Annotated in this window: 105 protein-coding genes and 1 tRNA gene (1 of these 106 running past the window's edge); 60 read left to right on the top strand and 46 right to left on the bottom strand. The window is 35.4% G+C overall.

Annotation, left to right across the window (positions count from 1 at the left end; translation table 11 throughout):
* From ACEN2N_RS11560 to ACEN2N_RS11500, 13 genes are all read left to right on the top strand, one after another.
* A protein-coding gene (locus ACEN2N_RS11560; RefSeq protein ID WP_441824466.1) for a serine hydrolase crosses the window boundary here: on the top strand, window positions 1-1,243 show its 3' portion. It extends 518 nt beyond the left edge of the window; 1,243 of the gene's 1,761 nt are visible here — the last part of the coding sequence; its start codon lies off the left edge, out of view; it ends in the stop codon at window positions 1,241-1,243.
* A 306-nt stretch (window positions 1,244-1,549) separates the two neighbouring features.
* Window positions 1,550-1,942, top strand: a complete 393-nt coding sequence (locus ACEN2N_RS11555) for an endonuclease domain-containing protein (RefSeq protein WP_282178438.1) — start codon at window positions 1,550-1,552, stop codon at window positions 1,940-1,942.
* A 263-nt stretch (window positions 1,943-2,205) separates the two neighbouring features.
* The gene (locus ACEN2N_RS11550) at window positions 2,206-2,430 is read left to right on the top strand and encodes a hypothetical protein (protein WP_441824465.1); all 225 of its coding nucleotides are present in this window, start codon (window positions 2,206-2,208) and stop codon (window positions 2,428-2,430) included.
* A gap of 711 nt (window positions 2,431-3,141) precedes the next feature.
* Entirely contained in the window at window positions 3,142-3,285 is a 144-nt protein-coding gene (locus tag ACEN2N_RS11545; protein ID WP_441824464.1) for a hypothetical protein, read from the top strand.
* Window positions 3,286-3,347: 62 nt separating this feature from the next.
* Window positions 3,348-3,548 (top strand): hypothetical protein, encoded by a 201-nt coding sequence (locus ACEN2N_RS11540; protein WP_441824463.1) that lies wholly within the window; start codon window positions 3,348-3,350, stop codon window positions 3,546-3,548.
* 11 nt (window positions 3,549-3,559) lie between these two features.
* Entirely contained in the window at window positions 3,560-3,880 is a 321-nt protein-coding gene (locus tag ACEN2N_RS11535) for an HPF/RaiA family ribosome-associated protein (RefSeq protein WP_441824462.1), read from the top strand.
* Window positions 3,881-3,882: 2 nt separating this feature from the next.
* Window positions 3,883-4,263: a hypothetical protein gene (locus ACEN2N_RS11530; RefSeq protein WP_441824461.1), complete on the top strand. Its 381-nt coding sequence runs from the start codon at window positions 3,883-3,885 to the stop codon at window positions 4,261-4,263.
* 460 nt (window positions 4,264-4,723) lie between these two features.
* A complete protein-coding gene (locus ACEN2N_RS11525; RefSeq protein WP_276493699.1) occupies window positions 4,724-4,954 on the top strand; it encodes a hypothetical protein in 231 nt (76 codons plus the stop codon).
* Window positions 4,955-5,233: a membrane protein insertion efficiency factor YidD gene (yidD, locus tag ACEN2N_RS11520; protein ID WP_441824460.1), complete on the top strand. Its 279-nt coding sequence runs from the start codon at window positions 4,955-4,957 to the stop codon at window positions 5,231-5,233.
* 110 nt (window positions 5,234-5,343) lie between these two features.
* Window positions 5,344-5,487 (top strand): hypothetical protein, encoded by a 144-nt coding sequence (locus ACEN2N_RS11515; protein ID WP_441824459.1) that lies wholly within the window; start codon window positions 5,344-5,346, stop codon window positions 5,485-5,487.
* A 264-nt stretch (window positions 5,488-5,751) separates the two neighbouring features.
* Window positions 5,752-8,856, top strand: a complete 3,105-nt coding sequence (locus tag ACEN2N_RS11510; protein ID WP_441824458.1) for an SIR2 family protein — start codon at window positions 5,752-5,754, stop codon at window positions 8,854-8,856.
* 217 nt (window positions 8,857-9,073) lie between these two features.
* Window positions 9,074-9,463: a hypothetical protein gene (locus ACEN2N_RS11505; protein WP_441824457.1), complete on the top strand. Its 390-nt coding sequence runs from the start codon at window positions 9,074-9,076 to the stop codon at window positions 9,461-9,463.
* Between the two features lie 45 nt (window positions 9,464-9,508).
* Complete coding sequence (locus ACEN2N_RS11500) at window positions 9,509-10,045, top strand: DinB family protein (RefSeq protein ID WP_441824456.1); 537 nt, start codon at window positions 9,509-9,511, stop codon at window positions 10,043-10,045.
* A gap of 5 nt (window positions 10,046-10,050) precedes the next feature.
* Here the strand turns inward: ACEN2N_RS11500 and ACEN2N_RS11495 are convergent, their stop codons facing one another.
* Window positions 10,051-10,185 (bottom strand): hypothetical protein, encoded by a 135-nt coding sequence (locus ACEN2N_RS11495; RefSeq protein WP_299800670.1) that lies wholly within the window; start codon window positions 10,183-10,185, stop codon window positions 10,051-10,053.
* A gap of 176 nt (window positions 10,186-10,361) precedes the next feature.
* On the opposite strand from ACEN2N_RS11495, the gene ACEN2N_RS11490 reads away from it, so the two are divergent.
* The 3 genes from ACEN2N_RS11490 to ACEN2N_RS11480 all read left to right on the top strand — a co-directional run bounded on the left by ACEN2N_RS11490 (window position 10,362) and on the right by ACEN2N_RS11480 (window position 14,496).
* Window positions 10,362-11,600, top strand: a complete 1,239-nt coding sequence (locus ACEN2N_RS11490) for a DUF2130 domain-containing protein (RefSeq protein WP_441824455.1) — start codon at window positions 10,362-10,364, stop codon at window positions 11,598-11,600.
* A gap of 150 nt (window positions 11,601-11,750) precedes the next feature.
* Window positions 11,751-12,056: an immunity 53 family protein gene (locus ACEN2N_RS11485; protein WP_441824454.1), complete on the top strand. Its 306-nt coding sequence runs from the start codon at window positions 11,751-11,753 to the stop codon at window positions 12,054-12,056.
* Window positions 12,057-12,336: 280 nt separating this feature from the next.
* Entirely contained in the window at window positions 12,337-14,496 is a 2,160-nt protein-coding gene (locus tag ACEN2N_RS11480) for a cation:proton antiporter domain-containing protein (RefSeq protein ID WP_441824453.1), read from the top strand.
* Between the two features lie 7 nt (window positions 14,497-14,503).
* On the opposite strand, the gene ACEN2N_RS11475 is transcribed toward ACEN2N_RS11480, so the two are convergent.
* From ACEN2N_RS11475 to ACEN2N_RS11465, 3 genes are all read right to left on the bottom strand, one after another.
* Entirely contained in the window at window positions 14,504-15,265 is a 762-nt protein-coding gene (locus ACEN2N_RS11475) for a LytR/AlgR family response regulator transcription factor (RefSeq protein WP_441824452.1), read from the bottom strand.
* Window positions 15,262-16,296, bottom strand: a complete 1,035-nt coding sequence (locus tag ACEN2N_RS11470; RefSeq protein WP_441824451.1) for a sensor histidine kinase — start codon at window positions 16,294-16,296, stop codon at window positions 15,262-15,264. Before ACEN2N_RS11470 ends, ACEN2N_RS11475 begins: the two co-directional genes overlap by 4 nt.
* Window positions 16,297-16,415: 119 nt before the next feature.
* A complete protein-coding gene (locus ACEN2N_RS11465; RefSeq protein WP_441824450.1) occupies window positions 16,416-16,799 on the bottom strand; it encodes a hypothetical protein in 384 nt (127 codons plus the stop codon).
* Window positions 16,800-17,014: 215 nt separating this feature from the next.
* Between ACEN2N_RS11465 and ACEN2N_RS11460 the strand changes: the two genes are divergently transcribed.
* On the top strand, window positions 17,015-17,509 hold the full coding sequence (locus ACEN2N_RS11460) for a heme-binding domain-containing protein (protein ID WP_441824449.1): 495 nt from the start codon (window positions 17,015-17,017) through the stop codon (window positions 17,507-17,509).
* A 43-nt stretch (window positions 17,510-17,552) separates the two neighbouring features.
* On the opposite strand, the gene ACEN2N_RS11455 is transcribed toward ACEN2N_RS11460, so the two are convergent.
* The gene (locus ACEN2N_RS11455) at window positions 17,553-19,868 is read right to left on the bottom strand and encodes a glycoside hydrolase family 113 (protein WP_441824448.1); all 2,316 of its coding nucleotides are present in this window, start codon (window positions 19,866-19,868) and stop codon (window positions 17,553-17,555) included.
* Between the two features lie 299 nt (window positions 19,869-20,167).
* Here ACEN2N_RS11455 and ACEN2N_RS11450 point away from each other — a divergent pair, with 299 nt between their 5' ends.
* Entirely contained in the window at window positions 20,168-20,848 is a 681-nt protein-coding gene (locus ACEN2N_RS11450) for a head GIN domain-containing protein (RefSeq protein WP_441824447.1), read from the top strand.
* Here the strand turns inward: ACEN2N_RS11450 and ACEN2N_RS11445 are convergent, their stop codons facing one another.
* From ACEN2N_RS11445 to ACEN2N_RS11410, 8 genes are all read right to left on the bottom strand, one after another.
* Complete coding sequence (locus ACEN2N_RS11445; RefSeq protein ID WP_036156737.1) at window positions 20,849-21,031, bottom strand: CPXCG motif-containing cysteine-rich protein; 183 nt, start codon at window positions 21,029-21,031, stop codon at window positions 20,849-20,851.
* 6 nt (window positions 21,032-21,037) lie between these two features.
* Window positions 21,038-21,706 (bottom strand): hypothetical protein, encoded by a 669-nt coding sequence (locus tag ACEN2N_RS11440; RefSeq protein WP_441824446.1) that lies wholly within the window; start codon window positions 21,704-21,706, stop codon window positions 21,038-21,040.
* Between the two features lie 57 nt (window positions 21,707-21,763).
* The gene (locus ACEN2N_RS11435; RefSeq protein WP_441824445.1) at window positions 21,764-23,128 is read right to left on the bottom strand and encodes a TolC family protein; all 1,365 of its coding nucleotides are present in this window, start codon (window positions 23,126-23,128) and stop codon (window positions 21,764-21,766) included.
* Complete coding sequence (locus ACEN2N_RS11430; protein ID WP_441824444.1) at window positions 23,128-26,415, bottom strand: efflux RND transporter permease subunit; 3,288 nt, start codon at window positions 26,413-26,415, stop codon at window positions 23,128-23,130. Before ACEN2N_RS11430 ends, ACEN2N_RS11435 begins: the two co-directional genes overlap by 1 nt.
* On the bottom strand, window positions 26,415-27,545 hold the full coding sequence (locus ACEN2N_RS11425) for an efflux RND transporter periplasmic adaptor subunit (protein ID WP_441824443.1): 1,131 nt from the start codon (window positions 27,543-27,545) through the stop codon (window positions 26,415-26,417). Before ACEN2N_RS11425 ends, ACEN2N_RS11430 begins: the two co-directional genes overlap by 1 nt.
* Before the next feature lie 430 nt (window positions 27,546-27,975).
* Complete coding sequence (locus tag ACEN2N_RS11420; protein ID WP_441824442.1) at window positions 27,976-28,860, bottom strand: leucine-rich repeat domain-containing protein; 885 nt, start codon at window positions 28,858-28,860, stop codon at window positions 27,976-27,978.
* 212 nt (window positions 28,861-29,072) lie between these two features.
* The gene (locus ACEN2N_RS11415; protein ID WP_441824441.1) at window positions 29,073-29,948 is read right to left on the bottom strand and encodes a leucine-rich repeat domain-containing protein; all 876 of its coding nucleotides are present in this window, start codon (window positions 29,946-29,948) and stop codon (window positions 29,073-29,075) included.
* 162 nt (window positions 29,949-30,110) lie between these two features.
* Entirely contained in the window at window positions 30,111-32,021 is a 1,911-nt protein-coding gene (locus tag ACEN2N_RS11410; RefSeq protein ID WP_441824440.1) for an ABC-F family ATP-binding cassette domain-containing protein, read from the bottom strand.
* A gap of 140 nt (window positions 32,022-32,161) precedes the next feature.
* Between ACEN2N_RS11410 and ACEN2N_RS11405 the strand changes: the two genes are divergently transcribed.
* Window positions 32,162-32,557: a DUF983 domain-containing protein gene (locus ACEN2N_RS11405; RefSeq protein ID WP_441824439.1), complete on the top strand. Its 396-nt coding sequence runs from the start codon at window positions 32,162-32,164 to the stop codon at window positions 32,555-32,557.
* Here the strand turns inward: ACEN2N_RS11405 and ACEN2N_RS11400 are convergent.
* The 9 genes from ACEN2N_RS11400 to ACEN2N_RS11360 all read right to left on the bottom strand — a co-directional run bounded on the left by ACEN2N_RS11400 (window position 32,547) and on the right by ACEN2N_RS11360 (window position 44,493).
* Window positions 32,547-33,590 carry an NAD(P)/FAD-dependent oxidoreductase gene (locus ACEN2N_RS11400; protein WP_441824438.1) on the bottom strand — a complete coding sequence of 348 codons (1,044 nt, stop codon included), beginning with the start codon at window positions 33,588-33,590 and terminating at the stop codon, window positions 32,547-32,549. The two genes, ACEN2N_RS11405 and ACEN2N_RS11400, sit on opposite strands and share 11 nt — an antisense overlap.
* A 99-nt stretch (window positions 33,591-33,689) precedes the next feature.
* A complete protein-coding gene (gldN, locus tag ACEN2N_RS11395; RefSeq protein WP_441824437.1) occupies window positions 33,690-34,577 on the bottom strand; it encodes a gliding motility protein GldN in 888 nt (295 codons plus the stop codon).
* 64 nt (window positions 34,578-34,641) lie between these two features.
* Window positions 34,642-36,201, bottom strand: coding sequence for a gliding motility protein GldM (gene gldM / locus ACEN2N_RS11390; RefSeq protein WP_441824436.1), 1,560 nt, complete (start codon window positions 36,199-36,201; stop codon window positions 34,642-34,644).
* Window positions 36,202-36,258: 57 nt separating this feature from the next.
* The gene (gldL, locus tag ACEN2N_RS11385; RefSeq protein ID WP_424002717.1) at window positions 36,259-36,918 is read right to left on the bottom strand and encodes a T9SS inner membrane protein PorL/GldL; all 660 of its coding nucleotides are present in this window, start codon (window positions 36,916-36,918) and stop codon (window positions 36,259-36,261) included.
* Between the two features lie 84 nt (window positions 36,919-37,002).
* The gene (gene gldK, locus ACEN2N_RS11380; protein ID WP_441824435.1) at window positions 37,003-38,367 is read right to left on the bottom strand and encodes a gliding motility lipoprotein GldK; all 1,365 of its coding nucleotides are present in this window, start codon (window positions 38,365-38,367) and stop codon (window positions 37,003-37,005) included.
* Between the two features lie 121 nt (window positions 38,368-38,488).
* The gene (locus ACEN2N_RS11375) at window positions 38,489-39,646 is read right to left on the bottom strand and encodes a formimidoylglutamase (RefSeq protein WP_441824434.1); all 1,158 of its coding nucleotides are present in this window, start codon (window positions 39,644-39,646) and stop codon (window positions 38,489-38,491) included.
* A 59-nt stretch (window positions 39,647-39,705) separates the two neighbouring features.
* Window positions 39,706-42,210 carry a type I DNA topoisomerase gene (topA, locus tag ACEN2N_RS11370; RefSeq protein ID WP_441824433.1) on the bottom strand — a complete coding sequence of 835 codons (2,505 nt, stop codon included), beginning with the start codon at window positions 42,208-42,210 and terminating at the stop codon, window positions 39,706-39,708.
* Window positions 42,211-42,423: 213 nt separating this feature from the next.
* Window positions 42,424-43,689 (bottom strand): LVIVD repeat-containing protein, encoded by a 1,266-nt coding sequence (locus ACEN2N_RS11365; RefSeq protein WP_441824432.1) that lies wholly within the window; start codon window positions 43,687-43,689, stop codon window positions 42,424-42,426.
* A 60-nt stretch (window positions 43,690-43,749) separates the two neighbouring features.
* On the bottom strand, window positions 43,750-44,493 hold the full coding sequence (locus ACEN2N_RS11360; RefSeq protein WP_441824431.1) for a hypothetical protein: 744 nt from the start codon (window positions 44,491-44,493) through the stop codon (window positions 43,750-43,752).
* Window positions 44,494-44,643: 150 nt separating this feature from the next.
* Between ACEN2N_RS11360 and miaB the strand changes: the two genes are divergently transcribed.
* The 7 genes from miaB (at window position 44,644) to groL (ending at window position 51,616) form a co-directional block, all read left to right on the top strand.
* A complete protein-coding gene (gene miaB, locus ACEN2N_RS11355) occupies window positions 44,644-46,089 on the top strand; it encodes a tRNA (N6-isopentenyl adenosine(37)-C2)-methylthiotransferase MiaB (protein ID WP_441824430.1) in 1,446 nt (481 codons plus the stop codon).
* A gap of 18 nt (window positions 46,090-46,107) precedes the next feature.
* Window positions 46,108-47,394, top strand: coding sequence for a sigma-54 interaction domain-containing protein (locus ACEN2N_RS11350; protein ID WP_441824429.1), 1,287 nt, complete (start codon window positions 46,108-46,110; stop codon window positions 47,392-47,394).
* A gap of 21 nt (window positions 47,395-47,415) precedes the next feature.
* Window positions 47,416-47,937, top strand: coding sequence for an LptE family protein (locus ACEN2N_RS11345; protein WP_441824428.1), 522 nt, complete (start codon window positions 47,416-47,418; stop codon window positions 47,935-47,937).
* 5 nt (window positions 47,938-47,942) lie between these two features.
* Entirely contained in the window at window positions 47,943-49,079 is a 1,137-nt protein-coding gene (locus tag ACEN2N_RS11340) for a hypothetical protein (RefSeq protein WP_441824427.1), read from the top strand.
* Between the two features lie 6 nt (window positions 49,080-49,085).
* Window positions 49,086-49,445, top strand: a complete 360-nt coding sequence (gene secG / locus ACEN2N_RS11335) for a preprotein translocase subunit SecG (RefSeq protein WP_424002737.1) — start codon at window positions 49,086-49,088, stop codon at window positions 49,443-49,445.
* A gap of 142 nt (window positions 49,446-49,587) precedes the next feature.
* Entirely contained in the window at window positions 49,588-49,866 is a 279-nt protein-coding gene (locus ACEN2N_RS11330) for a co-chaperone GroES (protein WP_424002739.1), read from the top strand.
* A gap of 121 nt (window positions 49,867-49,987) precedes the next feature.
* Window positions 49,988-51,616: a chaperonin GroEL gene (gene groL / locus ACEN2N_RS11325; RefSeq protein WP_424002741.1), complete on the top strand. Its 1,629-nt coding sequence runs from the start codon at window positions 49,988-49,990 to the stop codon at window positions 51,614-51,616.
* 417 nt (window positions 51,617-52,033) lie between these two features.
* Here the strand turns inward: groL and ACEN2N_RS11320 are convergent, their stop codons facing one another.
* From ACEN2N_RS11320 to ACEN2N_RS11290, 7 genes are all read right to left on the bottom strand, one after another.
* Complete coding sequence (locus ACEN2N_RS11320) at window positions 52,034-52,402, bottom strand: heavy-metal-associated domain-containing protein (RefSeq protein WP_441824426.1); 369 nt, start codon at window positions 52,400-52,402, stop codon at window positions 52,034-52,036.
* 20 nt (window positions 52,403-52,422) lie between these two features.
* A complete protein-coding gene (locus tag ACEN2N_RS11315) occupies window positions 52,423-54,711 on the bottom strand; it encodes a TonB-dependent receptor (RefSeq protein ID WP_441824425.1) in 2,289 nt (762 codons plus the stop codon).
* A 21-nt stretch (window positions 54,712-54,732) separates the two neighbouring features.
* Window positions 54,733-57,225, bottom strand: a complete 2,493-nt coding sequence (locus ACEN2N_RS11310) for a heavy metal translocating P-type ATPase (protein ID WP_441824424.1) — start codon at window positions 57,223-57,225, stop codon at window positions 54,733-54,735.
* Between the two features lie 60 nt (window positions 57,226-57,285).
* Window positions 57,286-58,119 (bottom strand): NHL repeat-containing protein, encoded by an 834-nt coding sequence (locus ACEN2N_RS11305; protein ID WP_441824423.1) that lies wholly within the window; start codon window positions 58,117-58,119, stop codon window positions 57,286-57,288.
* Between the two features lie 2 nt (window positions 58,120-58,121).
* Window positions 58,122-58,748, bottom strand: coding sequence for a heavy-metal-associated domain-containing protein (locus ACEN2N_RS11300; protein ID WP_424002761.1), 627 nt, complete (start codon window positions 58,746-58,748; stop codon window positions 58,122-58,124).
* 17 nt (window positions 58,749-58,765) lie between these two features.
* Complete coding sequence (locus tag ACEN2N_RS11295; protein WP_441824422.1) at window positions 58,766-59,536, bottom strand: hypothetical protein; 771 nt, start codon at window positions 59,534-59,536, stop codon at window positions 58,766-58,768.
* 64 nt (window positions 59,537-59,600) lie between these two features.
* Window positions 59,601-60,017 (bottom strand): HYC_CC_PP family protein, encoded by a 417-nt coding sequence (locus ACEN2N_RS11290; protein WP_441824421.1) that lies wholly within the window; start codon window positions 60,015-60,017, stop codon window positions 59,601-59,603.
* 209 nt (window positions 60,018-60,226) lie between these two features.
* On the opposite strand from ACEN2N_RS11290, the gene ACEN2N_RS11285 reads away from it, so the two are divergent.
* The 8 genes from ACEN2N_RS11285 (at window position 60,227) to rodA (ending at window position 69,234) form a co-directional block, all read left to right on the top strand.
* The gene (locus ACEN2N_RS11285; protein ID WP_441824420.1) at window positions 60,227-61,324 is read left to right on the top strand and encodes a hypothetical protein; all 1,098 of its coding nucleotides are present in this window, start codon (window positions 60,227-60,229) and stop codon (window positions 61,322-61,324) included.
* A gap of 121 nt (window positions 61,325-61,445) precedes the next feature.
* Complete coding sequence (locus ACEN2N_RS11280; RefSeq protein WP_441824548.1) at window positions 61,446-61,895, top strand: GAF domain-containing protein; 450 nt, start codon at window positions 61,446-61,448, stop codon at window positions 61,893-61,895.
* Between the two features lie 92 nt (window positions 61,896-61,987).
* The gene (gene purH / locus ACEN2N_RS11275; RefSeq protein WP_441824419.1) at window positions 61,988-63,520 is read left to right on the top strand and encodes a bifunctional phosphoribosylaminoimidazolecarboxamide formyltransferase/IMP cyclohydrolase; all 1,533 of its coding nucleotides are present in this window, start codon (window positions 61,988-61,990) and stop codon (window positions 63,518-63,520) included.
* Between the two features lie 56 nt (window positions 63,521-63,576).
* Window positions 63,577-64,605, top strand: coding sequence for a rod shape-determining protein (locus ACEN2N_RS11270; protein ID WP_133688172.1), 1,029 nt, complete (start codon window positions 63,577-63,579; stop codon window positions 64,603-64,605).
* A 167-nt stretch (window positions 64,606-64,772) separates the two neighbouring features.
* Complete coding sequence (gene mreC / locus ACEN2N_RS11265) at window positions 64,773-65,597, top strand: rod shape-determining protein MreC (protein ID WP_424002773.1); 825 nt, start codon at window positions 64,773-64,775, stop codon at window positions 65,595-65,597.
* Complete coding sequence (gene mreD, locus ACEN2N_RS11260) at window positions 65,587-66,096, top strand: rod shape-determining protein MreD (protein WP_441824418.1); 510 nt, start codon at window positions 65,587-65,589, stop codon at window positions 66,094-66,096. Before mreC ends, mreD begins: the two co-directional genes overlap by 11 nt.
* Window positions 66,093-67,961 carry a penicillin-binding protein 2 gene (mrdA, locus tag ACEN2N_RS11255; RefSeq protein WP_441824417.1) on the top strand — a complete coding sequence of 623 codons (1,869 nt, stop codon included), beginning with the start codon at window positions 66,093-66,095 and terminating at the stop codon, window positions 67,959-67,961. The genes mreD and mrdA overlap by 4 nt, the downstream gene beginning before the upstream one ends.
* On the top strand, window positions 67,951-69,234 hold the full coding sequence (rodA, locus tag ACEN2N_RS11250; protein ID WP_424002779.1) for a rod shape-determining protein RodA: 1,284 nt from the start codon (window positions 67,951-67,953) through the stop codon (window positions 69,232-69,234). Before mrdA ends, rodA begins: the two co-directional genes overlap by 11 nt.
* On the opposite strand, the gene ACEN2N_RS11245 is transcribed toward rodA, so the two are convergent.
* Entirely contained in the window at window positions 69,231-70,043 is an 813-nt protein-coding gene (locus tag ACEN2N_RS11245) for a DNA/RNA non-specific endonuclease (protein ID WP_441824416.1), read from the bottom strand. The genes rodA and ACEN2N_RS11245 overlap by 4 nt on opposite strands.
* A gap of 90 nt (window positions 70,044-70,133) precedes the next feature.
* On the opposite strand from ACEN2N_RS11245, the gene msrB reads away from it, so the two are divergent.
* The 3 genes from msrB (at window position 70,134) to ACEN2N_RS11230 (ending at window position 71,661) form a co-directional block, all read left to right on the top strand.
* Window positions 70,134-70,592: a peptide-methionine (R)-S-oxide reductase MsrB gene (msrB, locus tag ACEN2N_RS11240; RefSeq protein WP_441824547.1), complete on the top strand. Its 459-nt coding sequence runs from the start codon at window positions 70,134-70,136 to the stop codon at window positions 70,590-70,592.
* Window positions 70,585-71,127 carry a peptide-methionine (S)-S-oxide reductase MsrA gene (msrA, locus tag ACEN2N_RS11235; RefSeq protein ID WP_441824415.1) on the top strand — a complete coding sequence of 181 codons (543 nt, stop codon included), beginning with the start codon at window positions 70,585-70,587 and terminating at the stop codon, window positions 71,125-71,127. Before msrB ends, msrA begins: the two co-directional genes overlap by 8 nt.
* A gap of 129 nt (window positions 71,128-71,256) precedes the next feature.
* Complete coding sequence (locus tag ACEN2N_RS11230; protein WP_424002785.1) at window positions 71,257-71,661, top strand: DoxX family protein; 405 nt, start codon at window positions 71,257-71,259, stop codon at window positions 71,659-71,661.
* Between the two features lie 70 nt (window positions 71,662-71,731).
* Here ACEN2N_RS11230 and ACEN2N_RS11225 read toward each other — a convergent pair whose 3' ends face one another.
* Complete coding sequence (locus tag ACEN2N_RS11225; RefSeq protein WP_441824414.1) at window positions 71,732-73,870, bottom strand: carboxy terminal-processing peptidase; 2,139 nt, start codon at window positions 73,868-73,870, stop codon at window positions 71,732-71,734.
* Window positions 73,871-74,061: 191 nt separating this feature from the next.
* Between ACEN2N_RS11225 and surE the strand changes: the two genes are divergently transcribed.
* From surE to ACEN2N_RS11200, 5 genes are all read left to right on the top strand, one after another.
* Window positions 74,062-74,835, top strand: coding sequence for a 5'/3'-nucleotidase SurE (gene surE, locus ACEN2N_RS11220; RefSeq protein WP_441824413.1), 774 nt, complete (start codon window positions 74,062-74,064; stop codon window positions 74,833-74,835).
* A 45-nt stretch (window positions 74,836-74,880) separates the two neighbouring features.
* The gene (locus ACEN2N_RS11215; protein WP_424002791.1) at window positions 74,881-75,165 is read left to right on the top strand and encodes a hypothetical protein; all 285 of its coding nucleotides are present in this window, start codon (window positions 74,881-74,883) and stop codon (window positions 75,163-75,165) included.
* Between the two features lies 1 nt (window position 75,166).
* Window positions 75,167-76,294, top strand: a complete 1,128-nt coding sequence (lpxB, locus tag ACEN2N_RS11210) for a lipid-A-disaccharide synthase (protein WP_441824412.1) — start codon at window positions 75,167-75,169, stop codon at window positions 76,292-76,294.
* A gap of 62 nt (window positions 76,295-76,356) precedes the next feature.
* Window positions 76,357-76,923, top strand: coding sequence for a C40 family peptidase (locus tag ACEN2N_RS11205; protein WP_441824411.1), 567 nt, complete (start codon window positions 76,357-76,359; stop codon window positions 76,921-76,923).
* 1 nt (window position 76,924) lies between these two features.
* Window positions 76,925-78,937: a ComEC/Rec2 family competence protein gene (locus ACEN2N_RS11200; RefSeq protein ID WP_441824410.1), complete on the top strand. Its 2,013-nt coding sequence runs from the start codon at window positions 76,925-76,927 to the stop codon at window positions 78,935-78,937.
* Between the two features lie 6 nt (window positions 78,938-78,943).
* On the opposite strand, the gene ACEN2N_RS11195 is transcribed toward ACEN2N_RS11200, so the two are convergent.
* Together ACEN2N_RS11195 and ACEN2N_RS11190 are read right to left on the bottom strand one after the other, a co-directional pair.
* Window positions 78,944-80,476: a peptide MFS transporter gene (locus ACEN2N_RS11195; RefSeq protein ID WP_441824409.1), complete on the bottom strand. Its 1,533-nt coding sequence runs from the start codon at window positions 80,474-80,476 to the stop codon at window positions 78,944-78,946.
* Window positions 80,477-80,492: 16 nt separating this feature from the next.
* The gene (locus ACEN2N_RS11190) at window positions 80,493-82,658 is read right to left on the bottom strand and encodes a S9 family peptidase (protein WP_441824408.1); all 2,166 of its coding nucleotides are present in this window, start codon (window positions 82,656-82,658) and stop codon (window positions 80,493-80,495) included.
* Window positions 82,659-82,869: 211 nt separating this feature from the next.
* Between ACEN2N_RS11190 and ACEN2N_RS11185 the strand changes: the two genes are divergently transcribed.
* Together ACEN2N_RS11185 and ACEN2N_RS11180 are read left to right on the top strand one after the other, a co-directional pair.
* On the top strand, window positions 82,870-84,186 hold the full coding sequence (locus ACEN2N_RS11185; protein WP_441824407.1) for a hydroxymethylglutaryl-CoA reductase, degradative: 1,317 nt from the start codon (window positions 82,870-82,872) through the stop codon (window positions 84,184-84,186).
* Window positions 84,187-84,197: 11 nt separating this feature from the next.
* On the top strand, window positions 84,198-85,109 hold the full coding sequence (locus ACEN2N_RS11180) for a GYDIA family GHMP kinase (protein WP_441824406.1): 912 nt from the start codon (window positions 84,198-84,200) through the stop codon (window positions 85,107-85,109).
* A gap of 54 nt (window positions 85,110-85,163) precedes the next feature.
* Here the strand turns inward: ACEN2N_RS11180 and ACEN2N_RS11175 are convergent, their stop codons facing one another.
* The 7 genes from ACEN2N_RS11175 to ACEN2N_RS11145 all read right to left on the bottom strand — a co-directional run bounded on the left by ACEN2N_RS11175 (window position 85,164) and on the right by ACEN2N_RS11145 (window position 92,922).
* Window positions 85,164-87,281 (bottom strand): peptidylprolyl isomerase, encoded by a 2,118-nt coding sequence (locus tag ACEN2N_RS11175; RefSeq protein WP_441824405.1) that lies wholly within the window; start codon window positions 87,279-87,281, stop codon window positions 85,164-85,166.
* A gap of 110 nt (window positions 87,282-87,391) precedes the next feature.
* Window positions 87,392-88,618 (bottom strand): hemolysin family protein, encoded by a 1,227-nt coding sequence (locus tag ACEN2N_RS11170; RefSeq protein WP_441824546.1) that lies wholly within the window; start codon window positions 88,616-88,618, stop codon window positions 87,392-87,394.
* Between the two features lie 59 nt (window positions 88,619-88,677).
* On the bottom strand, window positions 88,678-88,884 hold the full coding sequence (locus tag ACEN2N_RS11165; protein ID WP_441824404.1) for a hypothetical protein: 207 nt from the start codon (window positions 88,882-88,884) through the stop codon (window positions 88,678-88,680).
* Window positions 88,877-89,488 (bottom strand): LPS export ABC transporter periplasmic protein LptC, encoded by a 612-nt coding sequence (gene lptC / locus ACEN2N_RS11160; protein WP_441824403.1) that lies wholly within the window; start codon window positions 89,486-89,488, stop codon window positions 88,877-88,879. The genes ACEN2N_RS11165 and lptC overlap by 8 nt, the downstream gene beginning before the upstream one ends.
* Before the next feature lie 5 nt (window positions 89,489-89,493).
* Complete coding sequence (locus tag ACEN2N_RS11155) at window positions 89,494-90,867, bottom strand: tetratricopeptide repeat protein (protein ID WP_441824402.1); 1,374 nt, start codon at window positions 90,865-90,867, stop codon at window positions 89,494-89,496.
* Between the two features lie 39 nt (window positions 90,868-90,906).
* Window positions 90,907-92,193, bottom strand: a complete 1,287-nt coding sequence (locus ACEN2N_RS11150; protein ID WP_441824401.1) for a hypothetical protein — start codon at window positions 92,191-92,193, stop codon at window positions 90,907-90,909.
* A complete protein-coding gene (locus ACEN2N_RS11145) occupies window positions 92,194-92,922 on the bottom strand; it encodes a type III pantothenate kinase (RefSeq protein ID WP_441824400.1) in 729 nt (242 codons plus the stop codon). It lies immediately after the preceding gene.
* Between the two features lie 100 nt (window positions 92,923-93,022).
* Here ACEN2N_RS11145 and ACEN2N_RS11140 point away from each other — a divergent pair.
* From ACEN2N_RS11140 to ACEN2N_RS11130, 3 genes are all read left to right on the top strand, one after another.
* Window positions 93,023-93,095 (top strand) — tRNA-Phe (locus ACEN2N_RS11140).
* Between the two features lie 75 nt (window positions 93,096-93,170).
* The gene (locus ACEN2N_RS11135) at window positions 93,171-94,142 is read left to right on the top strand and encodes a phosphotransferase (RefSeq protein ID WP_441824399.1); all 972 of its coding nucleotides are present in this window, start codon (window positions 93,171-93,173) and stop codon (window positions 94,140-94,142) included.
* Window positions 94,139-95,410 carry an ADP-ribosylglycohydrolase family protein gene (locus tag ACEN2N_RS11130; RefSeq protein ID WP_441824398.1) on the top strand — a complete coding sequence of 424 codons (1,272 nt, stop codon included), beginning with the start codon at window positions 94,139-94,141 and terminating at the stop codon, window positions 95,408-95,410. Before ACEN2N_RS11135 ends, ACEN2N_RS11130 begins: the two co-directional genes overlap by 4 nt.
* Before the next feature lie 4 nt (window positions 95,411-95,414).
* Here ACEN2N_RS11130 and ACEN2N_RS11125 read toward each other — a convergent pair whose 3' ends face one another.
* On the bottom strand, window positions 95,415-96,998 hold the full coding sequence (locus ACEN2N_RS11125) for a glycoside hydrolase family 32 protein (RefSeq protein ID WP_441824397.1): 1,584 nt from the start codon (window positions 96,996-96,998) through the stop codon (window positions 95,415-95,417).
* Window positions 96,999-97,053: 55 nt separating this feature from the next.
* Between ACEN2N_RS11125 and ACEN2N_RS11120 the strand changes: the two genes are divergently transcribed.
* Genes ACEN2N_RS11120 through ACEN2N_RS11105 form a run of 4 tightly spaced genes read left to right on the top strand, consistent with a single transcriptional unit; the run spans window position 97,054 to window position 99,836 of the window.
* Window positions 97,054-97,560 carry a rhodanese-like domain-containing protein gene (locus tag ACEN2N_RS11120; RefSeq protein WP_441824396.1) on the top strand — a complete coding sequence of 169 codons (507 nt, stop codon included), beginning with the start codon at window positions 97,054-97,056 and terminating at the stop codon, window positions 97,558-97,560.
* A gap of 43 nt (window positions 97,561-97,603) precedes the next feature.
* On the top strand, window positions 97,604-98,275 hold the full coding sequence (locus ACEN2N_RS11115; protein WP_441824545.1) for a TIGR04282 family arsenosugar biosynthesis glycosyltransferase: 672 nt from the start codon (window positions 97,604-97,606) through the stop codon (window positions 98,273-98,275).
* Window positions 98,272-99,087 carry a purine-nucleoside phosphorylase gene (locus ACEN2N_RS11110; RefSeq protein ID WP_441824395.1) on the top strand — a complete coding sequence of 272 codons (816 nt, stop codon included), beginning with the start codon at window positions 98,272-98,274 and terminating at the stop codon, window positions 99,085-99,087. The genes ACEN2N_RS11115 and ACEN2N_RS11110 overlap by 4 nt, the downstream gene beginning before the upstream one ends.
* A 44-nt stretch (window positions 99,088-99,131) precedes the next feature.
* Window positions 99,132-99,836, top strand: coding sequence for a TIGR04283 family arsenosugar biosynthesis glycosyltransferase (locus tag ACEN2N_RS11105; RefSeq protein WP_441824394.1), 705 nt, complete (start codon window positions 99,132-99,134; stop codon window positions 99,834-99,836).
* 3 nt (window positions 99,837-99,839) lie between these two features.
* On the opposite strand, the gene ACEN2N_RS11100 is transcribed toward ACEN2N_RS11105, so the two are convergent.
* From ACEN2N_RS11100 to ACEN2N_RS11085, 4 genes are all read right to left on the bottom strand, one after another.
* Entirely contained in the window at window positions 99,840-100,874 is a 1,035-nt protein-coding gene (locus tag ACEN2N_RS11100; RefSeq protein WP_441824393.1) for an N-acetylmuramoyl-L-alanine amidase family protein, read from the bottom strand.
* A gap of 66 nt (window positions 100,875-100,940) precedes the next feature.
* Window positions 100,941-102,206 carry an outer membrane protein assembly factor gene (locus tag ACEN2N_RS11095; RefSeq protein WP_441824392.1) on the bottom strand — a complete coding sequence of 422 codons (1,266 nt, stop codon included), beginning with the start codon at window positions 102,204-102,206 and terminating at the stop codon, window positions 100,941-100,943.
* Window positions 102,207-102,380: 174 nt separating this feature from the next.
* Window positions 102,381-103,256: a hypothetical protein gene (locus ACEN2N_RS11090; protein ID WP_441824391.1), complete on the bottom strand. Its 876-nt coding sequence runs from the start codon at window positions 103,254-103,256 to the stop codon at window positions 102,381-102,383.
* Between the two features lie 24 nt (window positions 103,257-103,280).
* On the bottom strand, window positions 103,281-104,021 hold the full coding sequence (locus ACEN2N_RS11085; protein WP_441824390.1) for a DUF547 domain-containing protein: 741 nt from the start codon (window positions 104,019-104,021) through the stop codon (window positions 103,281-103,283).
* A gap of 251 nt (window positions 104,022-104,272) precedes the next feature.
* Here ACEN2N_RS11085 and ACEN2N_RS11080 point away from each other — a divergent pair, with 251 nt between their 5' ends.
* The 6 genes from ACEN2N_RS11080 (at window position 104,273) to ACEN2N_RS11055 (ending at window position 112,514) form a co-directional block, all read left to right on the top strand.
* Window positions 104,273-105,619, top strand: a complete 1,347-nt coding sequence (locus tag ACEN2N_RS11080) for an NAD(P)/FAD-dependent oxidoreductase (RefSeq protein WP_441824389.1) — start codon at window positions 104,273-104,275, stop codon at window positions 105,617-105,619.
* A 29-nt stretch (window positions 105,620-105,648) separates the two neighbouring features.
* Window positions 105,649-107,232, top strand: a complete 1,584-nt coding sequence (locus ACEN2N_RS11075) for a 4Fe-4S binding protein (protein ID WP_441824388.1) — start codon at window positions 105,649-105,651, stop codon at window positions 107,230-107,232.
* A gap of 155 nt (window positions 107,233-107,387) precedes the next feature.
* The gene (locus ACEN2N_RS11070) at window positions 107,388-109,793 is read left to right on the top strand and encodes an alpha-L-rhamnosidase-related protein (RefSeq protein ID WP_441824387.1); all 2,406 of its coding nucleotides are present in this window, start codon (window positions 107,388-107,390) and stop codon (window positions 109,791-109,793) included.
* A gap of 54 nt (window positions 109,794-109,847) precedes the next feature.
* The gene (locus ACEN2N_RS11065) at window positions 109,848-110,339 is read left to right on the top strand and encodes a toxin-antitoxin system YwqK family antitoxin (RefSeq protein ID WP_441824386.1); all 492 of its coding nucleotides are present in this window, start codon (window positions 109,848-109,850) and stop codon (window positions 110,337-110,339) included.
* Entirely contained in the window at window positions 110,339-111,028 is a 690-nt protein-coding gene (locus tag ACEN2N_RS11060; RefSeq protein ID WP_441824385.1) for a glycosyltransferase family 2 protein, read from the top strand. Before ACEN2N_RS11065 ends, ACEN2N_RS11060 begins: the two co-directional genes overlap by 1 nt.
* A gap of 1 nt (window position 111,029) precedes the next feature.
* Entirely contained in the window at window positions 111,030-112,514 is a 1,485-nt protein-coding gene (locus ACEN2N_RS11055) for a cellulose synthase family protein (RefSeq protein ID WP_441824384.1), read from the top strand.
* A 74-nt stretch (window positions 112,515-112,588) separates the two neighbouring features.
* Here ACEN2N_RS11055 and ACEN2N_RS11050 read toward each other — a convergent pair whose 3' ends face one another.
* Window positions 112,589-112,960, bottom strand: a complete 372-nt coding sequence (locus tag ACEN2N_RS11050) for a hypothetical protein (protein WP_441824383.1) — start codon at window positions 112,958-112,960, stop codon at window positions 112,589-112,591.
* A gap of 124 nt (window positions 112,961-113,084) precedes the next feature.
* On the opposite strand from ACEN2N_RS11050, the gene xerA reads away from it, so the two are divergent.
* The 3 genes from xerA to ACEN2N_RS11035 all read left to right on the top strand — a co-directional run bounded on the left by xerA (window position 113,085) and on the right by ACEN2N_RS11035 (window position 115,091).
* Window positions 113,085-114,158: a site-specific tyrosine recombinase/integron integrase gene (gene xerA / locus ACEN2N_RS11045; RefSeq protein ID WP_441824382.1), complete on the top strand. Its 1,074-nt coding sequence runs from the start codon at window positions 113,085-113,087 to the stop codon at window positions 114,156-114,158.
* A 74-nt stretch (window positions 114,159-114,232) separates the two neighbouring features.
* Window positions 114,233-114,673, top strand: a complete 441-nt coding sequence (locus ACEN2N_RS11040; RefSeq protein WP_441824381.1) for a hypothetical protein — start codon at window positions 114,233-114,235, stop codon at window positions 114,671-114,673.
* A 217-nt stretch (window positions 114,674-114,890) separates the two neighbouring features.
* A complete protein-coding gene (locus tag ACEN2N_RS11035) occupies window positions 114,891-115,091 on the top strand; it encodes a hypothetical protein (RefSeq protein ID WP_441824380.1) in 201 nt (66 codons plus the stop codon).
* Window positions 115,092-115,343: the final 252 nt, after the last annotated feature.

Genomic DNA, 115,343 nt, shown 5'->3' with positions numbered 1-115,343 from the left:
TACTCCCGGCGAAAAGTTCAATTACAGTAATTCCGGTTATTTTTTATTGGGAGTGCTTATTGAAAAACTATCCGGCAAAACGTATGAAGAAATGCTAAACGAAAAGATATTTTTTCCATTAGGTATGAAGGAATCCGGATTCGATCATCATTCCGACATCCTAAAAAATAGAGCAACAGGTTATGAAAATAATGGAAACGGATTTATCAATTCCCCTTTCCTAGATATGTCTATTCCGTATGCTGCAGGATCGTTATACGCTACCGTAGAAGATTTATACCTGTGGGACCAAGCATTGTATACCAACAAATTGTTATCCCAAAAATATATGGATATGTATTTTAAACCACACACACCCGCTTTCGGCAGTTTTCATTATGCCTACGGATGGATGGTTGGTAATGAAGCCTTAGGTAACACAACCGATAGTATCGCAGTAATTACCCATGGTGGTGGTATTAACGGATTCAATACACAAATTTCAAGACAGCTTTCAGACAAGTCATTGATTGTGCTTTTAAACAATACAGGTGGTGCCCCATTAGGTAAAATCACGCAATCTATACTTGGTATCATAAACGATAAAAGTTACGACCTCCCTAAAACTCCTTTAGCATCTAAACTTTTAGAGGTCATAGCATCAAAAGGTATTGATGCAGGGGTTGCATATTTTAATAAAAATAAAGACAACAAAGATTTTGATGTCAATGAAAATGAAATGAACCAAACGGGATATCAACTATTGAGATCGGACAAAACCAAAGAAGCTATTCAAGTTTTTAAACTGAACGTAGACGCGTATCCAAAATCTGCCAATGTATATGATAGTTATGCCGAAGCATTAATGAAATCTGGCGATAACAAAGGTGCTATTGAGAACTATACAAAAGCGGTAGAAATGAATCCTGGTAATGAAAATGCCATAGATATGCTTACAAAATTAGGTGTCGATACCAGTAACTTAACAAAAGTGTTCGAAGTACCAGAGGCACTATTAAAAAGCTACATAGGTGTCTATGAATTAATGCCCACTTTTAAAATTACCATAACCAAAGAAGGCAAGCAGTTAAAAGCACAAGCAACAGGGCAGCCGATGTTGGATATTCTCGCCAAATCGAACGATACTTTTTTCTTAAAAGAAGTTGCTGCCCAAATTCAGTTTATTAAAGATGAAAACGGAGCAATTGAAAGTTTAACTCTATTTCAAAACGGGCAAGAAATGAATGGTAAGAAGGTGGAATAGTGTGAGATTATTTAGTCTTATCACCCACCCCTAACCCCTCCCAAGAGGGGAACAACTAGCGTCTTTAATTAAAATATATTCTAAGAATAATATTATGAAAACAGAAGTTTCAACTAACTCTAATTTCGCAATCAAAAGCGTACTTCTCCCCTCTTGAGAGGGGATAAAGGGGGTGGGGTACTACGATGAGAAAGATTATTCCATATAATCCAAAATTAGTTGAACTCGCTAGAACACTAAGAAACAAAACAAGAAGCCCGAAAATCTTGCCCCAACCCTAAAGGGTGGATTTTCTACAATAGAGAAATGAAAAAAGATAAAACAAACATATCTGGAATGCATCATGGAGCAACACCTTCGGTATTTAGAAATGCCGCAAAACTGAGAGCTTCTATGACTGAAACAGAATGTATTTTATGGAATTATCTTAAAAACAAACCACAGGGTTTCAAATTTAGAAGACAACACCCCATTGCAGGATATGTTTTAGATTTCTATTGTCATAGATTAAAACTATCAATTGAAATTGATGGTGGTTATCATTTAAAACAAGAACAAATAGAAAAAGATAAGGAAAGAACGATGTACCTAGAGGATATCGGCATTTCAGAAATTAGATTTACAAATAATCAAGTTATAAATGAATTTGAAGCGCTAATTGATCAAATTAACTCAATATTGCGCGCGGGCGCCCTTTAGGGTCGGGGCGAGCGCTGGCATTATAAAAACGCAATTCCTCAACAACCAACAACTCGCAACCAAAAACGAAAACCTCCCCTCTGGGGAGGGGATTAAGGGGTGGGTGCTGCGATGATGAAGATTTCATTGAACATACTAACTCAAAAGAACCCACCCCTAGCCCCTCCCAAGAGGGGAACAGCTAGTAACTAAAATTGAATAATAGCACACCTATACCCTTTACCTCACCCAACACTGGTATCTTGCATGTATAAACTACCATTATGAAAATCAATTTACTGTCTTGTGACGCCCAAAGACCCGATAGAAGAGCAATAGCCAATTGTATTGCAGAATTATCATCTAATGTTAGCGATTCGCTTGCCAATGAACTTACAGATATTCTTTTAGAAGGCGATGCAGTAGCTATTGAAGTAAACGATAAAAATTCTGGTTCTGCATTAAGGGCTTTGAGAAAGCTGAGTATAGATTATGAGATTATAGAATAAGGCGTTCTACATTCAGCTCTTGTTAGCTTGTTCGTTATAAGTACTCTTGTCACTTCGAGTGAACTACGAGGTACGAAGAGTTTGTATCGAGAAACATTCGTGTACCAAAGGGTTCTCGATACAATTTTAAGTTTCCATTGCATTACAACTTAAAACCACTCGAACAGACGATGCATATTCAATTCAATAAATGTTAGCCCTTTCGTTCTAAGTAACATTGTCACTTCGAGTGAATTTTCGAAGAATGAGAAAATTTGTATCGAGAACTCGTTTGTCACCATCTCCCAACTTGCAAAAACCCAAAATACCCACCCCTAGCCCCTCCCAAGAGGGGAACAGACCGTGACTGTGATTAAGCTTATTAGATTAAGACCACACAACAGCACCAAACTGCGCAATGGCACCTTTAGGGTTGGGGTGAGCGGGGCATTGCAAAAACGCAACTCCCCACCCACCAAAAAACCCACAACCAAAAACGCAATTCTCCCCTCTTGGGAGGGGATTAAGGGGTGGGTGCTACGATACTGAAGATTTCATTAAACTCCCTAATCAATTTCTTTGCAAGATTATTCCACTATTAGCTTGGCAGAAAGTAACAGCATTTATCCCTAACCTGCCCTATTTCAGCATAACTTCTTGAGTTTAAGATAGTATTGGTAAAGTTCAAGTATTAAAGCTGTATACTATGATTGAACAATTAAAACAATAGATATGGGAATGATTAAGGATAGAAAGAAATTTAAAAGAACAAAAGAGCAAACCAATCCAACGAATCCGACTGGTAATACCAATCAACTCAATAAAGGGTACGACATTGATAAGCCTACCATAAAAAAACAACAAAACAAAAAATAACAATCGTTAATAAAGAGATAAAACAATACCTAAAACGAAATAGGAATTAAAAATCAAAGAAAATGGAATCTCAAAATGACCTTAATACTAATATCCGGTTAACTACCATAAAAATACAGGAAGAACATCCAGAGCTAGTAAAATACATAAATGAAATACCAAGACTCTTTTTTAAAGATGAAGAAGAAGTAAATAACAAAGCACTAAAAGGATATTTAGATTCCCTAAATATGATATTAGAAACCTATTCAGAAGAACACTAAAAACAATACATATGACAATCCAGATAAATACAGATAAAACCATTAATGGAGAAAAAAGAAATGCCGATTTTTTTTCTTCTCAGATTAAAGAGGCATTACAAAGGTTTGAGTCTCACATCACCAGAATAGAGGTTCATTTAAAAGATGAGAATGGAAAAAAAGACGGATTCAATGATATCTCGTGTCTGCTAGAAGCTAGAATCGAGGGCAGAAACCCCATTGCGGTTTCTAATCAAGCAGATACTATGGATCTAGCCGTTAAAGGTGCTATCGATAAAATAAAAACTTCCATAGAAAGTATTCTTGGTAAAATTCAAAAACAAAACCATTAATTATGAAAGCAAAAAATATTTTAGGTATTTGGATGGATCACTCCATCGCTAATTTAATTGATATCGATGCAAGAAAAGAATGCGGATCTATTGCATCTAATTTTACATCAGATACAAAGGAAGATGCATTGAATAAGAGCGAAAACCTTATGCATAATAAAAGACAGCAAATGAATGAAAAATTCTATAAAAAAATTGGAGCTCAGATTTTAAAATATAACCATGTGCTGCTATTTGGTCCAACAAATGCAAAAGTAGAATTGCACAATTACTTGAATAAAGATTCACATTTTAAGAATATTAAGATAGATGTAGCATCATCAGACAACATTACAGATAATGAACAAGTAGCTTTTGTGAAAAATCATTTTGCTAAAGTTTAGAATTCTGATAGAGAAATTGTAGTTGTAGAAACAGAAACGCTTAGCAACCAAAAACTCGCAAACAAAATTGCAAATCTCCCCTCTTGGGAGGGGATTAAGGGGTGGGTGCTACGGTGCTGAAGATTTCATTAAACCCACTAACCCAAAATACCCACCCCTAGCCCCTCCAAGGAGGGGAACAGTTTCTGACTTGAAACATACTTTTTAAATAAAACAGACGAAGTAACTCTTATAAAAACCCAACTCCCCAACTACCAAAAAACCCACAACCAAAAACGCAATTCTCCCCTCTTGGGAGGGGATTAAGGGGTGGGTGCTACGGTGCACTAATTTCAACTACAAACGCAGCTCTTTATATTCTCTTTACTCCCCTCTAATTTTTCTGACAGTTTTACGGAAACCCGTAAGAAAATGAACTTTAAGCTTCTTTAATTTGTTAGCAGTAATAAAAATAAAAAATATGAAGTATAAAGTAGTACCCTTTGTCGCAGCTATAGAATTCAAAAATGGCACATCTGACCACGTAGCACAGCAATTAGAAGCTTTAATAAACAAATACGCGTTAGAAGGTTGGAACTACATAAGACTTGAGGGAGTCTCTACATATGTCGGTCCTGATAATGGATGTTTTGGTTTTGGTGGAAAACCTGGTTATTCAACAACAAAACAAATGGTTGTTTTTAGTAAATAAATGAAATACCTACTCATATTAATAATTAAAACTTACTGGATAATCATTCCAAAAAATAAGCGCAGAAAATGCATTTTCAATAAATCTTGCTCCAATTATGTTTATGATGAAACCATAGCACATGGTCTAATTATCGGATTAAAGGAATTAAATTTTAGAATTAAAAATTGTCAACCTGTATTTGATATTTTTAGAGATGATACAACTGGAAAAAGGAAAATGATCTTAAGAACAGGAATTATAGTCGACGAACATGAAATAGCTGAAAGATTAAAATAATTACTTATCTGAATAAACCGATAACTACTGCCTAAGCATGCGGAAACCCGTAAATAAACTTTAAACCATTCTTTTAAATCGAATACTAACTTTTATAAAAAATATCAACTATGATTACATTAGCGATAGGAGCACCACAAGTAATACTAATTCTTCTAGTTCCAGTAGCAGTTTTTTTTCTAGGCTATACTATGGGGAAAAAAGCTGGATATATAAAACGAGTTAAAGAATCTGAAAGCCAAAAAATTGAATAATAACTTAAAAACTAATTTTGAATTTGAGGTAAAACCACTCCCAACCAAAAACGCACATCTCCCCTCTTGGGAGGGGATTAAGGGGTGGGTGCTAGGGTGTACTAATTACAAATGCAGCTCATTATATTCTCTTTACACCCCTTTTATTTTTCTTACAATTTTACGGAAACCCGTAAGAAAATATAACGAAAACTCATTATATTGCAGTACCAAGCAAAGTTCACTCCCCCTAAACACTTTTGGAAAAACAATAACAAATAAAAAATGAGTGAACATATAGCTCTTCTATCCGAAGATATTAAGAAAAAGAAAATAGTTCTTTTTTTGGGTTCTGGATTTGCATACAATGCGCTACATCCACAATCAAAAAAACCCCCTTTAGGCAAAGAACTTGGTAATTTATTATCCGAAAGATTTCTAAATGGAAATTATAAAGACAGTCCGCTTTCGTTTATTTCTGATTTGGCTATATCTCAATCAAACTTATTTGATGTTCAAGAATATATTCATTCAGTATTTTATGACTTTTCGCCTACCAAAAATCATTTGAAATACGCCAGTTTACCATGGAAGGCTATTTTCACTACAAACTATGACTTAATCTTAGAAAAATCTTTTAAAGAACTAGGAATTAAAACAATTCAAGATCTGTCAGTTGTATATAGGAATACCCCTGAGCAACAAATTTTCAAAACTCCAAATACAGTTCCGTATTTTAAACTTCATGGTTGTATTTCATATATAAATGATCAAAATTTACCATTAATATTATCTTCAGAACAATATTTAACACATTTGTTAAATAGAGAGAGACTTTTCAAAAAATTCGAAGAACTTGCCTCCGATTATTCCATAATTTTCATTGGTTATAGTAATCAAGACCATAATATACGTGCAATTCTTCAAAAACTTGAAGCATTAAAATCTGCAAGACCTAGGTCATATATGGTTAGCCCTAGTTTTACAGATATTGAAATTTCTTATTGGCAAGAAAGAAAGATTACTCCCATTAAACTCGGTCATGAAGAATTTATTAATCAAGTAAGCAATAATATCACAGATAATGACCTTAAATTATCAACATACATACAAGAAGTTGACCGTGAAATCGAAAATAAATTCGCTGTATCCTTTAAAGACAATCCACCAACAGAAAGTTTATTGAACTTTCTTGATCACGAGACTGAATTTATACATTCAGGAATGCCTCTGGGGGATAGTATTCCTAAAGACTTTTATAAAGGTGTTTTAAAAAATTGGGATCCAATTATCAGAAGTCTAGATGTAAGACGTAAAATAGAAGATAGAATTCTTACTGATTTAGTTTTAGAAGATAAATTCCAAAAAGAAAATGAAGCATTCATTTTTTTATTAAAAGGATTCGCCGGTTCAGGAAAAACAGTTTTATTAAAAAGACTAGCATGGGAATGCTCTCTTGAATTTGAAAAATGCTGCATCTACGTCAAACCAGAAACATCTTTGCGATCTAAACCCATTTTAGAGCTATTTACATATGTTAAAGAGCGGATATATATATTTATCGATAACCTATTAGCGAATGAGAAACAATTAATTGAATTAATTAAAAAAGCTGAAAGAGAGCAAATACCAATAAGCATAATTACTACTGAAAGGATTAATCAGCTAAATGACGAAGAATCAATTGAAGGCTATGTTTCTAAAGATTATAAACTAAATTATTTATTAGATACCGAAGTTGAAATATTAATATCTAAATTAGAGAAACATGACTCTTTAGGTCATTTAAAAAACAAAACTAAAGAACAACGTAAAAGAGAACTTGCTGAAAAAACAGGAAGAGTATTATTGGTCGCTTTATACGAAGCAACTGGCGGTAGACCCTTTGAAGATATTATTTACGACGAATACAGTAGTTTAAATTCAGATGAATTAAAGGCTATCTATTTAACTGTTGCTGTATTTCACCGATTAAACACAAAAGTTAGGGCAGGACTTATTAGTCGTATTCATAAGGTCAGCTTTGCAGATTTTAGCAAAAAATTATTCAAACCACTTGAGTTTATAATCTTTTCTGAAAAAGATTATAAAATAAATGACTTTGTATACTCTACAAGGCATCCCTATATAGCGCAATTAATTTTTGAGTTAATTTTAAAAGACCAACAGGAAAGATATGATGAATATATACGTATTCTCAACAACATTGATATTGACTATCATAGTGACTGGTCCGCCTTTTTAGATATTATTAACGCAAAGAATTTAAATGAGATTTTTAATGATCCAATAAGAATCAATAACATTTATGACCTTGCTTTGGAGATAAATCCAAAAGACCCTAAACTAATACAACAAAGAGGTATTTTCCAAATGATTTCAAAATCAGGTAATTTGTTCATTTCTGAAAAATTACTAAAGGAAGCAAAAGAACTTGATCCAGAAGATATCCAAATATCTCATTCATTAGCTGAATTAGCCTTAAAGAAAGCCGAAAATTCAAATATTAGTATCGAAAGAAAAAAATACTTAGATACATCGCGTAGCTTATGTAGAGAAATTATTAAAAAATCGAAAACTAAATCATTTAGTTATCACACTTTACTTAAAATAGACCTGAATGATTTTAAGGAATCCCTCAAAAATGGATCAGATGAAAGAATAGAAAAAAATGTAAAACAATTTGAAAAAACACTTAATGAAGCAAAACAACTATTTCCTAATGAAACTTTTATATTAGAAACAGAAGCAAGATATAACGAACTACTTAATGAAAAACCTCAAGCAATTGAAATTCTGAAAGAAGCATATGAAATCAATAAAGCTTCTCCATTTATTGCTATTCGTTATGCTAAGCTTTTAAATAGCAGTAATAATACCCAAGGGGCCATCGACATTTTAAAAGGAACTATAGAACTTAACCCAAATGATAAAAATGTAAACTATTTACTAGCTAAACTAATTAATGAGCTTGACCCTAAAAACTATGATGACATTTCGCACTATTACAGAAGATCCTTTACAAAAGGTGATACTAGATATGATTCTCAATTTTGGTATGCCAGAACATTGTTCCTTAAAGGAGAAATAGATGAATCTAAAAAAATGTTTGAAAGTTTAGGGAAAGCCCGAATCTCACCTAAAATAAAAAATAATTTAGATGGTATAATTTTAAAAGAGGATGGTGAGAAAAAAGTGTTTAAAGGTATAATAGAAAAAATGGAAAGCAATTACGCTTTTGTCAAAAGGGAAATACATGGTGATTCAATATTCATGTTCAGAGAAAAAAGTATTCATGATTGGAAGGATTTCAGAATAAATTCGAACTTAGAATTTAATCTTTCTTTTAATTATAAAGGTCCAGTAATAGTAAATCCAAATTTAATCTAAAATCAAATTTTATAATACTTTTCATAGAATATCTTATTTAAGCAAAATCAGATTAATCGTAGTTTGTGATAATACAGTTATTGATTAAAATAAACTTAAGCATTTAAACATTTTGAGAATTATCATCATTTTATTAGTATTTACATTATTATCATTAAACAGTTACTCCCAAAATAGCTTCGTCAAACTACCACAGGCAGCAAAAATCAATTGCCCAATGCTATTGGTTGACGATACTATAATTTCCAATAATCATATCATTGCTTCAAAGGAAGATATTGAAGAAATAGCAGTGATAAAAGATAAACCTAGACGAGAAACCCATGACTTTTACAATCTGAGTGAAAACGGTATTGCATTAGTGATTTTAAAGAAAAAAATAGCCTCTAAAACTCAAGCTGAGCTCAATACCTTTTTTAATTTAAATGCGAACAATAGCATTTATGTAAATGGGTATTTAATAGAATCCCCTATATACAAATTCGCAACCGAAAGTATTGTTGAGGTAGAGTTGGTAATCCCTACTGCCGAAAATAATCTAAAGCAAAAAGTCGTCAATATTTGGACATTAACACAAGATGAAAGGGTTAATGGGTGTAAACAGTAATAAAATAATTAAATTTAGTTGCTATTCATCTCATCATCAATCATCATGAAAAAAACAATCACACTTATTACTTTCATCCTATTTACAACAACTTGTCTTTTCGCCCAACAAAATAAATTCATTGACGACTCCATAGAGCGTTTAGAAAACTCCCGCAAATACTTATTACTGGTAGCCGATATGATGCCTGAAGAAAAGTACGGGTTTAAAGCAACAGAAGAGTCTTTGAGTTTTTCAGAGAATTTAATGCATATTGGCTATGCACTAGATTGGCACAGCCAGTCGCTCATTGGCGACAGAGAAGCGCGCGTGTACCAAACGGACACCGTTTTTAAACCTGCTAATAAAACAAAAGCAGAAATGATGGCACGTATAGACCAAACGTTTACCGAAGCCATTGCGCTTTTACAAGATGTTGAACCCGCACAATTAGATATTGAACTAGACTATTTTGGATCTACCAGAAGTAAGCGCCAAATTTATATGCTATTGGCAGACCATATTACACACCACAGAGCACAAATGCTGGTCTCTATGCGATTAAATGGGCTAGTGCCGCCTAGATATGTGTTGTATCAATAAGAAACTTACTCTTGCTTTTTCTTATCGTTCTTCATTAAATTTAGTACGATAAGTACAAGGCCTAAACATACGGCTGCAAAAATGGCAATTAGAATTACGCCATAGCTCCAATTAACAAGAGGTATCATCTGTGATATCATAGGTCGGGTATTTTAGAGCAACAAAAATAGAATGAAGTTGCAAGGCATCATATGACAATTGTCAGGAAATCAAAATACTACACAACTATTAAATTTTCATTTCATTTGAGTATGCCTAAACGTTGTAGGCTTGGTATGTGTTCTGTATTTTTATAGTTGAAAATGGATTTTATAACATGGTAGATAAAATTAAGTGTCCCAATTGCGCACATGAGTTTGATGTTGAAGAGGCGTTGTCCGGTAAAATGCAGGCGCATTTTAAGGCTGAATATGAGCGTAAAGTAGCAGAGCAGGCAGAAATATTCAATAAAGAGCGTGATAAGCTCGCTATTGAAGTAGAAGAATTCGAAAAGAAAAAAGAGAAAGAAAACGAGCTTTTTAAAGAGAAGCTTGCACAACGACTTGCCAAAGAGTCAGAAAAAATACAACAGCAGACTAACGAATCTTTTGAGCAAAAGTTAAAGGCACTACAAGAAGAGAACGAGAAAAAGAAAGAGGAAAACAGGGCATTGCGTTCGCAAGAAATAGATTTACTGAAACGGGAGAATGAGCTTAAAGAAAAAGCGGAGGACTTAAAGCTGAACGTGCAGAAAGAATTGCTAGAAAAGCAGACCGAAATCGAAGAGAAAGCCAAGGCCAAAGAGCGCGAGTCTATGGCGATGAAAGAGAAAGAATACCAAAAACAGCTTGATGACCAAAGAAAGCTTATTGATGAAATGAAGCGTAAAGCCGAACAAGGTTCTATGCAAATGCAGGGCGAGGTGCAAGAACTCGCTTTAGAAGAGCTGTTACGTGCCACCTACCCTTTTGATGATATTGATGAAATAGGCAAGGGCGTACGTGGTGCAGATTGCGTGCAAACGGTTATTAACTCGCTACAGCAAACCTGTGGTTCTATTGTTTATGAGAGTAAGCGCACCAAAAACTTTAGTAACGACTGGATCAATAAATTAAAGCAGGATCAAATTAACTGTAAGGCAGATATTGCAGTGATCGTAACCGAAACTTTTCCGCCAGATATGGATCGTTTTGGAGAGAAAAACGGAGTTTGGATCTGCGGATTTAACGAGGTAAAAAGTGTATCGCTTGTGCTTCGTGAGCTACTACTTAAAACGCAGTCTATTAAGTCTTCGGATGAAAATAAAGGTGATAAAATGGAGCTGCTATATTCTTACCTAACCAGTAACGAGTTTGTACAGAACATAAATAGAATTATAGAAAACTATGATTCTATGATCAAGCAACTGAACTACGAGAAGAAAGCGGCATTCAAGAATTTTGCGGTTCGTGAGAAACAAATTTGGGGCGTTCAAGAAAATATCAACGTACTCTTCGGCTCTATTAAAGGGATTGCGGGTAATGCGTTATCTACTTCAACCATTCTGGAATTACCGGATGCGGAGATAGACGAGTAATTTTAGTTGTTGGTTGTTGGTTGTTGGTTGTTGGAAATTAGAATTTCCATGTACACAGCCAAATTTCAGTTGGAAATCATTTATAACACTCCTGAAGACCTATATTAGCACATTACAAAAACACGACCGAGGTTCACTTACGCATACAATATGGATATTTTAGATTGGATACAAGATTGGTTTACAGATAATTGCGATGGCGATTGGGAAAGTAGTGATGCTATTCAAATAAACACATTGGATAGACCGGGATGGGAAGTTGAGATTAATATTTCGAACACATCTATAGCCACTATGAACCTCGAATGGATTTTGAACGAAACGAGTAAAGAGGATTGGTACGGAGTTAAAATAGCAGATCAAAAATTTACTGCTGCAGGTGACCCTCACAAACTAAAATTTTTGCTAGGTCTTTTTAAAGAGATGATCGATAAGATAGAAAATCAACAAGATTAACCCTTCGATTTTACCTTTCCTCATAAACCAGTAAACGATAATTTTCGTTGTATCCCACTGTCCTTTTTACAGTACCGCTACACTTCATCAACAGGTAACCTAAGTGAAAAATATATTTCATCTTAGCGTGCATATTATTATAGAATTATAGTTGCTAATTCACTAAGTTTAATACATGGTTTTGACATCTTTTTAGACCGCAAAACCGTATATAACAATCAACTAAGGGTGAACGGCAAATCGGTTGCATTTTACCAGAGCGTTGCAAAATGCACACCATATGATTTCATTGCTTACCATTGAAACCAGCTTGCCCTTTACCAATCCGGTATTGAAATTTCTATTGATACTAATTATTATTCTGTTCACTCCCATTCTATTAAATAAAATAAAAATACCTGCCTTGCTAGGGCTTATCATTGCTGGTGCAGTTGTTGGTCCGAACGGATTTAATTTAATGGAGCGAGATAGCGGAATTATTCTTTCGGGTACTGCGGGACTTCTCTACATTATGTTTCTAGCGGGTTTAGAAATTGACCTGGCAGATTTTAAAAAGAACAGTAAAAAGAGTATCGTTTTTGGTCTTTATACCTTCATTATCCCCATGGTATTGGGCATATATGCAGGACTATATCTGTTAAAATTTTCTATGGCGACTTCGGTACTTTTGGCGAGTATGTTCGCATCGCATACCTTAATCGCATATCCGCTCATTAGTAAATTGGGAGTAGCCAAAAATAGGGCGGTGAATATTACTGTCGGTGGCACCTTAATTACCGATACGCTTGCGCTTTTGGTACTTGCCGTTATCGTAGGTATGAACACGGGTGAAGTAAACCTTGCCTTTTGGGTGAAGTTATCGGTGTCTATTTTAATATTCGGCGCAACCGTAATGTTGATTTTTCCCATTATTGGCAGGTGGTTTTTTAAAAGATTCGATGATAATATCTCGCATTACATTTTTGTACTGATGATGGTGTTTCTGGGTGCCTTCTTAGCAGAAATTGCAGGTATAGAAGCTATTATAGGTGCATTTTTAACGGGTTTGGCACTCAACAGACTTATACCACATACTTCGCCCCTTATGAACAGAATTGAGTTTGTGGGCAATGCTATTTTTATTCCCTTCTTTTTAATCGGCGTAGGTATGCTGGTCGATTACAGGGCATTCTTTAAAGATTTTGAAACTATCAAAGTCGCTACCATTATGATTATTATAGCCACCTCAGCAAAATTTTTAGCGGCATGGCTTACCCAAAAAACATTTCACTTTTCGGCAGATGAGCGCAGGTTGATCTTTGGTCTAAGTAACGCCCAAGCCGCTGCTACCCTTGCTGCAGTTTTAATCGGTTATAATTTAATTATTGGCACAACAGCTGCCGGCGAACCTATTCGATTGCTGAACGAGAGTATTTTGAACGGCACCATTCTTATGATTCTATTTACATGTACCATCGCTTCTTTCGTAGCGCAAAAAGGGGCTAAGAACATTGCCTTGTTAGAGCATTCTGAAACTACTACCGATGAGGAAGACTACTTAGAGAAAATATTGATTCCCATAAATAATAGTGACACCATCGATGACCTATTGAATTTGGGCATTACCGCAAAATCGAAGCAGAACAAAGAAGGTCTTTTTGCCCTTAGTATCGTTGATGATTATGAAACGGGTAGCACTGCCGAAAAACATGCGCGTAAAATTCTTGGGGATGCCGCTGTTACCGCTTCTGCAACCGATAACACCTTGCACCAGTTACTGCGTTACGATATTAACATTGTTAACGGGATTTCGAATGTTACCAAAGAACATAAAATTACCGACCTTATATTGGGGCTGCATATAAAGAGAAATCTGTCCGATTCTTTTCTGGGGAACTTGACCGAAGGTATTTTGTCGAGATGTAACCCTACCACCCTAATCTACAAACCTACACAACCCTTTAGCACTTTAAAAAGACACGTGATCATTGTGCCCGAGCATGCCGAAAAAGAAATCGGATTCTCACTATGGCTAAAAAAACTTTGGAATATTGCACAGAATTCAAGTGCCAAGCTAGTATTTTTTGCATCCGATGAAACTAAAACTGCCATCGATAGCTTGCAGTTAAATCATCCGGTAGTATACGAATACCACCATTTTAAAAACTGGGAAGATTTTTTAGTGCTTAAAAATGAAATTCTAAAAGATGACAATCTGGTTATTGTTCTTAGTAGAAAAAATATGCCTTCGTACGATCCCAATATGAGTAAAATACCAACCTACCTAAATACGTATTTCAACAAGAAGAGCTACCTTTTAATTTACCCTAAGCAAGCGGGCGTTAAAGATACATCACCCATTAATTTGACTAACCCAACATTATTAGAGCCTTTTGATAAAATGGATGAAATAGGGCAAACGATATCGAATATCTTCAGAAAAAAGCAATCGAAAAAATAAGAAAATCCTAAGAGTTCATCCAACTTTTAAACTCCGTCGCTTTTGCCTTGCTCACCACAATACGTTCGCTACAAACCGGGTGTACGTCGACCAATAACTTGCTATTGAAATGTAATTTTATGGTAACTATAGCTTCCCGACGTACTATAAACTGTCGGTTTGCCCTATAGAAAACCGAAGGGTCTAAGGCTTCTTCTATCTCTTCTAAATTCACATCTAATACATACGAACGCTCTTGCACGGTTACCGCTTTTACAACACCGGTATCAATAAAGAAATAAGCAATATCGGCAGTCTTAACCGGTACTAATTGGTCGCCTACACTTACTAAAAAAGTCTTTTTAAAATTTTCAGCCTTGGTCTGTATCAGTTGTAAAAGGCTGTTCATTTGAACCTCATCGATACCCTTTTTAAGGTTTAATGCCTCAAAACGATCTAAGGCATCTGATAATTCTTCTTTATCGATCGGTTTTAATAAATAGTCAATGCTGTTCACCTTAAATGCTTTTAAGGCATATTGATCATAAGCGGTAGTGAATATTATAGGAATGTTGATTTCGACTTGATCAAAAATTTCGAACGAGATACCATCTGCCAAATGAATATCCATGAACACCAGAACACCGTCATGAGGCTTAGAGAAATAATCTACTGTAGCTTTTACGGTATCTAAAACCTGAATAACCTCAATATCTGCATTGATCCTCGTTAATAAATACGAAAGGTTATCGCTTGCAGCAAGCTCGTCTTCAACAATAATTACTTTCATGCCAAGGGTTTTAAAGGTAATTCTACTTTAAAAATATCATTATCGGTACTGACCAATATATCTTTCTTCAATAGAAGAGAATACCGCTTTTTAAGATTATAGAGTCCCGTGCCCATACCTTCTGCCATCGTACTTCTCGTACGAATCGGGTTTTCTACGAACAATGAATCTCCGCTAGAATACACCTTGACCGTTAATGGGTTGGTCGATGATATTTCGTTATGCTTTACCGAGTTTTCTACCAATGATTGTAATGCCAATGGCGGTACTTCACAGTCCATTAAACTGGGGTCGATATCAACCTCTATTTGTATACGGTCACGATATCGGGTCTGCATTAAAAAAGAATAGCTATCTAAAAATTTCAATTCGTCTTTTATCGGTACCAAATTAGTCTCACCACTCTGTAAAATATAGCGATACATATACGACAGCTTGTTTACGAACTGGGTCGCCTGGTCATTTTCACGTACTAGCGACGATAATGAATTTAGCGAATTGAACAAAAAGTGCGGATCGATCTGGTTTTTTAAAGCCGAGAGTTCGTTCTCTAAATTTTGCTGCTTCAATTGTTCGTTCTCTATTCTACTTTCTTGCTTATCGGTGCTTACACGAAGTAACCTGGCAATAAAATAAAGAACGATTGAAAGATTAATAATCGTAAATCTAACAAAACCAGTTTCTCGAGGATCTAATGGTTTTCCGTTAAAAATAGGATATAGGGCATGTATTAAGTAAATCCCTATTAAAAGAACCACAACATTCATTATAAAAATAACACCCAACTTTAGAAAAGTGGGCCATTTGTACGCATCAAAATCTATATTGGCATTTAATTGTAAAACTGAATAAGAGAAACAAATGAAGAAGATATAACGATATAGAAAATCTGTAACCCAAGTAAAGGAAAAATCTAAATTGCCCTCCATAATACCATTATACAAATAAATGGTTTTTGGCAATGATACCAGTATACCTAATAATAGGGCAGTTTTAATAACTTCCCCTTGTTTCACCTTTGTTATGGCCATATGACTACTTATGATGGTACCTATCAAATGTACCTAATAATACTTTTATATCTAAAACACGTAAAAAGCCGGTCTTCACCAAAGCGAAGACCAACTTTAATTTAAACTACACAAACTTCTTAAAGTGCATAGGCATCAAAATCAGATGGCAAATATGCCGCTGTATCAAACCCTAAATCAACTTCTTCTTCGCTCTCGAATATTTTAAAATCTTGCTCGGTCAATTCTGCACTTGCATACGCATCGAATACTATTGGTAAATATTCAAAGGCATCAAAACCTAAATTTACTTCTTCATCAATTTCTACTAGCCTAATATCATTAGGGTTTAATTTATCGTTCTCTAAAGACGTTTGTAATTGCGCTTCTAAATCGATAATACAATCATCGAAAAAAGCGGTCATTTCAGCTTTCTCAGCTGTTTTATGTTTTTGTACTCCTTTAAACGAAATAAATGTTACGGCTAAAATTGCTACTGCAGCTACTACTCTAATATTCTTCATTATATATGTTTTTAAGTTTCTAGAATTGTTTTCTATACCACAAAGATATTGCAGAATATAGCTGACGGATGGTATTAGTGACCCAAACGACTTTTTTGACATCTAAAACAGCCTTAGACTATTATGAATTTTTAATAGATTGAAAATGAAGCTTATATACCCATTAAATTGTTTAATTTTAATAGTAATAAATGGAACCTTAAATCAATATCATCATGTTAAAAAAAATAGGAATCGCCTTGGTCATTATTCTAATTATTATTCAATTTATACGACCGGATAAAAATATTTCTGGTGATGATACTTTTGCCATTGAAACAAAATACAGCGTACCAAATGATGTAGAGAATATTTTACAGGTATCTTGTTATGACTGCCATAGCAATACCACAGCATACCCTTGGTATTCTAATGTACAGCCTATTGCTTGGTTTTTAGCAGAACATGTAACTGATGGCAAAAAGCACCTGAATTTTTCTGAATTCACTAACAAACCACTATTTGTTCAAAACCATAAACTAGAGGAAACTATAGAAATGGTAGAAGAAAAAGAAATGCCATTACCATCATATACTTATTTTGGGCTTCACCAAGAAGCTGACTTGACCGATGCACAACGCCAAAAAATTATGGATTGGGCAAATGCGCAAATGGACTATTTAAAACAAACGTACCCTGCAGATAGTTTGGCATTCCCGAAAAGAAATTAATGAGCTTTACTTTTAGACGAATGTGAATTGAAAAAGTACTTAATTATTTTGTAAACCATTCGCGAACAGTTTCTTCCGCTAATTTATTATTAGGTGTAAAGGCACTGTTGTGCTCGCCACGGTATTCGATGAAGCTTGGGAATTTCCACCACAGTATACCTTGGCACCAAGGTTCGTTTTGTATGCCCTCAAAGATAATTTCGTAGGATCTTCGTTGTGCTTCTTCATTTATGGTATCGTCTGCCTCTGCATGCGGATTCTTCCATGGGGTGTCTACACTTCTAAATCCGATTTCTGTAAATACGATAGGCTTTTGAAAACGGTCGTATACTTTTTTAATCTTAGTCTTTATAGTATCAAACTGCAGACGCATCTCTTCATTGGTTGGATTGTCTTTTTTACTTAACGGATAATAGGAATTTAATCCGATAAAATCTAAATCGTTCCAGAACTCTATTTCCTCAAATTCAGCTCCCCAATTGGCAGCATAGGTCAGTTGCCCAGAATACAAAGCCCTTGTTTTTTTTATCATTGCACGCCAAGCATCGGGCTGCGATAAGGTTGCTTTGGTAAATTCGACACCAATACACAAAGCATCCATTTCATGAATTTCAGCCAAGAATGCGTAGTGGCGTATCCATCGGTAATAGTAATCATGAAACTTGTTCCATTGCGCATCTGTCGGCATATCTATACCACCTGGCCAGCTGCCACCCACATATATTTGAGGTTTCAATAACGTATACATGCCCATGTCGCTTGCCGTCGCAACTGCATGCACTATGGCGTCATCATTTTCACTACCTGCATTATCACTAAAATGTAGCGGTGTTGGTGTATTTATATCGTTAATACCTGTATACGGCACAATCGCCATGGCATTACTACCCATATTCTTTTGCTTTAACAGCGATTCTGTTGCCTTTTTAGAACCATAGCCATTATATATACTGTAGCCTTCATGTGCAAAATTGAAACCTTTGAGATAGGGTAATTTTTTAGATTCTGTCTTTTTCTTCGGATGTTCTTTTGGCAATCCCTTTAAATAATTCTGCCACTTTACCTCTAGACTTTTAATTTCACGTTCAGAGAGTGATACATTTTTGTAGCGTTTTAAGTAGGTATCTTTTCCCCAGGTTTTTATCAGAAAATCTGTAAAAGCACCCGCCATACAATCTCTAATAAGTGATGATTCCATCTCCATAAAAGAATTGTCTAAAAGTTCTGCAACAGTATACGTATTTTCAGATTCTACCAACCTTGCCGACCAATATTTATAACCTTTCATTTGCCAGGTATCTGTGAAATAAATTGGCAATCCTGATGTGACTATATTCTTATCACTCTCACCAATAAGGTTGTGCAGCAGCAAAGCATTATCTCTACCGATATTATTATTTTCATAAATTTTATTGACAATAGTATGTACAGCATTTGTAACCGTGTCGAAAGTGGAATGATCAGTATTACCTGTCATTAAGCCTTTTTCTTCTGTACAGGTATAAAAATTATATGTGATTTTAGGCACGTTGTCTTTGCCCACAAAATCAAAAACTCTAACCCTAGAAGCATTTACCTCATTCTGTTTTTCTGACACCTCTGATGTTCGAATTGCATTTTGATGATCTATAAACTGGTACTCATCGGTATCTAAAACTACTTTAGTACCTGTTGAGAAATTAAAGTATGTAGACCCCTCAATACCCCAATTCGCATTGAAATCGCCCATTACCATTCGCTCTTTATTTTCGTATACTTCGTACTCTAGATTCTGGCGGTAGAAAGACTGCCCCTGTTCTAAAACTTTTTCTGCAAAAAAACTAAACACCTGTTCTGCATCGGTACCCGTTAAAAAGCTGAGCGGTATTTTTGAATCTACGGGACTTGGATAAAAACTCACCCCTAATACTGAATTGTTATTTTGAACTTCTTTAGTCCCGATTCCAATAGCCGTTTTCGAGACCTGAAAAGGGGTATCGGTTATGTACTTTTTAATCAACCTGTTTTCATCAACAGCGCCCACCAAATACACAATACTGTTTTTCAATGATTCTTCGCTGACCTCATCTACATTTTGATAGTTCACCTTTACACTTCGCCACGATTTGCTTACTTCTAATAACGATAAATCATGAAGAATATCTTTATACTGCCGCTGTAAGACGGTATCTTTTGCACCGTAAACAACTAGAATTTCTCGTTTATCAAAGAAGCTTCTGCGTAAATCTCTACGGGTAGCAACGGAATCTAAAGCTTCAGAAGCTATCTCATTTTCTGATGTAGGTAAGTATTGTACACCAGCAAAACCGACGATACCTACTATAACAAATAAGGCAACTAACAGATATTTCTTTTTCATAGACCCAATTAACTTCAAAGACTTGTTTAAGATAACAAAACTGTAAACCCTAAATATACTTATGGCGTTATTTAACTTTTAAAAAGGGGTTTGTGTGGTAGCGTGTACCAAACCTGTTCCCGATACATTTTTAAAATACGCTACGCTCCTTTAAAAACACTCGAACTGACATTTCGTTTTGCTTGCACCTATCTATTTTCAACGTTAAATGATATATCACAAGTAAAAACCACAACTGTACTTTTGTGGTACAAACCCATTTGTACCTTAACTTTGTATTACCTAATAGCCAACACTACATGAAATCTATTCTTCTATTTGCTTTAATTTTCTGTTCTACCTTGAGCAGTTTTGCTCAAAACAATGCTACTATACCGTTAGCTAAATTTTCTGAACTTAGAGTGTATGATAGAATCAGTGTTACCCTGGTTAAAGGTGATGAGAACAAAATCGAAATTCTGGCGGTCGATAAAAAAGATTTAAGCATCACTGAAAATGATGGGCGATTGCGTCTAAAAATGTGCTCGGGAGAATCTGTTCTGAACACTATCTTACATCTAAAACTATACTATACCGAAGCTCTGACCGTTGTCGACGCCAATAAAAATTCTAGAATCATCTCCACAAATTTGGTTAAAGGCAACACCTTAACCATTGATGCTCAAGATGCAAGTACCATTACCCTAAATATTGCGTACAACGACATTACCGCTAAATGTTTGAGCGGTAGTGAAATTAAACTTTCTGGTACTACTACCGATCAAGATGTAACTATAAACACGGGTGGTAAATTATTGAATAAAGGACTGAAATCGAAAAACAGTACCGTAATTGTATTATCTGGGGGTAGTGCCGAGGTATATGCGAGCGAGTCGGTCGTGGCAAAGGTAAAAGCTGGCGGATTTATTACGGTATACGGTAATCCGAAATCAGTGGATAAGGATGATACTTTTGGTGGTAAAATTGCAATTCCAGAGTAGCTATTGCTCTATACTCTGCACATCAAAACCGATCAGCTCATTATCTTGAAACTGCGGAGTAACTTCTATAGGGTTACAACACACTTCGCAATCTTCTACATAAGTCTGTTGTGAAATCGATGGATCGAGAAGCATAGACACTTCTTCCCAGCAATACGGACATTGAAAATAATGCTCGAACATATTAATTTATGCTTTCAATTCTTTTGCTAGCTCTTGTAATGTAAGAGTCTGTATTAAATTGCCACCATTTGATGTAAAAATGGTTTCGTGACCCAATTTTAGAGAAAGTACGCCTTCATCTGTGTCTAAATGAATGTCATCGGCATTCACCTTAATTTCTTCAAGCTTTACGTCGAAACGCTTTTTTAAAGTAATTAAATCGCTGTGTTTGCTTAATTCGAATCCGTAGAAATCGAATAGACGTTTTAATCCGCTGAAAAAGCTGATTCCTATAAAAACCAGACTTGCCATTGCAAATTTATATGCCAAAGTAAATACATCAAGCTCATCACCATTTATAAAAGTATATACCAAGTTTATACAGCCGTAAATACCCATAAAGAACACTAATAAACCAACAATAACAGCAAGTATATCGTTAAGCAAGGCTTTTGTGGTTCTGGTTATCGTTAGTCCGTCTGCAGTTGTATTTGCTTGAAACCCGAAGTCCTTTAAATATACTAGATTATTTATTTGAGCTAATTTATTGGCAATGGTAGTTTCTAAACCGCTTAGATCTACAACAACAGCACGTTTCTGCAACTCTTCTTGTAGACTTAACTGCGCTTCATAAGTAAGTAATGAATGTTGATCCAGAATCTCTATAAGCTCGCTATTTGTTTTATCGCTATACATGGTATTCTCTAATTAATTTGCTCGATTATCGAGATTGAAAACTACAAGACTCATTTCTTACAATTCTATATTCAATAACTGCCCCGTAAGTTGTAGTAATTGTAATTCTGCCAATTTAGCATCGTACTTCGCCAAATTCTTATTGGTCTGTGCATTCAACAGATTTATTTGTGCCTGCCTAAATTCTATCGATGTTATACTACCTATTTGAAACTGCTCTTTTGAACGTTCAAAATTGTTTTGGTTCGTAAATACATTCTGCTCTTGAATCTGATAAATCTTTAAAAGATTCTCATATAATGCCATAGCATTCTGCATATCTCTATTTACTTCTAACTCAATCTGCTTACGCAATAATTCTTGGTTGGCATACGTAATTTTTGCATTCTTGACACCCACTGTGGTACTACCACCATCAAAAAGATTCCATGTAAGACTTGCGCCCAACGAAACACTATTTGCAATTGAATTGGTACCCGGAAAAACAGCTCCAGTTAAAAAAGCAGATGGTGCATTTTGGTTTCTATTCCACCCATAAGAACCCGTTAAATTCAAAGTTGGCAGATAACCCGATTTGCTCACTTTAATATCATAATCATTAATACTCAAGTTCGATTCTGTCTGTAGCACGGCAACGTTATTGGTTATTGCCTGATCCATATACTCAACAATTTGAAACTTAGGTAAAAAAACTATAGTGGTGTCTACAGCGTATTGCGAATTCAAATCTTGGTTCAACACCACGTTTAAATCGCGTTTGGCATTTGCCAATTGTTGCTCAGTATTCAACAAATTAATACTATCATTGGTCATGTCTACCTGAGCATTTAATATATCTAATTTGGTATTTTGACCATACTCAAAAGCATATTCTGAACGCTGAATTCTATCTGTAGATATTTCTAATGCCTGTTTTTGTACATTTTTATTTTCGGTCAATCTAGCGATTTCAAAATACACACTAAACATTTGAATCATGGTATTCTCTATAGTTTCTCGCGCCTGCAACGTACTTAAATTGTATTGCTCTTTTAACCTTTTATAATTATAGAACCTACCCATACCATCAAATAATGTATAGTTAAGATTTAAGGCAGCATTATATCGTTGACTTTCGGCATTATCTATTTCAATATTTGATCGACTACTACCATCATCATTAAATTGACCTGGAAATTCAGTTGTTGTATTATTGGTATTATACGTTGCACCAGCGGTACCGTTCAATGTCGGCAAATACCCTGAATTTAAAATACTGGCATTATTCTCGGCGATATCTACTTGACCTTTTGCAATCTCTATGCCGTAATTATTCTCCAAGGCTTTTATAACCGCCTCTTCTTTTGACAATGTTTTCTCTTGTGCAAAAATTACACAAACAGGTAGAAATACTAATAATATGATGAATCTAACTTTACTCATTATAGCTTATCTATATTCTTATTTGGGTGTGAACCACCTTCAATTTGCCCTTGATGACTATTATCATCAATTGCGTGTTGCGAGTGACCTTCTAAATGCACCGCTTCTTTTCTTTCTTTAATCGCTCTTTCTACTTCTTCTTTCGCAATCTTATGGCCAGAAGCAAATGATAAGTTCTGCGCTTTTAAGTTATTACTGAAAGACAAAAACAATGGCAGCATCAATAAGGTAAGTACCGTTGCAATACCGATACCGTAAGCGATAGATATTGCCATCGGCTTTAAGAACTGTGCTTGCCTACTGGTCTCTAGCATTAATGGAGCTAAACCTGCAATAGTCGTTATCGATGTTAAGAAAATAGCTCTAAATCTCGATTTACCTGCTTCAAAAATGGCATTATCAAAGGTCATGCCTTCTCGTAAATTCGAGTTGAACTTACCAATAAGCACCAAACCATCATTCACCATAATACCTATCAATGCGATAATACCTAATATAGAAAGTACGTTTATTGGGAAATCGTGGATCCAGTGGCCCCATGCTACCGCTGTAAAGCTAAATGGCACTAATAATAATAGCATTAATGGCTGACTGAAACTTCTAAAAGTAAATGCTATAGTAATGTATATTAAAAGTATAACCGTAAAACCGACCAACTTTAATGAGCCTGTAAGTTTCTCCAGCTCCCTATTCTGACCTTCATATGATGCACTTACCGTCGGATATTTTGACTGTATCTCTGGCATGTGTACATTCTGAATTTCGGTCATGATTTCTGTCGGACTATCCTTTACATCTTTCATATCGGCAGAAATTTGAATTTCTCGCCTACCCTCTAAACGGTTGATCGCTACATCGCCACGTACAATAGTATAATCTGCAATTTCACTTAAAGGAACACGATCACCTGTCGGTGTTACAATACGCATATCATCTAAATTAGATATCGACGAACGCTCATCTCTGTCGTAACGTACCCAAACCCTAATCTCATCTTGAGAACGCTGAAAACGTTGTGCCTGTACCCCGAAGAAACCTGCACGAACCTGTGTCATTATTGCTTGAAGATCTAAGCCCAATAAATAGGCATTCTCTTTTAATGTAAGACGAATTTCTTTAATACCCGCTGGATCGTTATCTGAAATATCTTTTAACCTCGGATTCTTGGTCAATATTCCCTTTAATTCTGCCTTTGCAGCTTTTAACTGTTCTATGTTATTACCCAGTAAAGAAACCGAAACCGGCGATCCACCAAAGTTACCACCAGAACCATAGATCAAACTTTCTACACCCAATACCGGACCAACCAATTTTTCTAATCTACTGGTCACCATTTCTGATGAAATTTCGTTTGGCCTTTCTTCACCTGGCAATAAGTTAATAATCAATTCTGCCGACGATGAACCCGGACCTAATCTTCGAATCATATTCTCGAAAACATCTTTATCTGACCCCACCATATATTCCTCTGTCAATTCTTTATTGACAATCATGGCTTTTTCTTCTATTAATGAAATAATAGAATCTGTAATTTTTTCATTGGTACCATTTGGCATCTCCAATTCTATCCCTACCCTATCGCTAGCAATTCTTGGAAAGAAAGCGGTTCTAATGATACCACCACCGACTGAACCTAAAGTTAAAATGAAAGCAGCTGCAAATACCGAGAACATAAATATTTTATGGTTCATCGAGAAGCGCAGTACAGGCGTATACAGTTTATCACGCATCCACAACATTAACCTATCTCCAAATTCATTGATAACCCTAAGTTTGGCAAACGCATTTGCGAATCCGCTTTTCGGCTTATTATCAATTGGCTGTAATGCTTTTGAATGTGCCAAGTGCGCTGGTAATATTACCAAAGCCTCAACCAACGACACTACAAGTGTCAAAATAACAATTACAGATACTTCGCCAAAGAACTCCCCAATTCTACTATCTAAGAACAAGAATATTGAGAATGCCAATATGGTTGTTATAATTGCTGAAATAATTGGCGGCAAAACCTCCATAGTGCCATCTACGGCTGCTTGAACAGGAGACTTTCCTTTTTCGTAATGTTGATAGATGTTTTCGGCGATAACGATCCCATCATCTACCAAAATACCGATTACGATAATCATACCGAACAATGAAAGTACATTGATGGTAACATCGAAGAATCCTGCGAAAACGAACATCCCCAAGAATGCTACAGGTAAACCAAAAGCAACCCAAAATGCTAATCTTGTATTTAAAAACAATGACAAGAAAATCAACACCAAAACCATACCCATTATGGCGTTTTCAGTTAATAACTGTGTTCTTTGATTTAGTGTCGTAGACTGATCAGATACCACATCTAACTTAATGTTATTATACTTTTGATTGAACTCGACTACGTATTCATTTACCTGATCGGCCGCAGCGATTAAATCTTCATTATTGGTACTGGTTATCGTTGTACTTACCGATAAATTACCATTAAAATATGTTGCGTTCGGCGATTCGGCAAAGCGATCTCTAACATTAGCTACATCTTTTAATCGAATTACATTACCAGACTGATCTGCACGAACAACAAGGTTGCTCAACTCGCTACCATAATACGAACGGTTATTGGCACGTATTAAATACTCTTCTGCATCAGTTTTTATATTACCACCGGTTACCAGTATATTGGCTTTACCAACAGCATTTGCCACTTCTGAAAAAGATAGACCGTAGGTTAACAAGTCATTCTCGTTTACTGCAATTTCTATTTCTTCATCCGGGAAACCAGAGATCTGTATTTGAGAAATCCCTTCCATCGCCCTTAGGTCATTTTCAATCTCTCTACCAACACTTTTCAATGTTGCTAAAGGAATTTCTTCACCGCTGATAGCAAAAGAAATTGTTTGACGAACAGTTTCTAGAACAGAAACAATTAAAGGCTCCATACCTGTTGGGAAAGTAGGTACTCTATCGACCGCATTCTTAACTTCTAAAAGCATGAAATCGATATTCTCGCCTTTTTCGATCTCTACGTTAATAGTACCACTATTCTCCCTAGAAGTAGAAGTTACACGATCAACACCTTCAAGACCTTTTAAGTTATCTTCTATCTTTAGAACAATACCTTCTTCTACCTCTTGTGGCGAAGCACCAGGATAAGTAATCGTAATTGCAATGTTCTTAGAATCCGTTAACGGAAAGTAAGAAGACTTTAATGCTTTAGCCCCAACAATACCAAATAAGGCAAAAGAGATAACTACAACATTAACGGCAACATGATACCGAATAAAATATTCTATCAGTTTACGCATTATTCTTTTATGTTTTCTAGTTGTTCAGAGTAGATTTTTACTGCCATACCTGTAAAAGCACCACTTATTGGCTTAGATACAATGGTAAGTCCGTCTGGCACATTTCTAAGTACTACACGCTTATCTGAGAAATAAATAGGATCAACATCTATCATATCCAATACAGAATCTCTGACAACGAAAATTTTATTTCCTTCTAAAAGTAATCCTCTATCTACTTCAATAGCGTTCTCCTCTTTTTTAGCATCTAAATCTGCCTCTAGGTACATACCCTCACGCAAATTTTTACCATCGACCTCTATGTAAGCATTTACAGTTTGTGTTAACTGATCGATACTACCACTAATTCTGGTCACTTTACCTTTATACTTACTATTGTCATCTAGATTGGTCAGTTCTACAGACTCGCCAACTTTAAGTAAATCAGTATAGCGTTTGCTAATAGCAACTTCAAGTTCGTAAACTTCTGTATTAATGAATTCTCCTAGTTTTTGCCCTGATCGCACCAAAGTACCTTCGGTAACCAAAGTCTCAGTCAATACACCCGAAAATGGTGCAGCTATTCGGTATTTAGATAAACGTTGCTCTAAATTTTTAACATTGTAAAAACTGGTTATGATACCTCTACCCGATATAAAAAACTTTTCTTTCTCTGTAGCCATTTCTGGAAGTGGCGGAGTAGTTTTCGACATATCGAAGTTTGAAAGATAATTTTGCCACTTAGAATAGATATCTGGGTAGTCTAATCGTAAATCGGGCATTACAGCCGTTAATTGATTGAAAAGATTACTCTTTGCAGATTGTACGCTCGCCGCGTACTCATTTGCATCGATGCTTATAATAGTTTCGCCTTGACGAAACTCTTGCCCTTCTTTAAATAATTTGCTGCCTTTTTTAAAAACACCTTGAACTTCTGCATATAATTCTACACGTTGTTTCGCAGTAAGATTACCATTTGCAGATACTATAATAGGTACTGTACCATTTTTCGCTACCTCTGTAAAGACAGTTTTCACTACTTTCTCAGATTTGGGTTTGAAAGTTTTTTTACTATCAATAATATACCCTGCTAAAAAAAAGGATACTACAATTAGTAAAATACCTAGAACGGTAAAAATAATTTTTCGCATTTTATTATAATTTATAAGCGTATTTCAAAAAACACAGGATCAAAAATACTTTTTAATGTCCTTTAAACTTTGCCCTAATTAAATGAAACGACCAAATTCAATAGTGAAACGACTTTGAACCTATTTCAGTTTAATAGACCTCTTTTTTAAAGGGACTACATTCAATTACTACATTGCTCCAAAACCAAAAAAAAGACATCAGTGTAACACGTAACATTTAATGAATTGTTAAATAAGCATGTGTATTTTAAATAGACTTTAACTAGAAAATTTTGGAAATCTGTAATTCAATCGCGAAACTACAAAAAAACATATCTGGCACTGAAGATTGCAATGGTTAAAGTAATCATAAAAAATGCCTTGCAGCTGTATTTACCCCATAAAAAAAGGGATGCTTTCGCATCCCTTTTTATTTATAATAGCTTACTATTTAATTTCGTTTTACATCTTCGTATTTGGTATCTACTAAACGCGTTCTACTCGCCTCATTCGTACCAAACTTCATATTTAAAAATTCATCGTCACTATCAAAAACAGCAAGTTTTGAACTCTGTAATCTTAACAGGGAGTTTAAAGACCTAAAGTCATTACCCTGTAATTGCACAAATTCAAGATTACTTAAAGTTGCCATACCGCTCGGTAAGTCGCCTTGAAATTGATTATACGAAAGAATCAATTCTTTTAAATTTACTAAACGACCAAGGTCAACTTCTATGGCCCCTGCCAATTTATTGCCGAACAACTCTAATCGCTCTAGTTTATGCAGCTTTTCAATAGACTTAGGCAAACTACCTTCTAAATAGTTACTTGATAGGTTTAAGGTCTTTAAATTTGAAATATCGCCTATACCATTAGGTATTGCGCCTTGCAACAAATTGTTGAACATAGACAACTCTTCTAAACTGGTCATTTTAGAATAATCTTGCGGCAAAGACCCTTTAAGCTTATTCATTTCTAACTTTAATGATGTCAATGTTGCTAATTGAAATATATCTTCAGGTAATTCTCCCTCTATAGTATTGAACGCTAGATTTAAAGTTTTTAATTCTGAAAGGATAGAAATTCCGTCAGGTATAGACCCCTTTAAATTATTACGGTACAATTTTAAAGCAGTTACATGACCGTCTTTTATTTCTACACCGTACCATGTTGATGGATCTTCTTGAAGATTCCATTTGTTTTGCCATTGTTCACCAAGAGTACTTTTATTGAAATCTAATAGGTATTGTTTCTCTGTTGAAGGTATTTGTGCATTGACCATAAAACTACTGGTCAGCATGAGAATCAGGCAAGCATAGGTTAAAACATTTTTCATACTGAAAAAATTTAATTGTTTGGGGGAACTTTATTCATACCATTTACGCTACAATACTAATATTCAATTATAGTAGTGTAAAAAGTACTTTTATTATAACGTGCAAAAAATACATTTATGATACATTGCTAGTGAAAATGCTTAAAAACAAGAAAGAGATGCTGTTCAACATCTCTTTCTTTCACCAAACTAACTAAAAGTGTAAACTACTCTTACTCTTCTATATCTTCGAACTTCGTGTCGGCCATTCTGGTCTTACTGAAGTTAAGGTCTTTAAATTCTAATTTTCTATCTTCTTTGTCGTAATCAAATACTAAATACTCTTTCGTTTCTAAAAACTCTAAAGCTTTAAAAGAACTGAAATTATTATTCTGAATTTGAAATACTTCTAAACTTGCTAAATCGGCAAACTCATTTGGTATTTCACCGATAAGTCTGTTGTTTGCCAAAACCAATTCTTTCAACTTACTAAGTTTACCCATATCTCTTGGAATAGCACCTTCTAATCTATTTTCGAATAGACCTAAAGTTTCTAATTGAGATAAGGCACCTAATGAGCTTGGTATATCACCATAAAACTCATTACTAGAAAGGTTTAATACTTTTAAACCTGTTAGGTTACCTACAGTTGCAGGAATTTCACCAGTGAAAAAATTATTAAAAGCGGAAAGCTCTTCTAATTGTAACAAGCTACCAATGCCTTCGGGAAGTTGACCATTAAGTCTGTTCATTTCTAGCTTCAATACTTTTAAATTAGAAAGCGTAGTTATTTCTAATGGTAAAGCTCCTGTTAATGAATTGAACGCAAGGTTCAACACTTTAAGGTTTTGTAAATTTCCTATTTGCGAAGAAATAGAGCCCATTAAATTGTTATGGAACAAATTAATTTCGACCACTTGATCATTTTCAACCGTAACACCGTGCCATTGAGAAACCGGAGCATTTAAATCCCATTTTTTTACCCAATGAATACCGTTCGTGGTTTCGTAGAAATCAATTAAAGCTTTTTTCTCCTTCTTTGATACTTCTGCAAAACAAATTGTTGTCAGAAATAATAGACTGAAACTTAAATAGTATAGTTTTTTCATAATGATGGTGGTTTGAGCAATTCTTTAAACTAAGAATTATCCTACAAATTTGAACTAATAACGGTAAAAACTAAAATTTTATCGTTGACTGACCGCTCTATGTTGTGAAAGATGCAGATTATGTTGTGAAACCTCAAAAACCGTATGTGAAGCAATTACATATTACCCCAGCGATTCAATATCTATTGTAAGAATTTCCCAGTTCTGCATCAATGTTTCCAGCTTTTTCTTTTTGGCTTGGTAGCCATCGAAAAAATTAGGCTTTGCAATAGTAGCATCATAATCTACCAATAACTTGTGGTCTATTTCTTTAATTTCTTTTTCAAGGCTACCGATTTTACTTTCCACAGAACTCAATTGATTTTTCAAGCTCTTCATTTTTTTCTGGTCTTGAAAAGAATTCGTTGATTTTGGTTTTGCCTTTTCGATCACTACCGCTTGCTTCTTTTCTATAGCCCTAAAGTTTTCGACCTTACGTTGCTCTAAATAGAAATCGACATCGCCTAAATACTCCCTGATCTTTTGATCTTTGAACTCGTATACTTTGTTGGTTAACCCTTGTAAAAAGTCTCTATCATGAGACACCAAGATTAAAGTTCCCTCGAAATTTAAACAGGCTTGCTTAAGTACATTCTTCGATTTAATATCTAAGTGGTTGGTAGGTTCATCCATCACCAGTACATTAAAAGGCTGTAATAACATTTTCGCCAAAGCCAAACGGTTACGCTCACCACCTGATAGTACTTTTACGTACTTATCTACTTCATCACCTCTAAATAAAAACGAACCTAAAATATCTCTTACCTTGCTTCTATTCTTTTCATTTGCTGCATCGATCATGGTATCTAAAATGGTTTTATTACCATCTAAATACTCCGCCTGGTTTTGAGCAAAATATCCTATTTGTACATTATGCCCCAATTTTAAATGACCTTCATGCTTTAATTCGCCGACAATTATTTTTGCCAATGTAGATTTACCTTGACCGTTCTGCCCCACAAAAGCAGTTTTACTATCACGCTCAATAAGAAGGTTAATATCGTTTAAGACTAAATTATTACCATATGCTTTTGATAGATCTTCTATTTCTACAACCACTTTACCAGGAACAACAGAAATTGGAAAACGAAGACTCATAACACTATTATCATCTTCATCGACCTCTATACGCTCAATCTTATCTAATTTCTTGATTAAAGATTGTGCCATTGATGCTTTAGTAGATTTTGCCCTAAACTTCTCAATTAGCCTTTCTGCCTGTTGTATTTCTTTCTCTTGATTCTTTTGCGCGTTTACCTGCTGCTGTTTTATCTCATTTCTTAAAACAAGATATTCAGTATATGGCTTATTATAATCGTAAATACGACCTAATGAGATTTCAATCGTTCTATTTGTAACATTGTCCAGAAACATTTTATCGTGAGATACGATTACCACCGCACCTGTATAATTGTTCAAGAATTGTTCGAACCAAATGATAGATTCAATATCTAAGTGGTTGGTAGGCTCATCGAGTAGCAACACATCATTAGTTTGCAATAATAATTTGGCAAGCTCTATTCGCATACGCCACCCCCCTGAAAAGGTTTCGGTCTTTTTATCGAAATCTTCTCTTCTAAAACCTAACCCTTGTAGTATTTTTTCTGTCTCACCTTGGTAATTATAACCACCTAATATTTCATAATGGTGAGAAACATCATTAAGGTCTATAATTAGCTGACTGTACGAATCTGATTCGTAATCGGTTCGTTCTGCCAATTGATGGTTGATTTCATCTAATTTTAGCTCTAAATCTTTTATCTCTTCAAAAGCTTGGTAAGCTTCATCTAAAACTGACCGACCTTCAACGAAATCTATATCTTGTCTTAAAAAGCCAATTTTAATATCTTTTTCTATGGCAATAACACCGGTATCTAATGGCATATCTTTGTTGAGTAATTTCAACAATGTCGATTTACCTGCACCGTTTTTACCTACTAGCCCTGCTCTATTTCCTCCATTTAATCGAAAAGATATTTCTTCAAATAAATATTCTCCTCCAAAAGAGACTGATAGGTTGTGAACGTTTAACATAAATTCTAATTATTCTAGTGTTTTCTTAAAAGCAAGGCATACTTTACCTTGGTAACTTTTAAGTTAAATTTATCTATATAACTGCAGATTTCTAAGTTTAAAAATGTCTCAAAATCGTACCTTGGTATAAAGTTTTGCAAATGTTAAAAAAAGGAAACAAACTCTACAGCATTTTAACAGGAAGTTGCCCAAGATGTCATGAAGAAAGCATGTATTTGGACAAAAACCCTTACCATATGGGTAAAATCTTTAAAATGCACGAAAAATGTAGCCATTGTGACCTTAAATATAAAATAGAACCATCTTTCTTTTATGGTGCTATGTATGTAAGTTACGGAGTCGGAATTGCATTTGCCGTAGCAGCATTTGTTATCGCCAATCTTTTTTTAGGCACTGGCTTGATAGAAGCGTTTATTGCTATAATTATTACCCTTATTGTATTTATGCCGGTAATTATGAGGGTATCTCGTAACATATGGATTAATTTGTTTATAAAATACGATGCTAAGGCTACCTCAAAAAGTCTTAATTCGTAGCAAATCGCCCTATATCCATTTCTTCTAATAAAGGAATTTGATGTTCTATATGCTCGTAAAGCGATTTTGCCGCCCACGGTGCTATGGTAATCCCATGAGATCCAAAACCATTCAATACCCATAAATTGACATACTTCGGATGCTTACCCACCAAAGGTCTTCTATCTTTGACCGTAGGACGCATACCTGCCTCGTGACCAACTATTTCAAACGGACAATCTAAAAGGTTACCTAGTTTATCTACAAGCTCAATTTTAGCTTTTTCGGTAGTAGTATTATCTTTTTGATCTCTATTATAAGTTGCGCCTACCTTATACAAATCATCGCCTAGAGGAATTAAGAAAATGGAAGATTTAATTATTCGAGTTTCTTTAAGCTCTTTGGCTTTAATAACAATGTACTCCCCTTTTGAACCTTGCATAGGCAAATGGTTGAAATACGGATTCTGCATCATTCCAAAACCTTCGGTAAAGACAATGTGTCTAGCTTTTATATTTTGATAACTTACAAACTCTTGTTCAATTATAAGTTGACTATAATCGAATGTAGCCGTAAACAACTTGTTTTCTTTTTCGAGCCACTCCGCATAGCTTCGAAAAAGTAACTTGGTATCTAACTTTCCTGTTTCCAGTACTTTACCAAATTGATGTGGTGCTTTGAGCGAGGTATTCTCATTATTAACCAATTTTGTATCTAAATATGGCTTCAGTTTTTCTTTATCGGCTGCTTCAAACCATAAATTTTGCTCTTCTATAGAGGCAAATTTTCGTAACACATTCAACTTTTTATCAAACGTTATATTCAAAAATTGTTCTATTTGGGTATAAAATTCAGTGGCTATCGGTAGTTGCTCATCTGCTCGCCAAGAAAGTGTGAATCGTTTTAAAATAATAGGATTATACAAGCCGCCTGCTACACGAGACGATGTTTGCGATTGGTCATTAAAAACGACAAATGTCTTGTTATTTCTACGCAAATTTTCGCAAAATGCTGTACCCGCCAACCCAAGCCCTACTACCATATAATCTACCATGGCGTAAAGGTAATGACAATTGTAGAAAACATGATATAAAAACAAAAGACCCAATCTTTCGATCGGGTCTTTATTATGTGAATTGGATTTTCAGTAAGCTTAATAAGCCCACATGTCTTGTTCCTTGTCTCTAATTGTTTCTTTAATTCGTTTTGCTTCCAATAATTGGAACAAAGCATTATCAGAAATGTAATCGTCAACTTTTCTGTCGCCTTGTACGTTATCTTCTTTATAAATAACGGCATCGAATCTTCTTGCATTCAACAACATGTCGAAAGAAATAGGCTGAGCTGAATTTTGTGAATTGAAAACTTTGGCTTCATGTAACATTTCACGAGCATCTGGGTACCATACCCAAAAAAGCTCTACCATGTCTGGATTGTCATCATCCATAAAGTTTACATCTGGTGCAACTGGAGCAATACCTAAAAGACGGTATTTTAATTCTCCTTGTCTCTTATCGAAATACCAAATTCCTTTTACATGATATTCTTCAATATCAGCTGCAGAAATATTTCTACGAGTAATATACTCTTCAGAAACCGTCTCACCTGCGTTCATTTGCTCATACCCGTAATCAAGAGTATCTACCATTTGCAAGGCATCTTTTAAATCGTTAAAAGATCTTTTTTTAGTGAAATAAGAATCTGTATAAGTTTCTAATTTTCCACTCTTTAAATTTTTAATTAGAACGTGGTATAAAGACCTTCTATCTGGGCCAATATCCATAGTATCTGTTGGATAATATAATGGGAAGTTAACTCTCTCATCTAAATCTATGGTTTCCCATAATGTTTTAGACCAAAGGATATCCCTATCATCTACATAACCATATTCTAACGGAGCATCGTTATCGACAGCTTTCTGAGCTTCTGTACGAATACCAACCTCATCGGGTTTCTTTGCATTCAATACATTTGCTTGGGCCATCATTGATAAAGGTAACATTGTTACCGCTCCCATTACTAAAACATTTTTCCAATTCATGTTTGCTTCACTTTAAAAATAACCGGGTAATACCAAAGGGTTTACCCGGTATCATTCTATTTATTTAGTTTGTAATCTCCACAACTACTGGAGATACTTTCTTCAACTTGTAACTTTTATTGTTTGTGATAAACGCTTCGATATCAAATATTTGAACGATATCTCCTCTTTTAGCACGTGATAAAGCTTGTTTTGCTTTAGCATCCATCTTATTTCCTCTTACAGAAACAGTTGGTTGACCTGGTACTTTAAATTTAAAACCGCTTACTGCAAGGTTTAAATCAAAATCGAAGTCTTCTAAACCAGCACCGATCGTAGCGATCTCAACATTCCTTTTTGGAAGTTTAATACTACCTGTTTGCTTACTTACACTACCTTCTGGTCTTGGAATATCTTTAATTCTGAATTCAGAGTTAGATGATACCGACTGACCGTCAGGTAAAGTACCTGAAGCTGTAATAGTAACGTTTCTACCAGTACCTGGTGTCATTACATAACTACTACCACTAACAGCCTTAAGACCTGGAGCAGATGCTCTTACTTTATTATTTGGTATACCTGGTATAGATATAGACATTGGGTTAGCAACACCTCTATATACAACATTCATTTTATCAGCAGCAATTAAAGCAGCATTTGGCTTAGATATAGTTGCGAATGAATTTTTAACCTCAACAGGAATTTCTTCACCATCTTGCTTAAAGTAGATAGTACCTTTTACTTCATGGTCACCAGCAGAACCAGAACCAATCAACATTTTAACACCACCAGCTTCTAATTTATAATCAGAACCTTCAGTTAATTTTCTGCCATCTAAAGTTAACTCAGCTTTTACAGGAGTAGAAGAATTATCAGTTTTGCTGATAATAATCTTACCATCATACTTCTCACCTGCATAGTAAGCAGATTTAGTAGAAGAAAGTGAAGTAGCAAAGTTCTTTAAAGAAACTTGGTTAGTCAACTCACCTGCTAACATAGATTTCAAAGCTGCTTCTTCAGTCATTTTAACGTCAGCTTGTAACTGAGTTAATTTTGCTAAAGATGCCACTAAAGGATATCCTTCATAGTGATAGTTGATCCAATCTTGTTTGGTACCGTCTCTTTTTTCAACTTTACCATTCTCATCTCCTGTTTGGAAACGATCAATAACAGATTGCTTTAAAGCTTTAGGCACTATTGCCGCAACTTGATCTCTATAACCAGTTAGGTTACTCATAAATTTTTTACCGTCTTCTGATAAAGTTTCACCTTGGAATAATTTCTGATCTAAGTAATCAGCCATATCCATACGAGCATAATCTTTAGGATCTTCGATCCCTTCCATCATACCTTTTTTAAGTCCTTCTAAGTAATCATAATACTCTTGAGACATTGCTTTAATCTGTTGAGCATTCTTATACAGCTTATCATATTTAGCTGCATCTTCAGATGCTTTAGTTTCCAGACTACCTAAGAACGCTTCGTTACTTGCGGTTGTCATTGCGTTTGAAGTCTCTAGCTTTTCATTCATTATACCGAATGCGGCTAATACCTCTTTACTCATGTTTAGTGCCAGCATTGCGATGAAGATCAAATACATTAAGTTGACCATCTTCTGACGTGGTGAATTTTTTCCTCCTGCCATGGATTTGTTTTTTTAGATTTTAATTAATAATTGACTTGGGTTTTATTAAAATCCAATTTAGTTTTTACTACTCATTGCAGATAACATTCCACCATATACACCATTCAAAGAAGAAAGGTTTGTAGACAAAGATGCCATTTGATCTTTAAGTGCACTTGCATTTTGAACAACTTCTTCATTAACTGAAGCTTGTTTGCTAGCACTTTCTAATTGTACTTTATAAAGACTGTTCAAAGACTCCATTTGAGCTGCAGCATGAACCATTTCACTAGAATATTTCTTAGTAGATTCCATTGCATCAACTGTTGGAGCGATACCTTTAGCAGCACCTTCAAAGTTTTTAATGCTTGAACCTAAGCTTTCCATAAGACTTGCGTCTACACCAGCTTCTTTTAATAAATCATCTAATTTCTTAGATAAAGATGCTTCAGCTTCTTTAATTTCAGTTGCAGCTTGTGCTTTTTTAGGTGCTTTACCTTCACCACCAGCTAATTCTGGGTATACTAATGCCCAGTCTAGATCTTCATCTACTGGTTCGAACGCACTGATCGCGAAAATTAATGCTTCTGTAATAAGACCTATCGCTAAAAGAATACCACCATTTAATGGTCCTAACTCCCAGTGAAGAATTTTGAATAATGCACCGATAATTACAACTGATGCTCCTAGCCCGTAGGCCATGTTAAATAATTTTTTTGTGGATTTTGACTGTGCCATGTTTAATTTAATTTAAGGTTTAATAAAAAAAGATTTGGTTAAAAAATGAATTTGAATTTATTATAAAACTGTTAATATTATTATTTATTGTGTGGAATCTTCCTCACCCATATAATCTTGTACTGTTCTGAAACCTATGTAACTACGAGCCGAATCAGCGTATTCGTAATCTCTTGTACTTACCTGTAAGAAGTAAGCTACATCTTTCCAGGAACCACCTCTAATAACTTTTCTAGTATTAGATTGATCACCACCGTTAGGGTTCATTGTTGATACATAATCGTATGCACTTGGATCATAACTTGAATTCGTCCACTCAGAAACGTTACCGGCCATGTTGTACATATTAAAGTCATTAGGCTCGTAAGATTTCGCTTCCACTGTATATAAAGCAGCATCTGCAGCATAATCTCCACGTTGTGGTTTAAAGTTTGCCATAAAACAACCAGTATCACTGATTACATACGGGCCACCCCATGGGTAAGTACCACCTTCGATACCACCTCTTGCAGCATATTCCCATTCAGCTTCTGTTGGAAGTCTAAATTGATTAACGAATTGTCTATTACGACTCTTGTTATCATCATTTTTGAACTTCGTTCTCCAGTTACAGAATGCTTTTGCTTGTTGCCAGCTGATACCAACTACAGGATATTCGCTGTAGGCATCGTGCCAGAAATAATCATTATGCATTGGTTCGTTATATGAATATGAGAAATCTCTGATCCATACAGTAGTATCTGGGTATATCTCTACTTCTTCGGTACGAATAAAATCTTTACGACTCTTGTTCCCTTTTAAAGAAGCACGGGCAGCTGCCTCGATATCCATCCAACTATACTTATACTTTAAATTCTTAACGTTGATAGTACGTTGACCGTTATATGACTCTTCTTCAGATAAGTAGATAGAATCCATAATTTCGGTATAATACTCATCTGGGTAGTCTGATGTGTCCCAAACTAGGTCTTCATCTTTGCTTAGCGCTCTACCTTCGTAGCCCGTTTCGCCCATACCCGAGTAATTATCTAACATATACTTATCGTATACAGATGCTCTTGTAGTATCTGCATCTTTAAATGCATAATCACCAATACCGCCTTCTTCTGGACCGATACCTAACTCATCAGCTAAAATGGCTAATTTGGTTCTAACGATAGAATCCTTTACCCATTCTACAAACTGACGATACTCACTGTTTGTGATTTCTGTATCATCCATGTAAAAAGAACGTACCGTAACTGTCTTAGTCGGCGCATTCAATAATTTTCCTTGATCTTCTTCACTCTTACCCATTATGAAAGAACCCCTTGGGATAAGTTCCATTCCATATGGTTTTTCTGGATACCACTTTTTTCCCTGGACTCCAGTTAGCTCACCTTTTTGCTTAGACCCACAACTTGTGAGTAAAAAAACAAACGCTATAGAGGATAACAATAGCTTCTTCATACTTTAGGTTAAATTTCGATTATGGTTTAAACTGAGAATACAATAATTTATTCTATCAACTAAAACTAGGTTTTATATAAAATATTGTATTAAAGTCTTTTTATGCTTTAAAAAAATAATGTTAATTAAAGCCTTTCTTATAGGCCTTGTACCACCTTTCTGGAATCTGTTGATTACATGCATCAATATAATCCTTCTCGGTGCAAGGTAATAACGCTGGTGTATGGCCTTTAGTATGTGAAGTGAAAATAGATGGGACTTCTGTCCACCATCTTTCTGTTAATAAACTTTTGTAGAATACCAATTCTTCGTCTTCGCTAGGTACATTATACTTAACAAAGTCATCGGTTTTGGTATATGGACTTTCTTTTATTCTAAAATTGATACCTTCTATGAAGTACCATATTATCTGTGCTATCAGTTGTTGCGACTGTACGGTATTCTCCATTTCGTACAAACCGAATACAGATACTTTATCGCTGATACCTGCATATCTAGAAATGGCACAAATTTCTCTTCCATTAAACCCGTTCGGAGAAAAATTGCCAGACATAGAAATTTCACTGGCCTTTACAGATCGTAAGTCTAAACTTACCATATGTGCATTTCTTAGTACTGGTTCTGCTAACGAAATATCATTTGCAACCTCACCAAGTCGGTAAGCATCAAAAAATAAACGCTCCATTAAATCTATCTCTTCTTGGGCGTTAAAATAACTTTGATAGCCAATATTCGAAAAATTAAAAAGGTTATTGGGCTTATCAGTTATAATTTTACTCATATAAGAATGCGAAGAAATAAGCTCATCTTCGATCCCGAAATCGAACCTACTATCTATTGCAACCAGGTTGATCATATCTCTGATACCATCAAAAGCTCTGTATGCAGGGTAGGTAATATCTTGTGTTGCCCCTAAAATAATAGGAATAATATCTTCTTCTAATAGACCGGCAACTACTTCTTTGACTACAAAATAGGTGTCATTTACCGTAGCACCCTCTTCAATATCACCTAAATCTACAATGGTAGCATTCCAGTTTCCTATTAAAAGCTTGTAGAATTGTAATCTTATAGCAGAGACATCTAACTTCTCATGCTTCTTTTCATAAGCATTTCGAGATTCTCTAACCCCTATTATGGCAACGGTAGCATTTGCCAATACAGGCAACCCATCTTTTTCGGTATGTATATAGGTGTTTTTACCGATAGATTGACTTGGCAATAACTCTTTATGAGCTAGAACTTTATCCGATACCGGAACTAAAAAATCAAAGGCCATTTATTAAAGGTTTTTAGAAATCATAAGGATACTGTACTGATCTTTGACCTAAAATTAAATTACTTTTTTGACTTAGGTTTAGCTTTTGCCTTTTTCTTTACAGTTTTTTTCTTCGGAGTCTTTGCCTCTATCAACTTCTGTGCTTCTTCTAAAGTCATTTTAGTAACATCGACGGTTTTTGCCAATTCTACCTTTATTTTACCTTTTAAGACATTATGACGACCCCATCTCGCTTTTTCGATACGGATGCCTTCTTCTTCCCAGTTTTGAATAACCTTATCTATTTCTTTTTGCTTTTTGACTTCGATAAGTTCTATAATATCGTCGTTAGATAAATTGTCAAAATCGTATTTTTTGTTCACGTTAATGAACATGCCATTCCATTTAATAAACGGTCCAAATCTACCTGTGCCTTTGGTAACCTCCATATCTTCATACATGGCAACCGGCGCATCGGCTTTCTGTTTTGCAACAATAAGCTCTATTGCCCTATCCATCTCAATTTCAAAAGCACTTTCGCCTTTATCCATAGAAATAAATTTCTCTCCAAATTTTACATACGGTCCAAATCGACCTACATTGGCCAATACTTCTTCACCTTCATAAACTCCTAATTTTCTTGGTAGTTTAAAAAGATCCATTGCCTCTTCGTACGAAATGGTATTCAGTGATTGCTCTGGTAATAAACTTGCGAACGTTGGCTTTTCTTCATCATCAACAGTACCTATTTGCACCATTGGGCCGAATCTACCTAAACGTACAGAAACTTGTTTTCCGCTTTTAGGGTCCTTGCCTAGTATTCTTTCTCCGCTTGCACGTTCCGCATTTTCTTCTACATCTACCACATTCGGGTGAAAATCTTTGTAGAAATTCTTCATCATCTTCTTCCAGTCTTCATCACCAGAAGCTATTTCATCAAAATCTTCTTCTACCTGTGCAGTAAAATTGTAATCTAAAATATTGGCGAAATTAGTGACCAAGAAATCGGTAACGATCATACCTATATCTGTTGGCACCATTTTACCTTTATCTGAACCTACATTTTCAGTTAGGTTCTTTTCTTCTATTTTATCTGCCGCTAATACCAATTGCTGATACTTACGCTCAGTACCCTCTATTGTACCTTTTTCAACATAACCTCTGTTAAGAATGGTAGATATTGTTGGTGCATAAGTAGATGGCCTACCAATACCAAGCTCTTCTAATTTCTTAACCAAAGATGCTTCTGTAAATCTATATGGCGCTCTTGTAAAACGTTCTGTCGCTGAAATATAATTATTCAACAAACGCTCGCCTTCTTTCATGGCAGGTAACATGCCTTCTTGTTCTTCGGCAATATCTTCATCATCTACACCTTCCATGTAAACTTTCAAGAAACCATCGAACTTTATAACCTCACCGTTTGCTGTAAATTCCTCTGAATGTTTGCTTGCCTTAATCTTTACGTTGGTACGCTCTAACTGAGCATCGCTCATTTGAGAGGCAACCGTACGTTTCCATATTAAGTCGTACAATTTAGATTGATCGCGTTCTAATGATGGAGATTGATTACCCATCTCAGTTGGCCTAATGGCTTCGTGTGCTTCTTGAGCACCTTTAGACTTACCTGTAAAATTTCTTGTTTCGCTATATTCTTTACCGTAGTTTTTTTCTATGGCTTCTTTTGCAGATGTCAACGCTTCGTTAGAAAGGTTAACACTATCTGTTCTCATGTACGTAATTAAACCCGCTTCGTATAAACGCTGGGCCACTTGCATGGTTCTACCTACAGAGAAATATAATTTTCTTGAAGCCTCTTGTTGTAAAGTAGAGGTTGTAAACGGCGCAGATGGTGATTTCTTGGCAGGTTTTTTATCTAATTTGCTTACCGAAAAAGTAGCAGCTTTATTCTTTTCTAAAAATGCTTTTGCTTCTTTTTCTGTGTCGAAAGCTTTATTCAGCTTAGCCGAAAAAACACTACCTTCTTCTGTTTGAAACTCTGCAGCAATCTTAAACGACGCTTGTGGCTCAAAACCCTCTATATCTCTTTCTCGCTCAACAATTAACCTTACGGCTACAGATTGGACACGACCGGCAGAAAGACCCGGTTTAATTTTTTTCCAAAGTACTGGCGATAATTGATACCCAACCAAACGGTCTAATACCCTTCTTGCCTGTTGTGCATTTACAAGATTGTAATTGATTTCTCTCGGATTTTCAATTGCTTTTTGAATAGCAGCCTTTGTAACCGAGTTGAAAACGATACGTTTTGTCTTCTTCTTGTCTAAACCTAGCTCTTCGGCCAAGTGCCAAGAGATAGCCTCACCCTCTCGATCCTCATCACTCGCGAGCCATATAGTTTCTGCTTTATCTGCAAGACTCTTAAGCTTTTTCACTAAAGCTTGCTTGTCTTTATCTACGATATATTTCGGTGTGAAATCGTTCTCGACATCTACTCCCAGCTCACTTGAAGGTAAATCGGCAATGTGACCAAAGCTCGATTCAACCTTAAAATCTTTTCCCAAAAACTTCTCTATAGTTTTTGCCTTTGCAGGAGACTCAACAATTACTAAATTTTTCGCCATCAACCTTGTTTATACTTACAAATGTATACTAAAAATTAAACTTTGGAATTTCAGGAATTTATTTTTTCCCATATTTCAATAGAGTTTAGCCAATAAATTCAAATAATTCATGATTATTATATCCGCTATATCACAAGCCACAAACCAATTAGGGCACTGAAATAAAAAAAGGGAAGCTAAACTAGCTTCCCTTTTTTTAACCTTTTATTATTTTTACAATTGAAAGGTACTTAACAACCTAATGTCATTATCAATATATTCATATTGATACAGTGTGCGATCACCGACCATTAATAATGATGATGCCAACGGTATTACATCATAAGCGATGATATCTTCGAAAGTATTGACCAATGTTATATTTGGCGCATCCGTTTTATCATATACCTTTAAGCCCGAATCTCCATCACATATAAATAAGGTATTGTTTTTAATTCCTAATCCGTTTGGTCCATCCATCGGGTAAATTACTTTTAATTCAGGATTCTCAAGATCAGAGATATTGATTACATACAATCCGCTTTCGGTATTTCCACAGAAACCTCCGCCTTTTAAAGTTACATAAGCATAATCGCCATCTACAACTACTGGGTCACAAGCGGTACCATGTCTGAATTCTGAAATAAATTCTGGCTTTTCAGGGTTTTCTATTCCATAAATATACATTCCCTGAGCACCACCAATAAACAAAATATCTCCCTGACTATAAATCGTTTCAATATCCCAAGCGACTTGTACATCATCTAAAACTTTTACATCTTCGACATCTGCAATGTTAAAAATATTGATATTACTATAGTCTACTACATATAAATAATCGCCTATGATCTTAAAACGCGCCAAAGACCCGCCTTGACCTGTTGTTGGCTGCGGACTATCGTTAAAACTTTCAGCAGAATCTACAAGACAACTGTCACAATTGTACCTAGACTCATACTCTTCAACAGACCTTCTTTCTGTGATTACCTCCCAGCCTATAACAATATCTCTACTATAATCGATATCGCCATACTCGTAAAAATCTGCCTGAGGGTATTCAATATTCGAAAGCCATACATCATTATTATAGATGGCATTTACAATTCTACTTTGAATGGTAATATTTGTAATATCCGATATATCAAAAATTACCAAATCGCCATAACTATCGGCAAACAGCTTGTCATCTTTAATAGAAATATCGAAGTTGCCCTCTAACTTTATAAATGCGATACTCTCTGGCGCTGACGGATTTTTGTTATCTATAACATGAAAACCCAGGTTTACATCATTTACAAAAATATAGTCTTGGTAAGCATATATTTTACCTGACGAAACAATTGGTATAGGATCAACTACATCGACCGCTTCTGCCTTAAACGATATTGCATCTTGCACAATTGGTCTAGCCACTAAGTAATCTTCATATGGGCCATCATCATTACATGAAACAAATGCAAATAATGCAATAGTGCAAAAAAGAAAAACAACATTCTTCATGGTATATAATTTTTAACTGTTTGTAATTATTAGATGAAGAAACACATAATAGTTGCGTTATCAATAGTTTGAAATCTCTTCTACATCGTTAAAACCAACTCCGTCTTTATACATATAATAGGTAGGTACTTTACCAAGCATTGCTGTAAACAATACCCCTACACAACATAAAACAAAGCCTAGTTGTGCTACAAATGCCGAAACGATTACCAGGCCAAATATGACCAACCAGTTTTTATTACCCAAGGTAAAACTAGCTTTCACCATGTCTAACGGAGAAAGATCATTCGAAAATGCCAAAAATGCCGGAATCAATGAAACTGGAACCATTACATAAAACATACCAACACCACAGGCAAGCGCCCCTAGTATTGAGAGTCCGAATGTATACAAAGCAAGAATAAAGACCTTACCTAAACGCCCTTCTTTAAAGAAGTAGAAGTAATCATCGGCAGATTCTTTTCCTAAATCTTTTTCTCTACATATCTTTAAAAATGCGGCATTTAATGCCAAAGCGAAAGTGGTGATCCCAATCGCAAAAACAGGAAAAAGAATAGCCATCGCTACAGCAGCCATTGGTGGCAACTCATTATGTTGAAGTGCCTCTGGATCAGTTATACCCAAAGCGATCATAGGTATGTACAAAACAATATAAAATGGGAGTATTACAACGAATGTTAAGAGCAAAATAATAAAGCCCTGTAACCATACCTTCTTAAAAAGGTCTATAGACCTACTGAATATCGTACCAAATTCTAAATCTGGTTTCGCTTTAATGTGCTGCGTCAAGTTTTCTAAATTCATAAGTATCGGTGGTTATAATTGGTGATAAAACTAAATAATTTTCGTGTAGAAAGCATAAACAAACCCTAAATAATCATGTCATCTTGTCATATTTTTGATTATAATAGTATCTTTGCCCTCCAAAATATTTTATTGCAACGTATTACAAAAATGGAGAAAACCATAGACGAAAATGTGCAGGGCACAACTTTGGTAGTTAAAGGAAAAGAAGTGAACAAGCGTAATCTCTATATTGAGAGTTACGGTTGTGCCATGAACTTTGCCGACAGTGAAATTGTAGCATCTATATTAGCGACCGAAGGTTTTAACACCACCCAAACGTTAGAAGATGCCGATTTAGTACTTGTAAACACGTGTTCTATTCGAGATAAAGCGGAACAGACCATACGCAAAAGATTAACAGAGTATAATAAGGTAAAAAAAACAAGACCACATTTAAAAGTCGGTGTTCTTGGTTGTATGGCCGAACGTCTAAAAGACAAGCTTTTAGATGAAGAAAAAATAGTAGACATGGTCGTAGGGCCAGATGCTTATAAAGATTTACCCAACTTAATAAAAGAAGTAGATTCTGGTAGAGATGCGGTAAATGTTATTCTTTCTAAGGATGAAACTTACGGCGATATTGCACCTGTAAGATTAAATACAAACGGAGTTACCGCTTTTGTTTCTATCACCAGAGGATGTGATAATATGTGTACATTTTGTGTTGTACCATTCACCAGAGGTCGTGAACGTAGCAGAGACCCACAATCTATTTTAGCAGAAGTAAAAGAGCTTTCTGAAAACGGATTCAAAGAAATTACGCTACTCGGACAGAATGTTGATAGTTATCTATGGTATGGCGGCGGACTCAAGAAAAATTTCGAAAATGCTTCTGATATGCAAAAAGCTACTGCTATCGGCTTTTCTAAACTTTTAGAAATGGTCGCATTGGCAAACCCAAAAATGCGTATTCGTTTTTCTACATCGAATCCGCAAGACATGACTTTGGAGGTCATTAGAACCATGGCCAAGCATAAAAATATTTGCAATCACGTTCATTTACCTGTACAAAGCGGTAGTAACCGTATTTTAAAGGCAATGAATCGTTTACACACCATCGAAGAGTATTTTGAACTGACAGATGAAATTAGAAAAATTCTACCTGGCTGCTCTATTTCTCAAGATATCATTACTGGTTTCCCTACAGAAACAGAGGAAGATCACGCTGCGACATTAAAAGCACTAGAGCATGTTAAGTATGATTTCGGTTTTATGTATTCATATTCTGAAAGACCTGGCACCATGGCCGGTAGAAAAATGGAAGATGATGTACCTGAAGCTACAAAAAAGAGACGCCTTTCTGAAATCATAGCTTTACAGAGAAGTCACTGCCTCTTTAGAACAGAAAAACATGTCGGTCAAATTCAGGAGGTTTTAATAGAAGGAACTTCAAAAAAATCGGAACATGAATGGATGGGAAGAAACACTCAAAGTACAGTTGTGGTTTTTCCGAAAGAAAATTACAAGGTTGGTGACTTTGTAAACGTACAAATTAACGACTGCACTTCTGCAACCCTTAAAGGTGTTGCTGTCGGGTATTCTGACAATAACTAAATTTAGTAGCCATTTTATATGGAAAGTATACAAAGCATAAAACAACGTTTTGAAATTATTGGGCAAGACCCAAAATTGAACCGAGCACTTGAAAAAGCGATGCAAGTTGCCGCAACAGATATTTCTGTTTTGGTTACGGGCGAAAGTGGTGTTGGTAAAGAAGCTATTCCAAAAATTATTCATTCGCTTTCCCATAGAAAGCATGCAAAGTATATTGCGGTAAACTGTGGCGCCATACCTGAAGGCACAATCGATAGTGAACTTTTTGGGCATGAAAAAGGCGCGTTTACAGGTGCTACACAAACAAGAAGCGGTTATTTTGAAGTTGCCGATGGCGGTACTATATTTTTAGATGAAGTTGGTGAATTACCGTTAACTACCCAAGTACGACTTTTGCGTGTACTAGAAAACGGCGAGTTTTTAAAAGTTGGATCATCGCAAGTACAGAAAACCGATGTTCGTATTGTAGCAGCAACGAACGTTAATATGTTCGAGGCAATTAAAAAAGAGCGTTTTCGCGAAGATCTTTACTATCGATTAAGTACTGTAGAAATTAACATTCCGCCATTGCGTGAACGCCAAGATGATATTCATCTATTATTTAGAAAATTTGCGTCAGATTTCAGTCAGAAATACAAAATGCCTACCATTAGATTAGATGATAATGCAGTATCGTTATTAATAAAATATAGATGGCCAGGTAACATTCGTCAGTTAAGAAATATTGCAGAACAAATTTCTGTTCTGGAAGAAAATAGAGCAATTTCGGCCTCGACTTTACATGGATATTTACCGAATAATACTTCGAATAACTTACCTGCGGTAGTCTCTAATTCAAAATCTGACAGCGATTTTAGCAACGAAAGAGAGATACTCTATAAGGTTTTGTTCGACATGAAAGGTGACCTCAACGACCTTAAAAAACTAACGATGGAGTTATTGAAAAATAATGACTCTGAGAAGGTTCAAAAAGATAATGAAAACTTGATTCGTAAAATCTACGGTAACGAAGATGACGAAGATGCCGATATCGACCATGATTCTCAAGATGAAAAGCCAAGGAATCTTTTACATTTACCCGAACCTAAAAAAGAGGAAGCATCTATAATTCAAGATTCTTACGAAGATAAATATCATTTTGCCGAAGAAATTCAAGAAGAAGAAACCCTATCTTTACAAGAGAAGGAAGTAGAATTGATCAAAAAATCTCTTGAACGAAATAGAGGAAAAAGAAAGGCTGCAGCCACAGAATTAGGTATTTCTGAACGAACGCTTTACCGTAAAATAAAACAGTACGACCTTTAATTTAACATGAATCCCATTTCAATGAGATACCTAAAAAAATCTATTCTATTTATATTACCGACCATCTTACTTTTAAGCTGCGGCGTATACAATTTTACCGGTGGCAATGTTGGCGAAGCCAAAACCTTTCAGGTCACCTATTTCCAAAATTATGCCACTCAGAGTCCGGGTTCTACATTTGAACCGGGTGTAGACAGAGATTTTACTCTGGCACTACAAGACCGAATTTTAAATCAGACCAGCTTAGATCTTATTTCTTCTGGCAACCCAGATTTATTATACGAGGGTGAAATAACAGAATATAAAATATCACCAATGTCTGCTACAGCTGCTCAAACAGCTGCTCAAAACAGACTTTCAATTCGAGTAAAAGTGCGTTTCTATAATCAACTAAAAGAAGATGCCGCTTTTGACCAAAGTTTTTCTTTCTTTTATGATTATCCGGCAGACACACAATTGGCGAGCATTAAGAGTGAAGCCCATGAGATAATTTTCGAAAGGCTAACACAAGATATTTTCAACGCCTCATTGGCAGATTGGTAGCATACATGAACGTTAAGGACTTTACATATTTTCTAGAACATCCTACCAAAGTGGTAGAACCCATTCATACAAAACACTTAGAAGATATTATTGCCGAATACCCTTATTTTCAGGCAGCAAGAGCACTGCATTTAAAAGGTCTAAAAAATCTAAATAGCTATAAATACAACAAAGCTCTTAAAACAACGGCTGCATTTACAACCGATAGAGATGTACTTTTTGATTTTATAACATCTAAAGATTTTTTACAGTATGATACCGATATTCCAACAAAAAAAGTTGCTGAAATAGAAAAAATCGAAGCTGTCGTACCAGCTAAAGAACCTGAGGAAATAAAAGAAACGGCACCTGTTGAAATTGAAGATACTGTAGTCGAGATTCAAACTATCGAATTGCCAGCAGAAGAAATCTTAACAGATATTGAAGTCACCAGCGCTGAAATCGAAACCACAGAAGTGGAAGAGATTACTATTGCAATCAAAGAAGAAGTTGCAATTATTCCTTTGATTACCCCTTCTGCAGATAAACCGTTGCCACAAGATGAACATGATGCCGATCAAATACTTGATCCAGAATTATTTCAATCTAAAAACCCTACCAATACTGAAGAAGAAAATGCTCTTGATATTGGAAAGCCTTTAGCTTTCGATGCTAAAGAGAAATATTCTTTTTCAGAATGGTTAAGTCTAGCGTCTAAAAAACCTTTGGAAAAATCTGAAGATGATACCATTACCCCTATTAATGCAGATATAATTCAGCCACCAACTCAGGTAAAAGAGAGTAAAGTAGAAAAGACCATACAAAAGGCAAAAGAACCAATAATTACTGTAAAACCTGTTAAGAAAACCAAGGTTAAAAGTGAAGCAATTAAGAAAAAATACGACCGAATAAACAAGTTTATAGCCTCGAACCCTAAAATTGTACCTACAGAGGTGAACACGGTTATTGACCTTTCCAAGTCTTCAAGAATCGATCATAATGAGCTGATGACAGAGACTTTAGCAAGGGTTTATCTAGAACAAAAAAAGTATAAAAATGCAATTCAAGCTTACAAAATTTTAAGTTTGAAATATCCAGAAAAAAGTAGTTTCTTTGCAGACCGAATTAAGGCGGTAGAGAAATTACGAAAAGATAATAAATAATTTAGAATGAGTACATTTTCAATTTTCCTGATACTTATCATTGTCGTTTGCCTATTATTAGTATTGGTGATCATGGTACAAAATCCAAAAGGTGGCGGACTTTCTTCTTCTTTTGGTGGAGGAGGCAACCAAGTTGTTGGTGGAGTTAAAAAAACAGGTGACTTTTTAGACAAGAGCACATGGACACTAGCAGGTTTGTTAATAGTTTTAATCTTAGCATCTAACATTGCCCTAAAAGGTAACTATGGTGATGCAGATTCTAAATTATTACAAGGTGATGACATAGAAACTGTGGTTCCAGAAACCTTACCAGAGGCTGTAACACCACCCGTAACTAATGACGCTACACCTTCAGATAGCTTATAAAATTATTACTACATTATATTAAAAATGCCAGCTTATGACAAGCTGGCATTTTTTGTTTACAATTTGTCAGTAAATAGGCAATGGCATAATTTCTGCCCTTATATTTCTACGAAACTAAAAATCAATTTAAAATATAATAATTATGGCTAAAATTAATATCAAACCATTGGCAGACCGAGTTCTTATCGAGCCGATGGCAGCTGAAACGAAGACTGCGTCTGGACTTTACATTCCTGATACTGCAAAAGAGAAACCACAGAAAGGTAAAGTTGTAGCAGTGGGTCCTGGAACAAAAGATGACAGTGTTACCGTTAAAGTTGGTGATACCGTTCTTTACGGAAAATATGCCGGAACCGAATTAAAATTAGAAGGTACCGATTACTTGATGATGAGAGAGAGTGATATTCTTGCTATTATCTAAATAGCAATTGGCTTATGGCTCTTAGCCGTTAGCCTTTAAATTTTCATTTTAAAATTAATAATTTCCTTGACTTTATGCTCTGCGCAAAAGTCAAAAATCAAAAATCAAAATAAAATTAGAAATGGCAAAAGATATTAAGTTTGATATAGATGCAAGAGACGGTCTTAAAAGAGGTGTTGATGCATTGGCAAATGCTGTAAAAGTAACGTTAGGCCCAAAGGGTAGAAACGTTATTATCAGCAAATCATTTGGTGCACCACAAGTAACTAAAGATGGTGTTACCGTAGCAAAAGAAATTGAATTAGCTGACCCATTAGAAAACATGGGTGCTCAAATGGTAAAGGAAGTTGCTTCTAAAACCAATGACTTAGCTGGTGATGGTACAACTACCGCAACGGTTTTAGCTCAAGCTATCGTTAAAGAAGGTTTGAAAAACGTTGCTGCTGGTGCAAACCCAATGGATTTAAAGAGAGGTATCGATAAAGCTGTTGAAGCTATAGTTGCCGATTTAGCTAAACAAGCTAAAAAAGTTGGTGATTCTTCTGAAAAAATTAAGCAAGTTGCTTCAATTTCTGCTAACAATGATGAAACTATTGGTGAATTAATCGCTCAGGCTTTCGGTAAAGTTGGTAAAGAAGGTGTTATTACTGTTGAAGAGGCTAAAGGAACAGATACGTATGTTGATGTTGTAGAAGGTATGCAGTTTGACAGAGGTTACCTTTCTCCTTATTTCGTTACCGATTCTGAAAAGATGGTAGCTCAATTAGAGAATCCGTATATCTTATTGTTCGACAAGAAGATTTCTTCAATGAAAGATTTACTTCCTGTATTAGAGCCAGTTGCTCAATCTGGTAAGCCTTTATTGATTATCGCTGAAGATGTTGATGGTGAAGCATTAGCTACTTTAGTAGTTAACAAATTAAGAGGCTCTTTAAAAATTGCTGCTGTTAAAGCTCCAGGTTTTGGTGACCGTAGAAAAGCAATGTTAGAAGATATCGCCATATTAACTGGTGGTACTGTTATTTCTGAAGAAAGAGGTTTCTCTTTAGACAATACGACACTTGATATGTTAGGTACTTGTGAAAAAGTACAAATTGACAAAGACAATACTACAATTGTAAATGGTGGTGGTGTTGCAAAAGATATCAAAACAAGAGTTAATCAGATTAAATCTCAAATCGAGACAACTACATCTGACTACGATAAGGAAAAACTTCAAGAGCGTTTGGCTAAATTAGCTGGTGGTGTTGCTGTACTTTATGTTGGTGCTGCTTCTGAAGTTGAAATGAAAGAGAAAAAAGATCGTGTTGATGATGCATTACACGCTACAAGAGCCGCTGTTGAAGAAGGTATCGTAGCTGGTGGTGGTGTTGCGTTAGTAAGAGCAAAATCTGTTCTATCTAAAGTAGCAACTGAAAATGAAGATGAAGCAACTGGTTTACAGATTGTTGCACGCGCGGTTGAAGCCCCTTTAAGAACAATCGTTTCTAATGCAGGTGGTGAAGGCTCTGTAGTAATCGCAAAAATCTTGGAAGGAAAAGGAGATTTCGGTTACGATGCAAAATCAGAAAAATATGTTGATATGATGAAAGCTGGTATTATTGATCCTGCTAAAGTAACTAGAGTGGCATTGGAAAATGCAGCTTCTGTTGCTGGTATGATTCTTACTACTGAATGTGCTTTAACCGACATCAAAGAAGATTCTCCTGCAGGTCCACCAATGGGTGGCGGTATGCCAGGAATGATGTAGTGGCGTGGCGCCACAGCCAATAATTAATTGGTTTGCGCAGTCAATATAATTTAAAACCGCTCTTGAAATATCAAGAGCGGTTTTTTTGTGGCAAATATATATATAACAAAAAAACCACCTTCTTTATTTACAGAAGGTGGTTTTGTCGTCCAAACGGTGTCGCCTTCTAAAGGCAAAAACCTGACTACTTCTTCTTAGGAGCAGCTTTTGGAGCAGCCTTTTTTCCAGCTTTTGCTGGAGAAGGTTTTGCAGCTGGTTTCCCTGCTGATTTTGCTTGTGCCATTGTTATAGAATTTAAGATAAATCTATAGCTAATGTATTTCAGATTTTGATTCGTGATAATTACGTTGGCAAAAAATTAACTAAAATTTATTAACCAATTTTCAACTCCAAATTACACCTAAATAATAGCAATTATTATTTCTTATTTTCATGATGTTGTCCATCATCAGAATTATCTTCTCTATACAAACAACAAGGGTGTACGCTATTATAAGCTTCATCTGTCGCTTTTAACTCTTTGGTATCATGACCAACAGCAACTATTGCAGTTTTAATCTTCATGGCATCGGTTTTACGCTCATCCATGATAATAGCCAATTGATGTGTTGGTATATCCCAATTTGCATATTTTACACCTTTTACATTTAATGCAGCTTCTTCTATACGCTCTTTACACATGGCACATCTACCATTAACATCAAAAGTCATTTTCTTGTTCTTGTCTTGCGCATAGGTTACTACCGCAATTAGCATCATTGCTATGGATAAAATCGTTGTTTTCATAATTTTATATTAATCGTTAGTTACTGAATTTTAAATCTGAATCCGCCGTAGAACATTCTTCCCATAATTGGCGCATATACTATGGTTGTATCAAAATTGGGACCAAAAGGATTATTCGCTCCTAAAACCGGATTATTTTGTTGCTCTCCTGTTAAATTCTCACCACCTATATATAACTCTATGGTATTAGAAAATACCTTGGTTATTTGGGCATTCATTAAATTATAGGGTGATGAATATTCGCCTAATTGATACGCCGGCTCATTAACACTGGTATCAGGAAGTCTCATTTTACCTAAAGCATGCAAAGTATAATCGAACTTCCATTGTGCACCGTTTTCTTTTGCTTCGGTTTCATACCCTAAGTTAGCAAAAAAACGGTTTTGCGCCAATAAGGGTTTTTGTAAATTTTCAGAATTATAATCTGTTGACACATCATAAAATTTATAAGATGCTCTAAAATTTAAACGAGTTAATAGCTCGTAATTAACCTCAACTTGAAAACTCTTAGCACTACTGTCTCCATCTAAATTATAAAAAGAAACCTCTTGCGGATTTTCCCAATCTACCACTACCTGATTTTCAAAATCGGTAATGTAATAATCCAACGAAATATCTCCTTTTTTATTTAAAAAATTGAATCCCTGTAAAAAGCTTACTCCGTAATTCCATGCATCTTCAGGATCCAAGCCGTACACCTTACCACCTGTATCATCTATATTAATTTTTCTTGCAGATGCAAACAACTGCTGATTCTCTGCAAAGATATTTGCTGTTCTTTTACCTCTACCAAATGAACCTCTTAGACTACCTTTTTCCCAAGGAGTATAGCGAATATGAAATCTTGGCGTTACAAAAGTTCCCAGCCGATTATGGTTATCTACTCGTAAACCAGCTGTAAGACTTACTTTTTCTAAATTCTCATAACTATATTCAAAAAATGCCCCTACAGATGTATCGTCTCTAGAATAATCTGTTGCCGTAACCAGTTCATCATAACCATCATAAGCGAAGGTTATACCAGTTTTAAACTTATTTCTAGTATCGCCGATTATAGAATTGAAAAGTAAATTACTATACAAACTTTCATGATTGATATCATAGGTTCTAAATCCGAAATAGGAATCTTGCTTATGCAAACTGTATGATGTTTGAAAGCCTAAACTCTGAAAGGGTAATTCTGGAAAAACATAACCCAATTTTAATGAAGTATCGAACCTACGTGTATTAATTTCACTTCCCCACACTTCGGCTCCGCTCAGTGCAGGAAATTCAGCTCCGCTCAATGAACTATTACTACCGTCTACTCTATCTGTATCAGGATTAAAATCTACTTGCCCAACTTGTTTTTCATCATTTAAAAAACGAACATTGAAGAAACTAACCCATCCCTTTTCTGCATCTTGGTACTGCCAACGGTTCATTACATTAATTTGCCCCCCTAATGGAGCATCTAAAAATCCATCTTCATTATTATCCTCTTTTTGCCTCCTTGTATTTCCATGGATATACAAACCGGTACTCAACTTGCCTGACAACTTTCTATTGAAATGTGTGTTTAGCTCATAACGACCGTTTTGGTTTGCATATCCGTTTACAAAAACAGCATTATCAGTCAATGGTTTTACCAACTCTGTATTTATTTGTCCAGATATACTTTCATAACCATTTACAACACTACCAGCACCTTTAGTAATTTGAATACTCTCGATCCAAGTACCTGGTGTAAACGTTAATCCGTATGCTTGTGATGCCCCACGAACCATTGGAATATTCTCTTGGGTTATCAATAAATACGGACTCGTTAAACCCAACATTTGTATTTGCTTCGTACCTGTTAATCCATCAGACAAATTCACATCAATAGACGGATTCGTTTCAAAACTCTCAGCCAAATTACAGCAAGCAGCCTTCAATAATTCTGCACTATTTACGGTGATGACGTTCTGCGGACTGAAATATGTCTTCTGTATTGCATCTCGCTCTTGCTGCACCACAACCTCATCTAATTCATTAGATGGTTTTAAACTTACACGAATTGTCTTTGGTTCATTTATAGTTAATGTATCAGTCTCAAAACCAACATAACTAATTATCAATTTATTAAATTCCTTTTTAAACGGAATTGAAAATTTACCGTCAAAATCTGTCACCATTCCCGTTTGGGAATCTTGCCAATAGACATTTGCACCCGAAAGTGTCAACGCATTAGATCCTTCAGAATCTAAAACCACGCCTTCTACTTTGTCTTGCGAAAAAGCCAGCCCAGATAGCAAAGTCATTAATATTACTATTATATATTTATTCATTTAATTTTTTATTCGATTTGATTAATCAATTTTTGCCGCCCGTAACCGCAATGCATTTGCAATCACTGAAACAGAACTAAAACTCATAGCCAAAGCAGCAATCATAGGCGAAAGCAACAACCCGAAAAACGGATATAAAACTCCTGCAGCTATAGGAATACCGACAGTATTATAAATAAGTGCAAAAAATAAATTCTGCTTGATATTCTTCATCACTGCTTTGCTTAGATTATGCGCTTTTACAATACCATGTAAATCACCTTTAACCAAAGTAATAGTAGCACTTTCAATAGCTACATCTGTACCTGTACCCATAGCTATACCCACATCACTTTTTGCCAATGCCGGTGCGTCATTTATACCATCGCCGGCAACGGCAACTATCTTACCTTCTAACTGTAATCGTTCAACTTCAGCTAACTTATCTTGAGGAAGCATGCCTGCTTTAAAATCTGCCAAATTTAATTGCTCTGCAACAGCCTTTGCCGTATTATAATTATCACCTGTTAGCATGATCACCGAAATACCAGATTTCTGAAGCGCTTCAATTGCCTTTTTACTAGTCTCTTTGATTTGATCACCAATGGCCACAAAGCCGACAGCATTACCATCAATTGCTACATAAGAAACAGTTTTACCTTGCTTTTGATGCGCAGCAACAACTACTTGTAAATTTTCAGGAATAGTAACCTTAGCCTTACCCATCATTTTATCATTTCCTAAAACAAAAGATTCCCCATTAATCTTGCCAGCAACACCCATACCTGTTATAGAATTGAAATCATCAACTTTTAATAATTCTACATTTTTAGATTTTCCGTAATTAACGGTGGCATCTGCCAATGGGTGCTCACTTAACTGATTTAATGAAACAATATACTGCAGCACTTTTTCAGAATCAATTTCTGATATGCTCCCTACTTTCTCTACGGATGGTTTTCCCTCAGTTATAGTTCCTGTTTTATCTATAATTAACGTATCAATTTTATTCATACGCTCAAGCGCTTCTGCGTTTTTTATCAAGACACCAGATTGCGCTCCTTTACCCACACCTACCATAACGGACATTGGTGTCGCCAAACCTAAGGCACAAGGGCAAGCAATAATTAATACCGCAATGGCATTTACCAAAGCAAATACATAAGCTGGGTCAGGTCCGAAAATGACCCACACTATAAAGGTTATAATAGAAATAAAGACAACTACCGGCACAAAATAACTAGATATTTTATCTGCTAGTTTTTGAATAGGCGCCTGACTACGACTAGCCTTGTTCACCATATCGATGATTTGAGACAAGAGCGTATCTGCCCCAACTTTCTCAGCTGTCATTACGAAAGACCCCTTGCCATTTATTGTACCTGAACTTATTGTATCGCCGACTACTTTCTGAACCGGAACAGATTCGCCCGTTATCATAGATTCATCGACCGTACTTTCACCTTCATGAATACTACCATCTACAGGTATTCTATCTCCTGGTTTTACACGAAGTAAATCTCCTTTTGAAATCTGGTCAATAGATATACCCACCTCTTTACCGTCTACAATTTTAATAGCTTTATTAGGCGCCAATTTCAGCAGTTCTTTTACCGCAGAATTCGTTTTACTATGTGCGCGGGCTTCTAATAACTGACCAAATAAAACTAAAGTCAAAATCACCGTTGCCGCTTCGAAATAAACATGAACCGTACCTTGATCCGTTTTAAATTGCGGCGGAAAAAAATCGGGCACCAAAATAGCGAATACACTAAACAACCACGCCACGCCTGCACCAATACCAATTAATGTAAACATATTTAAATTCCATGTTTTAACAGAACGATAGGCACGTTCAAAAAACATCCACGTTGCATAAAACACCACAGGTATCGACAATGCGAATTGTACCCAATTCCAATATTTTAAGCTCAATATATTTTGAAGCGGATTATTAGGTATCATCTCTGACATTGCAATAAGAAAGATCGGCAACGTAAACCCAACTGCTATTTTAAACTTATTCAGTAATTTATTATAGCTCTTTTCCTCTGCTGAAATATCTGCTTGTTTCGGCACCAGATCCATTCCACAAATAGGGCAATCGCCAGGTTCATCTCTAATTACCTCAGGATGCATGGGGCACGTATACTCTTGACCTTTATTGGTGGTGACACTCGCCTCTTCAACCAGATCCATACCACAAACCGGGCAGTCACCAGGTGCTGCATATGTCTTTTCTCCTTCGCAGTGCATTGGGCAGTAAAATACACCATTACCATTCTCGACCGCTTTGGGTTTTGTAGCCTCAGGTACCTGAGCACCGAGTTCATGTATGGAATAATGCCCCCCATCAGCTTCCATAGCAGCCTGTAGCGTTTTTAATGGAATATGATTATCCATCTCTAGAACTGCTTCAGCCTTTTCTAAATTCACCGCAGCATTCGATACTCCGCTAATTTTAGCCAAAGTTTGCTCAACATGACCTCGGCAGCCATTGCAGGTCATACCAACTATAGTATACGTATGTTTCATTCGTTGTATTAAAAATATTATGTAAACCCAGATATCTAATCAATCAGATAGATAGAAGAATTATTTCTTTATAACGATGGGCTGTTTATCAAAGAGATTAAGATTCCCATTTCGATAATTTATAATGTAAAGCACTTCATCTTTAATCATCATATCAGTAGGTTTTTCAATCTGGTCTGTTAACACCTGCAATAACTTGCCGGTCTTATCAAAAACGAGAACACGGTTGTTTTCAAAGTCAGTTACAAAAACTTCATTTTCTGAAACAAATATTCCTGTTGCTGCATTCATCTTCTGATTTTGACCCATCATTTGAAGAAAACCGCCTTTTTTATCAAACACTTGAATTCTATTATTATAGGCATCTGCAACCCAAATTTTATCTTTGGTAATTTGCACATCTGTTGGATAATAAAATTCTCCCTCAGCTTTTCCTTCCTTTCCAAAAGAGATCCAATTTGCACCATCAAAGTAAAGAATACGATTATTGTAAAAATCTGCAATAGCTCTTTCATTTTTAAAAACAGAAACTCCCGCAGGGGCATCTAAAGAATCTGAAACCTGCATTACAAACCTCCCTTTTTTATCAACGGTTTCAATTACATCTTTTCCATACTGAGGAATAAAAATCGTTTCCTTCACAGCATCAATATGCATTGGTCGGTCTAACGAATCTATTGTTTGGGTAATTTTACCTTCTTCATTAATCTTTACTAATCGATTATGGTCACCATCAGATAGCCAAATACCTCCATTCACCTGCGTTAACCCAATAGGATTTACCCCGTCTAATTGAATAGTTTTAGACAACATCCATTCTTTTGGAATTTCCTCTTTTTCTTTACAAGCCGTTACAAGTAGCAAGACAGCTATGATGTATATAAAATGTTTCATTATTAGTAACTTAAACGTTCGTATTTACAGCATGCAGGCAAATTGCCATAATCATCAGTATGCGCCTGATGCTTCTTTGTATCATGACCTGCTAATGCTACTTCTTTTTCAATCTCTTGTATAGAAGTTAAACCAGCATCAAAAGATACTTTCATAATTTTAGTGTCCTTATCCCAAGAAACATCAGAAACTCCGTTTACAGCCCCAGCCGCTTTCGTTATTCTAGCTTCGCACATCGCACAGTTACCTGCTACCATTACATTTTTACTTACGGTACCCTCAGTTTTTTTAGTCAACTCATTTGCTGAAGATTCTTCAACTTTACCATCGGCACGCTCCACTTTTGCCGTTATTGGCGTATAACCTGCATTTTCTACTTGTTTTTCAACATCTATTAACGAAAGTGCTTTTTCGACCGGATAACTAAAACTAAAATCGCCTGTTTCAATATCGATTTTTACATTTTTTATACCTTTAAATTCCTTGAATTTTTTCTCTAATCCATAGGCGCAAAATGGACATCCAAGACCATCTACTTGTACCATAAACTTATCCATTTCTTTTTGTGCGTTTGCACTAAACATTGTCATTATTCCAATAATCAATGTTGCTATAATTTTATTTTTCATTGTTTTTATTTTATTTGTTAAAATGTGAATCTACTTCCTAAAAATATACTGTGCTTAAATTTTCTGCCTTCATCTACATCATTGACCAAAGGCACTTGAACTGCTAGCTCAAATGTTGTATTTTTTCGAGCGTACTGCACACCTTGTGCATATAGTAATTGATACCAATTACGCTCTACTAGCCATAAGTTAGTATACTCGAAAAAAAGATTAATTTGCTTATTAGGGTATTGTGGTTTTAACAGGGGAAGTCCAAAACCTAGTTTATAACGAAAGTCATCCCTGGTGCCATCTGGCATCCAATTATAGCCAATTTCATTAGAAATTCCGTATTTGAGAGTTTCATAACCAGCAACTACGCCATAATAACCAGCATAGTTACCTGTACTTAAATCCATAGCGTCTAAATCTTCGCCAGTAGGCAAGGTTTGTATGGTTTTACCAACTATTCTAAAGGTTTTGCCTGTGGCATCTTTTCTAAAGAACTGATATTTTCCCATTAATTTTATATCGGCCAAAGCACTTTTACTCGTACCTTCTGTAACAGTGTTAACCAGGTATGGAATTTCTACAGCTAGCTCTATATTTGAAGTGGGCAAATAACTAAAGTTAATCGGAATATAAGTAAACGTTGCACGCTCAGTTGTTCTAATTTCCGCTAGGGTTCTTAAGGTAAAACTACCTTGCCCCAACATAATTGGTTTATCTGCAGTTATTGGAGGACCTTGGGCCTGAATACTGTGTATCCCCAATAAGATAATGGCTAAAAGCCAAATATTATTTTTCATTGAATTATTAGATTTGATTAAAAAATGTATAAACGCTATAACACGCTGTTGTACAGGTTTTAAATCAAATCAAGAAAACTTGGTGTAGAATATTTAAATCTTCTGCCAGTATAGGCGGCGGATATGAATCAAAATCGATATTCTCATCTGTAGTTTCTTCAAACAAGCCTAAATAAGAACTTGTAAAGGATATTAAGAATACCTGTTGTGAAAAATTAAAATTAGAAAAATCATGCGTCAAGTCGTCTTGACCTTGAATGGTAAAGGCTTCATCATCGCAACAGTGCTTTTTTATTATAGAGGTATCATCTAACAAAGCCAAACCAATCTCCATACCACAATCATTTGCATGATCAAACAAAGCAACATCCATAACTCGCCCCATGCACAGATGTTTCTCTACCGTCCAAGAAATAGTGGACAATAACAATAGCAAAGCCATTGAAATAGAAAACAGTTTATGAAGCAAATTTTTCATCATGTAAAGTTACTGAATAAAGAATTCTTAAAATTTTATAGTTCAATTCTTTAACGAAATTTTGACGAACTGAGTATCTAATCAATTAAATTCTGTAAATAAATAGGATTAAAAGTATACGATTACCTCTATTTTTAAGTTTATGGAGTTGAATACTTTGATAAATAAACAATCATTAACAGCTTTAACACTAACTATTTAAATTAAAAATCATGAAAAAACATTTAAAATACACATTTCTAATCTGTACAATTGCCCTTTTTATAGGTAGCTGTAGTTCTGACGACGGTTCAGTTTTTGACACTCCTATACCAGACAATACAGGCGGTGACGATGGCGATGAAACCGAAGAGCCAGAAGTGGCAACAATAGTTTTTAACGAAGCTGTTCCTTCCTCAAATATTACAACTGCTTCTGCAAGCGGAGAAGCAGGTACAAGTGTTACCGGTAGGGTAATTTTTACCTCAGATGCAACTACACAACGTAGAATGTATATTACTCAAAATTATTTAGGACAAGGAGAAATGCCTTTTAGTTCTTTTGATTTGGTAAGTGATGATTTAACTAAAGCTTTAAAAGCTGATGGTTCTATTGACTTAGACGGTGCTACAAAAAAAGAAATCGATTTTTCTTTTCCTCTACCAGTTCCAAATATCGATAACGGAGAAATTGTTTATACTTTCTGGACTACAACAGGTAAAGGAGATTTTAGAGATGTTACAAAAAGATTAGCTCTTGGAGCAGGTCAGATTACAGTAACTGTTGGTTCAGGTACAAACCCTGCAGCGGCAGTTAGAGATTTTACAGGAGTGAAATTATTTGCTCCTGATGTAAATGGCAATACAGAAACGTTCTTCTCTTTATTAAACGAAACTGTTTATAAGGTAAATGTTGGTCGTGAATTCAGAGCATTTTGGGATTTCGGATACTACTACGGTGCTTCCGGCCAATCTGCCGATGACAATGCTTCTTTCGCTTCAACTGAGCAATATGATGCCTCTTTTGGTTTTCCTGTTCAAGGACTTCAGCCTGCTGCTGACGAAGAAAATTCAGCGACAGAAACATTGAACCAAATGTTTTTCGCAACTTCTACCACTATTGATGTTGCGGCATTTGACGCCATTACTTTATCTGGTGGTTTAGATTTTATTGCTAGTTCTGATGCTCAAAAAATTACCAACCTAAGCGTAGGCGATGTTGTAGAGTTCGTTGACAACTACGGTAAAAAAGGATTAATAAAAATTACTGCTATTCAACCAGGATTTGGAAATGCCGACTTTATTGAGTTCGATGTTAAGATTCAACCATAAGTTTTTCAAATAAAATTTAGTTTTAAAAGAGGATGTTTCAAAAACATCCTCTTTTTTTATTTTTTATAGTTACGATAACATCACACCATATGAACAATTCTTACTTTTGAAAAAAAAAGTTATGTTCGAAGCGCTACGCCCACAAGTAAGTTCTATTATAGACTCAAATAAAACCCCCGATGCTAAAATGCAAGACATTTGCGAGCTATTAAAAGCTAGCGTACCACATTATGATTGGGTTGGATTTTATTTTAAAAATGGCGATAAGCGTGAATTAAAACTAGGTTCTTATGCTGGCGCCCCAACTGATCATACTATTATACCTTACGGAAAAGGTATTTGTGGTCAAGTAGCCGAAAGCAATCAAAATTTTGTTGTACCCGATGTACAGGCACAAGACAATTATATCGCTTGCAGCATTACCGTTAAAGCAGAAATAGTAGTACCGTTATTCGTTAATGGCGAAAACATTGGTCAAATTGATATCGATTCTAACACTCCAGACCCATTTTCAAAGGCAGATGAGACCTTTTTAGAATTCGTAAACTTTGAAGTAGCCAAAATTCTTTAAAACTTTAGGCTTTTTGTTGATAAACTTGCTCGTTTCATAGCTGCAAAAAAATTACTTTTGCTTGCTTATTAAAAACATTTAAGCATCATACAATGAGCAGTGTAAAAAAAGCGTCTTCAGCCTTAATTTCAGTTTTCCATAAAGATGGGTTAGAGCCGATTGTAAAGAAATTTCAAGAATTAGGAATCACTATTTACTCTACCGGAGGAACCGAAAAATTCATTACCGATTTAGGTATTGATGTCGTTCCTGTAGAAGATGTAACGAGCTACCCTTCAATTCTTGGCGGCAGAGTTAAGACCTTACACCCAAAAGTTTTTGGTGGTATTTTGAATAGACAGGATAATGAAAGTGATGTTGCTCAATTAGCAGAATTCGAGATTCCACAAATAGATATCGTTATTGTTGATCTGTACCCATTCGAAAAAACCGTTGCAAGTGGTGCTTCTGAACAAGATATTATTGAGAAAATCGATATCGGCGGAATTTCACTTATTCGTGCCGCAGCTAAAAACTTTAAAGATGTAACCTGTGTTTCTTCTATGGAAGATTATGCTGACTTTCTTGAAGTTGTTTCTGCTGATAACGGAAATATAAGTTTAGAAGACAGAAAGCGTTTTGCCGCCAAGTCTTTTAATGTTTCTTCTCATTACGATACCGCGATTTTTAACTATTTCAACAAAAATCATGATATCGCTGCTTTAAAAGTTAGCGAAACTAATGGCAAGGTATTACGCTACGGAGAAAACCCACACCAAAAAGGATTCTTCTTTGGAGATTTCGATGCTATGTTTTCGAAATTACACGGTAAAGAATTATCATACAACAACCTTTTAGATGTTGATGCTGCCGTAAACTTAATGTTAGAGTTTAAAAATGACGCACCTACTTTCGCAATTCTTAAGCATAATAATGCATGCGGACTTGCACAAAGAGAAACCTTGCACCAAGCTTATGTTGATGCTTTAGCTGGTGATCCTGTTTCTGCTTTTGGCGGTGTTCTTATCAGTAATAAAGAAATTGATAAAGCTACGGCCGAGGAAATTCATAATTTATTCTGCGAAGTAGTTATCGCACCAAGTTATAATGCAGAAGCTCTTGAGATTTTAAAAGGAAAGAAAAATAGAATCATCCTTATTCAGAATGAAGTTGAAATGCCAGAAATGCTAGTAAGAACTTGCTTGAACGGTATGCTTCTTCAAGAAAAAGATCACAAAACAGACACGATTGCCGAACTTACATATGCAACAAAAACAAAGCCTACCGCACAAGAATTAGAAGATTTAATCTTTGCATCTAAACTTTGTAAGCATACCAAGTCTAATACCATTGTAATTGCGAAAAATAAACAACTTTGCGCAAGTGGTACAGGGCAGACTAGTAGAGTTGATGCTCTAAACCAAGCAATACACAAAGCACAAACTTTTAATTTCGACCTAAAAGGGTCAGTGATGGCGAGCGATGCTTTCTTCCCTTTCCCTGATTGTGTGGAGATTGCAGACAATGCCGGCATCACCAGTGTTATTCAACCAGGCGGATCAATTAAAGACCAATTAAGTGTAGATTATTGTAATGAACACAAAATTTCAATGGTCATGACAGGTACACGTCATTTCAAGCATTAATTTCATTACTTTTGTCGATGAAATACACCCTTTTATCTAAAATTTAAACACCACATATGGGATTTTTTGATTTCTTGACCGAGGAAATAGCTATAGATTTAGGTACAGCGAACACCCTTATAATTCATAATGACAAGGTTGTTGTTGATAGCCCATCCATCGTTGCTAGAGATAGAATTAGCGGTAAAATTATTGCGGTTGGCAAAGAAGCCAGCATGATGCAAGGTAAAACCCATGAGAACATTAAAACAATTAGACCATTGAAAGATGGTGTAATTGCAGATTTTGATGCATCTGAAAAGATGTTGATGATGTTCATCAAAAATATTCCTGCTTTAAAGAAAAAGTGGTTTCCGCCTGCGTTGCGTTTAGTAATCTGTATACCTTCTGGTATTACTGAGGTTGAAATGCGCGCGGTAAAAGAATCTGCAGAACGTGTAAACGGTAAAGAGGTATATCTAATTCACGAGCCAATGGCAGCAGCTATAGGTATCGGTTTAGATATTATGCAACCAAAAGGTAACATGATCGTTGATATAGGTGGTGGTACTACAGAGATTGCAGTTATTGCATTAGGTGGTATTGTTTGTGATAAATCGGTAAAAATTGCGGGTGATGTGTTTACAAATGACATCATTTATTACATGCGTACACAACATAACTTATACGTTGGCGAAAGTACTGCAGAAGCTATTAAAATTGAAATAGGTTCAGCTACCGAAGATTTGCAATCTCCACCAGATGAAAAATCTGTTCAAGGTCGCGATTTGTTGACAGGAAAACCTAAACAAGTTCAAATATCATATAGAGAAATTGCTAAAGCTTTAGATAAATCTATTCTGCGTGTTGAAGATGCTGTAATGGAAACATTATCTCAAACTCCCCCAGAATTAGCTGCAGATATTTATAATACTGGTATTTATCTTGCTGGTGGTGGTTCAATGTTACGTGGTTTAGATAGAAGACTGTCTCAAAAAACAGACTTACCTGTATACATCGCTGAAGATCCATTACGTGCGGTTGTACGTGGCACAGGTATTGCGCTAAAGAATTTAGAACGCTACAAGAGTATCTTAATTAAGTAAGAAGGCGTTTTTAAAACAATTTCATACGTATTGATATATAAGCTTGAAGAAAGTTCAAGAGCCATTAATTAATGATAATAGATAGAAGTTCGAAATTAAACTCGAAACAACTTACCTGACGACAGTCAGGTTTAAATCTAAATTATCGAGTAAAAATTCAGGGGTGAATGCAACAGATTATAAATTTTCTAATTAGGTATAAGATATTCTTGCTTTACCTTTTTCTGTTATTAATTTCCTTTATTTTTACTTTTCAGTCGCACTCGTATCATCAATCTAAATTTTTAAATTCTTCAAATTATGTCTCTGGCAGTATTTATACTTTCTCAGACAACATTACTTCTTACTTTGGTTTAAGAGAAGAAAACAATAGGCTCGTCGAAGAAAATAAAAGACTTAGAGACAAGCTATTTAATAATATACTTCTAGAAAAATCAAACATCGATTCAACAACGGTTGATTACGAGATTTTAAGAGGTCGTGTTATCAATAATAGCTACGCAGATCAACGAAACTACATTACCATTAATAAAGGTGAAAATGATAGTATCTTTCAAGATATGGGCGTAATTACCGACAAAGGTATTCTAGGTATTGTAGAAAATACTTCAGATAATTTTTCAACGGTGCAAAGTATTTTAAGCGATAAATCGAACATTAACGCTAAAATTAAAAACTCGAACCACTTCGGCTCTTTAGTTTGGGAAAATACGACAGATTATAATGTGGTACAGCTAATTGATATTCCGAGATTGGTACCACTTACCATTGGCGACACAATTGTAACTGGTGCAATGAGTAGCATTTTCCCTGAAGACATCCCTATCGGCACCATTAAAAGATTTGATTTAGATAATTCAAAGAGTTTTTATTTTATTGATGTTGAACTCTTCAATGACATGACCAATATTGGAAATGTTTACATCATCAAAAATTTAAATCGAAAAGAAGTTTTAGAATTAGAAGCAGAAACAGAAGCCAATGATCAATAGTACCTCCTTTTTAATTGTACTCCGATTTATATTATTGGTACTACTGCAGGTGCTAGTATTTAATAAACTGAATTTCTTTGGCTATATAAATCCGTTAATATATATTCTATTCTTATATTGGTATCCTATCAAACAAAATAGAACTACCTTTATTATTCTATGCTTTTTCTTAGGACTTTTTGTAGATATTTTTTCTGACACACTTGCCATAAATGCAGCAGCTACAATTACCATAGCTTATCTTCGACCAACCATTATGCGTTTTGTCTTTGGTGTCAATTATGAATTTCAAAGTTTTAAGTTAAACAACAGTACCAAGGCACAACAATTCACGTTTTTAGCGTTATTGATTATAATACATCACTTGGTATACTTCACGTTAGAAATTTTCAGCTTTTCTAATAGCTTGTTAATTTTGCAAAAAACATTAACAGTGGGTGTATCTACATTGATTTTGGGCATATTGTTCAGTACTTTATTCAGCAGTAAAAAAGAATGAGAAAAATTCTTTTATCATTAATTATAGTTGTTATCGCAATTACCTTTTTGGGAAGGCTATCCTATTTGCAAATTTTTAGTTTTTCTGCAGAGCAAGTTTTAGAGGACCCAGCGATTAAAGCAATATATGATTATCCTGAACGAGGCTATATTTATGATCGTAATGGTCATCTTTTGGTAGGTAACGACCCAGCTTATGATGTCATGGTAATACCTAGAGAAGTGCAACCTTTAGACACTTTAGAGTTTTGCGGACTATTAGGTATCGATAAAGAAAAATTCGTTGAAAAACTTCGAAGAGCCAGAGTGTATTCACCAAGACTACCCTCTGTACTGGTGCCACAACTTTCTAAACAAGATTATGCGAAGCTGCAAGAGAAAATGCGCAAGTATAAAGGCTTCTATATTCAAAAGAGATCTCTACGCTATTACGACACACCAAGTGCTGCAAATGTTTTAGGATATATTAGTGAAGTTAACGAGGGTGATTTGGCGGTCAACAAATATTATGTTCAAGGGGAACTGAAAGGTAGAACCGGAGTCGAACGTTTCTACGAAGATTTATTAAGAGGTCGAAAGGGCGTACAATATATTCAGAAAGATAGATTCAATAGAGATATCGGTCCTTATAAAAACGGAACAATAGACACTCTACCAGAACAAGGAAAACAGATTAGTATTACCATTGACAAAGCCCTTCAAGAATATGGTGAGCTGTTAATGAATGGTAAAAGAGGTGGTATTGTAGCGATAGAACCTGCAACAGGCGAAATTCTATCTATGATTTCCGGACCTACATATGACCCTGCTCTTTTAGTAGGTAGAGAACGTTCTAAAAATTACACAAAACTTTATAACGATACCATAGCGAACCCTACCTGGGATCGTTCAATACACGCACAACAACCTCCTGGCTCTCCATTTAAAACACTAAATGCCTTAATTGCATTGCAAGAAGGTGCTTTAGACGAATCTACGACCATACAATGTTACCACGGATTTTATGTGGGCAAGAAGAAAAGAGGATGTCACTGTGGTGGCGGTTTACGCAATATGAATCAAGGTATATACCAATCATGTAATGCATATTTTGCTGGTACCTTCAGAAAAATATTCGAAAAATTCGAGACGACAGATGAAGCTATGGATGTTTGGGAAAAACACATGAAAAGCTTTGGTCTAGGCGATTATCTAGGTTATGATTTACCATTCGGACAAAAAGGGCGTATACCAAGTAAAGAATATTATGATAAATGGTATGGTGATAATAGATGGAGCTCTTCATATATTATATCCAATTCTATTGGTCAAGGCGAAATTTTAGCTACTCCTGTTCAATTAGCGAATATGACTGCAGCAATAGCTAATAGAGGCCATTATTTTACGCCTCATATTTTAAAGAAAATTGAAGGTAAAGATATTACAGAACCAAAATTTACAGAGGCTAAACATACTACCATTGACCCAAAATATTTTGAGCCAGTGGTAAGAGGTATGGCAGATGTATACACGAAAGGTACGGCAGCCAGATTGCAAGTGCCAGGTATTGAAATCGCAGGTAAAACAGGTACAGCTGAAAACTTTACCAAAATAGATGGGGTACGTACGCAATTAACCGATCACTCGGTTTTTGTTGCATTTGCACCAGTAGACAACCCAAAAATAGCCATTGCCGTTTATATTGAAAATGGATATTTCGGAGCCAGATATGCTGGTCATATCGCTTCACTTATGATAGAAAAATATCTAAAAGGTGAAATTTCAAGAACAGATCTTGAAAAAAGAATGTTAGAGAAAACATTAGAAGCAGAATATGCGAAACCCTACAGTGGGGAGGAGTTTAAAATTAACGAGCGTGTCTGGTAGAAGCATCTTAAAAAGAATAGACTGGCTAAGTGTTTTTATCTATTTTGCACTTGTTCTTATTGGCTGGATCAATATATATTCTAGTACATTCATTGACGAGCAAAGTTCAATCTTCGATATTGGCACACGTTACGGCAAGCAATTATTTTTTATCGGAGTAAGTTTAGCTGCCATAGTCATTATATTGTCTTTAGAGGTTAATTTTTATGAACGATTTTCGAGTTTATTCTACTTAATCTCAATGGTCTCTTTGTTAGGTCTATTTGTGTTCGGTAAAACTATTGCCGGAGCAACATCTTGGTACGACCTTGGTTTTTTCAACCTCCAACCTTCAGAATTAGCTAAAGTCGCTACCGCATTGGCATTAGCCAAATACCTGAGTGATATTCAAACAGATATTAAACGGCGGAAGGACCAAATGTATGCCTTGCTTATTATATTAATACCTGCTATACTTATTATACCGCAACCTGATCCTGGTAGTGCCCTGGTATTTTTTGCGTTAATTTTTGTGATTTTCAGAGAAGGTCTTCCTTTATTCTACTTAGCAATTATTTTTAGCCTTATTCTCATATTCGTTATCACATTAAAATTTGGACCTATTTGGCTTATCATAGGTTTGGTATTGTTCATTATTTTGTTATTCGGTTTAAAAAGGAAAACCCTTAAAATTCCGGTTATACCATTGGCCCTCGTAAGCGTTGCCGTAATTCTATTTTCTTTATCTGTAAACTTCGTATTCAATAACGTTTTTGAACAACGTCACAGAGATCGTTTTAGCTTGTGGCTACGACTTGAAAAAGATCCAAATAAATTAGAACAAATTCGCAAAACAATTGGTTATAACACGTACCAGTCAGAAAAGGCAATTGAATCTGGAGGTTTTTTTGGAAAAGGATTTCTAGAAGGTACTAGAACAAAAGGTGATTTCGTACCCGAGCAAGATACCGACTACATTTTTAGCACTGTGGGTGAAGAATGGGGATTCATAGGCACTGGTACCGTAATAATTTTATTTACAATCTTGTTTCTTCGGTTAATCTCTTTGGCAGAACGACAGAAAAATGCCTTCGCTAGAATGTATGGCTACGGCGTTATATCTATCTTATTAATACACTACTTTATTAATATTGGTATGGTAATCGGCATTTTACCTACTATTGGTATTCCACTACCCTTCTTTAGTTATGGTGGATCAGGACTCCTATTCTTTACTATTCTACTCTTTATTTTCTTGAAATTAGATACCAACAGATTAAAGGAGAGTTTCTAAAATTTCCACCCAGTCGTATTCTTGCTACCTTCAAAAGCGCTTTGTTGTTTTTCTGGTAGTTCGGTAAAAAAGTCTATTCCTGTTTCGTTTTCTATTTCATCTATAGATACTACGAAATTGCGTAATGATGTAAATTGAGGTTTATTAGGAATCAAAAAAGACAAGGTATATATTTTATCTCCCTTTTTACGGGCTATAATTTTATAGAATGTATCGGGCACATCAACATCTTCTTGCCCTATCTCTTCTAAACCACTTTCTAACACGCCGCCTGTAAATACATACAATGTACCATATTGTTTCGCCCAGCGTCTTGTTTGCTGCTCTAAATCGTTCCAAATACCCGCATTGAACTCTCTATCTTGCGGACTTATATTACTCGTATAAAAAGTTTCATTGTACGCTTGTAACGAAAATCTACGATCACCAGCTGGTACCAAATGCCCACGATCATACCCTGAGCCTTTATAATTTCGCCAGTCGGCAGATTTAGAAGAAACAAACGGATCTTCAATAAAATAGGGCCGCTTTCTATCGTCATTTGTTAAATGACTTTTATCGAGCGTATATGCCACCCACTCTGCTTGCTCATATGGCTCATTGTAAGACAAGGTAAAATATTCATGGTTTACTATTTCGCCAGTTGTTGATAACGGCAGTAATTCTTTCGGAAACTCATTAGCAGTATTTACCTCATTACTTTTTGAATATGTTGCAGGAGTATAAAAGTTCTCGAACAACCAAAAACCTACAATACAAACGAGAATTAAAATACTATAAACAGTTCCAGTTCTTTTACGGTATGCCATACGCCAAAATTACCGTAATTTTGTAAGATACAAGGTAATTTACCGACCAATATACCTAGTAATTAAAGTCTAAACGAAAGGAAAATTATGATGTTAACTTGGAAAGATGTAATTCGTTTTTCAGTGAATGGCAACCCAAAACCTGACAGAAGAGTTGAGAAAACAGAACAGGAATGGAAAGATATTCTAACTCCTGAACAATATAGGGTTACTCGAAAAAAAGGTACTGAAGCTCCGCATTCAGGTGCATTATGTACTGCACATGACGCCGGAAAATATGAATGTATCTGTTGTGGCACCCCATTATTCGATTCTACGATTAAGTTCGAATCTGGTACTGGTTGGCCAAGTTTTACCCAACCTATTAAAGAGAATGCGATAAAATATCATAAAGACTCCTCATTCGGAATGATACGAGTAGAAGTGATGTGTAATACATGTGATGCTCATTTGGGACATATATTCCCTGATGGACCAGAACCTAGTGGATTACGCTACTGCATTAATTCTGAATCTATGCAATTAGAAAAGGAGGCGTCTAATGGCTAATACAAATTTAGAAGTCGCCACTGTTGGCGGTGGATGCTTTTGGTGTACCGAAGCGGTATTTCAAGAAGTAAAAGGCATACATAAAGTTGTTTCTGGCTACACGGGCGGAAAAGCACCGGGAAGACCAACGTACAGAGAAATCTGTTCTGGATTAACGGGTCATGCAGAAGTGGTTCAAGTTACTTTTGATCCTGCCATTATTTCTTATGAAGATATATTGATAATTTTCATGACAACACACGACCCTACATCATTAAACAGACAGGGTGCTGATGCCGGCACACAATATCGTTCTGTCATTTATTATCATAATGACGAACAAAATAAAAAAGCAAAAGTAGTGTTGAACGAAATGCAGGCAGTATATGAAAAGCCTATTGTTACTGAATTGAGTCCGCTAGGTATTTTTTACGATGCCGAAGAGTATCACCAAGATTATTACAAGAACAACTCTGAGCAAGGGTATTGCCAAGTAGTAATTAATCCGAAGTTGGCAAAACTTAGAAAGTTACATGCCGACAAGCTTTCATCTTAGTTTACATTTCGGTTTATCTTAAAAGATATTCAATTCAACTACAGCAATTTACTACTCACCTATGAAAACGTAAAACTTTTCATAGGTGAATTTACTTTTGAGACATAATAACATTAAAACCTACTTATTATGAATTCTCAGAAATCTTTTTATTATATCGCATTAGGGCTTTTCGCCATCGCCGTTGCAGGCTCAATCATTAACTCTATTATCAATTTTGATACAGTTGTTACTACCTTTACGAAGCTTGGTTACCCTACTTACCTAATATATCTTCTTGGTGTATTTCAATCTATAGGTCTGTTGATGATTGTATTCAATAAATCGCACTGGTCATTAGAATGGGTTTACGCCGGGTTCTTTATGAACTACACATTGGGCGCAATAGCTCATTTAGCTGTCAAAGATGGTAACGGAGCATCTGCGGTAATATGCATCGTACTTCTATTCGTAACCTATATTCAAAGTAAAAAAATACGTGACACTAACAATGACAATGAATTGGCTAAATTCGGAAAACTAGAGCACTCATAAATTTTTAAAATAAATACGAAAAAAACCGCTACAATTATGTAGCGGTTTTACTTTTTATAGAACTGGTATTCTAGTTCTTTACACTGGCAAGTTTACCTTGCTTAATGTTGTTTACTTTTAAATCTTCTAAAACATTCACTGCTTCTTCTACATAAACATCTTTGGCTAAATTTTTATGCCATCTGTTACGCTTTTCACGTAGAACAGAATCTTTAGTAAACAAAGCTTCTTCGTAACCTAAAGACTTGAAAGTAAGTTTAGAATCATATTCTGTCAAACTTTTAAAATAATCTGACTGCTCTTTATCTTTTTCTTTTTCTTCTTTGTAAGTATCAAAATTTAAAGAGATTTCAGTTTCATCTTGCTCAGCTTTTAACCACTTTGCATTTTCTTCTATCAACTTAATTTGCTCACTAGTTGCCATTCTCTTTTTACTATCGGCAATTGTTTTCTCGTAATCGATATAACCGTCCCAAGCTTTATAATCGGCAGGTGAAATTTTATCCCATCCTAACGGGTTGGATTGATCTCTTTCACCTAAATCGATATAACTATACCTGTCTGGTACAACAATATCACTCTTTACGCCTTCTAACTGTGTAGAACCACCGTTAATTCTATAGAACTTCTGAGTAGTAATTTTAATAGCACCTAAATCGCCATGATCGTTACTACGCAACATATTGTTCAATGGTATAACGTTCTGTACCGTTCCTTTACCAAAAGTCTGCTTGCTACCAATAACAACAGCTCTTTTATAATCTTGCATTGCAGCAGCTAAAATTTCAGATGCAGATGCAGATAATTCGTTTACAAGAATTACCAACGGACCATCCCATTGTATTCTTTCATCTTTATCATCATAAACATCTTTGGTTTTATCTTTTGATTGTACTTGTACTATAGGACCATCTTTAATAAACAGACCTGCCATTTCAACAACTGTCTTTAAAGATCCACCACCATTATCACGTAAATCTAGCACTAACCCTTCCATGCCTTCATCTTTTAATCGCTCCACTTCTTTCGCAACATCGGTTGCTGCATTTCTTTCACTGTAATCATTGAAATCAACATAGAACTTAGGCAGATTAATAATTCCGAATTTCTCTTCTCCTTTAATGATGTTAGCAGATTTTGCATACGACTCTTCTAACTCAACAACATCTCTTGTTAAAGAAACAACATCTAAAGAACCATCGACTTTTTTAACAGTTAAATCTACAATAGTACCTTGTGCACCTTTTATTAATTTAATGGCATCGTCTAAACGCATGCCTACAATATTAATAGGCTCTTCGCCATTTTGACCAACTTTTATAATTTCATCGCCAACTTCTAATCTTGCATCCCTCCATACTGGTCCGCCAGAAATAATTTCTACGATTTTTGCACCTTCAGCCTTTTTCTGAAGTCTTGCTCCAATACCTTCGAACTTACCCGACATGCTGGTATCAAATTTCTCTTTTTCTTCTGGAGCGAAGTAAAATGTATGTGGATCAAATTCATCAACAATAGTATTGATATATTGTACGAACCAATCTTTACGTTCTAAATCATTAACAAAATCAAAAAACTCATCTAAAGTAGTTTCTGTAGATTTTCTTGATTCTTCTTCAGCCTCTTTTGGTGAGTGTGCATTATGATCATGCTCATCTGTGCTTTCAATTTCTTTATTCTCCATATGAGAGATTTTAGAATCATAAGTACCTAGAGTTGCATATTTCAATTGCTTTCTCCAACGTTCTTTAAGCTCTTTTCTATCTGCAGCAAATGGCTCTTCATCATATTTAATACTGATACTTTCTTTCTCAGAATAATCAAATGGAGTTTCCAAAACTTCTTTGTAAATACCCTTGGCATCTCCCATACGTTGCATCAATCTTTCATATACTACATTGAAAAATGTAATGTCTGTATTTTTGATTTCATCATCTATCTGATATTTGTACTTTTCAAATTCAGAAATATCAGATGCCATAAAATACCTCTTAGTAGGGTCGATTACATCAATAAAATCTTCGAATACATGCACCGAAAAGTCATCATTAAGCGCTTTTGGCTCATAATGCCCTTTTTCTAGAACATAGGTAATCAAATCTAATAACAACTTATCTTTGTCGTCATTTTCAAAAGTCTTATTGGTAAAACTGCATGATGCTACAGTTGCGAGCATCAATAATAATACATAGGCTAAATTTCTTTTCATAAAACTATCTTTTACTTTCCTTTTCAATATCTCCGAATTTGAGGGTTATTCGTAGCAGTTAAAGCCACTTAAACCCCTAAGGTAAAGAAAAAACCATGCCAATTAAATGTGCTAAGAACTAATTTTTTGTTAAACGGCATTTCGGGCTTATCATATTTAAAAACGTATTTTTACTACAGAAAGTATACGCTATGGAAAAACCATTGATCTTAGTTACAAATGATGACGGCATTACCGCACCCGGTTTACGCATGTTGGTCTCAATAATGAAGAAAATAGGCGATGTAGTTGTGGTTGCACCCGATAGCCCGCAATCTGGTATGGGGCATGCTATAACCCTAGATACTGCACTATTTTCTAAAAAAATGAAAATTGATCTTGACCAAGATGGCATTGATGAATATAGCTGTAGTGGCACACCCGCAGATTGCGTAAAATTGGCGCTTCAAGAAATATTACCTAAAAGACCTGACATTTGTGTAAGCGGTATTAACCATGGTTCTAATTCATCTATCAACGTTATTTATTCTGGTACGATGAGTGCTGCAATTGAAGCTGGTATAGAAGGCATACCTGCCATAGGTTTTTCATTATGTAATTATAGCTGGAATGCTGATTTTGAGCAAGCAAAAGATTTTATTCACACTATCGTCACTCAGGCTTTAGAAAACGGTATACCGAAAGGCACCGTATTGAACGTGAATATACCTAAGCTGACCAAAAAAGAGATTAAGGGCATTAAAATTTGCAGACAGGCGAAAGCAAATTGGAAAGAGAAATTCGATAAGCGCACCAACCCAATGGGTAAAGATTATTACTGGCTTACCGGTGAATTTGAATTACTTGATAAAGGCGAAGATACCGACGAATGGGCATTGGCCAATGGTTATATTTCTGTTGTACCGACCCATTTCGATTTAACTGCTCATCATGTAATTCAAGAATTAAACAGCTGGGAATTCTAATAAACCACTGTTCAGAGATTTAATGATATCGCACAATTATTTTAAATGAATACCAAAAAAGAAATTCTAATAGGTTTTATAGTAGGCATTATAGCAAACGCTATTGGCACATTATTGTATATTCTTATATTTTCAGATTTAAGCATTACCGAAACGTATGAAGCTGCTGTTCGACAAGAACATGTTGGCAGTCTTTTAGCATTAGGGGCGATTCTTAATCTAGTTGCTTTCTTCGGATTTTTAAAAATCAAGAGGGACACCAGAGCAAAAGGTGTTTTAATCGCTACCATTTTAACCGCATTCGTGATTCTTTACTACAAAGTTTTTTAACATGAAGTACTACATTATTGCAGGCGAAGCTTCTGGTGATCTTCATGGCTCTAATTTAATTAAGGCACTGAAGAGACAAGATTTGAATGCTGACATTAGATGTTGGGGCGGCGACTTAGTGCAGCAAGCAGGCGGTACTCTCGCCAAGCATTATAAAGAATTGGCTTTTATGGGATTTCTTGAAGTCCTTTTAAATCTGAATGCCATTTTTAAGAACATAAAATTCTGTAAGCAAGACATTGCTGCCTTCAACCCAGATGCTATTATTTTTATTGATTATTCGGGATTTAATTTGCGTATTGCAAAATGGGCAAAAGAGCATAATTTCTTGACCAATTATTATATTTCTCCGCAGATATGGGCTTCTAGAGAAGGTAGAATAGAGAAGATAAAGGCTACGGTAGATCACATGTATGTAATTCTCCCTTTTGAGAAAGAATTTTACGAAAAGAAACACAATTACCCCGTCAATTTCGTAGGGCACCCTTTGCTCGATGCAATTGCGAATAGACCAGATTTAAACGAACAAACATTTAGAAGCACAAATGGCATAGACACCAATAAGCCTATTATTGCACTACTACCAGGTAGCCGTAAGCAAGAGGTTCAAAAGATGCTAACGTTAATGCTTTCGCTAGCAGATGATTTCGCTGACCATGAATTTGTTATTGCTGGGGCTCCTAGCCTTGATAAGGAATTTTACATGCCTTTTCTTACCAATGCGAACGTAAAGTTCATTCAAAATAAAACATACGACTTGCTTTCTATAGCTACTGCCGCCCTAGTTACTAGCGGCACTGCTACCTTAGAAACTGCATTATTCAAAGTACCGCAAGTAGTATGTTACAAAGCAAATTGGATCTCGTACCAAATTGCGAAACGCATTATCACCTTAGAATATATCTCGTTAGTAAACCTTATTATGCAAAAAGAGGTAGTGAAAGAATTAATACAAGATGATTTCACGAAAGAAAATCTAAAAAAGGAACTGACCTTAATTTTAAATGGTGAAGCAAGAGCAAAACAATTAGCTGCTTATAATGAGCTTATTACCAAATTAGGTGGTTCGGGAGCGAGTGATCTGGCCGCTTCATTGATTATAGAAAATGCCAAAACTACTTACTATTAGCAATTTTAAATAATAATTCTATAATTTTATAGTTACACGTACTAAAGGGTACACTCTGTTTTATGCGCATACTACCATGTTTTCTTATCATTTGCTTTTTAGCCAGTTGTGGCATAAGCAAAACAAGCAGTTCTGACAAGGAACGCAAAATATCTGTTGCGGCAGCTAATAATGCAAGAACCGGTAATGATCCTGAGCCTACTAAAACCGAAGAACGTAGAATTATAACTTCTTCTACAAATAATACCAAAGCCGACGAAATTATCAATACAGCGCTTTCATTTTCTGGCACACGCTACAAGTTTGGTGGTACCACAAAAAAAGGTATGGATTGCTCCGGACTTTTATATGTTTCGTTTGGCGAACATGATGTACAATTACCTAGAACGTCTTTTCATATGGCGGAAGAAGGGCATCGTGTTACCGTTAAAAATGTTGAAAAGGGAGATTTGTTGTTTTTTAAAACGAGTCGAGGTTCTAAACGTATCAACCATGTTGGTATGGTCGTAGGTACCGCTAACGACGAAATTACTTTTATACACGCATCGACATCGCGTGGTGTTACCGTCTCATCTTTACGTGACGGATTCTGGAACCAAGCATTTGTAAAGGCTACAAGAATATTATAGCATGAAGCTCTTAGCGTTTATTCCGATCAGACTAACGCTTTTACTCATACTTGGAATTTTAATAGGTTACTTTTTTTCCTTTAACCTATTATATATACTTCTGTTCACCACTTTTCTTTTTCTGCTACTTGCAGGTATTTTCTTCTTTGAAAAGAATACAAAATCAATTTTATTTGGCACCATTGCCGCGCTAACATTCGTATCATTAGGAATCTATAGTTACACTGCTGCACAACCTATAAATTATAGGAGTCACTACAGTAATCGCCAAAATAATAATAACGAACTATGGACGCTAAAAATAAAAGAAGTTCTAAAACCCAATCAGTTTTCGACCCGCTATTTTGCCTCAGTAAAAAGTATTGGTAATAAACAGGTATCTGGCACTATTCTTCTTACTATACCTATTGATTCAGCAAAACTAAACTTAGCTATCGATGATGAATTTGTAACTTATACCGAAGCAAAAGCTATTTCCCCGCCCTTAAATCCGCATCAATTTAATTATCAAAAATATCTAGAGAATTTAGGCGTATACCATAGCATACGAATAGCGCATGATGAACTTGTGAAAATTAAAAGTTCGCAAACTACCCTTCTCGGTATCGCCGCGAGAACACGTAATCATATTATCGATAGGCTTGATCAAGAAAATTTTGGAGCAGACGAATTAAGTGTAATCCAAGCTTTATTATTAGGGCAGCGATCAGATATTTCTGAAGAAACATATACCAATTACCAGAAAGCTGGTGCTGTGCATATTTTAGCAGTATCTGGGCTACACATAGGTATTCTACTCTTAGTTATTCAGTTTTTATTGAGTCCGCTGAAAAATATACCTAATGGGCGAACCCTTATTTTAATTCTATCGGTACTATTTTTATGGACATTTGCCTTTATTGCCGGGTTGTCTGCTAGTATTATTCGCGCTACTACCATGTTCACTTTCGTGGCATATGCACTGTATTTAAACAGACCTCATAATACATTCAATATACTCGCACTATCAATACTGTTTATACTATTATTCATCAATCCGAATTTGCTATTTCAAGTTGGATTTCAAATGAGCTATGCAGCTGTTTTTGCTATACTTTGGATTTTCCCCTTGCTTAAAGGATTATGGTTTCCGAAGAATAAGGTGGTACGATACTTTTGGCAATTGCTATGTGTTAGTATTGCTGCGCAATTAGGTGTTTTACCTATTAGTCTATTCTATTTTCATCAGTTTCCGGGATTGTTCTTTGTATCAAATTTAGTGATCGTACCTGCTTTAGGAGTTATTCTTGGCATGGGTATTTTAGTGATAGCATTATCACTATTAAATTGGCTTCCCAATTCATTAGTATGGTTTTACAATGAAATCATCAGTTTAATGAATAGGGTAATAGCTTGGGTAGCAAAACAAGAAAGTTTTATTTTCAGTGCTATCTCTTTCGATTTTACTCAGCTATTATTAAGTATTTTGGTTCTGGTAATGGGCATAGAACTTTGCAGAAAATTCAACTACAAACGAATAGTTTTCTTTTTTTTAAGTATTCTATGTTTTCAAAGTTGGACCATCTATCAAGAATATGAGGCTCAAACTACCTCAGAAGTACTAGTATTGCATCAAACGAGAAAGAGTCTCATTTTTAACAGAAGTGGAGATAATTTATCAATCTTAACAAACCCTGATAATAGACCTGACTATCTTATTTCAGATTATATTACCGCTGAACGCATGAATTCGGTGCAATTTGATTATTTAAATAACAGCTATGCTTTCGAAGATGAATTGCTATTGATAATTGATAGTACAGGAATATATCCGAAGTCAACATCCCAAAAAATTCTACTCACACAATCACCAAAAATTAATCTAGACAGATTGCTAGACAGCATCAATCCGAAGGTAATCATAGCCGATGGCAGTAACTACAAAAGCTATGTTGAACGTTGGAAAGCTACTTGTATAAAAAATAAAATCCCTTTTCACTATACTGGTGAAAAGGGAGCTTATTATTTTGAGTAATATAAATTAATGCACTTTACCCATTAACTTTTTAATTAACGGTGATGCTAAAAGAACGATAATACCTGCACCTAAAGCATATTTAGCAATAAGCATGAAACCATCTGTATACACGGTTAAAGTTGCAAACCCACTTACATCGCCATCTGTACTTTCGATAGCTAGTTGTTTACCAATAAAACCGACTATCTGAAATGCAAATGCAGACGATAAAAACCAAACACCCATAATAAAGGCAATCAATCTCATCGGTGCTAAATCTGTCATTTTAGATAAGCCCACAGGAGACATAAACAGCTCACCAACAGACAATAAGAAATACATTAACAAAAGATATGTAAAGGGAACAAATCCGCTTTCGTTGGCGCTACCACCACTTAATGCTAAAACATAAAAACTTATACCGGCAAAAAGCAATCCTAATCCGAATTTATACGGAGTTCTCGGGTTCCAATTTTTCTTGCTCAACCATGTCCACATCATCGAAATCGGAATAGCTAATATAATAATGAACATAGAGTTTAACGAATTTGTTTGCGCCGCAGACATTATGCCGTCAAGATCAATATTTCTAGCTGCAAACAAAGTAATGACACTACCAGACAATTCATGGAAACCCCAGAAAATAGTCATGAAAAAAGTAAGTAATACCGCTACAAACAGTTCTTTTCTTTCTTTAACATTTGCTTTGAACATCTCGTAAGCCAAATATGCTAGAACGGCGATACCGATACCGGTAAAAATGACATTCACGATATTTTGATCTGCAAACATACCATCTGTAGCAATCGCTTTATAAGATGATAATAACAGTGCTATTAACGGCGCTGCCAATACAGCCAATACAGGAACAAGAATACCTTGCTTTACACCAAGTACTTTTTTCTCTAGTACATGCTCATTAGGTGGTAATCCTCTATCTCCGAAAACATTGGCTTGAATACCTCTCCAAAAAACAATTAGACCAGTTAACATACCAATACCTGCTAAACCAAAACCATAATGCCAACCGTAGGTAGCCGCTAGCCAACCACATAAAAGTGGAGCTACCCAACCACCAATATTAATACCCATGTAGAAAATGGTAAAACCCGAATCTTTTTTGGGATCTCCTTTTTCATAGAGTGTACCAACAAATGTGGAAATATTTGGCTTAAAAAATCCATTACCTACAATGATCAATGATAGCGCCAAGAAAAAAGCAATGTCGTTTTCAATAGCCAGAACAAAGTGACCTATAGACATTAAAATTCCGCCTAAGAAAATGGAATTTCGCATCCCTAAAATCTTATCCGATAATTTTCCTCCGATAACTGTAGAGGCATAAACTAATGAACCATAAGAGGAGTAAACAGCTGCTGTTGCATAATCTCTTTCTGCTAAGGCTTTGAAGATTACATCAATCATGTAAAGCGTCAGCAACGCTCGCATACCGTAAAAGCTAAAACGCTCCCACAATTCTGCAAAAAATAAGTAAAATAAACCCTGCGGGTGTCCAAAAATCTGTTTTTGGTCTGAAATTTCAGTACTTTCAGTCATAGTTCAATTAGTTAGTTTATAGTTTCTCTTTTATAAAATTGGTCATTTTGTTATACAGGTGAATTCTTGTGTTACCACCAAAAATTCCATGATTTTTATCTGGATAGATTCCCCAATCGAACTGCTTATCAGCTTGAATCAAAGCTTCTATCATACGCATAGAATTCTGTACATGTACATTATCATCTCCCGTACCATGTATCAACAAATAATCACCTTCTAATAACTGCGGATAATTAAATGGAGAGTTTTCATCATAACCACTTGGGTTTTCTTGCGGAGTTTGCATGTAGCGCTCCGTATAAATAGTATCGTAAAAAGCCCATGATGTAACAGGCGCAACGGCAATTGCCATTTCAAAAGTATCGTTACCTTTTAAAATACAATTAGTTGACATAAAGCCACCATAGCTCCAACCCCATATACCCGTTCTTGATTCATCGATATACGGTAATTCACTTAATTTTTTAGCTGCAGCAATTTGATCTTCTACCTCATATTTTCCTAATTCTTTTTGAGTAACTTTTTTAAAATCTCTTCCTTTGAATCCGGTTCCACGACCATCTACACAAGCTACAATATACCCTTCAGCTACTAACATTTGGTGCCAGTAATCATTAGCGCCCATCCAGCTATTGCTCACATTTTGCGAACCAGGACCACTATACTGATACATAAATAAAGGATACTTTTTTGCAGGGTCAAAATCTTTAGGCTTGATCATGTACATATTAAGATCATTGCCATTAATAGAAATTGTAGAGAACTCTTTCGGACTCACAGCATACCCTTCTAATCTCTTCAATAATTGACTATTGTCTTTTATATCTTTAACCTTCTTACCATTAATGGCTTGATGCAAAGTATATATCTGAGGCATTTCTGTACTTGAGAATGTATTAATGAAATATGTAAAATCAGCACTAAAAGATGCATTATTCGTTCCTTTAGAAACTGCCAAGCCATTTTTATCATCACCACCGCTACTAATATTATAAACCCCACGGTTTATAGAACCATTTTCAGTTGATTGATAGTAAATTTTATCTTCGTTTTGGTCGTAACCGTAGTATTTAGTGACTTCCCAATCGCCTTTCGTAATCTGATTCATTAAACTACCATCTTCCCCATAAAGGTAAATATGGTTCCAGCCATCTTTTTCGCTGGTCCAGATAAAGCTATCATCTTCTAGAAATGTAAGGTTATCGGTGATATCAACATAGGCATCATCTTTTTCTTCTAACAGAACAGATACATCACCCTTCTTTGCATTTATCGCATACATGGTCAAATGATTTTGATGCCTGTTCAAAGTTTGAACACTCAACATATCTTTATGGTTCATCCATTTAATACGCGGTATGTAATACGCGTTATTAGTATTTACGGCAGAAATTGCTCCACTTGCAACATCTAAAAGATGCAACGAAACAATAGAATTGTTTTCACCTGCTTTTGGATATTTAAATACATGTGGTTGTTGGTACAAACCCGTACCATAAACGTCCATAGAAAATTCTGGCACGTTGGTTTCATCAAAACGAAGAAAAGCTATTTTAGAACCATCGGCATTCCATTCGAAAGCACGAACAAAAGCAAATTCCTCTTCATATACCCAGTCGGTAACGCCGTTAATAATTTTATTTGATACACCGTCGGTAGTAACCTGCTTGGTTTCACCCGAAACCATATTCAGAATATAAATATTATTGCTCTTTACATAGGCCACCTGATTACCATTTGGCGATAATAATGGTTCTTGAATTTTGTCCGCACTTATTTGAACTACTTTTTTAGAAGCTACATCATACACATAATAAATACCAAGTTTTGATCTTCTGAATATTGGCTCTACTTCTGTTGAAAGCAAGATCTTTTTTTCGTCTGAACTGAAATCATACGATGAGAAAGAAGATATATCAGCTAAATCTGCTGAAGAAACTACAGTACCAACTTTTTCTAATGTTTTATAATCGTATTTATCAACTGTAGTAACTTGACTGATTCTATTGGTATTAAGAACTGTATATTGGGTGCCATTTTTCATGGATCTAAGAGCATCCATCCCTTCAGTTCTAAAAGCGCCTTGATAAATTTCAGCTACTTCAATTTGTTTTTCCTGTGCCCAAGTAATTGCGGAGAGTGAAAGTAAAATCAACGCAAATAAGTGTGTTTTTCGCATAAATAATTGAATTTTGTTAAATCTCTCAAGTTTACCACAATTTCCTCAAAAAAACACGCTTTGCAGTGAAAAAGAAAGCGCTTTTAACTCTTTGCCTATCGAAACTAGATTATTGCCAATATGCTTATCTTTACTACCGTAAAATTATGTGCTATTTTTCTAAATCGCGACTTTTACTCAACATCGAATATTAGTAGAAAGTTATACCTAAATGACCAAGCCAATAAGTGGTTTCTCCAAACTTACGAAAGAAGAAAAAATAGATTGGGTCACCACAAACTACACCCAAAATGCCACGCAATCAAAGAAGATATTGCAAACCTACTGGAATGAAAATTCTAGTATTCAGCAATTACATGATGAGTTTATTGAAAATACACTCACGAATCTTTATATGCCTTTAGGCATTGCCCCTAACTTTTTAATTAACGAGACACTTTATGCCATACCCATGGCTATCGAAGAAAGCTCAGTTATTGCAGCTGCTAGTAAGGCTGCAAAATTCTGGTTGAATAAAGGCGGATTCAAAGCTGAAATCATAGGTACAGAAAAAGTAGGTCAAGTACATTTCATATTTAAAGGTGAGGCAACAAAACTGAACTCCTTTTTCACCTATTTAAAACCCATTTTACTTGCAGAAAGTGTTTCTTTGACCACTAGTATGGAAAAAAGAGGTGGTGGTATTTCTGATATTATTTTAAGAGATAAGACCAGCGAATTAGAACATTACTTTCAGCTACATGCTACTTTTCAAACTAAAGATGCTATGGGCGCTAATTTCATAAATAGCTGCTTAGAGCAATTTGCGGTTACATTGAAAAAGGAAGCTGCAAATTATAAGGATTTCTCGGCCATAGAGAAAGAGGTAGAAGTAATAATGAGCATACTTTCTAACTATGTACCCAATTGTACCGTTCGTGCTGAAGTGAGCTGCCCTGTTGAAGATTTAAAACTATCAGCAGAATTGACACCGCAACATACAGCAGAAAAAATAATACAAGCTATTAAAATCGCAAAAGTAGAACCGTACCGTGCGGTTACGCACAATAAGGGAATAATGAACGGTATAGATGCCGTCGTTCTAGCTACTGGTAACGACTTTAGAGCAATAGAAGCTGGCGTACATGCGTATGCCTGTAAAAATGGTCAATACAGTAGTTTGACTCATGCTGAAATTGAAAACGGAATTTTTAAATTCTGGATTGAGTTGCCATTGGCGTTAGGTACCGTTGGCGGACTCACAAACTTACACCCTTTGGTGAAACTGAATTTAGAGATACTTCAGCGACCATCGGCAGAAGAGCTGATGCAAATTGTCGCTGTGGCAGGTCTAGCACAGAACTTTGCGGCTGTTAGCTCTTTGGTTACTACCGGTATTCAAAAAGGACATATGAAAATGCACCTTCTAAATATATTAAATCAACTAGGTGCGAACGAGAATGAAAAAGCTACATTGGTAGCACATTTTAAAACTAACCCAGTAACACATCATGGAGTGGAACTTCAATTGAATACTATAAGAAAATAAACCGTTCACGCATGACCAAGGAATTTTACAGTAACGGAAAATTATTGATTACCGGAGAATATGCTATTCTCGACGGCGCAAAAGGTTTGGCATTACCCACAAAATTCGGACAATCTTTAAGCCTACTTAGTTCAGATTCAGAAAATTTTGTCTGGAATAGTTTAGATGCGGATGAAAATATTTGGTTTAGCGCCGAATTTTCTAAGAAAGATTCTAAGACCGTTTATACTTCTGATCGGGATGTGGCTCATCGCCTATCTCACATTCTTTTGGAAGCAAAAAAATTAAATCCTGATTTTTCACCTAGTACAACCAACATCAATTCGGCAGAAGCTAAAGTTACTTTCCCTATAGATTGGGGCTTGGGCACTTCATCTACGTTAATTGCGAATGTTGCCGCCTGGGCAGGCGTAAATCCATATCAATTACTAGAAGCTACTTTTGGCGGTAGTGGTTACGATATTGCATGCGCCACCCATAATACAGCAATTACGTACCAAAGAAATGGTTTTGAACCCCATATAACCGAGGTAACGTTTAACCCTGACTTTACAGATCAGTTATTTTTTGTGTATCTCAATCAGAAGAAAAACAGCAGAGAGGCTATTAATAGCTACAGGAATTTAGATTTTAATAAAGAGGAGCTGATCTTAAAAATCGATAGCATAACAGAGCGCATTTTAGCTTCTACTCACCTTAAGGATTTTGAACTTCTATTAAACGAACACGAGAGCGTTTTATCTAAGACACTTCAAATAGACTCTATAAAAAATATACTTTTCCCTGATTATAGCGGTACTGTTAAAAGCTTAGGTGCTTGGGGAGGAGATTTTGTTTTAGTAACCGGTACGGAAGCCGATATGGTTTACTTCAAGAACAAAGGATATTCAACTATAGTACCTTACTCAGAAATGATACTATAAAAAAAGAGCAACCAATTGGTTGCTCTTTTTTTATATAAACTTACAAAGTAACTACTAGTAGAAAGTAGCTCTTTTATCTTCAATTTTAGAACCGTCTTTCAATGCGTTATAAACTGCAGTGTTCACACGGCTAGCAGCACCAGTTTTTATCGCATTTGAATAAACGCTATAGTTGTCTAATTTTGGAGCTTCTGTTTTCTTAACGATTTCAATTTTGAAAACACCAGTATTCCCTTGAATTAAACCTGAAGTTTGACCAGCAGCCATACCATATGCAGTACCTACTACAACAGGCTCACTACCAGCACCAGGTATAGTCGGTGACTTAACAGTAAGTGCAGACGCAGTTGAAACACTTACAGCGTTATCAGATGCAATAGCACTCATTTCCTTACCCTTGTTAGCTGCGATAATTTGAGCTGCCTTACGTTCTTTTCTAATGATCGGCAATACAAGTACAGAAGCATCTTCAGCACTCATTACACCTTCTGCATAAGTACCAGTTAATTGAACTACAGCATAACCGTTGTTAATGTTGAATCTCTTTACATCACCTACCTCAGTATCAGCATTAAAAGCCCACTGTACAATATTTCTTTGATTTGTTAACCCAGGTAGGTTCTCATCTAAAGCTTTGATCTTATTTACAGGACGCACTACGTATTCAGCTTTCTTAGCCAATGTTGAAAATGCACTTTCATCATCTGTAGTTTCCATTTCAAATTTTGTAGCATTCGTAAACAATGTATTTATTGTTTCTTCTGATGCAACGATTTCTCTAGATATAGTAGCAACCTGAACTACATCTTCTTTATCGTCAATTTTAATAACGTGAAATCCGAAGTCAGTTTCAACCAACCCGATGCTTCCTTCGTTATTATTAAATGCGAAATCATTGAATTTAGGTACCATTACGCCTTTTTGGAAATATCCTAAATCTCCACCATTTGGTGCAGATGGTCCGTCAGAGTTATCTCTTGCCAATTCTGAAAATACAACTCCAGATTTTTTAGCTTCTTTTAATAATTCTTTCGCTTTAGCTTCAGCCTCTTCTTTTGTTCTTGTTACTTCAGGATTTGCTCTAGTAGCACCTGTGTAAGCCAATAGAATATGACTTGCTTTTACAGAACCATTAGGCTTTCTAGCAATCATCTTAGAAATCTTATAAGAATCTCCATCTTTATAAGGACCGTATATTTGACCAACACTTAAATTCATTATTGTATCTGCAACGCTAGAAGGTAAATTTTTCTTAGCCTTGAAAATAGTATCGAACTTAGTATCAGAATATCTATCTAAAAATGCAGTAACATCTTTTGTATTTCTAAAACCTCTAATAGTATCGTTACGATCGGTTTGAGTATTATATTCTATAGTATCATCTAACAACTTAGAAACTTCAGCTTTAATGGCTGCTTGATCAGCATCAGATGGCTTTTCTTGAAAATATACATATTGCAAATCTCTTGCAGGATCTTGCTTGTATTCTTCTTTGTGCTTACTTACGTAATCAGCTATTTCGCTTTTAGTTACGTTTATTGTGCTATCTGCAATAGAAGTATAAGGTACTCTTACGTACTTTATGTCCATTTTTTCATTAGCCAATTTATAGTCTAGCTCCCCTTCTTTCAAAGTAGCACCAACACCGGCCTTTACCATATTAAAGTAAGTCTGCTCTTTTGCCAATTGAACTATTTCGTCTTCTGTCTGTAACCAAGCATCATATTGAGCAGGGTTGTTAACTTTCCAATCAGCAACAGTTTGCTTAAACAAATTTGCATCGAACTGACCATTCTGATCTTGAAATTGAGGATTCTGTGCGTAACCGGTAGTTCTTAAAAAATCAACAATTTGATCTTGCTCAATACCGATACCTAAATCTTCGAATTGCTCACCTAAGATTGTCTTTCTTACTTTGTTCTCCCAAACCTGGTTTACGACTTGCATAGATGATGCCGTTGGACCAACTCTGTTAGAAGCAACTTCTACCTCTTGTCTGAATTCATCAATAGAAATTTCTTCTCCATTAATTTCAGCCACAGACGAACCTACTTTTTCTCCTCCTAAATTACTACTGGTAAAAACTCCAGAAATAACAAATGCAAAAAGCGCCAAACCTATAATCAAGATCAACACTGTTGTACGTTTCCTAATATTTTCTAATACTGCCATTCTAATTAACGTTTAAAATAATCGTTTGTGGTTATTGGGAGGCAAAACTACCATTTTTAATTGAAATAATAAAAACTAAAAAGACTCCTAATTTATTGATTGTTGCACTGTTATTCTTCTTTTAACAGTTCTATAGAAACTAGATCAATTTTTGTGTTCGAAACCTCTAACACCGTAAACTTATAATCTTCTATAGTAAGCTCTACTTCTTTATCTGGGATTTCACCTAAGGTATGTACCAAAAGCCCTCCTAAGGTTTCAAATTCATCTGACACCGGAAGGTCTAACTTATAATTTTCGTTGATATAATCTACCTCTAGACGAGCCGAAAAAAGAAAATGACGTTCATCAACTCGCTCTTCACGTAAATCTGTTGTATCGTGTTCATCTTCAATTTCACCGAACAGCTCTTCTACAATATCTTCTACCGTTACTAGACCAGATGTACCACCGTATTCATCTAGAACCACCGCAATACTTTTTCGTTTCTTCATTAAAGTGTTCAGAATATCTTGAATAAGCATGGTTTCGGGTACGAACTCAACCGGTAATAAAATACTTTTTAATGTCTTTGGCTTTTTGAACAACTCGTAAGAATGTATATAGCCTATAACATTATCTACCGTATCATTGAAAACCAATATTTTTGAATACCCTGTTTCGGTAAATAATTTAGCCAGATTTTTTGGTGTTTCGTGCATTTCAACAGCAACTACCTCTGTTCTTGGCACCATAACTTCTCTTGCTTTTACCGCTGCAAATTCTAATGCATTTTGAAAAATCTGTATTTCTGTATCTACATCATCTTCTTCCTTAATGGTCTCCATCTGTTCGGTAATATAATCGCCCAGTTCTAATTTACTAAATGCCAATTGCACTTCATCACCAGAGGTACCGAATACATGTTTCAGTATCAAGTCAGAAATCCAAATAATGAAATCTGATATAAAAGAGAATAAAATATAGAATAAAAAGGCTGGTATAGCCAATAACTTTAAAAGGTTATTAGCATAAATTTGGAAGAGAACCTTTGGCAAAAACTCTGCCGTTATCAATATTATAAAAGTAGAAATCAACGTCTGGGTCAACAAACTGAAATCAGTAATAAATAACTTTAAAATGGCGTTATCTGGAACGATACCCGTAAACCAATTCATAAGCACATCGCCCATGAAAAGTCCGTAAATAACCAATGCAATATTGTTACCAATAAGCATGGTAGCAATAAACTTAGATGGTTTTTTGGTTAATCTGGTAAGTACAGTTGCCAAAAATCCTTCTTGTTTTTTTTCAATTTCTATATGAATCTTGTTCGCAGAAATAAAGGCAATTTCCATTCCTGAGAAAAATGCTGAAAAAATTAAGGAAAGTATAATGATAATACCAGCTGTACCCACTACTTATTTAGATTATCCTGTTTACGTTGTTCGAATTTTTTCCTATAATTTCTTCTAAACAAGAACATACCAATAGAAACTACAGCAAAAAATATGAAAAAATATGCCATAGTTCTATCGGTGTTCCAATCTGAAAAAATTCTGTAAATTGAAAAACCGGCCACAATAACATATAAGTACTCTGTATATCTTAAAATACTAATCATTCTTTTGTTCTTTATCCTCTTTGATCAACATAAGACCATAGGTTTTATGTGCATTTAAAAATTTGAGGTCTTTTTGAATATCCATTCCTTCCCCATCCATCACCGTACCGTCATCAGGGTTGGTGAACGTAAACTTTTCTTGTGTAAATGCCCATTCGTTACCACGATCATAATATAATTGTGATGTTGCCAATTTCTTGCCGTCATCACTTTTTATAAGCACATTACCCCGCAAATCTACGATAGAAGTCTTAGAATACAACACTCCAAAATCTGCCTCTATGGTAGTTTTTTCATTTTTCTCATTAAAAATCTCCACTAACAAGCCTTCAGGAAAGGTTTGATACGGAAAAGACAACTGATCAAAATCATTTCTTATAGGACCTGAAATTACAGCTAAAACCTTTGAAGACCCTAATTCTTCTGACCCCAACTTTTCAAGAGACTCGGTGTAAGTGCCCGAAAAATTTTCAGCCACGCTTCTCGGGTAGACTTTTTTCGCAGCTTCATCACCTACTCTCTTATAGTCGTCTTGACAAGATAAAAAAAGCATTGCCATGGTATATACCACGGCAATGCCTTTAAAATTATGAATCTGTTTCATTTTTTCTATAAAGAAGGTACTGTAATGCTACCACCAACCCAACAGTTGAATGAAATAGTTTTACCAGCCATACCCGAACTAAAGATCATTTCTTTTGTTGGTGCTTTTGCACTATAGCTGTTTGCCGCCTGACTTGAAGAACCACCTAATGATGGATCGACTCTACCTGCTTTTCTTGCCATATCTGCAGCTTTCCAATACATTGCTCTTTTTTCGAAAGCTGATGTACCACAATCATTTGCACTAGTTGCATACAAGTTAGCAATTAATAAATATGCACGACCGTTAGATGGGTTAGCATCAATCGCCTTTTGTGCATAGCTACGTGCAGAAGACTTGCTACCTTTTCTTTTATTAATTACTGCTACTTTATAAGCAATCTTAGATTTTTTATCGTTATCAGTTTCTAAAGATAATGCCTTATCGAAATCTGCAAGAGCACCTTTGCTATCGCCATTTTTCATTTTCAACGTACCACCGTAAACATAAGCATCAGCAGATGGATCTAATCTTAATTGCGCTTCGAATAATTTTTGGAACATTGCATCATCGGTACATTCTTTGTTGAACATAAGACCAACCGCTCTTTTTACCCAAACAACATCATTCTTTTTCTCTTCAAAACTCTTTTCGTAAAGTGGAATAAGGTTACCACAATCTGCTAAAGGTCCTAATTTAGAATCGATACTTCCTGCAATTTTACCATAAACCTCAGAATATGAATTGTAAGAATTTAAACGAGATTTTTCTTTAGAAGTCAACGTACCCGCTTCTTCTTTTGGTAATAGCTTAGAGATTTTACCAGTGATTTTTTCGTTTTCTACTTCAATTTTCTCTGTTACTGCATCGTATACATCAAAAACCTCTTGCAAATCTTTTCTACCTGCCTTATGCTCATCAACTAAACTAGAGAAGTAAATATACAATGCTTTTGGGCTTGTAAAGTTTTCTTGATCTTTAGTAAATGCCTCACCTAACATGCTGTACATTTTAGCATCATCTGCCATTTTATTTTCGTACATCACCATAGCTTTATCAACCATAGTCTCACCAACGCTAGTTTTAGATGCAAAATGTTTCATCTTATTGTCATAAAGACCCATAAGATCATTTGCAAATTTTTCTTTATCAGCACCGGTTGCTTTTTCTAATTTGTCTTTAAGAATACGCTCACCATATACATAGATAGCGTTGTTCAATTGTGGACAAGTTTCATAAACCATTTTCCACGGCTCATAAGCTGCGTCATAATTTTTAACTTTTGCATGTTCAGAAAATATGGACAAGTTTGTCATACATTCAGGGTTTTGCGCCTGTGCATTGCTCACTCCCATCATCCCAAGAACCATAATTGCCGTGAAGTAAAGTTTCGATTTCATTTTTTCTATTTTTAAAATGGTTAATGTACTAAATTTTTATTAATTGATTTTTCTTTTCTGGAACCAACGATCGTTTAATGATAGCCCTACATTAAGTTTGAAATAGCTCTCTTCGATCAAATTAGCACGAGTAGTTCCTTTTTTACCAAATTCGAAACCTAAGTTAAGATTCGAGAAACTTCTACCCAGTGGTAAGCCTAATCCAAAAGTTATGCCAAAGTTATTTATATCAACATCGTTCACCAACATACCGGTCTTATCTAGGCGCAAACCTGCACGGTAAGTCACTCGTTTTAAGTAACTTGAGAAAGAATCGTAATCTGGCGTAATAAATGCACCAAATGCAATAGAACTTGCATCTTCATAGGTAACACTTTCTGCACCTAAGAATGAATTCTCGAAAGAACTCATTTGCTGAAAACTATATTCAGCACCTACAAACCATTTATAATCTTCACCATACCCCAAACCTAATGTCGTCGTGGTAGGTATTTTCAGTTCTGTGTTGCTTAAATTCTGAGCAGCTAAATTTACTTCTACTTCTTCTATTGTTACCCCGTTGGCTACTGAGAAAGAACCTATTTGTCTATCATTTTCAGAAACAAGATTACCTTGTGTATTTACACGAATAGATGAATGAAGTCTTTGCTTTCCTTTAATTAGCGGACTATAGTTCAACGCATAATTGAAATCAAAACCATTAACCCTAGAACTTCTTCTATCGAAAGTACCAAATTGAATATCTTCAACTTGTTGTAACCTTTCACTCTCTAAAGTACCGAAGTTGAAATTTACCGTTACACCAATGCTTAAATCTTGAATAATTTCATACCCTATAGAATAGAAAGCTCTATTTAAACCGCCAGTACCATTATAAACATTCGTTAATGAACCACTTGTATTCGTTCTTTCTTCAACGAAGTTATAACCGACAGAAGAATATGGCATTATTCCAAACCCCATACCTAACCCATTACCAACACTAAAACCAAGTGCCAAATAATCTAAAGTCGTTACAGAACTTTGTTGTTCTTCGGTAAAACTTTTAAGGGTAAACTGCTTATTCGAGACACCGGCCGTATAAGTCACAAGGCCTTCTTTATCCATTACCTCTAAGCCGAGCTTGCCATAAGCGGCAGGGTTTTTTAAGTTTATATGTATACTATCGGCATAAACGCCAATACCACCCATCATTTGATTTTCTACAGTACTTGTGCTTTTTATATCTCCAATTCCGAAGAAAGAATAAGGCGAAACGGTACCATCTTGAGCGTACATACCAACAGTGGTAATGTATACAATTGCAATTACAATTTTTCTGATCATTTAGTGCTTGTTGTATTCCAGCAAATAATTAAGCCCTTTCAGGAGAAATTTGGAATCCGCAAATATGGTATTTTTTAATCGTTTAGACAAAAATAGTGTATCACCGCCTGTTAAAATAATTGTTAAATCTTCAAATCTAGCTTTGTAGAGATCAATGACACCGTCTATTTCAAGAGTAATACCATTTATTACACCGCTATGAAGACAGTTTTCTGTTGTATTACCAATATAGTCTAATAGTTCTTTTTTCTCGAGTAAAGGCAACTTTGCGGTCTGTTGATGCATGGCATTATAGCGCATTTGCACACCTGGAGATATCGCTCCGCCCAAATATTCATCGAAATCGTTCAACATATCATATGTAACACATGTACCTGCATCTATTATCAAATTATTTTTATGCGGATTAAAATAATACGCAGCTGTTGCAAGTGCAATACGATCCACCCCTAAAGTTTGAGGAGAAGCATATGAATTCTTAAATGGCACTTTTGAGGCGCTATTTAACTCATGTAAATCGCAAAAAACAGCTACAACTTTCATTTGATCCTTAGAAAGTGACCCTACACTAGAAACTATTGCAGATTGTATATTCGGGTACTTTTTAAAGATTTTCTTAACGGCTTCAACAAACAAATCAGCAACAACAGTCTCTAAATGAATTATTTCCGTCTTTTTAAAGATCGCTAACTTAACGTTTGTATTACCTGCATCAATTATTAAATTCATGTTACAAAGATTAAAAATTAAAAAAACATTTCTCTTTTTTCATGATTTAGTTTGTAAATCATAAAATTGAAATTATATTTGCAGCCGCTTACAGCGACATGGTGCCTTAGCTCAGTTGGTAGAGCAATGGACTGAAAATCCATGTGTCCCTGGTTCGATTCCTGGAGGCACCACAATAAATCCTTACTTATCGGTAAGGATTTTTTTGTTTTAATACCTATCTTTCAAATTACGAAAAAAAATAGGTTGTGTTACAAATTAGCGAAGACAGTACATTAAAATTTCTACAAGAATATCTGTCCTCCAAAGGTTGGCTCAAGAAAAGCGAAAAAATCACTCATATCTCTAAGGCTGGTGAAGGCAATATGAATGTGGTTATTCGCGTAACCAGCAATTTACGTTCTATTATTGTTAAGCAATCAAGACCTTTTGTTCAGAAATACCAGCATATACTTGCCCCCATAGAACGAATTGAAGTCGAGCACACTTTCTACAAAGCTGTTAAGAACAGTAATATAAATTCTCACATACCTAGAATTATCGGCTTTGACGCTGATACACATATTCTGGTAATGGAAGATTTAGGCGATTGCGATGATATGAGCTTTATATACCATCAGCGCAGTATTACAGACAACCAATTTCATACACTGATTACTATAATCCACCGGATTCATGGTGCAAAAGTGCCAAACGACTTTCCTGACAATATAAAAATGCGAGAGCTCAATCATCAGCATATTTTTATACTACCTTTTATGAGCGATAACGGATTTTCTTTGGATGACATTCAACCAGGATTGCAAAACCTATCGCTTGAATACAAAGAAAATGAGCAATTGAAACAAATCATCAATTCAATTGGCGATAAATATCTATCTAAAGGCGATACGCTTTTACATGGCGATTATTACCCTGGTAGCTGGATGTCTACTGACCAGCAACTATATATAATTGATCCTGAATTCGGATTCGTCGGGTTTAAAGAATTCGATCTTGGCGTTATGGCTGCACATCTCATTATTGCTACCCACGATATTTCTTATATTGAAAAAATTGAAATTTCATATCCTGTAGATATTGAAAATGAGCTTCTTAAAAAAGTTGCTGGGATTGAAATAATGCGAAGACTTATTGGCTTGGCACAATTACCCATTAATAGAACTCTTGAAGAAAAAGGGGAATTATTAACCATTGCTAAAAACTTAATTTTATCATGAGATATGTAGCAATCCTTCTTTTTATTTGTTTGTTTGGATGTAAAAATGACTCCAATAAATTTGATGTTCCATCGCCTACTTCTGGTAAGTATTTGGAAAATGAAATACAATTAGCAGATTCAGTTTACTATGACAAGGTTTTGGGCGCTTTAGTTGGCTCGGCAATTGGTGATGCTATGGGCGCTTCTACAGAAATGTGGCACAGAAAAGATATTCAATTGTCATATGGTTATATAAATGGATTAACACCGGCACTTCGTGAACAATCGCCTGAAGGCACTTGGGACCACAACTTACTTGATGGTGCTACTACCGATGACACCCGCTGGAAAAGTTTAATGGTGCATTATTTCAAAGCCAATAAAAACAACATTAACCCTGAAAATTTTACTGATTTCATTATTGAATATTATAACACCTTAACCAACGCTCTCGCCAATAAAGACATACAAATTAGTACCGATGCACTAGACACACAGATTGAAAAAATTGACTGGATCAAAGAATGGGCACGAGTTGCATTAGCTTACAAAAAAGATAATAGTACCTACCTACAAGCTCAAAATCGTTTTTATGGCGGAGAAATGTCTTGTGCAGGGCAATTGTACTCGCCAATGGTCGGCCTTATCTCTAAATCTCCTGCTGAAGCCTATCAAAAAGCTTATGATTTGAGTTTATTCGATATTGGCTACGCCAAAGATATTACCGCTTTGGTGTCTACCATGACTTTTATGGCAACAAGAACAGAAAGTATCGATTCTATTATGAACGTGGCGAATTTCGTCGACCCTATTGGCTATGCCGATAGTAGATTAGTTGGTCGTATACCTACCACAATTCTAATTGGTTCTCAAAAAAATGTAAGGCGTATTAATGAATTGGTATTAGATGCCGTACTACTCAATGATTCATTGACCTATAACGTACCTAAGGGATTTAAGGGTTCTAAACCAGAATGGATTCGCCAAGAAATGGTGTATAGACTACTAGAAAAAGACGAGCGTAGTATTGCATTTCATTCTGCAGAAATTTGGCAAATACTTGTTACCGCTCTAGAATATGGTCGTGGAGATTTCGAAAAAACAATGCAATTTATCGTCAACTACGGTCGAGACAATGATACGGTAGCCGCCATAGCCGGCATGATACTCGGAGCCAAATTGGGCTACAAAGCATTGCCACCTCAGCTTCGTGAAACAATTATAAAAGTAAATAGAGAAAATATGGGCATAGACCTTGAGGTTTTAGCCCGTGAAATGTCTCAATAAAAAATTAGTCCCAAACACGCTCTACTTTATGCTCTGTAAAGTCTTCTATAACCAACTCTTCTTCTGAATTATTTACAATGGTTATCGCCCTAAAAAATTCATTTGGGAAAATTTGATTGGTCATTACATACTGACCGCCATTTATAAAAAGTTCTAGCGAAGAATGATCTAAAAGCAATACTATTTCAATTGGACCATCTGGTAAATTCGGAATTTTCATTTGCTGAATTCCCGGCGAAAATTTATCACTAAAATCAACATTGCCCGATTTTCTTCTGTCAAGAGTAACTAACTTTTTATTTCTATCTATATCAATACTTAAACTATCTCCAATGTCATTCCTAAAATATATTTGAGCACTCGGAACAGACAATGTGAATTTTGTTTTGCTTTGGTTGCCGTATTTAAGCGGAATAATTCTTTTTCTAGTTGGTAAAATCTCTATTATGCTTTCTGGGTATGCCAAGGCAACATTTTTTTCAAAACTTTTAAGCGGGTAATTAAACAATGACACCTCATCCCCCACTTTACGCAAAGTTAATTCTCTTGGTATGGTCATAGCACTACGCCATTTTTCCGTTGGTGTGTCGCGAGCATAATCCCAATTACTCATCCATCCTATAAAAACACGTTCATTGTTTGGTGCGTCATTATAAGTTACACCTGCATAATTATCTCTTCCTAAGTCAATCCATTTATTTTCGGTTTGATCTGTTGTAAAAGTTGTTCCATCAAAATCACCAATAAAATACTGAGTACCACTACCTCCATTAGGGGCCCCAGGATTAATACTAATTAGAAGTACCCATTTCACTTCTTCCGTACCTTCAATTTTCAATGGAAACAAATCTGGACATTCCCAAACACCTCCATGTGCACCTTTATCCTTGCCAAACTCACTTACTTTTTTCCAGTCTTTTAAATTGGGTGAATTCCATATTTGCAAATGATCTCCCGCCACTAAAAGCATGGTCCAGTTTTCTTCAATCTCGTTCCAAAACACTTTTGGATCCCTAAAGTCTTTGATTCCCGTATTTCCTATTACTGGGTTTCCCTCATACTTCGTCCAGCTATCACCATTATCTAAACTATAGGCAATACCTTGGGTTTGAAAATCCTTTTTCCCTGCCTGCTCCCCTTCCATATCATGATAGGTAAAAATTGCTACCATTGCGGGGTTATCTTCTGTTCCAAAGCCAGAAGTATTATTATGATCCATAACCGCACTCCCAGAAAAAATCAATCCGTTTTCATCAGGAAATAAGGCTACTGGTTTGTGCTTCCAAACCATCATATCTTTACTAACAGCATGACCCCAATGCATAGGACCCCAAACCGTACTATCTGGATAATATTGATAGAACAAATGATACAAACTATCTTTATAGACCAACCCGTTAGGGTCATTCATCCATTTCTCCTCCGGGGTAAAATGATATTGCGGTCTATATTTTTCTATATAATAACCAGTTGGTATCTCTTCTTCTTCAATCAACTCTTGCTTTACCTCTTGTTTACAACTGAAATTGAAAATTACACACAGTAATACACATACTGCCAAACCTTTATTTTGCAAAGTTTTAACCATAAATTCACTTTTATCCCGGTACTTCTTACATGCTAATTATAGTACCTTTGTAGTAATGAAAATACTAAATTATAAGTTATTACTCTGTGTTCTTGCCTTCTTTTCTTTTTCAAAATATAGTTTAGGACAAGACAAAATTTCAAAAGTGCTAGACTCTTGGAACCAGGGAACTATACCTTATGCTTATTTTGATCATTTACCAGAGACAGATTCTATCGCATATTTAGATACTAGAGAAAAAGAAGAATTTGAAGTAAGCCATCTTAAAAATGCCATTTGGGTCGGATATAAAAAGTTTGACAAGCAAAAGGCACTGGAAACTATTACTGACAAATCGCAGCCCATAATCGTTTACTGTTCTATCGGCGTAAGATCAGAAGATATTGGCGAGAAGCTAAAAGAATTGGGGTATACCAAAATTCTAAATTTGCATGGTGGTATTTTTGAATGGAAAAATAAAGGTGGAACGGTTTTTAACGACAAAGAAATTGCAACCGATAGCGTTCATGCTTTTAGCAAACACTGGGGCAAACTTTTACAAAAAGGAATTAAGGTGTATTAGTTAGGAGTTAGGAGTTAGGAAAAATTAAAAAATTACATTGGCAATACTACAGAACAACAAAGCAGAGCGAGACGAAAAGGTCATAGATTTTACCCTCGCAAATTCAAACAATCTTTTACTTATTTTCACCAGAAACCCTGAAATAGGTAAAGGAAAAAGACGCTTAGCAGCTACTGTTGGCGACCAAGCTGCATATGATATTTATAAATTTTTATTAGACCATACCGTAGCGATCACCAAAAATTTATATGCCGAAAAAGAGGTGTATTATTCTGAAGAAATTTGGGAAAACGATATTTGGGACAATCAAAAATTCGGAAAGAAACTTCAAGTGGGTGAGGATTTAGGTGTTCGTATGGCAAATGCCTTTCAAGAAGGGTTTCAGAACGAATATCAAAAAATTATTATCATTGGCAGTGATATGCTAGATCTTTCTCAAGAAGATTTAGAAGAAGCATTTAAATCTTTAGAGAAAAACGATTTTGTAGTTGGCCCTGCTGAAGATGGCGGATACTATTTATTGGGTATGAAGAAATTTTTACCAGCACTATTCAAAAACAAAACATGGGGAACAAAAACCGTTTTAAAGGACACTTTGTCTGATCTTAAAAATGAAACTACTGCCCTATTAGAAACAAAAAACGACGTAGATTATTACGAGGACATAAAGGACATCGATGCCTTTACGCCCTTTCTAAAACATATAAAATTATGATGAAAGATGAACTTTTAGAATCTGTAGCATACCTTAAAAATAAAGGTTTTGATAAACCTGAAATAGGTATTGTTTTAGGTACAGGATTAGGCAAATTGGTAAATAGTGTTGAAGACCCTATTGAAGCTCATTACAATCACATTCCATTTTTTCCATTGGCAACGGTAGAATTTCATACAGGTAAATTGGTATATGGTACCATTTCTGGAAAGAAAGTAGTTGTAATGCAAGGTCGTTTTCACCTGTACGAAGGCTACGACTTTTTAGATATCACCTACCCTATTCGCGTAATGCACATGTTGGGTATTTCTAAATTATTTATTTCTAATGCTGCCGGTGCAGTAAACCTTGATTATAAAAAGGGTGATATGATGCTGATCGAAGATCACATTAACCTACAAGGCGGCTCTCCATTAGCTTTTAAAGGTGTTAGCGATTTTGGCGAGCGTTTTGCAGATATGTCTGAGCCTTATGATTTAGATATGCGCACCAAACTAATGGCTATTGCCAAGGAGCATAATATCTCCCTGAAAACTGGCGTATATGCCTCTGTAGTTGGACCTCAACTAGAAACAAAAGCTGAATATAGAATGATTAAATTAATTGGTGCAGATGCTGTTGGTATGAGTACCGTACCAGAGGTTATCGTTGCCAATCATTTGTCATTACCTATCGTTGCCGTTTCTGTTTTAACAGATGAATGTGATCCAGACAATTTAAAGCCTGTTGACATCAGTGAAATTATAGCTATTGCTGAAAGAACGGAGCCTAAAATGGTGAAATTATTTCAAGAATTAATCAAGCAATTGTAAGGATTCTCAATATTTGGCTACCATAAGTAAGCAAACAGTATTGTATGAGTGCCCACCAGCCAACCATTAGTATTATTATACCGGTATTGAATGAAGAGAAGTATATTAAAGATGTACTTTTCGCTATTTCAACCAATGCAGGCTCTGACTGCATTAAAGAAATACTAGTGGTTGATGGCGGTAGCACAGATAACACCGTTGCAAATGCTATAAAACATGGCGCATCTGTTGTTAAAAGTAAAAAAGGACGTGCTGCACAAATGAACCTTGGCGCGACAAAAGCCAGTGGTGATATCCTTTATTTTTTACATGTAGATTCTTTACCTCCAAAAGATTTTGACAATGCAATTTTAAATGAAATTGAAAGCGGTTTTGAGGTGGGTTGTTTTCAAATGCGTTTTAATAGCAAAAGCCGCTTTTTAAAATTCTTCGCCTGGTGTACACGTATTAACCATCAAATTTGTCGTGGTGGAGACCAGTCATTATTCATCACCAACAAACTTTTTAACCAACTTAACGGCTTCAATGAAAATTATGTTATTTACGAAGACAATGAATTCATTCGACGCGTTTACAAAATGAAACCTTTTAAGATTATTTCTTCTGCCGTTACAACATCTGCCAGACGCTATGAAGAACGCGGAATGATTAGTTTACAATGGCACTTCGGCATGATTCATCTAAAGTATTACTTAGGCGCAAGACCAACCGAACTGCATCAGTATTATTTAAAATACATTGCAACATAACCCTTACTTTTCTTCAAAATCGAGCAAAACACCTTCGCTGATCCATTTAGCCAATGCTTGCCTATTGTCAGGATCTACTATTCTAATCTGATCCTTCGCATTTCTAATATTACCAATTTCAATAAAGGTCATAGCAGGGTGTGTTTTCTTGACCAAATAAAGCGAAGTTCTATCTTCGAAAGTGCCTGCATAGCTTCGGTTAGGCTGGTATTTCTTGTACTTAGCATCGAAGGTTTTATGAATACTTTCCGCTAATTTTTTACCGTTCTTACTATGTTCATGATGGTAAAAGAAAACATCTATATTCTGCCCTTCACTTCTACTATCTACATGGGTTACGATTAATCGCTGATACTTACCCCTATTTTCTTTATACAGATTATTAACAATATCTACTCGCTGTTTTAATCTGTCTACTTGGTTTAGCGGTATTGTCTTATTCATATACGCAACCTCATCATGATCAATTTCAAGAACGAAATCATCTCTAATTCCGTCATTTTTATCTTGTATTATAATGTACACCATCGCCCCATGCGCAATTAATTCTTTTGCAAGTCTTAATGTAATATCATAAGCATATTCATCTTCAGATATAGTCTTGCCTGCATAAACACCCATAGCACCAGGATCGGGACCACCATGACCTGAAACTAAATAATATACATTGCCTTTTAAGCGTTCACTTTTAGCAATGACCGTTTTATGTTTCTCCCCAAAAATGTCGTAAGAAACACTTTCTATTTTTTTTATTTCTTTTGATTGTACTTGTAGTGAATCGACGATACCCACTGTATCTAACTTTATTCTTGGAAGCACATAAATTTTACCAGCAACTAGGTGCACGCTATCGCGTAAATCATGATGGTTTAAGGTTATAAATTCATCATACGCCTCATACGGATCTACACCTTGCTTTCTTAATAGCGATAAAATTCCGTCGCCGGGCTCTGCCACAACCGTTTTCAACGAATCTTGCGCAACGCAAAAAACGCTTAAAAACATTAAAAATATAATTGTAAAATTGGTGTATTTCATGCTAATTTAGAACGCAAGGTCTATGCCATACTTTATTTATGGCTTTCTATCGAAGCACAAAGATTGCTAAAAATATTGACCAATACCAAAGACAATCCCATTGTCGCCGTCTTTTGTTATTCCGTAGCCGTAATCTATCCTAAAAATGGCATTGAAAATTCGCTTGTGCATAAATCGGAGTCCGACACCCGGGTAAATTCTAAGATTTTCACTCTTTAGCAAATCATCAAATCCGCCTGCGGGATTCCGCCATGTTCCTCCATCTATAAATACGTTTCCTTGTAGCACAAACTTATTTTTATCTATTAAAGTTTGTCGGTATTCTGTATTCAAAACAACCATACCTGTACCTCTATCAATGGTATTACCGACCCCTCTAATATTTAAGTTATTATCTACGGTAAAGGGTGCGAACGGACTATCAACATTACTTGCTAAACCTAAACGCAGCCTACTGGCCCAATTACCTTTATCGCTTATTCTTTTGAAATAGGTAAAGTCATTAAAACCAATTAAGAATTCAGGTAAATTGGTATTGGTACTGCCCACATATTGAAAATTAAGCTGACTTCTAAAGCCTTCTAAATAATGATAAAAATAATCTAAGCCGTTATAATCATAAATGAATTTGAACAGATGCTTATCAACATTTAAATTCAACGGTACACCGGCACTCGTAGCGCCATCAATATATTCGTAGTCTTCAGTAAAAAAACTAAAGCCCAGTTCCATTCTATTTTTAAAATTGAGTTCATAAAGTCCTAAGAGTTCAAAGCCGGTATTGTTATATTTATAATTTGCTGTATCATCTTGAAAAAATACAGGCTCTAATGTGGTGAAATTATTATAATTTACAGCTAAACCCAGCTTATTAGAGAATAAGTAAGGTGCCCGTATACTTAACCCAAACGAGCTATAATTATCATACTGATAAAAAACACCCAGCGTAATATTGCGACCAAAAGAATTAAACTCTTGCAGCCCAATTCTAAAAGCAAAATCATCATTAGACGAGCTAAATAGATTCGCAAATGGAATTAACGTAAAGTTTTCTTCAATAACATATGCTACCTCACAATTTTCATTTGCTACATTTTTAACCTCGTAATACGCATGAGAAATTGATGGTAATCTTTTTAAACGAAGTATATCTCGATCCATTAGAACAGAATCTAAGACCATACCTTTCTTTAAATCTACAAGATTTTCAATGAAAGATACTTTGGTACGCTTTGCACCTTCAAACTTCAAGTCTACCACCTTATCATCTTGCCCTATCATAAAGAAGCTAGCAAATAAGAAAATAAAAAAAAGAAGTGTTTTTGTTTTCATTATTTTTTAAACTACCTATACTATAACTTAATTGAATTTGGTACCAAAATTTTCAATATAGAACAAAATAATTGCGTAATCAATTATAGTTCAAAAGCATACCTATTAACACCCAAGAAAGAATCTGGTTGTTTTTGATAACAAAAGGCTCTTTTAAGAGCACTCAAACTATTTTTAAAATATACCGCGCAATCCTAAATTGAAGGTTTGCCCTAAACCTGTATTATTACCACGAACAAAATTGGTATACAGCACCTCTAAGTTCAAAGTATTTGTCAATTGATATTTTGCACCACCACCTAAGGCTGTAAAATCTTGTGTAAAATTGTTACCTAAGTCTAAACGCTGAGAATGTTGCGCCAATGCCAAAACGGTGAATTTACTGGATGGAAAATAGCTAAGAAATAAACCCGGACTAAGATTTAAACTATTATTTGCGAAACTCTCTTCTTTGTCGCCTAAACTTAACTCTGAGTAAATTTCACTAAAAAGCTGCCACTTATCCCCCGGGAAGGTATAATCGTAAAAGAATCTATTTTGCCAGATGTATCCTTTTTGATCTAGAAACACTCCATTTTCAGTTTCATTATCGACCAACGGTAGAAAGAATGAACTTTGAATAGAAAAATTACTGACCGAAGCAATCGGCACAAACTTTACAGATGGTGCAATTGAGGTAAGTCCGGATCTGGCGGTATTGTTCTCTCCATCGAATTTAAATACATCTAAGGCACTTCTATCACCAATTACGTTTGATCTGAATTCTAGAATTGCACCTACATTCCATCTTTTGTTCGTACCTACACCTGTATACCCTTCAATGGTAGACGTAAAAAATGATTGCCTAGGTATTTTACCAGACGCAAATGTACTCTTGGTTTCGGTATATAAATTGTTGAACCATTTTATATCATACTGCCCTTTACCCACTAATTTCGAGGGTGTATACTGCTGTATATTACTTTTCTGTTGCAAACTATCTTGACTATATCCTTTAAAAAAGGCACAAAAAGCCACTGCAAGAAATAAATTTCTAGTTATAATACTCATAATAAGGTTCTTAGGTTTTATTAATTATTTAGCTTCGTTCAAAGACCAGTCATAAGGGTAATAAGAAAGCTTTGCATTTTCTGGCAATTGCTCGTTTCTATACGTATTTATAAAATCAACTGTACTTCCCTTTTGTTCAAAGTCTCCTTTGTACCACTCGAACAATTGTGATATCTGAACTTTATTCTTATTTACTTTTATAAAATTAGGATTGTTCAATGCCATTACGGTCTGCTTTTGCAACTGACTTTCTAATGTTTTAGGTGTATAAGCCCTGTTTATTATTGGTGGACATCCTAAACCTGCGCATACCAATACAAAATGAAATCTTGCTTCTGTTGGAAATAGTGCTCTCAGCAAATCATTCTCTATTCCGTTTAAGGTTGTTGATTTACCACCAACTTCATGATTTGTTTTATCGAAAAAACCAGCAACATCTAAAGGCGATTTTAATGGATAATTCTTAACAATTCCGTCAATTACAAGTAGGTTATATGTATTGATCCAAAAAGCTTGATAGGTAGCAGCATCAGATTTTGAAACTGAAATACCTTTCGCAGTTTCCAATAAAGCATTCAAAGCTTCAGGATTGTTTTTTATCGCTGCATATTTCACTTTACCATCAACTACATTGGCTTTAAAAAAGCTATCGCTCTTGTTAAAAAAGGCAGCTACATCTTGTGCAGATATATTGGTTACTATTAAAAGTAAAAATAGTGTCTGTAGTAAAGTTCTTTTCATGTTATTCGAAATTTCAATTCGCATTTGAGTTTGTTTAGGTCGTGGCTTTTTTCAAAAACATACACTTCCTAAAAAAATAACTTATTTTATTTAAAATTTTCAAGCCAATTAAACACTGATTTACTGCGTGTTACAAATCCGTTTTAATTCTATTAAAACGCAAACTAGGTTTAAAAGTATCACAGAAGTATAACAAGTTTATAATCTTTATAAATAAAAAGAAGCCTATTAAGTTCTTACCTTTAATACCGACACACCCATCAATAAAAGCATTTATGGATCATATAGTAATTATTGGTAATGGCATATCCGGAGTCACTTTAGCTAGACATATACGTAAGCTATCAGACAAACGAATCACCATTATTTCTGCAGAAAGTGACTATTTCTTCTCTCGTACGGCATTAATGTATGTCTATATGGGGCACATGAAATTTGAACATACACAACCTTACGAAAATTGGTTTTGGAAGAAAAACAGAATCGACCTCGTTAACGGATTTGTTGAAAAAGTGGAAACCGATGCCAAAAAGCTTGTTTTAAAAGATGGCTCGTCTATATCATATGATAAACTAGTTATCGCTACAGGGTCTAAACCGAACAAGTTTGGCTGGCCTGGTCAAGATTTAAAAGGTGTACAAGGCCTGTACTCTAAACAAGACCTAGAGATGCTTGAGAAAAATGCCCCTAATAAAAAGGTTTGTAACAGAGCTGTTATTGTAGGTGGCGGACTCATAGGTATTGAAATGGCAGAAATGCTGCGCTCTCGCGAAATACCGATTACTTTTCTAGTTCGTGAAAAGAGCTTTTGGAACGGGGTTCTACCTGCTGGGGAATCTGCTATGATCAACGAACATATTCTAGAACACCACATCGATTTACAATTAGATACCAATCTTGAGAAAATAATTGCTGACAAAAATGGTCGCGCAAAAGCTGTAGTAACGGATAAAGGTGAAACTATTGAATGTAACGTGGTCGGCTTAACGGCCGGCGTAACCCCAAACATAGATTTCCTTAAAGATTCTAGTATTGAATTAGGCAGAGGTGTTAAGGTTAATCGATTCTTGGAGACCAACGTAAAAGATGTATTCGCTATTGGCGATTGTGCAGAACAACATGAAGGTATTGGTAGCAGAAGACCTATAGAGGCTGTTTGGTATACGGGTAGAATGATGGGCGAAGCACTTGCACAAACCATTTGCGGAAAACCACGAGAATACAACCCTGGTCACTGGTTCAATTCGGCTAAATTTTTAGATGTAGAATACCAAACCTACGGCTGGGTATTTAGTGAACGTAGCAAAAAAGATAATGAACAACATTTTCATTGGCGCCATGCTTCTGAAAAAATATGCATTACCGTAGCGTTCGACAAAGAAACTCATCAATTTTTGGGTATAAATACTTTTGGCATACGCATGAGACATGAAATTTTTGATCAATGGTTGACTGAGAACAAAGATATTGACCATGTAATGACCTATTTAAAAGATGCCAATTTCGATCCTGAGTTCTACAAACTCTACGAAGATGAAATTGTGGCTAAATACAACGCTGATTTCAAAAAGAACATTAGTGCAAAGAAAAAAAGCTGGAAACGTATTTTCAGTATCGCCTAACTCAATAACAAATACAAACAACACCTACTATGGGTAATTTTGACAGAAGTATGTCACTCGCGGGAGAACCGCCTAAAGCATTAAACACAGGCCAAAAATTGGCAGTATTAGTAGGTATGACCGGTATGGGCATACTTATATTACAATTGTTCAACTTAAAGTTAGGAAATAGTGCATTGTGGTTAACGATTTCTATCGTAGCTATTTTTACAGGTATTATTTGGTTTTCGCAAGCAGCCTATGCTCATAAACATAAGGGAATAAAAAATGACGGCGTTTGGTTTAAATCTATTTCTAGTCGTGGTGTACTTGCCTGGATGGGAGGTATAGCCTTAACAGGGTTTTATATTGTACTCTATTTCTATCCGCAGTATTTAGGTCTTGTAAAAGATGGCGATAACACGGGTTTAATCGCCTTATTTGATCCGTTAAGTAAAGGACTTAGCGGAAACCCTGCCAGTCAATGGTTCGTTTACGGCACTATGTATACCGTTGCTATTTTAGCTTTTGGAGCTAAATTCATCTGGAAATACCGTCATAATAAATACGAGCAATTGAGAACGGTCAGTGTTATGTTTTTTCAAACTGCATTTGCCTTTTTTATTCCAGAAATAATGGCGCGTTTAAATGGTGATTTACCATATTACGACCTTAAGAATATGTGGCCTTTAAACTACTACAACTTTGAACGTTACCGTATTAATGGCTTTATAGATTCTGGTAGTGTTGGTATGACGATGTTGTTCTTCGGAATTATTTCGATTTTTGTGATCTCTCCTTTTTTAACCTACAAATACGGTAAGCGTTGGTATTGCTCTTGGGTTTGTGGTTGCGGCGGATTGGCTGAAACTGCCGGTGATTCTTTTCGTCAGTTAAGCGACAAATCTAAATTCGCTTGGAAGGTTGAGCGTTGGGTAGTACACAGTGTTGTTGTATTCGTAACCCTAATGACCACGGCAGTTATCTACTCGTATTTAGGGAATGATACTAGCAAATACTGGCTTACCAAAACAGTATTTATCTCTGGCGTAGCCGTTATTTTAACCACAGTTTTTGCTTGGGTTATGATATATAAAAGAGAAGAATTGGCGAAAGATGCCAAATATGGTGCTATCGGCTACTTCACTATTATCGCTGTATTAATAGGAATGCACTTTTTTAGCAACTCAGGAAACATATTCATTTTCAAAGCAGAAACATTACGTACCACGTACAGTTTTTTAATCGGTAGTATTTTCTCTGGAGTTATAGGAACAGGATTCTACCCTATTTTAGGTAACCGTGTTTGGTGCAGATTTGGATGCCCAATGGCAGCTATGTTAGGTTTTCAACAACGTATGTTCTCTAAATTTAGAATTACGACCAATGGTGGGCAATGTATTTCTTGTGGTAACTGTTCTACCTATTGTGAAATGGGTATCGATGTTCGTGCCTATGCTCAAAAAGGAGAAAATATTGTACGTTCTAGTTGTGTAGGCTGTGGTATTTGTTCTGCGGTTTGCCCAAGAGGAGTTTTAAAATTAGAAAACGGACCAGAAAAAGGACGTATCAATTCTCAAGATGTCTTATTAGGTAACGATGTTGATTTAATGGATCTAGTGAACAAGAAATAGATCTTATTTCTAAAATGGATTATGCTATTTTCTTTGCATTGTGACTTATAAACTCAAGTACACTTAAATTATAAAACAGGAAAAATTTCATGAAAGACTGGTTTTACCATTCTTTCATGATCTTTACAACCAAAATACACCAAGATATATAGTACATGAATCGCTTGTTTTACTTCTTACTTTTAGTATCTCTTTCTGTTCAATCGCAAACGGAAGTCAATTACCCTGAAGTTGTTTATGGTAAAGAGAACATCAGTGCCAGTTGGGTAAGTCACCCAGATGTTAAAGGTGGCGAAGACATAACCGTGTTGTTTCGTAACACCTTTGAAATAGCAAATTCCAAAGGTGATTTTATTATCAATATTTCTGCAGACAATCATTACTACCTTTATGTAAACGGTAAGTTTATTACCCACGGGCCGCAGTTGAGCGATATTCAGCACTACAAATACGAAACCTTAAACCTTAAAGATTACCTGAACCAAGGGAAAAATGTTATTGCGGTTAAGGTGATTAATTTTGGTAAAAGAAGATTTTTAGGCATGCAGTCCATTTTTACTAGTTTAATGGTAAATGGCGTTTCTGAAAATGCCAAAATTATTAATACCACCGGATTTAATGATACTTGGGTAAGCGCCATCGACGAATCGTACAAAGCGAACGAAGTCGTTTGGAGAGGCGACGGTGAAAAGGCTATCGTTGGCGGCTTTTATGCCAACAACCCTACCGATATTATTGACATGAACTACTACCCTACTTATTGGGGAACATTAAATTTTGATGATAAAGATTGGAAAAAAGTGGAATTTTTCGAAAATGCCAGCAGCATGGGCGGATCTATTGCTTATTTATTGGAACCTCGTAATCTACCATTGCTTTCATGGGACGAGGAAAGAATTGCAAGTATTGTTCGTTCTTCGAAACCTCTTGAAACTGAGTTTCCGGTGTTGGGTAGTTTAACTCTTGCCCCGAATACTACCACCACTTTTTTATTAGATCAACAATATGTTACTAACGGATTCCCAGAATTAGTTTTCAGTAAGGGTAAATCCGCTAAAATAATCATCAAATATGCCGAGAATCTTTTTGGCGCTAATAATGAAAAAGGGGATCGCAACGACTTGGAGAACAAAAAGCTTCTAGGCTATTACGACGAAATTATTTCTAACGGAAAAGATGCCCAAAAATTCATTCCGAATTGGATGCGTACGTTTCGATTTATTGAGTTTGAAATTGAAACTAAAGACCAAGAACTTCTTCTTGAAAATTTCGTAAATCATAGGTCTAGAACTACCATACCTTCTATTGCAAAGTTCACTTCAGACGATGACATGTATAATAACATTTTTGACATCTGCAAACGTACCATCGATATCTGTACACAAGACTACTTTTTAAGTGATGCCTATTATGAAACCATGCAGTATGTGGGCGATACAAAAATACAAGGCTTAATCTGGCAAGCTTTAAGCGGTAATGCCGAACATACTAAAAATGCAATTCGCCAGTTTGACCATTCTAGAGATTCTGATGGTAATATTCTAGGTGCTTACCCGCTTCGTTCTACATTTATTTATCCTACGTATTCCCTGGTTTGGGTAGATATGATCGCCGACTATTACAAAACTTCTGGCAACAAAGAATTTATTCATACCTATAAAAATGGCATTATTAATACCTTAGCGGGATTTGAAAAGAATATGAACGACCTTAATCTGGTCAACAAAACACCATACCGCTATTTTGTAGATTGGTATACTGGACCAAATAATGGTAGCGGAACTGCTACCAAAAATGACGGACTCAACTCCGCAGTAGTTAGCTTACATTATGTACATGCATTACAAAATGCGTCGCGACTTTTCAGTGAAATTGGTGATGAGCAGACCGCTAGCAATTATAAAAATCGTGCTAACGAAATTATTACATCGGTATACGAATTATGTTATGATACCGACAGAAGTCTTTTTGCCGAAAGACCCGATAAAACTATTTACGATCAGCATACCAATATTATGGCGATATTGACCGATGCCATACCAGAAAATGAGCAGCGCGCTCTTTTAGATAAAATTCTATCCGAAGAAGAGTTATTACAAGCCACTTACTACTATCGTTTTTATCTTTTCGAAGCGATTAAAAAAGTAGGCGCTCCAGAATTATTCGATGTTGCCCAAAAACCTTGGGAACAAATGATCAATGATCATATGACCACGACTTTAGAGCGTTTTGAAAGTGTAGAGAAACCAACGAGGTCAGAGGTACACCCGTGGAGTGCGTCGCCCGCATATTTTTATTTTAATTATTTGGCAGGCATCCGGTCTGTACAAAATGATTTTGAAGAGGTAGAAATTGCTCCGGCATTTGGCAAACTAAATGAAATAGCAGGTTTGCTTCCTACATCAAAAGGTAATATTGAATTTGAATTAAAGAGAATAAAGAATAAATTATCCGCAGAAATAACCATTCCTGAGACCATGAAAGGCAACTTAAATTGGCTAGGAACCAAAATTCCGCTAAAAAAAGGAAAGAATACCTATACCATTAAGAGCTCTAAATAAGCGTACAATCTTTGGAATAGATAAAATTTAGATGTTAACCTGATATTATAAAAAATGAAGCTATTTAAACTCTTTTACGCCGCTCTTATTTGTTTAGGATTGTTAGCTTTTATTAATCCTGAAGACAAACGTTACGAGCGCACTTATTACGACGACGGCACCTTAAAAAGTGAAGGGTGGATTCGCTATAGCACAAAAACCGATTATTGGACCTTCTATCACCCAAACGGCCATAAATCTGAACAAGGTTTTTACGCTTATGGCAAAAGAGAGAAATATTGGTTCTTTTTTAGCGAAGATCGAATTAGAACCAAAGAGGGAAAATTCGTTGACAACAAAGAAATCGGTTGGTGGCTATTTTACGACAATAAAGGACGTGTAAACCACAAATGCCAATTAACTAAAGGAATTAAAGATGGCTATTGCCTAAAATACAAGGATACAAAATTGATATCTGCAGAGAAATATAGTAAGGGTGAAAAAGTAAAAGAATGGACCTCTTTTCGTGCTTTTACCAATGAAAATAGTTTATCAGATTTAAAATAATGACAGATATTAAAGTAATTATACCAGCTTTTAACGAAGCAGATTCTATTGCCCATGTCATCAATGAGCTACCAAAATCGGTATCTGAGGTAATCGTTGTAAACAATAATTCGACCGACGATACCGTAAAAAATGCAGAAGCCGCAGGGGCTACTGTACTTACCGAGACCAGAAAAGGTTATGGTTATGCCTGCCTTAAAGGGTTAGATTATGTAGCATCGACAGCTAAACAACCCGACATTATCGTATTTATTGATGGAGACTATTCTGATTACCCAGAGGAGTTGGATAAGGTAATTGCTCCTATTTTAGAAAATGACATCGATTTTGTGGTCGGTGCCAGAACAATAAGCTTGCGAGAAGAAGGTTCGATGACGCCGCAACAGATTTTTGGAAACTGGTTGGCGACTTTTTTAATGCGATTATTTTTTGGCGCAAAATTTACAGATTTAGGTCCTTTCAGGGCAATTAAGTACGAAAAGCTCAAAGAATTGAACATGGAAGACAAAACTTATGGATGGACGGTTGAAATGCAACTAAAAGTTCTTAAGAAAAAGATGACATATACCGAAGTACCAGTGCGTTACAAACGAAGAATTGGCATCTCAAAAGTATCAGGAACCGTAAAAGGTAGTATATTTGCAGGCATAAAAATTTTGGGGTGGATCTTCAAATACAGCATTAAATAATATGGAACTAGCTTTAGCTTATTTTATCATCGTAATTTATAGTATTTCATTGCTATTAATTTTCTTTTACAGCTTGGCGCAGTTGAACCTGTTAATCAACTACTTATCACAAAAAAGACAAGATCAGACAGCTCCGAAATTTAATTTATTAGACCCAAAAGAAATTCCGTTCGTAACCATTCAACTACCTGTATTTAACGAGGAGTATGTAATGGATCGTTTATTGGAAAACATTGCAAAAATAGAATACCCTAAAAGTAAATTAGAGATTCAGGTTTTAGATGATTCTACCGATGAAACTGTAATTACCACTGCAGCCACTGTTGCAAAATTGCAAGAGACCGGTTTAGATATTCAACATATTACAAGAACTGATCGCTCTGGTTTTAAAGCCGGTGCTTTAAAAGAAGGACTTAAAGTAGCAAAAGGTGAGTTCATCGCTATTTTTGATGCCGATTTTTTACCGGCTTCAGATTGGTTGAAGAAAACCGTCATCTATTTTAAAGATGAAGAAATTGGTGTGGTACAAACCCGTTGGGGGCACTTGAACCGCGATTACTCTACCCTAACAAAAATACAGGCATTTGCCTTAGACGCACATTTTACCCTAGAGCAAGTTGGGCGTAACAGCAAAGGGCATTTTATCAACTTTAACGGTACCGCTGGTATTTGGCGTAAAGAGTGTATTATCGATGCCGGTAACTGGGAAGGCGATACGCTTACCGAAGATTTAGATTTGAGCTACCGAGCACAGTTAAAAAATTGGAAATTCAAGTATTTAGAAAACGTAGAAACGCCTGCAGAATTACCTGTAGTTATTAGTGCCGCACGTTCACAACAATTTCGTTGGAACAAAGGTGGTGCCGAGAACTTTAGAAAAACGGTATGGAGCGTTATAACTGCAAAAAATATTTCTTTTAAAACAAAGTTTCACGGGGTTATGCATTTACTGAACAGCTCTATGTTCTTGTGCGTGTTCTTGGTAGCTATATTAAGTATACCATCGCTCTATATTAAAAATACCTACGGTCATTTAGACTGGGTTTTCTCACTATTAAGCTTGTTTACCGTAAGTACGATCATCTTATTCGTTTGCTATTGGTTTACTTATAAGAGTATACAGGGTAGCGGCTTTAACAACTTTGTTGATTACATACGTATATTCTTCACTTTCTTCTCCGTTGCATTAGGTTTCTCTTTACACAATACCATTGCTGTAATTGAAGGTCATATGGGTAAAAGAAGTGAATTTGTACGTACACCAAAATTCAATATTAGCACCATAAAGCAAAGCTGGAAAGGCAATAAATATTTAGCTAAGAAATTATCGCCAAATATGATATTAGAATTTGCCTTAATGGTCTATTTCATGTTCGGTATGTACAGCGCAATACCATTAAATGATTTCGGACTGTTTCCGTTTCACTTTATGTTATTCTTAGGCTTTGGGTTTGTATTCTTTAAATCTTTGACCTCAAGAGCATAAAATAGCTTTAAACAAAATATTAAAAAGGGATAGCCATTGGCTGTCCCTTTTTTTATGTTAAATCATCTTATTGATCAATCATTCATATAATCTTGCCATTGTACAATTAGATACTTCTGCACTCCGTTTCTATTCATACTTAAAAATCCAAAATCATAACAAAATAAATAAAGCTCCCCTTTCTTCGTTTTCCAATAATGCGTAAAATATTTAGGATTAAATCCGTCGTTTAACAGAACCGTAGTTCTAATGGTAGTAAAACCAGATTTATTAAACTTTTTTAAAAGCCTTCTATTTTTTTTCAATTGCTTGTCTACACTTAGATAAAAAACTTCTTGCTTTTGAATGTTTTCATATTGATGAATGGATTTACATTTTGCAGAACAAAATTTCTTATCAGATCTTCCGACAACTTCAATATCGCACTCCGGACATCTTTTTATCATAAATGATTGTAAACGTATATTACTCAGTTAATATACCGCTAATTATTTTATTTTCAATTATTCTTACAACATGAATCCATTAAGATCAATAACCTTATATCATTTAATGATTAAAGATCAGAAAATGATCGGTATTAAATTCTCACCTGATAAGTTGATACAGAACTTGATCAAGGGGCTTCCTGACCCTAAATGGAGTCATCAGTACAATATGGCATATATACTAAACACAAAAAAAAATCTGGGAATTCTCTTTACTACTTTTAAAGGTATCGTATGGATTAATTATAATAAATTTTACATCAACAAACCTGTTAATACTAGTAATGAAATAGTAGACGTACAATGGTTTAGAAAAAGGGTTATAGTACAAGGTTATCGACGTTGCCCAGAAGAATATTTGTTAAAACTGGAACTAAAAAAGTACGCCAATAGCACGGTTAAAACTTATGTAACCTACTTTGAAATGTTCATTAACCATTATAGAGAAAGAGAATTAGAAACGCTTGATGAAAGTGACATACGGGCTTATTTACAAGTACTAATTCAAAGAAATGTATCTAACTCTTATTTAAACCAAGTCATCAATGCCATTAAATTTTACTATGAAATAGTATTAGGAATGCCAAATAGATTTTATGAAATAGAACGACCAAGAAAAGAAAATAAACTACCAACGGTAATTTCAAAAGAGGAAATAATATCTATAATTGAACATACCAACAACTTAAAGCACAGATGCATTGTACAACTACTGTATGGTTCTGGTTTGCGCCGTAGCGAGCTTTTGAACCTAAAACTAAATGATATTGATAGCAAACGAATGCTTATAAGGGTTAAAGGAGCTAAAGGCAATAAAGACAGACTTACTCTTTTATCAAAGAATGCACTCAAAGATTTGAGGATGTATTTTAAGGAATGGAAGCCTAAAGAATTTCTTTTCGAAGGGCGCAAAGGGGGAAGATATAGCCCAGAAAGTGTAGTGCAAATAGTTAAACAAGCCGCTAATAAAGCAGGTGTAAAACAAAATGTGTCACCGCATACACTTCGTCATAGTTTTGCCACACATCTTTTAGAATCTAATGTCGACCTTAGGCAGATTCAAGTACTTTTAGGGCATGGCTCAAGCAAAACAACAGAAATTTACACTCATGTTGCAACAAATACTTTTAAAACAATTAAAAATCCTTTAGATTAGAGTTTATATAATGGGGATATATGTAATTGTACACATATCCGTACGTTGTACGCAAGCTGAAAACCGAACTATAATTGATAAAAAGAGCGATAATAATAACCCTAATTCTGAACTCAATAATTCTGATTGGTGTTCCTGCTGGACACGGTTACGGTATAATGGTAATGTTTGAATTTATAAGTATTCCGACTCTGATTAAAAACGGATTTAATTTTCAGAAAGAATATCCTTTTGAAAGTAGTCTGATTTTAATTGCTTTGGTTTCCTTAATTGGAAAACTGATTTCAATTTCACTATTGTTTTCAAAGAATATTTTGAACAAAAAGAACTGGATTTATATCGGACTGACTTTAATGCTGATTTCATTCCTTTTTGTTTGTTATGGAGCTTGGGAATATGATAATTTTCTATTTGCAATTACACTGGGAAGCGGAATTCCATTTTTAATGTATTTAGGCAGAATATTATATTTAATTAAAAAGGAAAATAACAAAACGGAATTAGTAACGGAATGAAAAAAAGCCAGCGTACAACAATGTATAACCGCAATTACGGCGGATTCGACTACGTCCGAATCCACTCAGAATTGCTAACGTCTGTGCCAAACCGAAAATAAACGCTAATTTAACCCGTAAATGACGGTTATACGAGACCGTTAGCAAATATACTTAAAGACCATTTTGTAAAAAGTCAAGTATATGATCAAACTGTAACCTAAAAAACCATTAAAAAATGGACAACAATAAATTAGAACTCATAGGACTCGTTCTTACATTCATTGGATTTCTTTCGTTTCTATCTCAAAAATTCTTTTTTGTCGAGGCACTTAAAAACGCTTACGGATTAGGCGATTTCCTAATGGTTTTGGGTTTAATTCTTATTTTCATAGTTTCTCGAAAAAAAAGAAAAGCAGAGAAAGAAAAAATCAAATAAACGAACTTTTGAACAAGTTTGCGGACGGATTAGAAGAGTAAAACGTAAGTATTACGCAGATGGACTTTTGAGCAAGTCTGCGCAGATGGACTTTACTCATGCAAAGCTATTGCGGACGGAATTCCTACTCAAATGAAAAAGTACATTTGCTAATCGAGTAGACGGCCGTGAGCTGTAAAGCCCACGGTGCGCCTCTCACACCACCGTGCGTACGGGTCTCGTACACGGCGGTTCGTTATATCAGAACTTTAC

Origin of the sequence: Maribacter spongiicola, assembly GCF_052119685.1 — a bacterium.
In the GTDB taxonomy this organism is placed as follows: Bacteria; Bacteroidota; Bacteroidia; order Flavobacteriales; family Flavobacteriaceae; genus Maribacter; species Maribacter spongiicola_A.
This window is presented reverse-complemented; position numbering and strand designations above follow the sequence as displayed.

Excerpts from the sequence above, each read along its gene's own strand:
- ACEN2N_RS11555 (WP_282178438.1), top strand. The coding sequence starts at position 1,550 with ATGAAAAAAGATAAAACAAACATATCTGGAATGCATCATGGAGCAACA.
- ACEN2N_RS11550 (WP_441824465.1), top strand. The coding sequence starts at position 2,206 with ATGAAAATCAATTTACTGTCTTGTGACGCCCAAAGACCCGATAGAAGA.
- ACEN2N_RS11545 (WP_441824464.1), top strand. The coding sequence starts at position 3,142 with ATGGGAATGATTAAGGATAGAAAGAAATTTAAAAGAACAAAAGAGCAA.
- ACEN2N_RS11540 (WP_441824463.1), top strand. The coding sequence starts at position 3,348 with ATGGAATCTCAAAATGACCTTAATACTAATATCCGGTTAACTACCATA.
- ACEN2N_RS11535 (WP_441824462.1), top strand. The coding sequence starts at position 3,560 with ATGACAATCCAGATAAATACAGATAAAACCATTAATGGAGAAAAAAGA.
- ACEN2N_RS11530 (WP_441824461.1), top strand. The coding sequence starts at position 3,883 with ATGAAAGCAAAAAATATTTTAGGTATTTGGATGGATCACTCCATCGCT.
- ACEN2N_RS11525 (WP_276493699.1), top strand. The coding sequence starts at position 4,724 with ATGAAGTATAAAGTAGTACCCTTTGTCGCAGCTATAGAATTCAAAAAT.
- yidD (WP_441824460.1), top strand. The coding sequence starts at position 4,955 with ATGAAATACCTACTCATATTAATAATTAAAACTTACTGGATAATCATT.
- ACEN2N_RS11515 (WP_441824459.1), top strand. The coding sequence starts at position 5,344 with ATGATTACATTAGCGATAGGAGCACCACAAGTAATACTAATTCTTCTA.
- ACEN2N_RS11510 (WP_441824458.1), top strand. The coding sequence starts at position 5,752 with ATGAGTGAACATATAGCTCTTCTATCCGAAGATATTAAGAAAAAGAAA.
- ACEN2N_RS11505 (WP_441824457.1), top strand. The coding sequence starts at position 9,074 with ATGCTATTGGTTGACGATACTATAATTTCCAATAATCATATCATTGCT.
- ACEN2N_RS11500 (WP_441824456.1), top strand. The coding sequence starts at position 9,509 with ATGAAAAAAACAATCACACTTATTACTTTCATCCTATTTACAACAACT.
- ACEN2N_RS11495 (WP_299800670.1), bottom strand. The coding sequence starts at position 10,185 with ATGATATCACAGATGATACCTCTTGTTAATTGGAGCTATGGCGTAATT.
- ACEN2N_RS11490 (WP_441824455.1), top strand. The coding sequence starts at position 10,362 with ATGGTAGATAAAATTAAGTGTCCCAATTGCGCACATGAGTTTGATGTT.
- ACEN2N_RS11485 (WP_441824454.1), top strand. The coding sequence starts at position 11,751 with ATGGATATTTTAGATTGGATACAAGATTGGTTTACAGATAATTGCGAT.
- ACEN2N_RS11480 (WP_441824453.1), top strand. The coding sequence starts at position 12,337 with ATGATTTCATTGCTTACCATTGAAACCAGCTTGCCCTTTACCAATCCG.
- ACEN2N_RS11475 (WP_441824452.1), bottom strand. The coding sequence starts at position 15,265 with ATGAAAGTAATTATTGTTGAAGACGAGCTTGCTGCAAGCGATAACCTT.
- ACEN2N_RS11470 (WP_441824451.1), bottom strand. The coding sequence starts at position 16,296 with ATGGCCATAACAAAGGTGAAACAAGGGGAAGTTATTAAAACTGCCCTA.
- ACEN2N_RS11465 (WP_441824450.1), bottom strand. The coding sequence starts at position 16,799 with ATGAAGAATATTAGAGTAGTAGCTGCAGTAGCAATTTTAGCCGTAACA.
- ACEN2N_RS11460 (WP_441824449.1), top strand. The coding sequence starts at position 17,015 with ATGTTAAAAAAAATAGGAATCGCCTTGGTCATTATTCTAATTATTATT.
- ACEN2N_RS11455 (WP_441824448.1), bottom strand. The coding sequence starts at position 19,868 with ATGAAAAAGAAATATCTGTTAGTTGCCTTATTTGTTATAGTAGGTATC.
- ACEN2N_RS11450 (WP_441824447.1), top strand. The coding sequence starts at position 20,168 with ATGAAATCTATTCTTCTATTTGCTTTAATTTTCTGTTCTACCTTGAGC.
- ACEN2N_RS11445 (WP_036156737.1), bottom strand. The coding sequence starts at position 21,031 with ATGTTCGAGCATTATTTTCAATGTCCGTATTGCTGGGAAGAAGTGTCT.
- ACEN2N_RS11440 (WP_441824446.1), bottom strand. The coding sequence starts at position 21,706 with ATGTATAGCGATAAAACAAATAGCGAGCTTATAGAGATTCTGGATCAA.
- ACEN2N_RS11435 (WP_441824445.1), bottom strand. The coding sequence starts at position 23,128 with ATGAGTAAAGTTAGATTCATCATATTATTAGTATTTCTACCTGTTTGT.
- ACEN2N_RS11430 (WP_441824444.1), bottom strand. The coding sequence starts at position 26,415 with ATGCGTAAACTGATAGAATATTTTATTCGGTATCATGTTGCCGTTAAT.
- ACEN2N_RS11425 (WP_441824443.1), bottom strand. The coding sequence starts at position 27,545 with ATGCGAAAAATTATTTTTACCGTTCTAGGTATTTTACTAATTGTAGTA.
- ACEN2N_RS11420 (WP_441824442.1), bottom strand. The coding sequence starts at position 28,860 with ATGAAAAATGTTTTAACCTATGCTTGCCTGATTCTCATGCTGACCAGT.
- ACEN2N_RS11415 (WP_441824441.1), bottom strand. The coding sequence starts at position 29,948 with ATGAAAAAACTATACTATTTAAGTTTCAGTCTATTATTTCTGACAACA.
- ACEN2N_RS11410 (WP_441824440.1), bottom strand. The coding sequence starts at position 32,021 with ATGTTAAACGTTCACAACCTATCAGTCTCTTTTGGAGGAGAATATTTA.
- ACEN2N_RS11405 (WP_441824439.1), top strand. The coding sequence starts at position 32,162 with ATGTTAAAAAAAGGAAACAAACTCTACAGCATTTTAACAGGAAGTTGC.
- ACEN2N_RS11400 (WP_441824438.1), bottom strand. The coding sequence starts at position 33,590 with ATGGTAGATTATATGGTAGTAGGGCTTGGGTTGGCGGGTACAGCATTT.
- gldN (WP_441824437.1), bottom strand. The coding sequence starts at position 34,577 with ATGAATTGGAAAAATGTTTTAGTAATGGGAGCGGTAACAATGTTACCT.
- gldM (WP_441824436.1), bottom strand. The coding sequence starts at position 36,201 with ATGGCAGGAGGAAAAAATTCACCACGTCAGAAGATGGTCAACTTAATG.
- gldL (WP_424002717.1), bottom strand. The coding sequence starts at position 36,918 with ATGGCACAGTCAAAATCCACAAAAAAATTATTTAACATGGCCTACGGG.
- gldK (WP_441824435.1), bottom strand. The coding sequence starts at position 38,367 with ATGAAGAAGCTATTGTTATCCTCTATAGCGTTTGTTTTTTTACTCACA.
- ACEN2N_RS11375 (WP_441824434.1), bottom strand. The coding sequence starts at position 39,646 with ATGGCCTTTGATTTTTTAGTTCCGGTATCGGATAAAGTTCTAGCTCAT.
- topA (WP_441824433.1), bottom strand. The coding sequence starts at position 42,210 with ATGGCGAAAAATTTAGTAATTGTTGAGTCTCCTGCAAAGGCAAAAACT.
- ACEN2N_RS11365 (WP_441824432.1), bottom strand. The coding sequence starts at position 43,689 with ATGAAGAATGTTGTTTTTCTTTTTTGCACTATTGCATTATTTGCATTT.
- ACEN2N_RS11360 (WP_441824431.1), bottom strand. The coding sequence starts at position 44,493 with ATGAATTTAGAAAACTTGACGCAGCACATTAAAGCGAAACCAGATTTA.
- miaB (WP_441824430.1), top strand. The coding sequence starts at position 44,644 with ATGGAGAAAACCATAGACGAAAATGTGCAGGGCACAACTTTGGTAGTT.
- ACEN2N_RS11350 (WP_441824429.1), top strand. The coding sequence starts at position 46,108 with ATGGAAAGTATACAAAGCATAAAACAACGTTTTGAAATTATTGGGCAA.
- ACEN2N_RS11345 (WP_441824428.1), top strand. The coding sequence starts at position 47,416 with ATGAGATACCTAAAAAAATCTATTCTATTTATATTACCGACCATCTTA.
- ACEN2N_RS11340 (WP_441824427.1), top strand. The coding sequence starts at position 47,943 with ATGAACGTTAAGGACTTTACATATTTTCTAGAACATCCTACCAAAGTG.
- secG (WP_424002737.1), top strand. The coding sequence starts at position 49,086 with ATGAGTACATTTTCAATTTTCCTGATACTTATCATTGTCGTTTGCCTA.
- ACEN2N_RS11330 (WP_424002739.1), top strand. The coding sequence starts at position 49,588 with ATGGCTAAAATTAATATCAAACCATTGGCAGACCGAGTTCTTATCGAG.
- groL (WP_424002741.1), top strand. The coding sequence starts at position 49,988 with ATGGCAAAAGATATTAAGTTTGATATAGATGCAAGAGACGGTCTTAAA.
- ACEN2N_RS11320 (WP_441824426.1), bottom strand. The coding sequence starts at position 52,402 with ATGAAAACAACGATTTTATCCATAGCAATGATGCTAATTGCGGTAGTA.
- ACEN2N_RS11315 (WP_441824425.1), bottom strand. The coding sequence starts at position 54,711 with ATGAATAAATATATAATAGTAATATTAATGACTTTGCTATCTGGGCTG.
- ACEN2N_RS11310 (WP_441824424.1), bottom strand. The coding sequence starts at position 57,225 with ATGAAACATACGTATACTATAGTTGGTATGACCTGCAATGGCTGCCGA.
- ACEN2N_RS11305 (WP_441824423.1), bottom strand. The coding sequence starts at position 58,119 with ATGAAACATTTTATATACATCATAGCTGTCTTGCTACTTGTAACGGCT.
- ACEN2N_RS11300 (WP_424002761.1), bottom strand. The coding sequence starts at position 58,748 with ATGAAAAATAAAATTATAGCAACATTGATTATTGGAATAATGACAATG.
- ACEN2N_RS11295 (WP_441824422.1), bottom strand. The coding sequence starts at position 59,536 with ATGAAAAATAATATTTGGCTTTTAGCCATTATCTTATTGGGGATACAC.
- ACEN2N_RS11290 (WP_441824421.1), bottom strand. The coding sequence starts at position 60,017 with ATGATGAAAAATTTGCTTCATAAACTGTTTTCTATTTCAATGGCTTTG.
- ACEN2N_RS11285 (WP_441824420.1), top strand. The coding sequence starts at position 60,227 with ATGAAAAAACATTTAAAATACACATTTCTAATCTGTACAATTGCCCTT.
- ACEN2N_RS11280 (WP_441824548.1), top strand. The coding sequence starts at position 61,446 with ATGTTCGAAGCGCTACGCCCACAAGTAAGTTCTATTATAGACTCAAAT.
- purH (WP_441824419.1), top strand. The coding sequence starts at position 61,988 with ATGAGCAGTGTAAAAAAAGCGTCTTCAGCCTTAATTTCAGTTTTCCAT.
- ACEN2N_RS11270 (WP_133688172.1), top strand. The coding sequence starts at position 63,577 with ATGGGATTTTTTGATTTCTTGACCGAGGAAATAGCTATAGATTTAGGT.
- mreC (WP_424002773.1), top strand. The coding sequence starts at position 64,773 with ATGCAACAGATTATAAATTTTCTAATTAGGTATAAGATATTCTTGCTT.
- mreD (WP_441824418.1), top strand. The coding sequence starts at position 65,587 with ATGATCAATAGTACCTCCTTTTTAATTGTACTCCGATTTATATTATTG.
- mrdA (WP_441824417.1), top strand. The coding sequence starts at position 66,093 with ATGAGAAAAATTCTTTTATCATTAATTATAGTTGTTATCGCAATTACC.
- ACEN2N_RS11245 (WP_441824416.1), bottom strand. The coding sequence starts at position 70,043 with ATGGCATACCGTAAAAGAACTGGAACTGTTTATAGTATTTTAATTCTC.
- msrB (WP_441824547.1), top strand. The coding sequence starts at position 70,134 with ATGTTAACTTGGAAAGATGTAATTCGTTTTTCAGTGAATGGCAACCCA.
- msrA (WP_441824415.1), top strand. The coding sequence starts at position 70,585 with ATGGCTAATACAAATTTAGAAGTCGCCACTGTTGGCGGTGGATGCTTT.
- ACEN2N_RS11230 (WP_424002785.1), top strand. The coding sequence starts at position 71,257 with ATGAATTCTCAGAAATCTTTTTATTATATCGCATTAGGGCTTTTCGCC.
- ACEN2N_RS11225 (WP_441824414.1), bottom strand. The coding sequence starts at position 73,870 with ATGAAAAGAAATTTAGCCTATGTATTATTATTGATGCTCGCAACTGTA.
- surE (WP_441824413.1), top strand. The coding sequence starts at position 74,062 with ATGGAAAAACCATTGATCTTAGTTACAAATGATGACGGCATTACCGCA.
- ACEN2N_RS11215 (WP_424002791.1), top strand. The coding sequence starts at position 74,881 with ATGAATACCAAAAAAGAAATTCTAATAGGTTTTATAGTAGGCATTATA.
- lpxB (WP_441824412.1), top strand. The coding sequence starts at position 75,167 with ATGAAGTACTACATTATTGCAGGCGAAGCTTCTGGTGATCTTCATGGC.
- ACEN2N_RS11205 (WP_441824411.1), top strand. The coding sequence starts at position 76,357 with ATGCGCATACTACCATGTTTTCTTATCATTTGCTTTTTAGCCAGTTGT.
- ACEN2N_RS11200 (WP_441824410.1), top strand. The coding sequence starts at position 76,925 with ATGAAGCTCTTAGCGTTTATTCCGATCAGACTAACGCTTTTACTCATA.
- ACEN2N_RS11195 (WP_441824409.1), bottom strand. The coding sequence starts at position 80,476 with ATGACTGAAAGTACTGAAATTTCAGACCAAAAACAGATTTTTGGACAC.
- ACEN2N_RS11190 (WP_441824408.1), bottom strand. The coding sequence starts at position 82,658 with ATGCGAAAAACACACTTATTTGCGTTGATTTTACTTTCACTCTCCGCA.
- ACEN2N_RS11185 (WP_441824407.1), top strand. The coding sequence starts at position 82,870 with ATGACCAAGCCAATAAGTGGTTTCTCCAAACTTACGAAAGAAGAAAAA.
- ACEN2N_RS11180 (WP_441824406.1), top strand. The coding sequence starts at position 84,198 with ATGACCAAGGAATTTTACAGTAACGGAAAATTATTGATTACCGGAGAA.
- ACEN2N_RS11175 (WP_441824405.1), bottom strand. The coding sequence starts at position 87,281 with ATGGCAGTATTAGAAAATATTAGGAAACGTACAACAGTGTTGATCTTG.
- ACEN2N_RS11170 (WP_441824546.1), bottom strand. The coding sequence starts at position 88,618 with ATGGAAATTGCCTTTATTTCTGCGAACAAGATTCATATAGAAATTGAA.
- ACEN2N_RS11165 (WP_441824404.1), bottom strand. The coding sequence starts at position 88,884 with ATGATTAGTATTTTAAGATATACAGAGTACTTATATGTTATTGTGGCC.
- lptC (WP_441824403.1), bottom strand. The coding sequence starts at position 89,488 with ATGAAACAGATTCATAATTTTAAAGGCATTGCCGTGGTATATACCATG.
- ACEN2N_RS11155 (WP_441824402.1), bottom strand. The coding sequence starts at position 90,867 with ATGAAATCGAAACTTTACTTCACGGCAATTATGGTTCTTGGGATGATG.
- ACEN2N_RS11150 (WP_441824401.1), bottom strand. The coding sequence starts at position 92,193 with ATGATCAGAAAAATTGTAATTGCAATTGTATACATTACCACTGTTGGT.
- ACEN2N_RS11145 (WP_441824400.1), bottom strand. The coding sequence starts at position 92,922 with ATGAATTTAATAATTGATGCAGGTAATACAAACGTTAAGTTAGCGATC.
- ACEN2N_RS11130 (WP_441824398.1), top strand. The coding sequence starts at position 94,139 with ATGAGATATGTAGCAATCCTTCTTTTTATTTGTTTGTTTGGATGTAAA.
- ACEN2N_RS11125 (WP_441824397.1), bottom strand. The coding sequence starts at position 96,998 with ATGGTTAAAACTTTGCAAAATAAAGGTTTGGCAGTATGTGTATTACTG.
- ACEN2N_RS11120 (WP_441824396.1), top strand. The coding sequence starts at position 97,054 with ATGAAAATACTAAATTATAAGTTATTACTCTGTGTTCTTGCCTTCTTT.
- ACEN2N_RS11110 (WP_441824395.1), top strand. The coding sequence starts at position 98,272 with ATGATGAAAGATGAACTTTTAGAATCTGTAGCATACCTTAAAAATAAA.
- ACEN2N_RS11105 (WP_441824394.1), top strand. The coding sequence starts at position 99,132 with ATGAGTGCCCACCAGCCAACCATTAGTATTATTATACCGGTATTGAAT.
- ACEN2N_RS11100 (WP_441824393.1), bottom strand. The coding sequence starts at position 100,874 with ATGAAATACACCAATTTTACAATTATATTTTTAATGTTTTTAAGCGTT.
- ACEN2N_RS11095 (WP_441824392.1), bottom strand. The coding sequence starts at position 102,206 with ATGAAAACAAAAACACTTCTTTTTTTTATTTTCTTATTTGCTAGCTTC.
- ACEN2N_RS11090 (WP_441824391.1), bottom strand. The coding sequence starts at position 103,256 with ATGAGTATTATAACTAGAAATTTATTTCTTGCAGTGGCTTTTTGTGCC.
- ACEN2N_RS11085 (WP_441824390.1), bottom strand. The coding sequence starts at position 104,021 with ATGCGAATTGAAATTTCGAATAACATGAAAAGAACTTTACTACAGACA.
- ACEN2N_RS11080 (WP_441824389.1), top strand. The coding sequence starts at position 104,273 with ATGGATCATATAGTAATTATTGGTAATGGCATATCCGGAGTCACTTTA.
- ACEN2N_RS11075 (WP_441824388.1), top strand. The coding sequence starts at position 105,649 with ATGGGTAATTTTGACAGAAGTATGTCACTCGCGGGAGAACCGCCTAAA.
- ACEN2N_RS11070 (WP_441824387.1), top strand. The coding sequence starts at position 107,388 with ATGAATCGCTTGTTTTACTTCTTACTTTTAGTATCTCTTTCTGTTCAA.
- ACEN2N_RS11065 (WP_441824386.1), top strand. The coding sequence starts at position 109,848 with ATGAAGCTATTTAAACTCTTTTACGCCGCTCTTATTTGTTTAGGATTG.
- ACEN2N_RS11060 (WP_441824385.1), top strand. The coding sequence starts at position 110,339 with ATGACAGATATTAAAGTAATTATACCAGCTTTTAACGAAGCAGATTCT.
- ACEN2N_RS11055 (WP_441824384.1), top strand. The coding sequence starts at position 111,030 with ATGGAACTAGCTTTAGCTTATTTTATCATCGTAATTTATAGTATTTCA.
- ACEN2N_RS11050 (WP_441824383.1), bottom strand. The coding sequence starts at position 112,960 with ATGATAAAAAGATGTCCGGAGTGCGATATTGAAGTTGTCGGAAGATCT.
- xerA (WP_441824382.1), top strand. The coding sequence starts at position 113,085 with ATGATCGGTATTAAATTCTCACCTGATAAGTTGATACAGAACTTGATC.
- ACEN2N_RS11035 (WP_441824380.1), top strand. The coding sequence starts at position 114,891 with ATGGACAACAATAAATTAGAACTCATAGGACTCGTTCTTACATTCATT.